At 72.0% G+C, this 111650-nt stretch carries 110 protein-coding genes and 1 pseudogene (2 of these 111 only partly in view); 49 read left to right on the top strand and 62 right to left on the bottom strand.

Translation table 11 applies throughout. The annotated features are described in order from the left end of the window. Together ACZOOI_RS02125 and ACZOOI_RS02120 are read right to left on the bottom strand one after the other, a co-directional pair. Window positions 1–1001: the 5' portion of a hypothetical protein gene (locus ACZOOI_RS02125; RefSeq protein ID WP_465279121.1), read on the bottom strand. It extends 322 nt beyond the left edge of the window; the window shows 1001 of its 1323 coding nt (coding positions 1–1001); it begins with the start codon at window positions 999–1001; its stop codon lies off the left edge, out of view. Window positions 1002–1215: 214 nt separating this feature from the next. Then, window positions 1216–1764: a GNAT family N-acetyltransferase gene (locus tag ACZOOI_RS02120; RefSeq protein WP_465279120.1), complete on the bottom strand. Its 549-nt coding sequence runs from the start codon at window positions 1762–1764 to the stop codon at window positions 1216–1218. A gap of 255 nt (window positions 1765–2019) precedes the next feature. On the opposite strand from ACZOOI_RS02120, the gene ACZOOI_RS02115 reads away from it, so the two are divergent. Further along, the gene (locus ACZOOI_RS02115; protein WP_465279119.1) at window positions 2020–2691 is read left to right on the top strand and encodes an SDR family oxidoreductase; all 672 of its coding nucleotides are present in this window, start codon (window positions 2020–2022) and stop codon (window positions 2689–2691) included. On the opposite strand, the gene ACZOOI_RS02110 is transcribed toward ACZOOI_RS02115, so the two are convergent. Next, complete coding sequence (locus tag ACZOOI_RS02110; RefSeq protein ID WP_465279118.1) at window positions 2660–3190, bottom strand: GNAT family N-acetyltransferase; 531 nt, start codon at window positions 3188–3190, stop codon at window positions 2660–2662. The two genes, ACZOOI_RS02115 and ACZOOI_RS02110, sit on opposite strands and share 32 nt — an antisense overlap. Before the next feature lie 114 nt (window positions 3191–3304). Here ACZOOI_RS02110 and ACZOOI_RS02105 point away from each other — a divergent pair, with 114 nt between their 5' ends. Next, window positions 3305–3709 (top strand): PPOX class F420-dependent oxidoreductase, encoded by a 405-nt coding sequence (locus ACZOOI_RS02105; RefSeq protein WP_465279117.1) that lies wholly within the window; start codon window positions 3305–3307, stop codon window positions 3707–3709. 89 nt (window positions 3710–3798) lie between these two features. Here the strand turns inward: ACZOOI_RS02105 and ACZOOI_RS02100 are convergent, their stop codons facing one another. Continuing rightward, the gene (locus ACZOOI_RS02100; protein ID WP_465279116.1) at window positions 3799–4269 is read right to left on the bottom strand and encodes a GNAT family N-acetyltransferase; all 471 of its coding nucleotides are present in this window, start codon (window positions 4267–4269) and stop codon (window positions 3799–3801) included. A 205-nt stretch (window positions 4270–4474) separates the two neighbouring features. Between ACZOOI_RS02100 and ACZOOI_RS02095 the strand changes: the two genes are divergently transcribed. Beyond that, the gene (locus tag ACZOOI_RS02095) at window positions 4475–5209 is read left to right on the top strand and encodes a DedA family protein (RefSeq protein ID WP_465279115.1); all 735 of its coding nucleotides are present in this window, start codon (window positions 4475–4477) and stop codon (window positions 5207–5209) included. A 76-nt stretch (window positions 5210–5285) separates the two neighbouring features. Here the strand turns inward: ACZOOI_RS02095 and ACZOOI_RS02090 are convergent, their stop codons facing one another. Together ACZOOI_RS02090 and ACZOOI_RS02085 are read right to left on the bottom strand one after the other, a co-directional pair. Then, entirely contained in the window at window positions 5286–5519 is a 234-nt protein-coding gene (locus tag ACZOOI_RS02090; RefSeq protein WP_465279114.1) for a hypothetical protein, read from the bottom strand. Window positions 5520–5694: 175 nt separating this feature from the next. Continuing rightward, a complete protein-coding gene (locus ACZOOI_RS02085) occupies window positions 5695–6117 on the bottom strand; it encodes an SRPBCC domain-containing protein (protein ID WP_465279113.1) in 423 nt (140 codons plus the stop codon). A gap of 85 nt (window positions 6118–6202) precedes the next feature. On the opposite strand from ACZOOI_RS02085, the gene ACZOOI_RS02080 reads away from it, so the two are divergent. After that, window positions 6203–7180, top strand: coding sequence for a helix-turn-helix transcriptional regulator (locus ACZOOI_RS02080; RefSeq protein WP_465279112.1), 978 nt, complete (start codon window positions 6203–6205; stop codon window positions 7178–7180). 227 nt (window positions 7181–7407) lie between these two features. On the opposite strand, the gene ACZOOI_RS02075 is transcribed toward ACZOOI_RS02080, so the two are convergent. Further along, window positions 7408–8148 carry an ABC transporter permease gene (locus ACZOOI_RS02075; RefSeq protein WP_465279111.1) on the bottom strand — a complete coding sequence of 247 codons (741 nt, stop codon included), beginning with the start codon at window positions 8146–8148 and terminating at the stop codon, window positions 7408–7410. Window positions 8149–8257: 109 nt separating this feature from the next. Continuing rightward, the gene (locus ACZOOI_RS02070; protein ID WP_465279110.1) at window positions 8258–9043 is read right to left on the bottom strand and encodes an ABC transporter ATP-binding protein; all 786 of its coding nucleotides are present in this window, start codon (window positions 9041–9043) and stop codon (window positions 8258–8260) included. A 79-nt stretch (window positions 9044–9122) separates the two neighbouring features. Between ACZOOI_RS02070 and ACZOOI_RS02065 the strand changes: the two genes are divergently transcribed. Beyond that, window positions 9123–9779: a TetR/AcrR family transcriptional regulator gene (locus ACZOOI_RS02065; protein ID WP_465279109.1), complete on the top strand. Its 657-nt coding sequence runs from the start codon at window positions 9123–9125 to the stop codon at window positions 9777–9779. A gap of 187 nt (window positions 9780–9966) precedes the next feature. Beyond that, window positions 9967–11016: a lactonase family protein gene (locus ACZOOI_RS02060; RefSeq protein WP_391586097.1), complete on the top strand. Its 1050-nt coding sequence runs from the start codon at window positions 9967–9969 to the stop codon at window positions 11014–11016. Window positions 11017–11082: 66 nt separating this feature from the next. On the opposite strand, the gene ACZOOI_RS02055 is transcribed toward ACZOOI_RS02060, so the two are convergent. Then, the gene (locus tag ACZOOI_RS02055) at window positions 11083–11529 is read right to left on the bottom strand and encodes a MarR family winged helix-turn-helix transcriptional regulator (RefSeq protein ID WP_465279108.1); all 447 of its coding nucleotides are present in this window, start codon (window positions 11527–11529) and stop codon (window positions 11083–11085) included. Between the two features lie 144 nt (window positions 11530–11673). Here ACZOOI_RS02055 and ACZOOI_RS02050 point away from each other — a divergent pair, with 144 nt between their 5' ends. Together ACZOOI_RS02050 and ACZOOI_RS02045 are read left to right on the top strand one after the other, a co-directional pair. Next, window positions 11674–12942 carry an MFS transporter gene (locus ACZOOI_RS02050; protein WP_465279107.1) on the top strand — a complete coding sequence of 423 codons (1269 nt, stop codon included), beginning with the start codon at window positions 11674–11676 and terminating at the stop codon, window positions 12940–12942. Window positions 12943–12989: 47 nt separating this feature from the next. Beyond that, entirely contained in the window at window positions 12990–13823 is an 834-nt protein-coding gene (locus tag ACZOOI_RS02045; RefSeq protein ID WP_465279106.1) for an aldo/keto reductase, read from the top strand. A 22-nt stretch (window positions 13824–13845) separates the two neighbouring features. Here the strand turns inward: ACZOOI_RS02045 and ACZOOI_RS02040 are convergent, their stop codons facing one another. The 4 genes from ACZOOI_RS02040 to ACZOOI_RS02025 form a co-directional block, all read right to left on the bottom strand. Continuing rightward, on the bottom strand, window positions 13846–14493 hold the full coding sequence (locus ACZOOI_RS02040; protein ID WP_465279105.1) for a nucleoside/nucleotide kinase family protein: 648 nt from the start codon (window positions 14491–14493) through the stop codon (window positions 13846–13848). Between the two features lie 68 nt (window positions 14494–14561). Then, window positions 14562–15059, bottom strand: a complete 498-nt coding sequence (locus ACZOOI_RS02035; RefSeq protein WP_465279104.1) for a nuclear transport factor 2 family protein — start codon at window positions 15057–15059, stop codon at window positions 14562–14564. Between the two features lie 93 nt (window positions 15060–15152). Beyond that, complete coding sequence (locus ACZOOI_RS02030; protein WP_465279103.1) at window positions 15153–15413, bottom strand: hypothetical protein; 261 nt, start codon at window positions 15411–15413, stop codon at window positions 15153–15155. Between the two features lie 135 nt (window positions 15414–15548). Beyond that, window positions 15549–16601 carry a questin oxidase family protein gene (locus tag ACZOOI_RS02025; protein WP_465279102.1) on the bottom strand — a complete coding sequence of 351 codons (1053 nt, stop codon included), beginning with the start codon at window positions 16599–16601 and terminating at the stop codon, window positions 15549–15551. A 134-nt stretch (window positions 16602–16735) separates the two neighbouring features. Between ACZOOI_RS02025 and ACZOOI_RS02020 the strand changes: the two genes are divergently transcribed. Both ACZOOI_RS02020 and ACZOOI_RS02015 read left to right on the top strand, forming a co-directional pair. Beyond that, window positions 16736–17344, top strand: coding sequence for a superoxide dismutase (locus tag ACZOOI_RS02020; protein ID WP_391586089.1), 609 nt, complete (start codon window positions 16736–16738; stop codon window positions 17342–17344). 133 nt (window positions 17345–17477) lie between these two features. Beyond that, complete coding sequence (locus ACZOOI_RS02015) at window positions 17478–18158, top strand: helix-turn-helix transcriptional regulator (protein ID WP_396010767.1); 681 nt, start codon at window positions 17478–17480, stop codon at window positions 18156–18158. Window positions 18159–18270: 112 nt separating this feature from the next. Here ACZOOI_RS02015 and ACZOOI_RS02010 read toward each other — a convergent pair whose 3' ends face one another. Beyond that, window positions 18271–19818, bottom strand: a complete 1548-nt coding sequence (locus ACZOOI_RS02010) for a class I adenylate-forming enzyme family protein (RefSeq protein ID WP_465279101.1) — start codon at window positions 19816–19818, stop codon at window positions 18271–18273. 385 nt (window positions 19819–20203) lie between these two features. Here ACZOOI_RS02010 and ACZOOI_RS02005 point away from each other — a divergent pair, with 385 nt between their 5' ends. The 5 genes from ACZOOI_RS02005 to ACZOOI_RS01985 all read left to right on the top strand — a co-directional run bounded on the left by ACZOOI_RS02005 (window position 20204) and on the right by ACZOOI_RS01985 (window position 24928). Next, window positions 20204–21031 (top strand): isocitrate lyase/PEP mutase family protein, encoded by an 828-nt coding sequence (locus tag ACZOOI_RS02005; RefSeq protein ID WP_465279100.1) that lies wholly within the window; start codon window positions 20204–20206, stop codon window positions 21029–21031. Between the two features lie 138 nt (window positions 21032–21169). Then, entirely contained in the window at window positions 21170–21571 is a 402-nt protein-coding gene (locus ACZOOI_RS02000; RefSeq protein ID WP_465281333.1) for a pyridoxamine 5'-phosphate oxidase family protein, read from the top strand. A gap of 105 nt (window positions 21572–21676) precedes the next feature. Continuing rightward, complete coding sequence (locus tag ACZOOI_RS01995) at window positions 21677–22291, top strand: DJ-1/PfpI family protein (protein WP_465279099.1); 615 nt, start codon at window positions 21677–21679, stop codon at window positions 22289–22291. 211 nt (window positions 22292–22502) lie between these two features. After that, window positions 22503–23564, top strand: a complete 1062-nt coding sequence (bioB, locus tag ACZOOI_RS01990) for a biotin synthase BioB (RefSeq protein ID WP_465279098.1) — start codon at window positions 22503–22505, stop codon at window positions 23562–23564. Next, the gene (locus ACZOOI_RS01985; RefSeq protein WP_465279097.1) at window positions 23561–24928 is read left to right on the top strand and encodes an adenosylmethionine--8-amino-7-oxononanoate transaminase; all 1368 of its coding nucleotides are present in this window, start codon (window positions 23561–23563) and stop codon (window positions 24926–24928) included. Before bioB ends, ACZOOI_RS01985 begins: the two co-directional genes overlap by 4 nt. A gap of 238 nt (window positions 24929–25166) precedes the next feature. On the opposite strand, the gene ACZOOI_RS01980 is transcribed toward ACZOOI_RS01985, so the two are convergent. Together ACZOOI_RS01980 and ACZOOI_RS01975 are read right to left on the bottom strand one after the other, a co-directional pair. Further along, on the bottom strand, window positions 25167–26414 hold the full coding sequence (locus tag ACZOOI_RS01980; RefSeq protein WP_465279096.1) for a threonine synthase: 1248 nt from the start codon (window positions 26412–26414) through the stop codon (window positions 25167–25169). Between the two features lie 64 nt (window positions 26415–26478). Next, a complete protein-coding gene (locus tag ACZOOI_RS01975; RefSeq protein ID WP_391586082.1) occupies window positions 26479–27174 on the bottom strand; it encodes a FadR/GntR family transcriptional regulator in 696 nt (231 codons plus the stop codon). A gap of 150 nt (window positions 27175–27324) precedes the next feature. Between ACZOOI_RS01975 and ACZOOI_RS01970 the strand changes: the two genes are divergently transcribed. Continuing rightward, window positions 27325–28590, top strand: a complete 1266-nt coding sequence (locus ACZOOI_RS01970) for an MFS transporter (protein ID WP_465279095.1) — start codon at window positions 27325–27327, stop codon at window positions 28588–28590. 111 nt (window positions 28591–28701) lie between these two features. Here ACZOOI_RS01970 and ACZOOI_RS01965 read toward each other — a convergent pair whose 3' ends face one another. The 9 genes from ACZOOI_RS01965 to ACZOOI_RS01925 form a co-directional block, all read right to left on the bottom strand. After that, window positions 28702–30600 carry an ABC transporter ATP-binding protein gene (locus ACZOOI_RS01965; protein WP_465279094.1) on the bottom strand — a complete coding sequence of 633 codons (1899 nt, stop codon included), beginning with the start codon at window positions 30598–30600 and terminating at the stop codon, window positions 28702–28704. Next, a complete protein-coding gene (locus tag ACZOOI_RS01960) occupies window positions 30597–32330 on the bottom strand; it encodes an ABC transporter ATP-binding protein (protein WP_465279093.1) in 1734 nt (577 codons plus the stop codon). Before ACZOOI_RS01960 ends, ACZOOI_RS01965 begins: the two co-directional genes overlap by 4 nt. A 451-nt stretch (window positions 32331–32781) precedes the next feature. Beyond that, complete coding sequence (locus ACZOOI_RS01955; protein WP_465279092.1) at window positions 32782–33066, bottom strand: hypothetical protein; 285 nt, start codon at window positions 33064–33066, stop codon at window positions 32782–32784. Window positions 33067–33192: 126 nt separating this feature from the next. Next, complete coding sequence (locus tag ACZOOI_RS01950; RefSeq protein ID WP_465279091.1) at window positions 33193–34113, bottom strand: branched-chain amino acid transaminase; 921 nt, start codon at window positions 34111–34113, stop codon at window positions 33193–33195. Further along, window positions 34104–34628 carry a transposase gene (locus ACZOOI_RS01945; protein WP_465281332.1) on the bottom strand — a complete coding sequence of 175 codons (525 nt, stop codon included), beginning with the start codon at window positions 34626–34628 and terminating at the stop codon, window positions 34104–34106. Before ACZOOI_RS01945 ends, ACZOOI_RS01950 begins: the two co-directional genes overlap by 10 nt. Window positions 34629–35056: 428 nt before the next feature. Further along, entirely contained in the window at window positions 35057–35464 is a 408-nt protein-coding gene (locus ACZOOI_RS01940) for a DUF3224 domain-containing protein (RefSeq protein WP_465279090.1), read from the bottom strand. A 171-nt stretch (window positions 35465–35635) separates the two neighbouring features. After that, window positions 35636–37009, bottom strand: a complete 1374-nt coding sequence (locus ACZOOI_RS01935) for an aminotransferase-like domain-containing protein (RefSeq protein ID WP_465279089.1) — start codon at window positions 37007–37009, stop codon at window positions 35636–35638. Between the two features lie 301 nt (window positions 37010–37310). Next, a complete protein-coding gene (locus tag ACZOOI_RS01930; protein ID WP_465279088.1) occupies window positions 37311–38036 on the bottom strand; it encodes an SDR family NAD(P)-dependent oxidoreductase in 726 nt (241 codons plus the stop codon). A 4-nt stretch (window positions 38037–38040) separates the two neighbouring features. Continuing rightward, the gene (locus tag ACZOOI_RS01925) at window positions 38041–39072 is read right to left on the bottom strand and encodes an aldo/keto reductase (protein WP_465279087.1); all 1032 of its coding nucleotides are present in this window, start codon (window positions 39070–39072) and stop codon (window positions 38041–38043) included. A 91-nt stretch (window positions 39073–39163) separates the two neighbouring features. On the opposite strand from ACZOOI_RS01925, the gene ACZOOI_RS01920 reads away from it, so the two are divergent. After that, the gene (locus tag ACZOOI_RS01920) at window positions 39164–40063 is read left to right on the top strand and encodes a LysR family transcriptional regulator (protein WP_465279086.1); all 900 of its coding nucleotides are present in this window, start codon (window positions 39164–39166) and stop codon (window positions 40061–40063) included. Window positions 40064–40281: 218 nt separating this feature from the next. Here ACZOOI_RS01920 and ACZOOI_RS01915 read toward each other — a convergent pair whose 3' ends face one another. Next, window positions 40282–41151, bottom strand: a complete 870-nt coding sequence (locus tag ACZOOI_RS01915) for a PaaX family transcriptional regulator C-terminal domain-containing protein (RefSeq protein ID WP_465279085.1) — start codon at window positions 41149–41151, stop codon at window positions 40282–40284. 38 nt (window positions 41152–41189) lie between these two features. Then, window positions 41190–41852 (bottom strand): GNAT family N-acetyltransferase, encoded by a 663-nt coding sequence (locus ACZOOI_RS01910; RefSeq protein ID WP_465279084.1) that lies wholly within the window; start codon window positions 41850–41852, stop codon window positions 41190–41192. Window positions 41853–42078: 226 nt separating this feature from the next. Here ACZOOI_RS01910 and ACZOOI_RS01905 point away from each other — a divergent pair, with 226 nt between their 5' ends. Beyond that, a complete protein-coding gene (locus ACZOOI_RS01905) occupies window positions 42079–43119 on the top strand; it encodes an alpha/beta hydrolase family protein (protein WP_465279083.1) in 1041 nt (346 codons plus the stop codon). 49 nt (window positions 43120–43168) lie between these two features. Here the strand turns inward: ACZOOI_RS01905 and ACZOOI_RS01900 are convergent, their stop codons facing one another. Then, a complete protein-coding gene (locus tag ACZOOI_RS01900) occupies window positions 43169–43591 on the bottom strand; it encodes a MarR family winged helix-turn-helix transcriptional regulator (protein WP_465279082.1) in 423 nt (140 codons plus the stop codon). Window positions 43592–43786: 195 nt separating this feature from the next. Between ACZOOI_RS01900 and ACZOOI_RS01895 the strand changes: the two genes are divergently transcribed. Both ACZOOI_RS01895 and ACZOOI_RS01890 read left to right on the top strand, forming a co-directional pair. Next, window positions 43787–44203, top strand: a complete 417-nt coding sequence (locus ACZOOI_RS01895) for a RidA family protein (RefSeq protein WP_465279081.1) — start codon at window positions 43787–43789, stop codon at window positions 44201–44203. A 61-nt stretch (window positions 44204–44264) separates the two neighbouring features. Next, window positions 44265–45356, top strand: a complete 1092-nt coding sequence (locus ACZOOI_RS01890; protein WP_465279080.1) for an alkene reductase — start codon at window positions 44265–44267, stop codon at window positions 45354–45356. A 40-nt stretch (window positions 45357–45396) separates the two neighbouring features. Here ACZOOI_RS01890 and ACZOOI_RS01885 read toward each other — a convergent pair whose 3' ends face one another. The 5 genes from ACZOOI_RS01885 to ACZOOI_RS01865 form a co-directional block, all read right to left on the bottom strand. After that, window positions 45397–45852: a CBS domain-containing protein gene (locus ACZOOI_RS01885; RefSeq protein WP_465279079.1), complete on the bottom strand. Its 456-nt coding sequence runs from the start codon at window positions 45850–45852 to the stop codon at window positions 45397–45399. Window positions 45853–46502: 650 nt separating this feature from the next. Continuing rightward, on the bottom strand, window positions 46503–48278 hold the full coding sequence (locus tag ACZOOI_RS01880) for an LCP family protein (protein WP_465279078.1): 1776 nt from the start codon (window positions 48276–48278) through the stop codon (window positions 46503–46505). Between the two features lie 534 nt (window positions 48279–48812). Continuing rightward, on the bottom strand, window positions 48813–49817 hold the full coding sequence (locus tag ACZOOI_RS01875) for a hypothetical protein (RefSeq protein ID WP_465279077.1): 1005 nt from the start codon (window positions 49815–49817) through the stop codon (window positions 48813–48815). Next, window positions 49817–50419 (bottom strand): RNA polymerase sigma factor, encoded by a 603-nt coding sequence (locus tag ACZOOI_RS01870; protein ID WP_465279076.1) that lies wholly within the window; start codon window positions 50417–50419, stop codon window positions 49817–49819. Before ACZOOI_RS01870 ends, ACZOOI_RS01875 begins: the two co-directional genes overlap by 1 nt. Continuing rightward, window positions 50416–51105 carry a TetR/AcrR family transcriptional regulator gene (locus ACZOOI_RS01865; RefSeq protein WP_465279075.1) on the bottom strand — a complete coding sequence of 230 codons (690 nt, stop codon included), beginning with the start codon at window positions 51103–51105 and terminating at the stop codon, window positions 50416–50418. The genes ACZOOI_RS01870 and ACZOOI_RS01865 overlap by 4 nt, the downstream gene beginning before the upstream one ends. Before the next feature lie 145 nt (window positions 51106–51250). Here ACZOOI_RS01865 and ACZOOI_RS01860 point away from each other — a divergent pair, with 145 nt between their 5' ends. The 5 genes from ACZOOI_RS01860 (at window position 51251) to ACZOOI_RS01840 (ending at window position 55572) form a co-directional block, all read left to right on the top strand. Beyond that, the gene (locus tag ACZOOI_RS01860; RefSeq protein ID WP_465279074.1) at window positions 51251–51649 is read left to right on the top strand and encodes a cupin domain-containing protein; all 399 of its coding nucleotides are present in this window, start codon (window positions 51251–51253) and stop codon (window positions 51647–51649) included. Further along, window positions 51646–53109, top strand: a complete 1464-nt coding sequence (locus ACZOOI_RS01855; protein ID WP_465279073.1) for an MFS transporter — start codon at window positions 51646–51648, stop codon at window positions 53107–53109. Before ACZOOI_RS01860 ends, ACZOOI_RS01855 begins: the two co-directional genes overlap by 4 nt. A gap of 55 nt (window positions 53110–53164) precedes the next feature. Then, window positions 53165–53452 carry a hypothetical protein gene (locus ACZOOI_RS01850; RefSeq protein WP_465279072.1) on the top strand — a complete coding sequence of 96 codons (288 nt, stop codon included), beginning with the start codon at window positions 53165–53167 and terminating at the stop codon, window positions 53450–53452. Beyond that, on the top strand, window positions 53436–54443 hold the full coding sequence (locus ACZOOI_RS01845) for an ATP-grasp domain-containing protein (protein ID WP_465279071.1): 1008 nt from the start codon (window positions 53436–53438) through the stop codon (window positions 54441–54443). The genes ACZOOI_RS01850 and ACZOOI_RS01845 overlap by 17 nt, the downstream gene beginning before the upstream one ends. Window positions 54444–54894: 451 nt before the next feature. Beyond that, window positions 54895–55572 (top strand): L,D-transpeptidase family protein, encoded by a 678-nt coding sequence (locus ACZOOI_RS01840; protein WP_465279070.1) that lies wholly within the window; start codon window positions 54895–54897, stop codon window positions 55570–55572. Window positions 55573–55722: 150 nt separating this feature from the next. On the opposite strand, the gene ACZOOI_RS01835 is transcribed toward ACZOOI_RS01840, so the two are convergent. The 3 genes from ACZOOI_RS01835 to ACZOOI_RS01825 all read right to left on the bottom strand — a co-directional run bounded on the left by ACZOOI_RS01835 (window position 55723) and on the right by ACZOOI_RS01825 (window position 57843). After that, window positions 55723–56571 carry an MmyB family transcriptional regulator gene (locus tag ACZOOI_RS01835; RefSeq protein WP_465279069.1) on the bottom strand — a complete coding sequence of 283 codons (849 nt, stop codon included), beginning with the start codon at window positions 56569–56571 and terminating at the stop codon, window positions 55723–55725. Window positions 56572–56824: 253 nt separating this feature from the next. After that, window positions 56825–57082, bottom strand: coding sequence for a hypothetical protein (locus tag ACZOOI_RS01830; protein ID WP_465279068.1), 258 nt, complete (start codon window positions 57080–57082; stop codon window positions 56825–56827). Window positions 57083–57225: 143 nt separating this feature from the next. Then, the gene (locus ACZOOI_RS01825; protein ID WP_465279067.1) at window positions 57226–57843 is read right to left on the bottom strand and encodes a TetR/AcrR family transcriptional regulator; all 618 of its coding nucleotides are present in this window, start codon (window positions 57841–57843) and stop codon (window positions 57226–57228) included. Window positions 57844–57951: 108 nt separating this feature from the next. On the opposite strand from ACZOOI_RS01825, the gene murJ reads away from it, so the two are divergent. The 3 genes from murJ to ACZOOI_RS01810 all read left to right on the top strand — a co-directional run bounded on the left by murJ (window position 57952) and on the right by ACZOOI_RS01810 (window position 62669). Further along, the gene (murJ, locus tag ACZOOI_RS01820; RefSeq protein WP_465279066.1) at window positions 57952–59790 is read left to right on the top strand and encodes a murein biosynthesis integral membrane protein MurJ; all 1839 of its coding nucleotides are present in this window, start codon (window positions 57952–57954) and stop codon (window positions 59788–59790) included. A gap of 98 nt (window positions 59791–59888) precedes the next feature. Continuing rightward, on the top strand, window positions 59889–60842 hold the full coding sequence (locus tag ACZOOI_RS01815) for a helix-turn-helix transcriptional regulator (protein ID WP_465279065.1): 954 nt from the start codon (window positions 59889–59891) through the stop codon (window positions 60840–60842). Between the two features lie 297 nt (window positions 60843–61139). Then, complete coding sequence (locus tag ACZOOI_RS01810; protein WP_465279064.1) at window positions 61140–62669, top strand: PucR family transcriptional regulator; 1530 nt, start codon at window positions 61140–61142, stop codon at window positions 62667–62669. A 165-nt stretch (window positions 62670–62834) separates the two neighbouring features. Here ACZOOI_RS01810 and ACZOOI_RS01805 read toward each other — a convergent pair whose 3' ends face one another. The 6 genes from ACZOOI_RS01805 to ACZOOI_RS01780 form a co-directional block, all read right to left on the bottom strand. Continuing rightward, a complete protein-coding gene (locus ACZOOI_RS01805) occupies window positions 62835–63059 on the bottom strand; it encodes a hypothetical protein (protein ID WP_078974137.1) in 225 nt (74 codons plus the stop codon). A 567-nt stretch (window positions 63060–63626) separates the two neighbouring features. Continuing rightward, the gene (locus ACZOOI_RS01800) at window positions 63627–64622 is read right to left on the bottom strand and encodes a hypothetical protein (protein ID WP_465279063.1); all 996 of its coding nucleotides are present in this window, start codon (window positions 64620–64622) and stop codon (window positions 63627–63629) included. A 92-nt stretch (window positions 64623–64714) separates the two neighbouring features. Further along, a complete protein-coding gene (locus ACZOOI_RS01795; RefSeq protein ID WP_465279062.1) occupies window positions 64715–66157 on the bottom strand; it encodes an FAD-binding oxidoreductase in 1443 nt (480 codons plus the stop codon). 175 nt (window positions 66158–66332) lie between these two features. Next, complete coding sequence (locus ACZOOI_RS01790) at window positions 66333–67613, bottom strand: MFS transporter (protein ID WP_465279061.1); 1281 nt, start codon at window positions 67611–67613, stop codon at window positions 66333–66335. Next, entirely contained in the window at window positions 67610–68182 is a 573-nt protein-coding gene (locus ACZOOI_RS01785; protein WP_465279060.1) for an ArsR/SmtB family transcription factor, read from the bottom strand. The genes ACZOOI_RS01790 and ACZOOI_RS01785 overlap by 4 nt, the downstream gene beginning before the upstream one ends. A 171-nt stretch (window positions 68183–68353) precedes the next feature. Beyond that, on the bottom strand, window positions 68354–68593 hold the full coding sequence (locus ACZOOI_RS01780; protein ID WP_465279059.1) for a hypothetical protein: 240 nt from the start codon (window positions 68591–68593) through the stop codon (window positions 68354–68356). 96 nt (window positions 68594–68689) lie between these two features. Between ACZOOI_RS01780 and ACZOOI_RS01775 the strand changes: the two genes are divergently transcribed. The 4 genes from ACZOOI_RS01775 (at window position 68690) to ACZOOI_RS01760 (ending at window position 74358) form a co-directional block, all read left to right on the top strand. Next, window positions 68690–70222 (top strand): sensor histidine kinase, encoded by a 1533-nt coding sequence (locus ACZOOI_RS01775; protein ID WP_465279058.1) that lies wholly within the window; start codon window positions 68690–68692, stop codon window positions 70220–70222. A 94-nt stretch (window positions 70223–70316) separates the two neighbouring features. Then, window positions 70317–71006 carry a response regulator gene (locus ACZOOI_RS01770; protein ID WP_465281331.1) on the top strand — a complete coding sequence of 230 codons (690 nt, stop codon included), beginning with the start codon at window positions 70317–70319 and terminating at the stop codon, window positions 71004–71006. A gap of 239 nt (window positions 71007–71245) precedes the next feature. Then, window positions 71246–72937, top strand: coding sequence for an FAD-dependent oxidoreductase (locus ACZOOI_RS01765; protein WP_465279057.1), 1692 nt, complete (start codon window positions 71246–71248; stop codon window positions 72935–72937). Further along, window positions 72934–74358 carry an ATP-binding protein gene (locus tag ACZOOI_RS01760; RefSeq protein ID WP_465279056.1) on the top strand — a complete coding sequence of 475 codons (1425 nt, stop codon included), beginning with the start codon at window positions 72934–72936 and terminating at the stop codon, window positions 74356–74358. Before ACZOOI_RS01765 ends, ACZOOI_RS01760 begins: the two co-directional genes overlap by 4 nt. A gap of 138 nt (window positions 74359–74496) precedes the next feature. On the opposite strand, the gene ACZOOI_RS01755 is transcribed toward ACZOOI_RS01760, so the two are convergent. Next, window positions 74497–74814, bottom strand: coding sequence for a type II toxin-antitoxin system PemK/MazF family toxin (locus ACZOOI_RS01755; protein ID WP_465279055.1), 318 nt, complete (start codon window positions 74812–74814; stop codon window positions 74497–74499). Between the two features lie 354 nt (window positions 74815–75168). Here ACZOOI_RS01755 and ACZOOI_RS01750 point away from each other — a divergent pair, with 354 nt between their 5' ends. From ACZOOI_RS01750 to ACZOOI_RS01740, 3 genes are all read left to right on the top strand, one after another. Beyond that, on the top strand, window positions 75169–76392 hold the full coding sequence (locus ACZOOI_RS01750; RefSeq protein ID WP_465279054.1) for a sensor histidine kinase: 1224 nt from the start codon (window positions 75169–75171) through the stop codon (window positions 76390–76392). Next, the gene (locus ACZOOI_RS01745) at window positions 76392–77063 is read left to right on the top strand and encodes a response regulator transcription factor (RefSeq protein ID WP_465281330.1); all 672 of its coding nucleotides are present in this window, start codon (window positions 76392–76394) and stop codon (window positions 77061–77063) included. Before ACZOOI_RS01750 ends, ACZOOI_RS01745 begins: the two co-directional genes overlap by 1 nt. A gap of 195 nt (window positions 77064–77258) precedes the next feature. Next, complete coding sequence (locus ACZOOI_RS01740; protein WP_465279053.1) at window positions 77259–77681, top strand: hypothetical protein; 423 nt, start codon at window positions 77259–77261, stop codon at window positions 77679–77681. A gap of 235 nt (window positions 77682–77916) precedes the next feature. On the opposite strand, the gene ACZOOI_RS01735 is transcribed toward ACZOOI_RS01740, so the two are convergent. The 3 genes from ACZOOI_RS01735 to ACZOOI_RS01725 form a co-directional block, all read right to left on the bottom strand. Next, on the bottom strand, window positions 77917–78573 hold the full coding sequence (locus ACZOOI_RS01735) for an ester cyclase (protein WP_465279052.1): 657 nt from the start codon (window positions 78571–78573) through the stop codon (window positions 77917–77919). Window positions 78574–78959: 386 nt separating this feature from the next. Continuing rightward, complete coding sequence (locus tag ACZOOI_RS01730) at window positions 78960–79847, bottom strand: TIGR03854 family LLM class F420-dependent oxidoreductase (protein ID WP_465279051.1); 888 nt, start codon at window positions 79845–79847, stop codon at window positions 78960–78962. Window positions 79848–79925: 78 nt separating this feature from the next. Beyond that, on the bottom strand, window positions 79926–80783 hold the full coding sequence (locus ACZOOI_RS01725; protein ID WP_465279050.1) for a helix-turn-helix domain-containing protein: 858 nt from the start codon (window positions 80781–80783) through the stop codon (window positions 79926–79928). Window positions 80784–80999: 216 nt separating this feature from the next. On the opposite strand from ACZOOI_RS01725, the gene ACZOOI_RS01720 reads away from it, so the two are divergent. Continuing rightward, window positions 81000–82229 carry a cytochrome P450 gene (locus ACZOOI_RS01720; protein ID WP_465279049.1) on the top strand — a complete coding sequence of 410 codons (1230 nt, stop codon included), beginning with the start codon at window positions 81000–81002 and terminating at the stop codon, window positions 82227–82229. A gap of 118 nt (window positions 82230–82347) precedes the next feature. Here the strand turns inward: ACZOOI_RS01720 and ACZOOI_RS01715 are convergent, their stop codons facing one another. Beyond that, entirely contained in the window at window positions 82348–82929 is a 582-nt protein-coding gene (locus ACZOOI_RS01715; protein ID WP_465279048.1) for a hypothetical protein, read from the bottom strand. A gap of 361 nt (window positions 82930–83290) precedes the next feature. Here ACZOOI_RS01715 and ACZOOI_RS01710 point away from each other — a divergent pair, with 361 nt between their 5' ends. Continuing rightward, complete coding sequence (locus tag ACZOOI_RS01710; RefSeq protein WP_465279047.1) at window positions 83291–83824, top strand: DUF6817 domain-containing protein; 534 nt, start codon at window positions 83291–83293, stop codon at window positions 83822–83824. Between the two features lie 18 nt (window positions 83825–83842). On the opposite strand, the gene ACZOOI_RS01705 is transcribed toward ACZOOI_RS01710, so the two are convergent. Beyond that, window positions 83843–84343 (bottom strand): VOC family protein, encoded by a 501-nt coding sequence (locus ACZOOI_RS01705; protein ID WP_465279046.1) that lies wholly within the window; start codon window positions 84341–84343, stop codon window positions 83843–83845. Window positions 84344–84479: 136 nt separating this feature from the next. On the opposite strand from ACZOOI_RS01705, the gene ACZOOI_RS01700 reads away from it, so the two are divergent. Continuing rightward, window positions 84480–85409, top strand: coding sequence for a helix-turn-helix domain-containing protein (locus ACZOOI_RS01700; protein ID WP_465279045.1), 930 nt, complete (start codon window positions 84480–84482; stop codon window positions 85407–85409). A 225-nt stretch (window positions 85410–85634) separates the two neighbouring features. Here the strand turns inward: ACZOOI_RS01700 and ACZOOI_RS01695 are convergent, their stop codons facing one another. Beyond that, complete coding sequence (locus ACZOOI_RS01695) at window positions 85635–86147, bottom strand: MarR family winged helix-turn-helix transcriptional regulator (RefSeq protein WP_465281329.1); 513 nt, start codon at window positions 86145–86147, stop codon at window positions 85635–85637. A 361-nt stretch (window positions 86148–86508) separates the two neighbouring features. Here ACZOOI_RS01695 and ACZOOI_RS01690 point away from each other — a divergent pair, with 361 nt between their 5' ends. Both ACZOOI_RS01690 and ACZOOI_RS01685 read left to right on the top strand, forming a co-directional pair. Next, entirely contained in the window at window positions 86509–87228 is a 720-nt protein-coding gene (locus tag ACZOOI_RS01690; protein ID WP_465279044.1) for an SDR family NAD(P)-dependent oxidoreductase, read from the top strand. A gap of 156 nt (window positions 87229–87384) precedes the next feature. Next, window positions 87385–88197: an alpha/beta fold hydrolase gene (locus tag ACZOOI_RS01685; protein ID WP_465279043.1), complete on the top strand. Its 813-nt coding sequence runs from the start codon at window positions 87385–87387 to the stop codon at window positions 88195–88197. 277 nt (window positions 88198–88474) lie between these two features. Here the strand turns inward: ACZOOI_RS01685 and ACZOOI_RS01680 are convergent, their stop codons facing one another. The 4 genes from ACZOOI_RS01680 to ACZOOI_RS01665 form a co-directional block, all read right to left on the bottom strand. Further along, window positions 88475–89236, bottom strand: coding sequence for an SDR family NAD(P)-dependent oxidoreductase (locus ACZOOI_RS01680; protein WP_465279042.1), 762 nt, complete (start codon window positions 89234–89236; stop codon window positions 88475–88477). Window positions 89237–89418: 182 nt separating this feature from the next. Beyond that, window positions 89419–90957, bottom strand: coding sequence for an MFS transporter (locus ACZOOI_RS01675; protein WP_465279041.1), 1539 nt, complete (start codon window positions 90955–90957; stop codon window positions 89419–89421). Between the two features lie 138 nt (window positions 90958–91095). After that, entirely contained in the window at window positions 91096–91680 is a 585-nt protein-coding gene (locus ACZOOI_RS01670; protein ID WP_465279040.1) for a TetR/AcrR family transcriptional regulator, read from the bottom strand. Window positions 91681–91849: 169 nt separating this feature from the next. Then, entirely contained in the window at window positions 91850–92917 is a 1068-nt protein-coding gene (locus ACZOOI_RS01665; RefSeq protein WP_465279039.1) for a helix-turn-helix transcriptional regulator, read from the bottom strand. Window positions 92918–92978: 61 nt separating this feature from the next. On the opposite strand from ACZOOI_RS01665, the gene ACZOOI_RS01660 reads away from it, so the two are divergent. Then, window positions 92979–94118 carry a winged helix DNA-binding domain-containing protein gene (locus ACZOOI_RS01660; RefSeq protein ID WP_465279038.1) on the top strand — a complete coding sequence of 380 codons (1140 nt, stop codon included), beginning with the start codon at window positions 92979–92981 and terminating at the stop codon, window positions 94116–94118. A gap of 144 nt (window positions 94119–94262) precedes the next feature. On the opposite strand, the gene ACZOOI_RS01655 is transcribed toward ACZOOI_RS01660, so the two are convergent. From ACZOOI_RS01655 to ACZOOI_RS01645, 3 genes are all read right to left on the bottom strand, one after another. Continuing rightward, window positions 94263–94805, bottom strand: a complete 543-nt coding sequence (locus ACZOOI_RS01655; RefSeq protein ID WP_465279037.1) for an anthrone oxygenase family protein — start codon at window positions 94803–94805, stop codon at window positions 94263–94265. A gap of 100 nt (window positions 94806–94905) precedes the next feature. Further along, window positions 94906–95913 carry a hypothetical protein gene (locus ACZOOI_RS01650; protein ID WP_465279036.1) on the bottom strand — a complete coding sequence of 336 codons (1008 nt, stop codon included), beginning with the start codon at window positions 95911–95913 and terminating at the stop codon, window positions 94906–94908. A 351-nt stretch (window positions 95914–96264) separates the two neighbouring features. Beyond that, window positions 96265–96921, bottom strand: a complete 657-nt coding sequence (locus ACZOOI_RS01645) for an MBL fold metallo-hydrolase (RefSeq protein WP_465279035.1) — start codon at window positions 96919–96921, stop codon at window positions 96265–96267. Between the two features lie 179 nt (window positions 96922–97100). On the opposite strand from ACZOOI_RS01645, the gene ACZOOI_RS01640 reads away from it, so the two are divergent. Together ACZOOI_RS01640 and ACZOOI_RS01635 are read left to right on the top strand one after the other, a co-directional pair. Next, on the top strand, window positions 97101–97967 hold the full coding sequence (locus ACZOOI_RS01640; RefSeq protein WP_465279034.1) for a spermidine synthase: 867 nt from the start codon (window positions 97101–97103) through the stop codon (window positions 97965–97967). Window positions 97968–98195: 228 nt separating this feature from the next. Continuing rightward, on the top strand, window positions 98196–98591 hold the full coding sequence (locus ACZOOI_RS01635) for a nuclear transport factor 2 family protein (RefSeq protein ID WP_465279033.1): 396 nt from the start codon (window positions 98196–98198) through the stop codon (window positions 98589–98591). 51 nt (window positions 98592–98642) lie between these two features. On the opposite strand, the gene ACZOOI_RS01630 is transcribed toward ACZOOI_RS01635, so the two are convergent. Beyond that, on the bottom strand, window positions 98643–99731 hold the full coding sequence (locus ACZOOI_RS01630) for a GlxA family transcriptional regulator (protein WP_465279032.1): 1089 nt from the start codon (window positions 99729–99731) through the stop codon (window positions 98643–98645). On the opposite strand from ACZOOI_RS01630, the gene ACZOOI_RS01625 reads away from it, so the two are divergent. Beyond that, window positions 99640–100800, top strand: coding sequence for an NAD(P)-dependent oxidoreductase (locus ACZOOI_RS01625; protein ID WP_465279031.1), 1161 nt, complete (start codon window positions 99640–99642; stop codon window positions 100798–100800). The genes ACZOOI_RS01630 and ACZOOI_RS01625 overlap by 92 nt on opposite strands. Before the next feature lie 923 nt (window positions 100801–101723). On the opposite strand, the gene ACZOOI_RS01620 is transcribed toward ACZOOI_RS01625, so the two are convergent. Continuing rightward, a complete protein-coding gene (locus ACZOOI_RS01620) occupies window positions 101724–102434 on the bottom strand; it encodes a lysophospholipid acyltransferase family protein (protein ID WP_465279030.1) in 711 nt (236 codons plus the stop codon). A 123-nt stretch (window positions 102435–102557) separates the two neighbouring features. Beyond that, entirely contained in the window at window positions 102558–103229 is a 672-nt protein-coding gene (locus tag ACZOOI_RS01615) for a TetR/AcrR family transcriptional regulator (RefSeq protein ID WP_465279029.1), read from the bottom strand. Between the two features lie 427 nt (window positions 103230–103656). Between ACZOOI_RS01615 and ACZOOI_RS01610 the strand changes: the two genes are divergently transcribed. Next, the gene (locus tag ACZOOI_RS01610; RefSeq protein ID WP_465279028.1) at window positions 103657–105198 is read left to right on the top strand and encodes an APC family permease; all 1542 of its coding nucleotides are present in this window, start codon (window positions 103657–103659) and stop codon (window positions 105196–105198) included. After that, entirely contained in the window at window positions 105195–106943 is a 1749-nt protein-coding gene (locus tag ACZOOI_RS01605) for an amidohydrolase (RefSeq protein ID WP_465279027.1), read from the top strand. The genes ACZOOI_RS01610 and ACZOOI_RS01605 overlap by 4 nt, the downstream gene beginning before the upstream one ends. Before the next feature lie 167 nt (window positions 106944–107110). Here the strand turns inward: ACZOOI_RS01605 and ACZOOI_RS01600 are convergent, their stop codons facing one another. Further along, window positions 107111–108076 (bottom strand): helix-turn-helix transcriptional regulator, encoded by a 966-nt coding sequence (locus ACZOOI_RS01600; RefSeq protein WP_465279026.1) that lies wholly within the window; start codon window positions 108074–108076, stop codon window positions 107111–107113. A 154-nt stretch (window positions 108077–108230) separates the two neighbouring features. On the opposite strand from ACZOOI_RS01600, the gene ACZOOI_RS01595 reads away from it, so the two are divergent. Beyond that, window positions 108231–109226: an aldo/keto reductase gene (locus tag ACZOOI_RS01595; protein WP_465279025.1), complete on the top strand. Its 996-nt coding sequence runs from the start codon at window positions 108231–108233 to the stop codon at window positions 109224–109226. A gap of 196 nt (window positions 109227–109422) precedes the next feature. Continuing rightward, window positions 109423–110184, top strand: coding sequence for a dienelactone hydrolase family protein (locus ACZOOI_RS01590; RefSeq protein WP_465279024.1), 762 nt, complete (start codon window positions 109423–109425; stop codon window positions 110182–110184). A 32-nt stretch (window positions 110185–110216) separates the two neighbouring features. Here the strand turns inward: ACZOOI_RS01590 and ACZOOI_RS01585 are convergent, their stop codons facing one another. Together ACZOOI_RS01585 and ACZOOI_RS01580 are read right to left on the bottom strand one after the other, a co-directional pair. Continuing rightward, window positions 110217–110672 carry a nuclear transport factor 2 family protein gene (locus ACZOOI_RS01585; RefSeq protein WP_465281328.1) on the bottom strand — a complete coding sequence of 152 codons (456 nt, stop codon included), beginning with the start codon at window positions 110670–110672 and terminating at the stop codon, window positions 110217–110219. 30 nt (window positions 110673–110702) lie between these two features. After that, window positions 110703–111113, bottom strand: a pseudogene (locus ACZOOI_RS01580) (nuclear transport factor 2 family protein); the annotation flags it as partial. A gap of 62 nt (window positions 111114–111175) precedes the next feature. Here ACZOOI_RS01580 and ACZOOI_RS01575 point away from each other — a divergent pair. Further along, window positions 111176–111650, top strand: the 5' portion of a protein-coding gene (locus ACZOOI_RS01575; RefSeq protein ID WP_465279023.1) for a helix-turn-helix transcriptional regulator. It continues 632 nt past the right edge of the window; only the first 475 of its 1107 coding nucleotides appear in the window; its start codon is at window positions 111176–111178; the stop codon falls past the right edge of the window.

The following is a 111650-nucleotide window of genomic DNA, read 5'->3' as shown; positions in this document are numbered from 1 at the left end:
AGTTCGGCCACGGCGTCGTCGGTGAGGTGGTCGATGATCGCCTCGGCGGCGCGGCACACCGCCTCGGCGCGGCGCTGCTGGGCGTGCCATTCGCGATCGAGCCAGCGGGTGACCGCGGCGGTGGCGTGTTCGAGCTCGCGGTCGGCGTGCAACTCCAGCAGCCAGCGCGGCGGGTCGGTGGCCAACCGGTGCAGCAGGTCGGTGCTGATGTGGTGGTCGATCGACGGGATGCGGTGCGCGATGTCCTCGGCGGGCACGCCCAGCGTGGCCCACACCCGGTGCGGTCGGGCGAGGGAGCGCAGCGCGGTGAGCGCGCGCGGGACGGCGGCGGCGAGCAGATCGGCGATCTCGGCCGGCTTGTAACGACACTGGTCGCCGATCTCGGCGATGTCGCGCACGCGCGGGTCGCCCATGAACCGGCGCAGCCGCGCGGGCGCGGTGCCGTGCAGGCGGGCCAGCGCGCAGGCGAACGCGATCACGTCGGCCGGGTCGGTCTGCCGGTCGGGGGCCAGCGTCGCGAGATAGCGGCGCGCGTGGTGCGCACGTTCGCGGTTGTGCGCGCGGGTGGCGGCGGCCTTGGTCGCGGCCAGTGACCGGGCCACCCGCCGGGCGGCCTCGCGCAGTTCGCGATCCGCGGTGATGTGCGGATGCAGCGTGTCCACGTCGGCGGTGCGGTAGTAGCGCACCTCCAGGTCCCGGCCGTACCGGGAGACCCGCACCCGATCCACGACGGGCAGCCCGGCGGCCTGGGCGACCCGCCGGAAGCGCTCGCGGCTGATGCCCAGGCGGTGCGCGGCCTCGGTGGCGGTGAGCGGTTCTTCGCGACTGAGCGCGGTGAGGAAGGGGCCGGGGTCGGCGGCGGCGCGGGCGACCGCGTCGGCGTCGAAGGTGCCGTCCTGGTGTTGTGCGAGCAGTCCTGTTCGGGCGGCGAGGCGGACCTGGCGGGGGACGAGCCCCAGCGCCTTGCCGACGCGCGCCGCACCGATGCCTCCTCGGGTCACGACCGGCCCCTTCCGTACGGGTGACACCGAACGGGGCGACGATAGAACGGCTGCGGGGCATGAGGGAGGGCAAAGGGCGAAATCCGCCCGATCGTGCGGGGAAGCGATAGGGCAGGTTACGGCAAATGGGGGAGGGTGGGTGGGTTGTCGAGGCAGCGGATCGATGTGCCTCGATCGACCCGAATGCCTCGGTCGCGTCCGCGTGGCGGTTCGATCAGTCGATGGGGTCTACGAGGCCGCCGTGCCCGTTGTGCTCGCCGTGCCCGTCGGCCAGGGCGAGTTCGAAGCAGGCGAGTGGGAGGATGCCGTGATCGTCGCGGTACGGCGGGATGTCCCGGTAGCCCAGGGCCCGATACAGGCCGATCGCGCCGGTGCGCTGCGGCAGACAGTCCAGTACGACGCGGCGCGCGCCCACCGTCCGGGCGTGCGCGTGCAGGCAGGCCATCAGGGACCGGGCGACGCCGTGTCCGCGGGCGTGCGGGAGCACGTACAGGCGTTTGACCTCGGCGGTGTCGGCGTCGAGGAGATGGACACCGACGCCGCCGGCGGGCCGACCGTCCAGGAGGGCGGTGAAGTAGGCGCCGGGATGGGCGTAGTAGTCGGCCGGGTCGTCGTGGTCCACGCGGAAATAGGGCGGTAGTTGATCGGGGCTTTCCCAGCCCGGGTAGCCGGTCTCGTCGGCGGTCGCGTTGTAGTACGAGAAGAGCAGGTCGCGGGCGTGGGCGAGGTCCGTGGTGATGGTCGGACCGGAGGCGATCGTCATGGCAGGGGACCTTAGAGGCCACCACCGGGACGCCGCCCTGCGGGTGGCCGAGGCGACCGAGCGAGGCAGGGCAAGCGAGGCGGGAGAGAAGAAGGACCGGGCGAGGCGCGGGAGGCCGAGAACCCCCGGGGGACACTCGCCGGCGCTCGCCCGAGCAGCGCCGATGCCCGCCCACGGCAGCCGAACAGTGGAACCTGATCGTGTCGCGGAGCCACGCCGGCCGATGTCCCGGTTGCTGACCTTACGGTCGGATGCATGCGTATTGTCATTGCGGGTGGACACGGAAAGATCGCACTTCGGCTGGAGCGGTTGCTCGCCGATCGCGGACACACGGTGGTCGGGCTCATTCGCAACCCCGACCATGCGAACGACCTGGTGGCGGCCGGCGCCGAGCCGGTCGTGTGCGACTTGGAGCGGGCGCCGGTCGAGGAGGTCGTCGAGCACCTGGTCGGCGCGGACGCGGTGGTGTTCGCGGCGGGAGCGGGGCCGGACAGTACCCGCGAGCGGACCATGACGGTCGACTACGGCGGCGCGGTACTGCTCGCCGACGCGGCCGAGGACGCGGGCGTGCGGCGCTATGTGATCGTGTCCTCGATGGGCGCCTCGACCCGGCCGCCCGCCGACACCGACCCGGACTTCGCGCTCTACCTCAAGGCCAAGGGCGAGGCCGACGAGGACCTGGGTTCGCGCGGCGCGCTCGACCTGACCATCCTGCGCCCGGGCCGGCTCACCGACGGTCCCGGCACCGGGCTGATCGCACTGTCCGAGCGCGAGGGCCGCGGCGCGATCCGCCGGGACGACGTGGCGGCGATCCTGGCCGAACTGGTCACCCAGCCGGGCACGATCGGCAAGACCCTGGAGGTCGTCGGCGGCGACGTGCCGGTCGCCGAGGCGGTCAAGTACGCGGCGGCGAAGCCTCGGTCGTGAGGTCCAGCGCCATCAGTACGTCGTCCACATAGCGTCCGCCGAGCAGGAACTCGCCCTCCAGGACGCCCTCGATCCGGTAGCCGGCGGCCAGGTACAGGGCCCGGGCGGCGGTGTTGCCGCCGAGTACCCGCAGGGTGATCCGACGGGCCCCACGCCTGCGTGCCTCGGCCTCGGCCGCCGCGAGCAGCGCCCGGCCGACCCGGCGGCCCTGGTGGTCGGGGTGCACCGCGAGCCCGTTGACGATCTGCACGTGCCCGGTGGCCGGGCACAGCGTCGAGCGCTCCAGCAGCACGTAGCCCAGCACGAGGTCGCCCTCGTGGGCGACGAGCGTGTCGCGCACGTGCTCGGCGTTGCGGAAGAAGGCCTTGTCCGCGGCCCAGCGCGGGACCGGGGTGACGTCGGGGGACCAGGTGAGGTGGTCGATCTCGGCAAGACTCGTACCGTCGGCCTCGGTCGCGGGGCGGACCTGGACGCGGGTTTCCTCCGATGTGCGCGACATCCGATCATCGTCCCACCCCGGGCAGTACGCCGGGCAGGTCGGGTCGGGGACGATCTTGGCGACCGCTTCGTGTGCGCCGCCCCCGCGCCGCGCGTGCGCTCTAGACTCGCGCGCATGACTTCGCCCGAGCTGCCCTCGGACCTCGACCGGCTCGCGGCCGGCAAGTACGTGCTGTTGACCACGTTCCGGCGGGACGGCCGCGCGGTGGGCACCCCGGTGTGGGTGTTCCGCGACGGTGACGCGCTCGGGGTGTGGACCGCGCGGGACTCCGGCAAGGCAAAGCGGATCCGCAACGGCGGGAAGGTCACGGTCACCGCATGCGATGCGCGCGGGAGAACGCACGGAGCGGCGGTGCCCGGCCACGCGTCGTTGCTGGACGCCGCCGGCACGGAGCGCTACCGGGACCTGATCCGGCGCAAGTTCGGACTCGTCGGGCGGATGACCCTGTTCGGCAGCCGGTTGCGGCGCGGGACGTCGGGGACGGTCGGCGTCCGGGTCGAGCTGGGCGAGCGACCGTAGACCCGGGTGACCCCCACGGGTCCGGCCGGCCGTCGGGTTCGCGAGCCGACCGGGGCGCCGTGGTGGGCCGCGCGGCCGCGCCGGCCGGCTCAGAGGGTGAGTTTGAAGCCCACATGGGAGTCGCTGAAGCCGAGGTTGCGGTAGAAGCGGTGGGCGTTCTCGCGGGTGCTGTTGGAGGTGAGCTGAACCAGACTCGCCCCGCGTTCGCGAGCACGTTCGATGGCCCAACGCATCAGGATCGTGCCCAGGCCGTCGCCGCGCCGGGTGCTGTCGATGCGAACCGCCTCCACCAGGGCGCGGGTGGTACCGCGCTGGGACAGGCCCGGAATGATGGTCAGCTGGAGGGTGCCGATCACCTTGCGGCCGCCGGTCGCCGCATCGGGCCCGGTCATCACGATCAGTTCCTGGTTCGGATCGGCGGCCAGGCGCTCGAAGGCGGCCAGGTAGGGGGTCAGGTCCTCCTGCGAGTCCCGTCCCGAACCGAGCACGTCGTCCACCAGAAGCCCTACGATCGCGGCGATGTCGTCCCGGCCCGCCGGCCGGATTTCGATGTCGTTCATGGCGCCCAACGTAGAGGGCGCCCGTTGGAAGCCATCCTTCCGGTCCCGAACCCGACGCGCAGACGGCCGGGGACGGATGACTGGGATCACCTTTGTACGGCCAGGGGAGTAGGCGGGAATTCGGCCGCGCGCAGGATCCGTTGACACGATCGAGGGCGGATGCTTGTCAAGCCACATGGCAAGCGGCCTAACGGGGAGGTTCCACGTGGATGCCGTGCACGAGTGGGTGGAGCGGTTGGGAGATCTACCACCGCTGTACGCCTATGTCGTGATCGCTCTGGTCGCCGTCATCGAGACCGGGCTGCTCCTGGGCGTGTTCGCGCCCGCCGAACCGGTGCTCCTGCTGGGCGGCCTGCTCACCTCCACCGGTCACCTGGCACTGATTCCGGTGTTGATCATCGCCACCACCGCCGCGGTGGTCGGGGACACCCTGGGCTACCTCGCGGGCAGACATCGCAGTGAACGGATAAGGACCGGCCGCCTGGGGCGCCGGGTGGGCGAGCATCGCTGGGAACGGGCCGAGGAGATGTTCACCCGCGGCCGCGGCGCGGGCGGCGTGACCGTGATGCTGGGTCGCTGGGTCGCCTTCGCCCGGACCCTGCTGCCCCGGCTCGCCGGTGCCGCGGGCATGCCCTATCGGCGTTTCGCGCCGTGGAACGCGGTCGGCATCCTGGTCTGGGTGCCGGGCTCGATCATGCTGGGCCGACTCGCGGGCAGCGCGTACCCGTCGGCGGCGAGCGTCCCCGGTTGGATAGGGGTCGCGATCGTCGCGATCGGTATCGTCGCCGGCATCGTCACCTACGTGCGGCGGCGTCGGCGCCGCAAGGCCGAGGAGAACCGTTCCTCGGCGTTCGGGGACCCCGCGGCGGACGCAGCCGCGGGTTCTCGGCAAGATTTCGCGGGCGCGACGGTGGCCGTCCGGGAGGACAGCGCCGCCTGACCGGCGACGGGGCGAGGCGGGATCCGGCCCCCTCGTGCTGCCGGGCGCGTGGTGACGCCGGTCGCCGACCGTCGGTTCAGCCGCGCAGACCCGTGTCGCCGTGCCTGGCCACGTGCTCGTCCAGCGCGGCCAGCGCCCGGGTGACCTCCTCGTGCGAGCCGCCGCTGCGCTGCTCCCTCCAGTACGCGGTGCCCAGCTGCTTGAGCAGCGTGCCCGCCTCCCGGGTCACCTGGACCTCCTCGACCTTGTGCTTTCCGGTGTTCATGGTGTCTTCGGCCATCTTCTTGGCCTTGTCGAGGAAGCCGCTCATCGCGCCGTTCTCCGTTCCCATTGCGGACGGACATCGCTGCCGTACCGAGATCCACTGCCGTATCGAGACTTCGGCCATCGAGGTCGGGATCCTGCCGACATCCCTCGATGGTCGATCAACGAATGGCACGGAAGCGAAGATCCCGAACGGAAGTGCACCGGTTCGGCGACGCATTTCACCCGTTCGGCGCCGCCAGCGCCCGTTCGACCGCCGCCATCACGTGCTGCCAGTGGGTCCGCTGCCGGGCCCGCTCCCCGGCGTCGGCCAACCACTCCTGATGAAACCGCAGCACCGTTCGTCCCGGCCCGCTCGCGCCCGTCGTCACCTGCACGGTCGTGTCGTGATCCCAGCCCGGCAACCGGCTCGTCACCCGGACCCGGTCCAGCTCGCGCCACCCGCGCACCTCGCCGGTGCCGCCGTCCGCGGTGGTGTACGGCGCGCCCCGGGTCGGCGTCAGGTCCACGTCCTCGCCCAACCACAGGGCCAGGCCGGCGGCGGAGGTGATCAACTCCCACACCTGCTCGACGGGATACGGGAGCGTCTTGGAGACGCCGATCTGATAACCCGCGTCCTGTGTCCGGCCGGTGGTCTCGCTCATGGTCCTACCCTCCTGGTGCGGTGCTGCGCCCAGTCTCGTTCGAGTACCTGTCAATACCCGTCAGGTATGCGCGACACTGGCGATCATGCGCGCGAGCCGACTGCTGACCATCCTGATGACTCTGCAAACCCGGGGTCTGGTCACCGCGACCGAACTGGCCGAGCAGCTGGAGGTGTCGGTCCGCACCGTCTACCGCGACGTCGAGGCGCTCGGCGCGGCAGGTGTGCCGGTGTACGCCGAGCGGGGGCCGGCCGGTGGATATCGGCTGCTGGAGGGCTTTCGCACGCGGATCAACGGGCTCACCCACGACGAGGCGGACGCGCTGTTCCTGGCCGGACTGCCGGGGCCCGCGGCCGAACTGGGACTGGGCGCGGTGGTCGCGTCCGCGCAGCTCAAGGTGCAGGCGGGGCTGCCCGCCGAGCTGCGCGAGCGGGTGGGCCGTGCGCAGCTGCGTTTCCATCTGGACGCGCCGGGGTGGCATCGCGAGGCGGACCATTCGCCGGAACTCGCCCGGATCGCCGCCGCCGTGTGGACCGACCGGCGGATCCGGGTGCACTACCGGCGCTGGACGGGCGAGGTCACCCGGGACCTGGAGCCGTACGGCCTCGTGCTCAAGGCCGGGGCGTGGTACCTGGTGGCCCGTACGGTGCAGGCGAGCGAGCATCGCGACCGTACGTATCGGGTGGTGCGGATCGAGGAGCTGGATGTGCTCGACGAGGTGTTCGAGCGTGATCCGACCTTCGACCTGGCGGCCTACTGGCAGGCCTGGTCCCGGGACTTCGTCGAACAGCTGCGCCCGATCCGCGCGCAGGTGCTGCTGAGCGAGGACGCCCGCCGGGCGGTCCGACAACTGTTCGGGGCGTACGTGGCGGACACCGTCGAGGCGAGCGCGGGAGAGCCGCTGGCGGACGGTCGGGTCCGGGCCGACTTCCCGATCGAGTCGATCGAGTCGGCCGTGTCGGAACTGCTGCGGCTCGGCCCGGAGGTCGAGGCCCTGGACCCACCCGAACTGCGCGCGGAACTGGCCGCCGCCGCGCGGGCGACGGCGGCGCGGTACGTCTAGGCCGTGTCCGGCGGATCTTGGTGGGGCCGCGCCGCCTGGCATCCGCCCTTCGGGCTCCTCGCTGCGCTCGTCTCGCCGCACCGGAGAAACAGCCGAATAGAACACTATGCGGCTGCTTCTCCGGCACGCCGAGCCACGGCACCAGACGACGCGACCCCACCAAGATCCACCGGACACGCCTAGCGCCCGCGCCGCCGTGGCGGTGGACCGACGTGCCCGGACGGGATCTACGCGCCGGCGCGGCGGAACACGCGGACGCCCAGCAGCACCGACACCGCGACCAACCCGAGCGAGGTCAGCACGCCCATGCCGACCGTGCCGCCGTAGTCGCCGACGAACGCGGACCGCACCGCCTGCACCTGGTAGCGCAGCGGGTTGCCCCGGGAGATGCCGTCCAGCCAGCCCGGGGCCAGCGACATCGGCAGCAGGATGCCGGACAGCAGCATCACCGGCAGGTTCACCGAGTTCACCACCGGGGCGAACTCCTGCGGACTGTCCACCCGCATCGCCAGGGCGTAGGACAGGGACGCGAGCGAGGCGGTCATCAGCGCGACGAAGCCGAATCCGATCAGCACGCCCAGCAGCGGCGCGCGCAGTCCGAACGCCACACCGACCGCGACCAGCACCACGGACTGCACGAGCATCTGCACGATGTCCTTGAGCACGCGCCCGAGCAGGAGCGCGAGTCGGCTCACCGGAGTCACCCGCATGCGCTCCACCACGCCGTGCTGCTTCTCGATCAGGATCCCGAAGCCCGCGAACGCGGCGCTGAAGAGCCCGAGTTGGACCAGCAGGCCGGGAACCAGGGTCTGCCAGGAGTCGCCGTCGCCGCCGAGCGGGACGTCGCGCAGGAGCGGGCCGAACAGGATCAGGAACAGCAGCGGCTGGATGATGCCGAAGATCAGGCCGATCCTGGCGGACACGGTCTGGCGCAGGTAGCGGCCGAAGATCAGGAGGGTGTCGGACACGAGGGCGGAGGATGCGGAGGGAACCGGTCGTGCGGGCGGCGCGACTCGGGTGGTTCGCACGGTGGGTGTCGACGGTGTGGATGACGTGGACATGGCTACCTCTGCCGGGTCAGACGGCGATCGGGGTCTCGTTCGGCGCGGGGGTGCGCCGACCGGTGATGGCGATGAACGCGTCCTGGAGCGAGGCGTTCGGGGAGCCGGCGTACTCGGTCTTGAGCGCGTGTGCGGTGCCCTGGGCGACGACGCGGCCGTGGTCGACCACCACGAGCCGGTCCGCGAGCGCGTCGGCTTCGTCCAGGTAGTGCGTGGTGAGGAAGACGGTGGTGCCCCACTCGTCGCGGATCCGCCGGATCAGGTCCCACAGGTCCACGCGACTGCCCGGATCCAGGCCGGTGGTGGGCTCGTCCAGGAAGAGCACGTCGGGGTGGTGCACCAGGCCCATCGCGATGTCGAGTCGGCGTCGTTGGCCGCCGGACAGGGCCGCGCACGGGCGGTCCAGCAGGTCGAGCAGGTCCAGGTCGGCGGCCAACTCGGCGGCGCGCGCCCGGGCGTCCGCCTTGTCCAGGCGGTACAGCCGGGCCTGGGTGGTCAGTTCCTCGCGCACCGACACGGCGGGGTCGACGCCGCCGGACTGGGCGACGTAGCCGATGCGCCTGCGCACGCCCGCCGGGTCGCGCACGAGGTCGTGGCCGGCCACGGTGGCGCTGCCGCCGGTGGGGGCGAGCAGCGTGGTGAGCATGCGCAGCGTGGTGGTCTTGCCGGCGCCGTTGGGACCCAGAAAGCCCAGGATCTCGCCCGCCGGGACGGTCAGGTCGATGCCGCGGACGGCCTCGACGGTGCCGCGCTTGGTCGTGAAGGTCCGGGCGAGCCCGGAGGTGTGGATGACCGGTGTCATGCGACTACCGAAACATAGTCATTAAAATTTTGCAACGACCCCAAAATTAAAATGACCCCATGAAGGCTAGGATGAGGGCATGACGGAGTCGGAACCCGCCGAAGGGCTGCGCGAGCGCAAGAAGCGCCGCACCCGGACGCACATCTCGGACGTCGCGACCGGACTGTTCCTGGAACGCGGGTTCGACGCGGTGACCATCGCGCAGATCGCCGATGCGGCCGAGGTGTCCGTGAACACCGTCTACAACTACTTCCCGACCAAGGAGGACCTGTTCTTCGACCGCGAGTCCGAGGTGGTCGACCGACCGAGCCGGATCGTGCGCGAGCGCGCGGTGGGCCAATCCGCGGCGCGCGCGGTGCTGGACGCGCTGCGCCGGGACGTCGAGGTGCGGTCGCCGTACGTGGGCCTGGTCGAGGGCTACGAACGTTTCATGAACGTCATGCACGGGTCGCCCGCGCTGATGGCCCGCCTGTGGCGGATGCAGCAACTGGGCGCGGACGCGCTCGGCGCGACCCTGGCCGAAGAGGCGGGCGCGGCCCCGGACGACCCGGTACCGGCGCTGATCGCCGGGCAACTCGCCGGGATCCAGCAGGCCGTCTTCCGGGGCATCGGCCGACGGATCGCGGCCGGCGGCGGGGTGAACGCGGCGGCCGCTTACGCCTTGGCGCAACTGGACGCGGTCGAATCGCTTTTGAGCGCCGAGGTGTTGGGCTACGCGGTTCGCGCGCGGCCGTGACCCGGCCCGCGTCGGCTGGTGTGCCGGCGGCCGGGTCGGGGAGGAGCATGACATCGGCGGCGAAGGGGCGATCGATCCGCGATGATCTGCGTGGTCGGCGCCGTCGGCTCGACCGATGGATGCTCGGCCGATGGATCATGAGTCGATCGACGGTCGTCCGCCACAGGCCAGACAACAGGAGAACCGTGTGACCTCACCAAATGCTTCCGACCGACGCGGACCGCTCGTGTACGTGGGTGCGTACACCCCCGACATGGAGGGTCACGGCAGCGGCATCACGGTGTGCCGGCAGGACCCGCAGACCGGGCTGCTCGGCACGCCGTCCGCGGTGATCCCGGCGATCTCGCCCTCGTACGTGGCCCGGCATCCCTCGGGTCGTTTCCTCTACGCGGTGAGCGAGCGCGGCGGCGAGGGCGCGGTCGGCGCGTACTCGGTGCAGGACGAACGGCTGGTGCCGCTGGGCGAGGTGTCCACGCTCGGGGCGGGGCCGTGCCACCTCGCGGCCGATCCCACCGGGCGGTTCGTGGTGGTGGCCAACTACGGCGGCGGCAGCGTCACCGTGCACCCGATCGCCGACGACGGGACGCTCGGCGAGGCGGCCACGCACGTGCGGCTGACCGGGTCCGGGCCGGTGAAGGACCGACAGGCGTCCTCGCACGCCCACCAGGTGACGTTCGCGGCCGGCGGCGAGTGGCTCGTGGTGTGCGACCTTGGCTCGGACACCGTGTACCACCTGAGCTTCGACGCCGAGGCGGGCACGATCGCGGAGGGGCCGAAGGTGACCCTCCCGCCGGGCACCGGGCCTCGGCACATCGCCTACGGGCCGAACGATCTCGCGTGGCTCGCGGGGGAGTTGAACACGACGGTGACGCCGCTGCGCAGCGACCCGCGCACGGGGGCGCTCACGGTGGCGGGCAAGCCGTTCGTGCTCTCCGGCGGCGAGGGTGCGCCGTCGGGGATCGTCGCGGCGGCGGACGGGCGGTTCGTCTACGTGGCGAACCGGGGTCCGGACACCGTCTCGGTGCTCGCGGTGGACGGCGCGGAACTGGCTCTCGTCGAGGAGGTGCCGGTGGGCGGGGCCTGGCCGCGGGACCTGGCGCTGGTGGGGGACCTGCTGTACGTGGCGAACCAGCGCGGGGACACGGTCACCGGGTTCCGATGTGATCCGGCGTCGGGGCGGCTGACGGCGCTGGGGGTCGTGCTTTCGACGGGGAGTCCGACGAGCATTTTGGTGTAGAGGACGGCGGTCCTCGGGCGCCGGACGGGCCGAACGGGCTCGTCCGGCGTTCGCCGATGCGATCGGCTACAGGCCCAGGGACTTGACCGCCTCGACCAGGGGGGCGAGGTCGGGGCGCTGCTGGGCGTCCGCGAGGGATTCGCGCAGGGCCTTGTCGTGGGTGGGACGGGCGACGGCGAGGAGGTCGCAGCCGGTCGTGGTGACCTCGGTGTAGATGCCCCGGCGGTCGGTGTCGCACAGGTAGCGCGAGAGCAGGCCGCGCTCCTCCAGGCGGGTGACCAGGCGCGTGGTGGCGCTCTGGCTCAGCACGACCGCGTCGGAGAGTTCGTTCATCCGCAGGTGGTAGCCGTCCTGCCGGTTGAGCACGTCCAGGACCGAGAACTCGCGCACGCTCAGGTCGTGTTCGCTCTGGAGCGCGCGTTCGATGTGCGCCTCGATGCGATTGTGCAGCGCCGCGAGCGCGCACCAGCCCTGCGCGAGCGGCGGTTCGATGGCCTGCCTCTGTTGTCCCATGCGCTCAGGATACCTCCGAAGCGAAATAGCCCGCGTTTGCATTGATCGGCGTCTGCAAATATTGTCAACGCCTGTAATCGGTGTGCGTGGCATGCCCGGCGCATGTCGAGCGCCCTCTCCACCACTCCTCGAAAGGGGTACTCCGTGCCTCTCGCACTGTCGGCCCTCGCCATCGGGGCCTTCGGCATCGGGACCACCGAGTTCGTCATCCTCGGCCTGCTGCCCGAGGTCGCGGGCACCTTCGACGTCTCGATCACCACCGCCGGGCTCCTGGTCAGCGGTTACGCGGTCGGTGTGCTGCTGGGTGCCCCGCTGATGACCGTCCTGGGCACCCGCGTCTCGCGCAAGCGCATGCTGATCCTGCTGATGGGGCTGTTCGTGCTGGGCAACGCGCTGACCGCGCTCGCCCCGGCATTCGGCGTGATCCTGCTCGGGCGCGTGGTCGCCTCCTTCACCCACGGTGCCTTCTTCGGGATCGGCTCGGTGGTGGCCGCCGACCTGGTCGCGCCGGAGAAGAAGGCCGCGGCCATCTCCACGATGTTCGCCGGCCTGACCCTGGCCAACGTGCTCGGCGTGCCGCTGGGCACGCTGATCGGCCAGTCGGTGAGCTGGCGATTGACCTTCCTGCTCGTCGCGGCCCTCGGCGTGCTCGGCGCGGTGGGCATCGCCAGGCTCGTGCCCGAACAGCCCAAGCCCGAGGGTGTGCATCTGCGCCACGAACTCGCGGTGTTCCGCAACGTCCAGGTGCTGCTCGCGATGGGCATGACGGTGCTCGGCTTCGGCGGTGTGTTCGCCGCGCTCACCTACGTCAAGCCGATGATGACCGACGTCGCGGGCTTCTCCGAGGGTGCGGTCACCTGGCTGCTCGCGGTGGTCGGCCTGGGCATGCTGGTGGGCAACGCGGTCGGCGGCAGGCTGGCCGACCGGCACCTGATGCCGCTGCTGTACGGCTCGCTGCTCGCGCTCGCGGGTGTGTTGGCGCTGTTCACCGTGACCGCGCACGACAAGACCGCGTCGGTGATCACGCTGTTCCTGATCGGCGCCCTCGGCTTCGCCACCGTGCCGCCGTTGCAGAAGCGGGTGATGGACAACGCCGCGGGCGCGCCGACGCTGGCCGCCGCGGTCAACATCGGCGCGTTCAACCTGGGCAACGCGATCGCCGCGTGGCTGGGCGGCCTGGTGATCGACGCGGGGCACGGCTACGAGTCGGCCAACTGGGTCGGCGCGGGCCTGGCGCTGGGCGCGTTGGTGCTTGCGGTGCTCGCCCACGGCCTGGAACGGCGCGCGCTGCACCGCTCCCGCGTCGTGGCGGCGCACACCCCCGGTGTGCGGACCGTGCTCAGCGGGCAGAGCGGGCAGGGCGACTCCGGCGCGCCGGACACGGCCGAGCGGCCCGCTCGGCTCCTCGGCTGATGCCGGGCCGCACCACCCGACCCCCACGACGAAGGACGATCCCGACCATGAGCTCCACCCCCGTACCCGACATCACCCTGAACAACGGCGTCACCATCCCGCAGCTCGGCTTCGGGGTCTTCCAGGTCGAGAACGACGAGGCGACCACCGCCGTGGCGACCGCGCTGGAGGTCGGCTACCGCAGCATCGACACCGCCGCCGTCTACGGCAACGAGGCGGGCGTCGGTCGGGCGCTGGCCGCCTCCTCGGTGCCGCGCGAGGAACTGTTCGTGACGACCAAGCTGTGGAACACCGCGCAGGGCTACGACTCGACGCTGATGGCGTTCGACGAGAGCGTGGACCGGCTCGGTCTGGACTACGTGGACATGTACCTGATCCACTGGCCGACCCCGAACCGGGACCGCTACCTGGACACCTGGCGGGCGTTCGAGAAGCTGCTCACGGACGGCCGGGTGCGCACGATCGGCGTGTCCAACTTCCAGCCCGACCACCTGACCCGGCTGCTCGAACACACCGCCGTGGTGCCCTCGGTCAACCAGGTCGAGCTGCACCCCTACCTTCAGCAGGGCAAGGTGCGCGGGTACGACCGCGCGCACTCGATCGCGACCGAGGCGTGGAGCCCGCTGGGCCAGGGCGGCGAACTGCTGGAGGACCCGGTGATCGCCGAGGCGGCCCGCGCGCACGGCCGGACGGCCGCCCAGGTGGTGCTGCGCTGGCACCTTCAGCTGGGGAACATCGTGATCCCCAAGTCGGTGACCCCGTCCCGGATCCGGGAGAACTTCGAGGTGTTCGACTTCGAACTGACCGCACAGGAGCTGGACGCGATCAACGCCCTGGACCGCGGCGGGCGGCTCGGCCCGGACCCGGACACGCTCAACTAGGTTCGGCGAATCCGGCGCGGCTTCAGGCCCGGCGGTGTTCCGGCTCGACCAGTGCCGGGTGCGCGGGGTGGTCGTAGCGCACCAGCAGGTCGGCCTCGGTCGCCGGCCCGACCTCGTCCGCGTAGCGGGTCAGCGCCTCCAGCGTCCAGGCGTCCTCGGCCGGCGTACGTCTGCGCAGCGCGCCCGGGGACAACCACAGGTGCACGCTCAGCTCCAACGGCAGCCCCTTGCCGAGCAGGAGCGGCCCGTCCAGGAGCAGGACCCCGCCCTCGGGCAGGGTGGTGTACGCGGCGCGGGTGGCCCGGTCCCGGGCGGCGTCCCACAGGCTGGGCAGCACCCGGCCGGTGCCGTCCGGGCCGAGCGGCTCCAGCACCTCCCGACGCAATCCGGCCTCGTCCAGCCAGCCCCACAGGTACGACTCCGCGTCGGTGTGCCCGTACTCCAGGCGCACCGACGCGGGACGCAGGAAGTCGCGCGCCCGCACCCGCAACACCGGATGCCCCAGCAGCCGCAGCGGGGCCACCAGCGCGTCGGCGACGGCGCCGGGTTCGGCCGCGTCCGCGCCGTCCACGGCGACCCGGGTCCACCGGCGTCCGCCCGCGCGGGCGGTGATCGCGGCGACGAGTTCGTCCACCAGGGCGCCCGGGGTGAGGGGGCGGGCGCTCACCATCGGCGCACCGGGCGGGGGCCGTCGGGTTCGATCATGGCCCCATTCTCGGCCGCCCCGGGTGCGGGCGTTCAGTCGCCCCGCGGTTCGCGCTCCAGGGTCGCGTCCACGGTGATCCAGTCCGGCGGCATGTACGGCGGCGTCTTCCAGAAGATGTCGAGTCGCACGATCAGGCCCTCGTCGTTCAGTTCGAGGTAGTTCGCGAACCGCATCACCAGGAGGTCGTCCGTCGGCGTCGGCCGGATCGACTCGACCGCCTCGTTGAACGCATACCGGCCGTCCTCGCTGAGGAAGGTGAAACGCGAGCGCAGTTCGTGCTGCGCCATCCGGCCGGTGACGGTGGAGACGAACCGCAGGTACGCCTCCTTGCCCTCGCACGTGTCCTCGGCGTTGTCCCGCATCCCGACGCGCACGAAGTCGTCGGCGAGCGTGGACGCCACCAGGTCCCAGTCGTGGGTGTCCACGCCCCGCCAGAAGTTTTCGACGGTGCGCCTGCGGCCTTCGAGGTCACCGAACGTTTCGGTGCGGTTCCTCGATGTCTCGCTCGGGTCCTTCGATGTCTCGGTCATGGGCGGACGTTAGTGCGATGGACGGCCGAGATCCAGAGATATCTGACGGTGCGTCAGTGAGAGCCGGCGGCCCGATCCGCGGACGCGGCCCGGTCACAGGTCGGGCAGCGGCGGCATCTGCGGTGCCTGCACGTGCGGCGGCGGGACCTCGACGAAGCCGCCGGAGATGCCCTCGTGGATGCCCACCACGGCGGGCCGCAACTCCTTGAGCACGTCGTCCTCGTCGATCTGCCCGACCCGGTTGGTTTCGCTGGTCAGGGTGTCCGCGCGGCCGTCGGCGAGCGCGGGCGCGGCCGGGGCCAGGGCGAGCAGGGCGCCGGTGGCCGCGGCGGCGAGAAGTGCGGTGACGCGCATCGGATCTCCGTTCGTCGGTGCCCGTACGGGGTGTCCGTGCGGGTCGTCCGTACGGGACCAGCGAACGAAATCCGATGCGCCGAGTGGGGGAATCTCACTCGGACGAGGGCGTGTCGCGTGACTCGACCCGCTCGATCACCCCCGCAGCGGCGGCACCAGGTCGGCCGCGAGCACGCCGGCGGACAACGCCCGCGAGTCGCCGGAGCGGGCGTACACGTCCGCCGCGCTGTCCACCAGCTTGATCACGTGCTCGTCGCCGTGGGCGTGCGCGCTCTCCATCGCGGCACCGGGATCGGCCGCCGGGGCGGGCGTCTTCGGTGCGTCCTCGCGCGCCATGTACACCGCGAAGACCGCGCTGCTCGTGGCCCACGCGGCCGTGTACGAGGGGATCCACAACTCGGGCGGCAACGCGGGCAGCACGCGCAGCACCGCACTGGGGGCGGTCACGCCGTGCACGTTCATCACGGCGTTGCCGTGCCCGCGGCTCAGATAGCGCAGGGTGGCCGCGTGCACCGTGTCCGCGAGCAGCGATTGCGCCTCCTCGGGGGTCTCGGCGGTGCGCACGGACAGGGTCGCGGACAACCAGCGGTCCCAGCCGGCCAGGTAATCGAGCCGCCTGCTGATGTGGCCCTTTTCGCCGACCGGCAGCGGCGGTACGGCCTCCAGCGCGTCGAACGGCGTGCGGCCCCCCGCGAGCCGAGGCAGTTCGGGCAGAGCCTGGTTGCTTGAAGCGAAATACGCCATCGCGTGCGCGAACTCGGCCAGCCGGACCGGGCTCTCGCCCGCCTCCAGCAGCGCGCGGACCGCGTGTCCGACCCGGATCACGCCGTGCGTGGCACCGCCGGGCAGGCCCGGGAGCAGGCGTGGCCACCACAGGGCGAGCACCTCTCGCCACGGCCGCTCGGCGATCTCGTCGGTGAACAGCGCGATCCAGTCCCCGTCCCGGGCGCGGTCGCCCAGTGCCTCGCGCCACGCGTCCCGGGCGATGCGTTCGGTCGGGCGGGTGGGTGGTTCCAGCCGTCGGGTGTAAACGTCCAGCCAAGCGGGCACGGCTTCCCACTGGCCCGAGTGCACGAGCGCCTCGACGGCCATCGGGCCGTGATTGGACAGCTTGTCGTCGAACTCGGAACCGGTGCGATGTAGACGTTCGAACGCTTCGTCCAAGGTTTCGGCGGCTTGCTGATGCATCGTCAACTCCTTCGGTGCTCGGGTGGATCGGGGCCTCGGGTTAGGACAGTTGAGCCTTTCCCAACTTGCTTGGCCTCCGGTCGGAAGCATAGGGTCCAATACGTCACCGCAACCACTGCGCAGGAGGAACTCCCGTGGCCGACACGGTCTACACGCTCCCCGACCTCACCTACGACTACGCCGCCCTGGAGCCGCACATCAGCGGCGCGATCATGGAGCTGCACCACGACAAGCACCACGCGGCGTACGTGGCCGGTGCCAACACCGCCCTGGAGCAGCTCGCGGACGCCCGCGACAAGGAGGCCTACGGCACCATCTCCAAGCTGGAGAAGGACCTGGCCTTCCACGTCTCGGGCCACGTGCTGCACAGCCTGTTCTGGACCAACCTCGGCCCGACCGGCAACGGCGAGCCCACCGGTGACCTCGCCGAGCAGATCGGTGTCGACTTCGGCGGCTTCGAGCAGTTCCGCGCGCACATGACGCAGACCGCGATGACCGTGCAGGGTTCGGGCTGGTCCGTCGCCGCGTGGGAGCCGCTCTCGCAGCGCATCGTGGTCACCCAGGTCTACGACCACCAGGGCAACATCCCGCAGGGCACCGTGCCGCTGCTCGCGATCGACGCGTGGGAGCACGCCTTCTACCTGCAGTACAAGAACGTCAAGGCGGACTTCTTCAAGGCCGTGTGGAACGTCTTCAACTGGGACGACGTCGCCACCCGCCTCGCGGCCGCCAAGGGCGCCTGAGGAACGGCGTTCGGTCCAGGGCCGTGCGGGTGCTTCCCGTGCGGCCCTGGAGCGCGTTGGCGGGCGGGCCGGCGCCGGTGCACATGCACGAGTACGCACTCGGGAGACTCGGGGTCGAAGAAAGGGGCGAGCGGTGACCGAGCAGGACGCGTTCGCACTGTTGCCCGAGACCCGGCGCGAGATATTGCGGCGCCTCAAGGGCGCGGGCGAACTGCGCGCGGAGGAACTTGCCGATGCGGTCGGGATGACCGCGAGCGGCATGCGCCAGCAACTGGCCGGGCTGGTCGCCGAGGGCTATGTGACCCATCGGCAGGCCCGACTCGGGCCGGGCCGGCCCAAGCACGTGTATCGGTTGACCGCGGCCGGGGAGAACCTGTTCCCCCGGCGCTACGGCGACCTGGTCGGCGACCTGCTGGAGACCGCGCAGGCCGAGGAGCCCGGATTCGTGGACCGGCTGTTCGACCGCCGGCGCGAGCGGCGCCTGGAACGGGCCCGGGCCCGAACGACCGCGCCGGGACTGGCCGATCGGGTGGCCGCGATAGCCGCGATCCTGGACGAGGACGGCTACCTGGCGGCCGCGGAACCGTTGGCCGACGGCGGCGGGTGGCTGATCGTCGAACAGAACTGCGCGATCTTCGACGTGGCGATCCGGTGCGGCACCGCGTGCTCCTCGGAACTGGCCTTCCTGCGTGAGGCGTTGCCGGACACCGAGGTGCGGCGGGTCAGCCACATGGTGGCCGGAGCGCCGCACTGCGCCTATGAGATCCGACCGGTGGCGGCCGATCCCGGCGAGCCGGGCGCAGGCGACGGGTAGGTGGGTCGAGCGCCTGCGCGGCGGTTGCCGGCGGGGTGCGCCCGGCCCGGTGCCTTCGATGGGCGGCCGTCCGGCCGGGCGGCCGGCGACCGGCCAACGCCGCCGAGCCGGGTCAGGAGCCGGCCGGGGCTCCGCTCGCGAGTTGTTCGCGCAGGGCGGGCTTGCTGACCTTGCCGGTGCCGGTGACCGGAAGGGCGTCGGTGAACACGACGCGGCGCGGGATCTTGAAGCCGGCCAGGTGCGCGCGGCACAGGGCGACGAGCGTGTCGGGATCGACGGAGCGACCCGATGCCGGGACGACCACCGCGACCACGCGTTCGCCCCATCGCGGGTCGGGTTCGCCGACCACCGCGACGTCGCGGACGTCCGGGTGGCCGCGCAACACCGCCTCCACCTCGCGGGCGCTGACGTTCTCGCCGCCGGTGATGATCACGTCCTTCCTGCGGTCCAGGACGTACAGGTAGCCGTCGGCGTCGACGCGGCCCAGGTCGCCGGTGCGGAACCAGCCGGCCGCGAACTCGCCGGTGTCCGCCTGCCAGTAGCCGTCCGCGACCTGCTCGGAGCGCACCGAGATCTCGCCGGTGGCGCCGGTCGGCAGCGGTCGGCCCGCGTCGTCGACGATGCGGATCTCGACGCCCGGGCCGGGCCGGCCGGCCGCCGTGTACAACTCGGGGCGGTGGTCGGCGGCACTCAGGAACACCGCGTTGCCGGAGAGTTCGGTCATGCCGTAGCCCTGCCCCAGGGCGCAGCCGAGCAGCCGGTCGACCCGGCGGATCAGGTCGGGCGTGATCGGCGAGGCGCCGTAGCTGATCGAGCGGATCCGCTCGCGCAGTCCGTCGCCCTCGTGCACGTGGTCGAGCAGCGCATCGATCATGGTCGGCGCGAGGGACAGGTTGGTGACGTCGAACTCGCGGACCACCTGTGCCAGTTCGGCCGGCTCGTAGCGGCGCAGGACCACCACGGGGCGGCGCATCAGGTGGTGGGCCGGCACCTGGTAGCCGGCCACGTGCGCAAGCGGGAAGGGAGTCAGGACGACCGTGTCGGGGTCGACCGGGCGGCAGGCGAGCGATGTGCGCATGGAGGCGATCAGGCTGCGGTGGGTGAGCCGGACGCCCTTGGGCCGGCCGGTGGTGCCCGAGGTGAACAGCAGCCAGGTCAGCGCGGTTTCGTCGGTGGCCGGGGTGAACTCGGGCTCGGCGCCGGCGGATTCGGCGAGGGCCTCGGCCAACTCCAGGCTCGGGAAATCGGGCCGGCCGAGCCGGGCCATCGGTTCGGCGTCGCCGAGCAGCAGTTCCGCGCCCGAGCGGGCCAACTGGTCGGCCCACTCGCGCGGGTGCAATCGGGGATTGAGCGGGACCAGCACCCGGCCGGCCCACGGGACGCCGTAGTAGGCCGCCACGTACTCGGCCCGATTGTGCGCGAGGATCCCGACCCGGGCGCCGGGCGAGGTTCGTCGGGCGACGGTGCCGGCGAGCGCGCGGGCGTGACCGGCCAACTCGGCGAAGGTCCAGACGGTGGGCCCGGTCGGGTGAGGTTCGGCCGGAGTGGGCTCGGGCGGGTGAGGCTCGGTGGGCCGGCGCGGGGTGTGCGCGGGGACGATCAGGGCGGTGCGTTCGGGTACCTCCCGAGCCGCGTCGACCAGGATCTCGTGCAGCAGCATCGGGCCTCCCTCGTTCTCGCGGGGACGCTACCGCAGGGCCGACGGCGCGGCCTCGAAGGGGTGATCCGTTGGGTGTTCGGCGGGTGTCCGTGGTCGGAAATGGGTGGGTGTCCCACGGTGGTGATCGGTGGCCGTCCCGCGCTTCGGTGATCGGTGGTCGTCCCGGGTCGGTAGTCGGCGGTTGCCCCGGGGCGGTAGTCGGTGGCTGTCCCGGATGATCGGCGCTTGCTCCGGGCCGAAAAGCGCAGTTTCGCGGATTTCGCTCGGGTCCGGCGCTTTGCCGGTCGGGGTGGCAAACCGGATGCCGGGCGCGGGGGAGTGGGGCAGGATCGGCAGGGTTCGGCCGCGTTCGGCGCGGTCGTCGTCGATCCGAAGGGCACGCTCGATGAGCAGCACGAACCAGGCCGACAATGCCGATCGTTTCGCGGAATTTCGGGCTCTGCACCAAGCCGGGGCACCGCTGCTGCTGCCCAACGCGTGGGACCACGCCTCGGCGGCGGCGCTGGTCGAGCGCGGGTTCCCGGCGATCGGGACGACGAGCCTGGGCGTCGCGATCGCGGCGGGCAAGCCGGACGGGGTCGGCGGGACGCGCGAGGAGACGCTACGCCTGGGGGTCGGCATCGCGCGGCTGCCGGTGCCGGTCAGCGTCGACATCGAGGGCGGGTTCGCGGAGCGCCCGGAGGACGTCGCGGCGTTGGGCGCCGAGCTGGTGCGGGCCGGGGTGGCCGGCGTCAACATCGAGGACGGGCGTGCGGACGGCACGCTGACCGACGCGGACCACCAGGTCGCGGTGATCGCCGCCGTCAAGGAGGCCGCGCCGACGCTGTTCGTCAACGCACGCACGGACACGTACTGGGTGGGCGGCCCGACCGCCTCGCTCGACGAGACGGTGCGGCGGATCCGGGCGTATCGGGCGGCGGGCGCGGACGGCGTGTTCGTCCCGGGCACCCAGGACGAGGCCGCGATCGAGACCCTGGTGGGGGCCACCGACGCGCCGCTGAACATTCTGTACAGCCCCACCGGCCTGTCCCGCGCCCGACTCGCGAAGCTGGGCGTGCGGCGAATCAGCACCGGGTCGCTGCTGTTCCGGGTCGCGGTGCAAAACGCGGTGGATCTCGCGTGGGCCGTCGCGCACGACGAGGAGGCGGCGCTGGGCAGTGCGCCGACGTACGCGCAGGCGCAGGCCATGTCAGAGGTATATCGGGCCGAGTGAGGGTCGGCGGGACGGGCCGGCCGGGACGGGTGGGCCGGGGTGCGTGGGTCGGCGGCGGTGGACGTCATACTGCTGGTCGGTGGGCCGGGGACGGTCCCGCCCGACCCGGCAGGCCCGATCGTGAAAGACCTGATCTCGATGACGCAGCACGTTCCGCCGAGCACCACCCCGGATTTCCTGGCCTTCTGGCAGGAACGACACCTGTGTCTGCTGGTCACCCACCGTCCCGACGGCACGCCGCACCTGGTGCCCGTCGGCGCCACGTACGACGACGTGGCCGGGATCGCCCGGGTCATCTCGCACGGGGCCGGCAAGAAGGTCCGCAACGTGCTCGCGGCGGGGACGGGCGCACGCGTCGCGATCTCCCAGGTCGCCGGGAGGCGCTGGTCCACGCTGGAGGGCATCGCGACGATCAACCGCGACCCCGAGGCCGTCGCCGAGGCGGTCCGGCGCTACACCGAGCGCTACCGCGAGCCGCGGGTCAACCCGGAACGGGTGGTGATCGAGATCGCGGTGACCAAGCGCATGGGGACGGTGTAGGGGGCCGCGTGTGCCCGTTCGGTGGCCACGCCCGACGCGGTTCGGCCGTCGGGGCATAGCCTGCCGGGAAAGTGCCGGAGCACCGATCCGAACGGGGACGAACCCATGACCCAGGTTGCCGTGGTCACCTTCGACGGCTTCAACGAGTTGGACAGCTTCGTGGCGGCGGCCATCGTCAACCGCTGCCGCGCGGACGGCCTCACGGCGTACATCACCACGCCCGCGCCGACCGTTACCTCGATGAACGGTGTCGAGATCACCGGCCAACGCGACTTCGACTTCCTCCCCGAAGCCGATGTCGTGCTGATCGGCAGCGGCATCAGGACCCGCGACGTCGTCGCCGACGACACCCTCCTGGCGGCCCTGCCGCTGGACCCCGCCCGCCAACTGATCGGCTCGCAGTGCTCGGGAGCGCTGGTCCTGGCCCGGCTCGGCCTCCTGGCCGGCCTGCCCGCCTGCACCGACGCGACCTCCCGCCCCTGGGTCGAGGCGGCCGGAGTCGAGGTCCTGGACGCGCCGTTCCACGCGGCCGGCAACATCGCCACGGCCGGCGGCTGCCTGGCCTCCCAGTACCTGGCCGCCTGGACCATCACCCGCACCCTCGGCGAAGCCAGGGCCCGCGCCGCGATCGACTACGTGGCCCCGGTCGGTGAGAAGGAGGCCACGGTCGACCACGTCTTCACCGTCCTCCGAGCCGCCGAACACACCCTGACCCCCTGAAACCCCCACCGCCCCCGCCACGCCGCGCAGACGCCGAGCCACCGGCGGCCATCCCCGCACCTTGGCGGCCGCGTCGTTTCGTGCGTGATGTGCGCCCGTATAGCAGGAATGGGCGCTTGGGGTTCGTGGGATTCGGAACAAAGAGGCGGGGGTGATCTTTGTGTGGTGAGTGGCTGTGGGGCGGGGTTCGGGTTCGGCGAGGCTGCCGGGTATGGACTTGGATCTGGAAGCTTTGGCAGCGAAGGCGATCCGACGGGAAGTGCCGTCCCGGGACGAGGCGATGGCGGTTCTCGGAGGCGCGGAGGAACTGCTCGACCTGGTGGCCGCCGCAGGCCGCGTGCGGCGGCACTTCTTCGGCCGACGGGTGAAGCTGAACACCATCATCAATATGAAGAGCGGGCTGTGCCCGGAGGACTGCTCGTACTGTTCGCAGCGACTCGGCTCGGCGGCGGACATCCTCAAGTACTCGTGGATCACCCCGGAGGAGGCCGCGAACACGGCCGATCAGGCGGTCCGGGCCGGGGCGAAGCGGGTGTGCCTGGTCGCGAGCGGGCGCGGGCCCGGCAATCGGGACATCACCCGGATCGAGGACACCATCGCCGCGGTGAAGGAGGGCAGCCCGGACGTGGAGATCTGCGTCTGCCTGGGTCTGCTCGCCGACGGCCAGGCCGAACGCCTCGCGGCGGCCGGTGCGCATGCGTACAGCCACAACCTCAATACCAGCGAGGCGCGTTACTCCGACATCTGCTCCACACACACCTTCACCGATCGCACGGACACCCTGCGTCGGGCCGGTGCCGCGGGCCTGTCGCCGTGCTCCGGGGCCATCTTCGGGATGGGCGAGTCGGACTCGGACATCGTCGATCTGGCGTTCGCCCTGCGGGAGTTGGATCCGGATTCGGTACCGGTCAACTTCCTCATCCCGTTCGAGGGCACGCCGCTGGCGAAGAACTGGGAGCTGACCCCCGAGCGTTGCCTGCGGATCCTGGCATTGTTCCGGCTCTTCTTCCCGGACGTCGAAGTCCGGCTGGCCGGTGGGCGCGAGATCCACCTGCGCAGCATGCAGCCACTCGCGTTGCACCTGGCCAATTCGATGTTCCTGGGCGACTACCTCACCAGCGAGGGCCAACCCGGCGCGGACGACCGGGAGATGATCGCCGACGCCGGCTTCGTGATCGAGGGGGCCGACGAACAGACCCTGCCGGACGCCCGACACGACCTGGTGGCGATCCGCCGCCGGGGTGCGGGCAGCGACCTCCCGCCCAACGCATGAGGGCCGAAAGTCGGGCCGGAGTCGGCCCGCCGCCCGGATGCGACGGGAACGAGGGAGCGTCGCCCCGGGCCGGACGTGCGGAATCGTCCTCGAGCCGGCTGCTCGAGCTGGACCGCGAACACGTGTGGCATCCGTACGCACCGATGCCCGGTACGACGCGACCGCTGCTCATCGAGTCGGCCGCGGGAGTACGCCTGCGGCTGGCCGAACCGGTCGGTGATGTGCGGGAGTTGGTGGACGGCATGTCGTCCTGGTGGGCGGCGGTGCACGGCTACGGCCATCCGGTGATCGATGCGGCGATCCGCGAACAGATGGGCCGGATGAGCCACGTCATGTTCGGCGGGCTCACGCACGAACCCGCGATCCGGCTCGCCCACACCCTGGTCGAGATCACGCCGGAACCGCTGCAACACGTCTTCCTGGCCGACTCCGGGTCGATCTCGGTCGAGGTCGCGATGAAGATGTGCCTCCAGTACTGGCGGGCTCGCGGACGCGGCGACAAGCGCCGGATGTTCACGTGGCGCGGCGGCTACCACGGCGATACGTGGCATCCGATGTCGGTGTGCGACCCGGAGGGCGGGATGCACCGGCTGTGGCAGGGGAGGCTGGCCGAGCAGGTGTTCGCCGACGCGCCGCCGCGCGAGTTCGACCCGGCGTACGTCGAGCACCTGGATGCGCTCCTCACCCGGCATCGGGACGAGACGGCCGCGGTGATCGTCGAGCCGATCGTGCAGAACGCGGGCGGCATGCGCTTCCACTCCCCGCAGTACCTGCGTGCGCTGCGCGACCTGTGCACCGCCCACGACGTGCTGCTGATCTTCGACGAGATCGCGACCGGCTTCGGCCGTACCGGCGAGCTGTTCGCCGCCGACCACGCCGGTGTCAGCCCCGACGTGATGTGCGTCGGCAAGGCGTTGACCGGTGGCTACCTGAGCATGGCCGCGACCCTGTGTACGGCGGAGGTGGCGGCCGGCATCGCCGCCGGCGAGTCGCCCGTACTGGCACACGGTCCGACCTTCATGGGCAACCCGCTGGCCGCCGCTGCCGCGAACGCCGCACTGGGCCTGCTCCTTGAACAGGACTGGCGCACGAACATCGCCCGGATCGAAGCCGGCCTCGTCGAGGGACTGGCTTCCGCCCGCGCGCTCTCGGGAGTCGCGGACGTCCGGGTCCTGGGCGCCATCGGCGTCGTGCAACTCGACCACGAGGTCGACATGGCGACGGCCACCCGGGTGGCGGTCGAACACGGCGTCTGGCTCCGCCCGTTCCGTGACCTCGTCTACACGATGCCGCCGTACGTCACGACGGACGACGACATCCGCCGGATCACCGCCGCGGCGACCGCCGTCGCTGCGGCGGCCTGACCCGGATCCCCCGTGCGTGCGGGGCACCGTCACCTTGGTCCGGTCGCCCCGCACGCCCGAAAAACGCTCCTGCCCGCGCAGCCGGTGCCGCCCCACAGCCGTGGCGGTAGCGGGTTGCGGGGGCGAGGGGGTGCCGTCGGCGCAGGTCGCCGGGAACCCGGGCGACGTTCGACCCGTCGGGAGGACAGGGGCAGGCGCATCGCGGACGAGGGTCGGTGCGCCGGAGACGATCCCGGTGCTACGAAACCATCCCCGCCGCCCGCAGGCGGTGTTCGATGGCCGGCCAGGTCGGGGCGACCGGGTCCGGGGGGCGGGTGCCGGTGTCCAGGTCCTTGAAGCCGCTGGAGGTGGCGACGCAGACCACCGGCCCGTCGTCGAGGGGGCCGTGCGCACGCAGGCCCGCGAGGCCCGCCACGGCGGATGTCTCCGCCCACAGGCCCTGTCCGGCCAACTCGGCGCGAGCCGCCGCCAATTGGGCATCGGTCACGAGCAGCGCCCGGCCCTCGGAGGCGCGCAGCGCGTGCACGCCCCGGTAGCCGCTCACCGAGCAGTCGATCGCGTAGGCGGCGGTGGGGTCGACCCGGACGTGCGCGGCCGGCACGCCGTCGCGCATCGCCTTCGCCAGCGGCCCGCCCGCCGCCGGCTCGCATGCGAACATCCGCGGCGTGCGGTCGGTCAGGCCGAGCCGGCGCAGTTCGGCGAAACCCTTCCAGACGCCGAACAACAGCTCGCCGTAGCCGGTCGGGACGAACACCGCCGCAGGCACGCCGAGTTCGGCGTGGATCTCGTAGGCGATGGTCTTGTAGCCCTCGGGGCCGAAGGCATGACCGGTGTGCGTGCTGGTGAGGTTGCTCAGCGGGTGGAAGCCCAGGCGGTCGACGATCTCGCGCATCAGGCCCCAACGTGTCTCGGCCGGTACCGAGAGCACCGTCGCGCCGTACGCGCGCAGGAACGACTCGACGGCCGGCGGCGCACCCGTCGAGGCCAACACCACGGCGGGCAGCCCGGCGCGGGCCGCGAAGGCCGCGGCCGACGCGCCGTGGTTGCCGGAGGAGGACACCACGACGCCCGGCGCACCGACGCCGACGGCGGCGGAGACGGTGCAGCGGTTGATCCGGTCCTTGTGGCTCCAGGTCGGGTTGCGCGACTCGTCCTTGACGTACACCCCGTCGCCGAGATCGATCAACGGTGTGTCGCCCTCGCCCAGTCCGGGCGCCGACAGCGGCGGCAACAGCGGGGCCCAGCGCTCCAGTCCGGCCCGCGGCCCGGTCGGCGGCCCGGTCGGCGCGAACAACCCCGGCTCGACCCGGTCGTACGCGTAGTCCACCTCGACCGGGTAGGCGATCTCGTCGGTGCCGGTCCGCGGGCAGCCGGACACCAGCGGTGGCCACAGCGGGTACGTGATCGCGGGATCGCCCATCGAGCGCTGCGTCGTGGCCAGCGAGGCTCCCCGGCCGGGCGGGTTCGCCGTGTCATCCGAGATCATGTCCGCCGAGCCTAGGCGTCCGGATCGTCGTGCGCACGCCCCCACTCCTCCGGCCGCGCCGCGGTCACCGCGGTGCGCGCGCCGCGTGCCAGTCGTGGGTGTCGGTCAGGTTGGCGTCCGCCTGGCGGGCGGCCTCGGCCGGGTCGCGCTCGCGCAGCGCGCGCAGCAGGTCCTCGTGGCCGGCCGGGTTGGCACCCTGGTAGTCGGGATCGGTCCAGGAGCCCGCCACCGACTCGCGCACCGGTCCGGACAGGTTGCGGTACAGCTCGGCCAGCAGCGGATTGTGCGCCGCGTCGGCGATGCCCAGATGGAACTCCCAGTCGGCGGCGATCCACGCGTCGAAGTCGCGCTCGTCCCACGCGACCCGGCGCCGACGCAGCGCGTCGTCGAGGCCGGCCAGGTCGGCCTCCTCGGCGCGCAGCGCGGCGAGTCGGGCGGCCTGGAGGTCGAGCGCCTGGCGGACCTCCAGAACCAGGCCGATGTCACTGCCGCCGTACAACCGTTCGACGGCGCCGGAGAGTTCGCTGACCGCGCGGACGTAGGTGCCGTCGCCCTGTCGTACGTCCAGGAGACCGGCGTGGGCGAGCGCGCGGACTGCCTCGCGGACGGTGCCGCGGGCCACCCGGAGCTGCGCCATCAGCTCCGGCTCGGGCGGGATGCGGCTGCCCACCGGCCAGTCGCCGGAGGTGATTCGCTCGCGCAGCCGGGCGATCACCTCGGCGGACAGCGCCGGCCGGCGCACCGATTCGAGGCTGCTCATGCGCGCGGGCTCCTGACCTGGGACATCGAACGGGAGAAGAGGATTGAAGAGGCTTGAAGAGGATCCCAGGATACATCTGATGATTCGACGTCACTCGCAGTCACGAGCCTGTGCCTGGACAGAATTCATCAGACGTCTTACCTTTGGGTCATGACTTCCGCAGCCCCCGACACCGGCACGCTCCCGGCGTCGGCCGGTGATTCGGCCGGTCGCACCCGGGCCGCATGGCTGGCCGGCGTGGGCATCGTGCTGATCGCGTTCAACCTGCGTCTGGGCATCAGCAGCGCCGCCGCGCTCCTGGAGGCGCTGCGCGACACGCTCGGCTTCGGCCCGGTGGCCGCGTCGCTGCTGCCGACCCTGCCGACGTTGTGCTTTGCCGCCGCCGGCTCGACCGCCGCGCCCCTGGCCCGCCGATTCGGCACCGAACGGGCCGTCCTGGTGGCGCTGTTCGCGCTCGCCGGGGGTCTGGGCCTCCGGGTCGTGCCGGCCACGTGGGCGCTGCTGACCGGCACCGTCCTGGGCATGTCCGGCCTGGCCGTGGGCAACGTGCTGCTGCCCGCGCTGCTGCGTGCGCACTTCCCGCATCGTGTGTCGGTGCTCACCGGCGTCTACACCACCGTGATGGCGCTGGGGGCGACGCTGGCCGCCGCGGTGGCCGTGCCGGTCGCGAACGGGCTCGACTCGCCGTCGCTGGGCCTGGCCGTGTGGGCGCTGCCGGCCGTGGCCGCGCTGCTGGTGTGGTCCCTGGTCCGGGCGCCGCACGCGCTCACCACCACCGGCGGCGGCCCGACCGCATACGTTTCGCCGTGGACGATGGCGCGCACCCGGCTGGGCAGGCTGGTCACGGCCTACTTCGCCCTCCAGGCGCTGAACTGTTACGCACTGGTGGGCTGGCTGCCGACGCTGCTCTCCGACCAGGGGATGAGCCGCGGCGGGGCGGGCGCGATGCTGGCCGTCACCCAGGGAGCGGGTATTCCGGCCACGTTCGCGCTGCTCGCCTTCGTGCGGGCCACCGGGCGGCTGCGGCCCGCGTTCGTGGTGGTCTCCGCGAGCATGCTGATCGGCTTCGCCGGCCTGTTGTTCGCGCCGGTCGCGTTGCCGGTGCTGTGGGCGGCCGCGGTGGGCCTGGGCTTCTGCTCGTTCCCGCTGGTGTTGTCCGTGATCGGGAGCAGCGGCACCGGCGCCGCCGAGACGACCGCGCTGTCCACGCTGGCCCAGTCGCTGGGCTACGCGGTCGCCGCGACCGGCCCGTTCGCGCTCGGCCTGATGCACGGCGCCACCGGCGGCTGGACGCTGCCGATGGCCGCCCTCGTGGTCACCGCCGTCGGCCAACTCCTGGTCGGCCTGGTCCTGTCCGGCAACCGGGGCGCGGGCGGCCCACCCGAGCCGAAGCAGGCGCCCGCCGCGCGCGCGTGACCGGACGCGACCCCAGGCCGAGTGCGCGCGGCCGTCGTGCCCCCGCCGCGCGCGCGTGACCGTACGCGGGTGTGCCCCGAGGCGGGCGGCCCCGGGGCACACCCGGTCGCACTACTCGATCTCCGCCGCGGGCTGGGCGAACTGCGAGGCGTACAACCGCGCATAGGCGCCCTCGGCCGCCAACAGTGCGTCGTGCGTGCCCTGTTCGACGATCGAGCCGGACTCCATCACCAGGATCACGTCCGCGTCCCGGATCGTGGACAACCGGTGGGCGATCACGAAGCTGGTCCGGCCCCGGCGCAGCGAGTTCATCGCCTTTTGGATCAGCACCTCGGTGCGGGTGTCCACCGAACTGGTCGCCTCGTCCAGCACCAGGATCTGCGGCTCGGTCAGGAACGCCCGGGCGATGGTCAGCAGTTGCTTCTCGCCCGCGCTGAGGTTGCCCGCCTCGTCGTCGAGCACGGTGTCGTACCCGTCCGGCAACGTGCGGACGAAGCGGTCCGCGTGGGTGGCCCTGGCCGCGGCGACCACCCGCTCGCGGGAGACCTCGCCGACGCCGTACGCGATGTTCTCCGCGATCGTGCCGCCGATCAACCACGTGTCCTGGAGCACCATGCCGATCGGTGCGCGCAGGTCCTCGCGGGCCATCCCGGCGATGTCCACGCCGTCCACGGTGATCCGGCCGCCGGTCACCTCGTAGAACCGCATCAGCAGGTTGACCAGGGTGGTCTTGCCCGCGCCGGTGGGTCCGACGATGGCGACCGTCTGGCCCGGGTGCACCTCCAGGTCCAGGTCCTCGATCAGCGGCTTGGCCGGGTCGTACCGGAAGGAGACCTTCTCGAAGGCGACATGCCCGGTCACCTTCTCGATCCGGGCGGGCGGGTCCGGGTCGGGGGACTGCTCCTTGGCGTCGAGCAGGGCGAACACCCGCTCGGCCGAGGCGACACCGGACTGGAGCAGGTTGGACATCGCGGCGACCTGGGTGACGGGTCCGTTGAACTCGTACGAGTACTGGACGAACGCCTGGATGTCGCCCAGCGTCATCGCGCCCGAGGACACCCGCAGTCCGCCGATCACCGCGACGAGTACGTAGTTGAGGTTGCCGACGAAGGCCATCGCGGGCTGGATCAGGCCGGAGATGAACTGGGCCTTGAAGCCGGCCGCGTACAGCGCCTCGTTGTGCTTGTCGAAGACCTCGGCGGATTCCTTCTGCCGACCGAACACCTTGACCAGCGCGTGTCCGGTGTACATCTCCTCGATGTGCGCGTTGAGCTTGCCGGTGCTCGACCACTGCTTGATGAACTGCGGCTGGGCACGCTTGCCGATCGTCATGGTGACCAGGATCGAGGTCGGCACGCTGACCAGGGCGACGAGCGCGAGCAGCGGCGAGATCCAGAACATCATCACCAGCACGCCGACGATGGTCAGCACCGAGCGCACGATCTGGCCCATCGCCTGCTGGAGCGTCTGCGCGATGTTGTCGATGTCGTTCGTGGTGCGCGAGAGCACCTCGCCGCGCGGCTGCTTGTCGAAGTAGTTCAGCGGCAGCCGGGACAACTTGGTCTCGGCGTCCTCGCGCAGCCGATAGGTGGTGCGCTGGACGATGGTCGCGGTCAGCCGGCCCTGGGCGAAGGAGAACAGCACCGAGCCGACCACCACGGCGAACGTGGTCAGCAGGATGGTCCGCACGTGGTCGTAGTCGATGCCCTTGCCGCCGGCGACACCGGTGAAGATCGCGTCGGTGGCCTTGCCGAGCAGTTTGGGGGTGAGCACGGCGAGGCCGACCCCCGCTATCCCGCATGCGAGCAGCGCGTACAGCCGGGCCCGCTCGGGGGCCATCATGCCCAGCAGGCGGCGTCCGGAGGCCTTGAAGTGCATCGACTTCTCGGTCGGCGCGCCGCCCATCATGCGCGCCGCGGGTCCGCCGCCGACCTGCGGGCCGGGCCGGCGTTCGGGGACGGCGGCCTCGACCCGGTCGTCGGACTCGGTGGTCTCGTCGGTGGTGGTCACGCCGCCTCCTCCTCGGTGAGCTGGGACAGCACGATCTCGCGGTAGGTGTCGTTGCCGGCCATCAACTCGCCGTGCGTGCCGGTGCCGACCACACGGCCCTCGTCCAGCACCACGATGCGATCCGCGTGCCGGATGGTGGCCACGCGCTGCGCGACGATCACCACGGTGGCCTCCGCGGTCTCGGCGCGCAGGGCCGCGCGCAGGGCCGCGTCGGTGGAGTAGTCGAGCGCGGAGAACGAGTCGTCGAACAGGTAGATCTCCGGCTTGACCACCAACAGCCGGGCGATCGCCAGGCGTTGCCGCTGGCCGCCGGAGACGTTGCCGCCGCCCTGGGCGATCGGTGCGTCCAGCCGTTCCGGCAGGGCCTCGACGAACGAGCGGGCCTGGGCCGTCTCCAGGGCCCGCCACAGGTCCTCATCGGTGGCGTCCGGATTGCCGTAGCGCAGGTTGGAGGCGACGGTGCCGGAGAACAGGTACGGCTTCTGCGGGACCAGGCCCACCGTGCGCGACAACAGCGCGGGGTCGAGTTCGCGGGTGTCCACGCTGCCGACCAGGACCGCGCCGGCGGTGACGTCCAGCAGCCGCGGGATCAGGCTCAGCAACGTGGTCTTGCCCGCCCCGGTGCTGCCGATCACCGCGGTGGTCTCGCCGGGTCGGGCGATCAGGTCGATGCCGCGCAGCACCGGCTCCTCGGCGCCGGGGTAGCAAAAGCTCACGTCGCGCAGTTCGAGCCGGCCGTGCGCGTGCAGCGCGGTGACCGGTGCCTTGGACACGGTCAGGCTGGTTTCGGTGTCCAGCACCTCGGTGATCCGGTCGGCGCAGACCGCCGCGCGCGGGATCATCATGGTCATGAAGGTGGCCATCATCACCGACGCCAGGATCTGCATCAGGTAGCTGAGGAAGGCGACCAGCGCGCCGATGTCCATCGCGTCGGAGCCGATCCGGTGGCCGCCGATCCACACGATCACGATCGCCGAGGTCTCCCACACGAGCAGGACCGACGGGTACATGTAGGCCAGCAGGCGGCCGAGCGAGAGCGACACGTCGCGGATCTCCGCGTTGGCGTCCGCGTACCGGTTCTGTTCGTGGGTGTCCCGGCCGAACGCGCGGATCACCCGGATGCCGGTGATCTGTTCGCGCATGATCCGGTTCACGTTGTCGATCCGGCCCTGGAGCACGCGGAACAGCGGCGGCATCGCGCGCACGATCCAGCCGACGGCCAGGACCAGCACGGGCACGATGATCAGGAACAACAGGGACATCGGGACGTCCTGGTTGACCGCCATCAGGATGCCGCCGAAGCACATGATCGGCGCGGACACCATCAGTGTGAGCGCGAGCAGGGCCAGCATTTGGATCTGCTGCACGTCGTTGGTGGTGCGGGTGATCAACGACGGGGCGCCGAACTCGCCGACCTCACGCGCGGAGAAGGTCTGCACCCGGTCGAACACGGCGGCACGGATGTCGCGGCCCACGCCCATCGCGATCCGGGCGCCGAAGTACACCGCGATCGCGGCGCACACGATCTGGACCAGGGTGACCCCGATCATCGCGGCGCCGACCCGCAGGATGTAGCCGGTGTCACCCTTGACCACACCGTTGTTGATCAGGTCGGCGTTCAGGGTCGGCAGGTACAGGGTGGCCAGGGTCTGCACCAGTTGCAGCAGCACCACCAGGCCGATCGGTTTGGCGTAGGGGCGCAGATGTGCGCGGAGCAGTCGGATCAGCACGAGGTCCTCTTCGGGTCGGGGGAGTACAGCCGACCTGGGGCACAAGCCGTACACGGACACGGGAGCGGCCTCGTGCGGGGCGCCGGCTCGGGGGGCGGGCCGAGGGCGCGGCGCAAAGGCGGGTCCTGCCCTCGACGGTAGTGCCCCGCGATGGGACGGTCGATCGGATTGCGCCCACTGCCCCACCGGTGCCGGGCCGGCCCGGCCGTGGTCGAAGGGATGTGCATGACGGTTCTCCCCGAGTGCGGTCCAAGGTGCCGAACGCGACCCGCGACGTTCTTTCGGGCGGCATGTCGAAACCGTAGAACTTCAAGTCGACTTGAGGTCAAGGTCGACGGTCGGGACATGCCGATGCCCTCGGGCCGTCGGCGGCCCGTTCGGAACCGTACACAGCGCGACGGCCCGCCCACCCCGAGGGGTGGGCGGGCCGCCGTGGTGCGGATCGCGAACGTCAGTGGATCACGACGATCGACTCGCTGACGTGCCACACCGCGAAGTTGTCGCCGTGGCGGCCCTTGTCGCCGTGGTGACGCTTGTTGCCGTGGTGGCTCTTGTCGCCGTGGTGGCCCTTGTCATCGTCGTCGTCGCAGTCCGAGAACTTGACGCCGGCGCCGGTGCGGTGACCGACCAGCAGACCGTCGTCGTGACCGTGACCACCGGCGCTGGCGGTACCGGCACCGACGATGGCGAAGAGGGCGGCGCCGGCAACGGCGATCAGCGAGGTGCGGATGCGCATTTTCATCTCCCATGAAGTGGGGTTGTGCAGGACGTCGATACAGATATCCGGAAAACCACATCAATATGGGTAAGTTCCCCCATTAGGGGCATATTGCGCACCCGTTACGACCCGTTCGGCCCGTTGTCACCCGTGCACGTGGGTGAGCCAGTGCGCGTACCGCTCGTCCGTACCGGTGACCGCCGCGGTGTAGGCGGCCTGGAGCTTGCGGGTGACCGGACCGGTGCCCACCTCGCGGTCGTCCAGCGAGGCCACCGGCACCACGCCCGCCGCGGTGCCGCTGACCAGGACCTCGTCCGCGGTGTACAGGTCCGAGCGGAGCAGGTTCTCGACGCGCACCGGCAGACCCAGATCGGCGGCCAGCGTGAGCACGGTGTCCTGGGTGATCCCGCGCAGTGCGCCGGCGCTCGCGGGCGGTGTGTACAGGATGCCGTCGCGCACCGCGAAGACGTTGGCCGCACTGCACTCGCTGACGTAGCCGTCCGCGTTGAGCAGCAGCGCCTCGTCGTAACCGGCCTGCAGCGCCGCGGTCTTGGCCAGCGCCGAATTGAGGTAGCCGGCGGTGGCCTTGGCCGCGGGCGGCAGCGCGTTCGGGTCGTTGCGCCGCCACGAGCTCGTCGCCAGGCGGATGCCGCGCTCGGCCGACTCGTCGCCGAGGTAGGCGTTCCACTCCCAGCCCGCGATGCTCACCTCGACGGCCATCTCGGGCCGGAAGGCCGGGCCCATCTCGCCGTAGCCGATGTGCGCGAGGTGGCGCAGGTAGCACTCGGAGTGCCCGTTGGCGGCGACCAGTTCCACCGTCGCGGCGCGCAGCGCGGGCAACTCGTAGGGCACCTCGAAGCCCACGATGCGTGCGCTGTCGCGGAACCGGCGCAGGTGTTCGTCGAGCCGGAACACCGCGGGGCCGCGCGGGGTGAGGTGCACCCGGGTGCCCTCCAGGACGCCGGTGCCGTAGTGCAGCCCGTGGGTGAGGACGTGCACCTTCGCGTCCGCCCACGGCACGAGCGTGCCGCCCATCCAGATCCAGTCCGCTTCGGTCAGTGCCATCGCTGCTCCCGCCCTCGTGTGCTCGCGTGCGTGGTCGCGTCCGGCGCTCGCGCCTTGCGGCGGCGCCGGTCGGGTCTGCCGGGCAAGTGGATCACTGATGAACGACTCGATGAGCCACTTGGTGAGTGGCACATTAGCCCTATCGGTATTGGGCCACTAGTGCCGATCCGGCATGCGGACATGGCGGTGCGCCGCTTGGCGCGGGGGTGGGGTGGGGGCGCGAGCGGGGCCGGGGCGGCTTGCGGGGCTGGGGAGTTGGGGTGGGAATGGGTCGCGGGGTGGGTCACGGGCCACCTGCGGTACTCGTCCTTCCACGCCTGGTCGGTCGCGGCTTGGTCCCGGGCGGCTTTGAGCAGGGCGAACCGGGCGCCGACGGTAACGGCCCGTCCTGCCTTCGCGGTGGTGCAACGGCCGTGCAGCGGGCAGCCGGCGCAGACCGTCCCGAACGCCGCGGTGCGGGTGCCGTCGGCCCGCGGCGGGTGCAGGACAGCGGTGTGACCGGCCGGACAGACCACCGTTCCCGCATCGGGGCCGACGGTGAAGTCGTCGACGGTGAACCCGCCGGGGACCGCCGCCCGGGCCGGCGGTGGCTTGATCACCGCGGTGTGACCGGCCTGCGCGAGCAGGTCGCGCAGTGCGGCGGTGCCGTAGGCGGCGTCACCCAGCACGGTCAGGCCCGGCTGTTCGCCGTCCAGCAGGCCGGCGGTGACGGCCGCGTCACCGTTGTGCGCGCCGGTCGAAGCCGGCCTCGGCGGCTAGGCCGTGTCCGGCGGATCTTGGTGGGGCCGCGCCGCCCGGCATCCGCCCTTCGGGCTCTTCGCGCGCTCGTCCCGCCGCACCGGAGAAACAGCCGAATGGAAACCACTTGCGGCTGCTTCTCCGGCACACCGAGCCACGGCACCGGACGACGCGACCTCATCCACCAAGATCCACCGGACACGGCCTAGCCGAGTTCGTAGTCGAACCAGATCCGGTGGGTGCCGTCCGCGTCGACCTTCATGCCACCGGTTCCGGTGATTCCCACCAGTTCGCTCGTTCCGCTGCCCGGAGCGATGACGAAATACTCATCCGTCCGACCACCGTCGCCCAGGGTGGTCGCGGCGTGAGTGAAGTTGAAGGAGCCCGCCCGCTCCTGGAGTGTCCCCTCGAAGGACTCCATGGCGACATAGGTCCCCCTGGCGGCGGTCAGGTCGAACGCCGCAGTGAACAAGGTGGCCGAACGCCCGACCACCTCCCCTTCGTACTTCTTCTCCATCGTGGACACCCCCACGGGCATCGCGGTCTCAATAGCCGGGCTGGGAAGCGACGTTGGCGTGAAGTCGGCGACGGTGAACGTTCCGGAAGCTCGCATCCCCGGATCGTATTCCGCGCCGCAGACATCCGTGCCAAACAGATCAAACAGCTCCCAGGAGACAGCTGAGAATCTTGCTCAGGCTGCCCGGATCATCACAGATTTCCAGTAAGTGCCAATCGCCAAAAACCGGTGCAAGACAGGTGCGGCTCCAAGATTTTCAGCACCCTTCTAGCGGGATTCGTGCCAGGCCTTGACGAGGAGTTCGATGGCCTGGGACAGGACCGGTTCGGGCCAGGCGTAGCTGAGGCGGATGCGGTCGGCGGCGGTGTCGGGGAGCGGGGCGAAGACCGCGCCGGGGGAGACCGCGACGCCGTGCCGCAGGGCGGTTGCGACGAACTCCTCGCCGTCGACGCATGGCAGGCGGGCCCACAGGGACAGGCCGCCGCGCGGCAGGGTCCATTCCCACTCGGGCAGGTGCTCGGTGAGCTCGGCGGCGAAGTGGTCGCGCCGGCAGGCCAGCGTGGCGGACCACTCGCGCACCCGCTTCGCGCGGTCCGGGTCGCGCAGCAGGTGGATGGCGAACTGCTGGTCCAGGGTGGAGGAGGCCAGGTCGGTGCGCTGTTTGGCCTCGATCAGCAGGGTCCGTACGGCGGCCGGCGCGGCGACCCAGCCCAATCGCAGGCCGCCCCACGTGGTCTTGGACAGCGTGCCCAGGCAGACCGTGCCCTCGGGCAGGTGCTCGGCCGCCGAGGCCACCGGGCCGTCGGCGAGATCGGCGAGGCTGCGGTCCTCCACGAGCAGCGCGCCCTCCTCGGCGGCGACCTCGGCGATCGCCTTCGCGCGCCGGGCCGACACGACCGCGCCGGTGGGGTTGTGCACCGGCAGCGAGAACACGTACGCGGGGCGATGCCGACGGATCGCCGCGCGCAGTGCATCCGGGTCGAACCCGTGGCGATCGGCCGGTACCGGGATCGCCTCGGCGCCGAAGCGGTATCCGGCCGCGAGCATCCCGGGATAGGTGGTCGGCTCGACCAGGATCCGGTCGCCGGGGCCGAGCAGCGCGTCGGCGACCAGGTGGATCGCCTGCTGCGCACCGGAGGTCACCACGATGTCGTCGGCGGCGAACCCGGCGGGCAGTTCGTGTGCGGCGATCAGGGCGCGCAGACGCGGGTCGCCGGCCGGCGCGTACCCGTCCTGCGGACGCGCGTCGAGCAGGTCCTCCACGCGCAGCGCGGTGTTCGGCAGCAGCGACGCGTCGGGGACGGCCGCCTTGGCCAGGTCCACCACGATGGCGCCCTCGCGCAGCCAGCGCGCGAACGTCGGCCGGCCGCCGGGGCGCACGTAGGAGCCGCTGCCGTGGCGGCGTTCGATCAGGCCGACACGGTTCAGCGAGAGGTAGGCCGACGCGACGGTGCCCCGGCTGAACCCGAGCGCCTCGGCGAGAGCGCGCTCGGAGGGCAGCCTGGTCTCGGCGAGCAGATCGCCCCCCTCGACCAGTTCGCGCAGTGCGTCGAACAGGCGCTCGCCGCGGGATCGACGCTCGTTGCGGCGGGGGCGCCCCATGCGCTCCCCGACCACCACGGCGAACTGCTCGACCTCCACGATCACTCCCTCCTCGACGCACACGTGTGGGACGACGATGGTTTCACGGTCGGGGGCGGTCCCGTGTGGGGGTCGAGGCGGGGGTGCGTGTCCTCAAGCGCCGGACGGGCTGTATTTGGTGGGGCTTGGGGGAGGGTGGGTTTCGGGCGTGCTCAGGCGCGGACGGGGTGGATCGGGTCGGGTTGGGGTGCCGGGGTCGGGAGGGCGGGCGGCTTTCAGGTGTCCTCAGCGCCGGACGGGCTGATTTTGGTGCGGCCCGGGTGGGGCGTGTGGGTTTCGGGTGGTGGGCGGGCTGGGTGGGTTACCAGGGGAGGGGGTGGGTGTCTCGGAAGAAGCCGCCGGTGGGGCCGGTGTCGGGGAGGGTGGCTGCCCAGACGATGCCGGCGGCGCCGGCTTCCACCGGGCGACCGCCTGGGCCGCCCATGTCGGTGGCGACCCAGCCGGGGCAGACGGCGTTGACCAGGATTCGGTCGGGGCGCAGTTCGGCCGCGAGCATGCGGGTGAGTGCGTTGAGACCGACCTTGGAGATCGTGTACGCGGGTGTGCCGCCGCCCATGTTGGTCAGCGACGCGGCCTCGCTGCTCACGTTGACGATGCGCGGATGCGCCGAGCGGCGCAGCAGCGGCAGGAACGCCTGCACCGTGCGCCACGGCCCGTACAGGTTGGTCTCGCCCGCCTCGACCACGACCGCCAGGTCGGCGTCGGTCGCGCGCTGCCACGTGTCGTAGGTGATCGCCGCGTTGTTGACCAGTGTGTCCAGGCCGCCGAAGCGTTGCTCGACCTCGGTGGCGGCGCGCCGGACGCCGGCCGGGTCGGTCACGTCCAGGTGCAGCGGATGGGCGTCCAGTCCCGCGGCGCGCAGCTCGCGTGCGGCGGATTCGGCGGACTCGGCCGCGCGGGCACCGAGCAGCACCGTATGCCCGAGCAGGCCCAACCGGCGGGCCACCTCGTGCCCGATGCCGCGGTTGGCGCCGGTGACCAGCGAGATCGGGGCGGTTGGGCGGGCCGGGTCGATCGTGTGAGCCATCGGGTCAGCGCCGCCCGTCGAGACGCCCGTCGAGGCGGTCGAACGTGTCGCCGAACACCCACGGGCTGGTTGCGGCGATGAAGTCGGTCGGGAATCCGGCCGTGTGGTCGGTCGCAGCCGCGAGTCGGCGCAGTGCGTCCTCGGGCAGCACGACGTCCACCGCGCCGAGGTTGTCGCGCAGTTGCCCGACCGAGCGCGCCCCGATGATCGGATGCACGGCCCGCGAGTGCGCCCGGGTCCAGGCGATCGCCACCTGCGACGGGGTCGCGCCGAGTTCGTCGGCCACGTCCTGGACCGCGCGGGCGGCGGTGTGGTCGCGCTCGCCGAGCGAGTCGGGCGCGACCCGGGTGCCGGCCTCGGCGCCGCCGGGACGGGTGAACTTGCCGGACAACACACCGCTCGCCAGTGGCCCCCACGCGGCCACCGAGAGGCCGAAGTCCTCGGCCATCGGCAGCAGTTCGCGCTCGATGTCGCGGTTGAGCAGGTTGTACGGGACCTGGAGCCCGGCGAACGGCGTCCAACCGCGCCACTCGGCGAGGGTGTTGGCTCGGCTGACCACCCACGCCGGGGTGTCCGAGATGCCGATGTAGAGGATCTTCCCGGCGCGGACCGCGTCGTCGAGGGCGCGCATGGTCTCCTCGATCGGTGTATGCCGGTCCCACAGGTGCACCCAGTAGACGTCGATGTAGTCGGTGCGCAGTCGGCGCAGGCTGGTCTCCAGCGACAGGGTCAGGTTCTTGCGGTGGTTGCCGGCGGCGTTCGGGTCGGCGGGGTCGCGGGTGACGGTGTACTTGGTGGCGAGCACGAACCGGTCGCGGTGGCCGTCGAGTACTTCACCGACGATCCGCTCGCTCTCGCCGTCGCGGTAGTTGATCGCGGTATCCACGACGTTGCCGCCGGCGTCCGCGTACACGTCGACCATCCGGCGGCACTCGTCGAGCCCCGCGCCGACGGTGCCCTCTCCGCCGAAGGTCATCGCGCCCAGGAACAGCTCGGAGACGCGCAGGCCGGTGTTGCCGAACAGGCGATAACGCATAAGGGCTTCCTCTTCTTCACTTTCGGGAATGCGGCCATCGTCGGGTGGGCGACCGCGCCGGGTCCAAGACCGGTCGTGATAACCAAAGGCTATGGACACGCACCTGCGAGATCTCAGGTACTTCGTGGCGATCGCCGAAGAGCTCAACTTCACCCGGGCCGCGGAGCGATTGTTCGTGTCGCAGCCGGCGCTGAGCAAACAGATGCGCCAGTTGGAGGAGGGGCTTCGGACCCGCCTGTTCGACCGGGATCGCCGAGCCGTCACGCTCACCACCGCCGGCGCCGCGCTGTTGCCGGCGGCGCGTGAGGTGATCCGCTGCTGGGACGAGGCGCAGCGGGTGGTGGGCGACGCGGTCGCGGCCGAGGCCGCGTCGTTGCGGGTGGGGCTGTCCACGAGTGTGGGTCGCGGGTTGTTGCAGCGGGCGCGAGAGGGGTACGCGGTGCGGCGGCCCAACGGGCGCCTGCAGATTCGGCAGATCGACTGGGACGACGCGACGGCCGGACTGGCCGACGGGCGGGTGGACGTCGCGTTGGTGTGGTTGCCGCTGCCGAACCAGGAGGCGTTCGCGACGCGGGTGGTGGCGACCGAGCCGAGGTGCGTGGTGGTGCGCGAGGATCATCCGCTCGCGGGGCGCTCGGAGGTCGCCTTCGCGGAACTCCTGGACGAGCCGTTCCTGGCCCTGCCTCCTGCCGCGGGGCCGCTGCGCGACCACTGGTTGGCGATCGACCATCGGGAGGGGCACCCGGTGCGGGTGGGGGCGACGGTGTCGAACGCCGACGAGACCTTCGCGGCCGTGGAGGAGGGCAGCGGGATCGTCCTGATCGCGGCCGGAAACGCGGCGATCTACCAGCGGCCCGGGACGGTGGCGATCCCGGTGAGCGGGCTGAGCCCGAGTGAACTGGCACTCGCCTGGCGGGCGGACGACCATCGCGGGACGGTCCGCGACTTCGTCGAGACACTCCAGGGCGCTTCTTCCGGATCGCCCCGCTGACCGGACGAGGGCGGCGGCGAGGTGGTTGGTGACGGCCTCGTCCCGGGCGGTGGATACCGTGCGGGAATGAGCAACCATATCCGGCCACGGGCGGCGGGACGCTTCGGGCTTCGGCTGTTCGGTGTCGGGTCTCGCGTTCGGGTCGAGGCCTTGCGAGTCGGTACCGACCGGGCAGGTGCGCGTGAAGTGCGGCCGGCCCGGGGTCGGGCACGCGCTGGTCAGTGTGAATCCACGTCCTCGTACATGCTGTACAGCCGCCGGGTTGCGCCGGTGTGGTCCCGGTCGGCTACCGCCGTCCACGCTCGGGACACCAGTTCGCGAGCCTGGCGGCCGGGCCACGGGTCGGGGAGCAACTCCGGGGGCAGCAGCGGGTCGGGCTCCATCGCGCGACCGAACTCGACGGTCAACTCCACCCCGATGGTGAGCAGTTCGATGTCGTCGAAGGCCTCCGCCGATTCCAGTCGGGCCAGTCGGGGTCGGGTGACTTCGATCAGCCGGTGGTAGCGCTCGGCCGACTCGGTCAGGGGCCACAGGTGCGCGGCCAGCTCCGCCGGCCGGTCCAGCGAGCCGATCCGCAGGTCCCGGCTGGTGAGCAGGGTGATCGCGTCCGCCACGCCCAGGTGGTGCGCCTCGGCCGAGATCAGCTCGGTCCATTCGTTCGCGGACACGTACAGCCCACCCTGCAACGGTGCGCCGCCCAGGCGCAGGATCGCGTCGCGCAGCGCGTCGCGCGCGGAGCGCGCGGACTCCGGGATCGCGAACGCGACCAACCGCCAAACCCCGTCCCACGGTTCCAGGCCGCGATCCTGGCGGAACGCGTAGCGGACGAACTCGACGTTGGGTTCGAGGGTGCGCAACGTGTCCTCGGATGCGCTCAGCACCGCCTTGCGGCCACGCCCCCGGTGGGTGAACCGGCCCTCCGCGACCAGGCGCTTGATGCACAGCCGCACCTGCTGGTCGGTCATCCCGAGCGCGCTCGCGACGGTGTACAGCTCACCGGTGTCGACGCTGCCGTCCGGCCGCACCATGGCGTAGACGAGGGTGCGGGTCGGGATCTCGACCGGGCCCGATCCTGGTGTTCCTGGCATGCCCCGAGCATACGAGCGGGGCGACGCACGCACGGTGCTCACCCGCGCGGGCCGGTCGGGCCGGATCCGACCGGGCGGATCATCGTGGTCACGGCCGCGAAGCCCATCAGTCCGCGCAGATAGGGCGTGTGCTCGGTTTTGGTCGCCACGAAGCCGTGTCGTTCGTAGAGCGCGCGGGCGCGCGGGTTGACGTCGATCACGTCGAGCCGGATGTGTCGGCAACCGAGTTCGGGGGCCAGCGCGGCGACCTCGTCGAGCAGCCGGCTGCCGATGCCCAGGCCGCGTCGGTCCGGGTCGACGGCGATCCCGTCCATCACCAACTCGTTCGGCTTCGGGTGGCGTTCGAGCAGGGCCAGGATGGCGATCCGGTGCAGGCCGCCGAGGCGGCCGTACGTGCGCAGCACATCGCGCGCGGAGCCGCCGGTGAAGCCGCGTCCGGCGTGGGTGTAGCCGGCCACGCCCACCAGTACGCCGTCCTGTGTCGCGGCGATCGCGCGGTCCGCGTTCAGGTGCTCGGCGATGAAGGCGATGCCGGTCTCGGGCGGACCCAGCGCGGCGCCCAGCTTGCGGCCGAATGCCTCCCAGTACAACTCGGCCGCCCGGCGGCGCGCGTCGGGCGGCAGGCCGCGTCGGATGTGCGGGGCGCCGGAGGCCGGGCGATCCGAACCTGTTCCCGCGTTGGGCTCGTTTGCCTGGTCCATCGCTGTCTCCGGGGGTTGTGAGGGGTCGGGCCGGGACGGGCTCGGCGTTTCGGCTCGGACGCGCCGACGCGCTCCGCTCGGCGCTGAAGCGATCATGCCTGGGCTTGCCGGAAGCAAGCATACTCGAAACGTTCGTTTGACATACGGGCGTTGCGATAGCGATAGTTTTTCCGAAACGGAGCGATGCGGCACGAGCCGCGTGATGCCGTGCGAAGGAGACGAAGGCATGAAGCTCGGATCCACCATGCGACGCCATCGTGGGCTCACCATCGGCGCCGCGATCGTCGCCCTGCTGCTCCTGGTCGGCCTGGGCGCGGCGGTGTACGCGGACCACGCGAACACGTACGACCTCGACGAGGAACGGATCGCCTTCCAGGACGGCGCGCAGCGGCTGGACGGCGTGCTGGCCAAGCCCACCCGGGGGCGCGGCCCGTACGGGCTGGTGGTCCTGGTGCACGGCGACGGCGCGAAGAACGCCACCAACGACGGTTTCTATCGGCCGCAGATGGAGGCCTACGCCCGGGCCGGCTATGCGACGCTCTCCTGGAACAAGCCGGGAGTGGACGGCACGCCCGGGAACTGGCTCGACCAGAGCATGGACGACCGGGTCCGGGAGGCCGAGGCGGCGATCGCGTGGAGTCGCTCCCGGCCGGACGTGGACCACGCCCGGGTGGGGCTGTGGGGGGCCAGTCAGGCGGGCTGGGTCGTGCCGAAGGTGGCCGCGCGCACACCGGACGTGCGGTTCGTGATGGCGGTCTCGCCGGCGATCAACTGGCTGCGCCAGGGCCGCTACAACCTGCTGGCCGAGCTGCGTGCGGACCACGCGTCGCAGGCCCGGATCGACGACGAGGTGCGGCGCAGCGACCGGACCCGGCAGTTGATCCGGGAGGGCGCGACGCACGAGCAGTACCGTGCGGCGCTGGGCGACGCGGCGGACATGCCGGCGGACCGGTGGGCGTTCGTGCGCAAGAACTTCGCCGCGGACGCGAGCGCGGACCTGGCTCGGGTGCGGGTGCCGGTGCTGTTGATGCTGGCCGGGCACGACGTGAACGTGGACGTCGCGGAGACCGAGGCGGAGTATCGCCGACTGCTCGGCGGACGGGCCGAGTTGACGGTGCGTCACTACCTGGGTGCGGCGCACTCCATGGTGCGGAAGGACATCGAGGACTCACAGCTCGACACGTACTTCACGGCGATCTTCGCGCCGCGCGACCTGTTCGCCGCCGGCTACCTCGGCGACCAGCGCCGCTTCCTGGCCGGTCGCTGAGCGAGCGGGCCGGGCCCGGCGGATCCTGCCGGGCCCGGCCCGATCGGCGTCACACCGCGACCGGGATCGCGCCCAGGGCCGCCGCCACGTCCGCCAGCTGCGGATCGGCGGCGGCCCTGGCCAGCGCGGTGGTCAGGGCTTCCGCGTAGGTGGCGCCGGCCTCGGCCAGCCGGGTGCGTCCCTCGTCGGTGATCACGCTGTACACCCCTCGGCGGTCCTTGGGACACAGGTCGCGTCGGGTGAGGCCGTCGGTTTCCAGGCGGACCGCGAGCCGGCTGACCGAACTCTGGTTGAGGCCGATCGAGTCGGCGAGCTCCTGCATGCGCAGCTCACCGTCGGGGGCGACCGCGAGCCGGGAGAGCGCGCGGTACTCGGACAGCCCTATCCCGTGCCGCCGTTGCAGGGTCCTGCCGAGGTCGTGCTCGACGCGCGCATGCAGCACGACGACCTGCTCCCAGAGCTTGGCGTCCATGGCACCGTCCCCTTTCGCGGTTCGGTCGAGTGAACCAGTGCGGTTCGGTCGAGCTTCCGTCGGCCGCGGAGCGACATGGCGGGAGACCGCTGTTGACAACAGATTACATGCAGTGCCAGATTATGCATGCGCAAGCAAACAATGTATGTGCATGCACCTTCTTGGTGCATGCACCTCTTGAATCCGGGAGCCACCGTGACCATCTCCACCGCAGCCGACGCCGCCGCCCCGATCCGCCGGGTCGCCACCACGCCGGACTGGTACGAGCCGTACAAGATTTCGCAGGCCATCCGGGCCGGCGGCCTGATCTTCGTGTCCGGGCAGGCCGGATTCGACGAGAACGGGCGCACCGTCGAGGGCGGCTTCCTGGAACAGGGCCGGCAGGCCTTCCGCAACGTGGAACGGGTGCTCGCCGAGGCGGGCGCGACCCTCGCCGACGTGGTCAAGGTCGGCATCTTCGTCCGGAACATGGCCGAGAACCTGGACGACGTGATCGTGCTGCGCGAGGAGTTCCTGTCCCTGCCGTACCCGGCGGACACCCTCCTGGAGGTCTCCTCGCTCGCCCGGCCGGACTGGCTGATCGAGGTCGAGGTCACCGCACTCGACCGCTGACCGCGCGATCCGCGCCCCGCGCAACCGACCACCCCGACCACACCGACGAACGGAAGCCGCGTTGACCACCACCACGAACCCGCTGCTGACCCCGTACCGGCACGGCGCGCTGGACCTGCCCAACCGGATCGCGATGGCCCCGATGACCCGGGGCCGCGCGGACGACACCACCGGCGTACCGAGCGAACACGCCGCCGCCTACTACGCCCAGCGGGCCGGCGCCGGCCTGCTGATCACCGAAGGGATCTCGATCCACCCGCTGGGCAAGGCAGGCCCGGGCATCCCGGGCCTGCGGACCGACGAACAGGTCGCGCGCTGGCGCGAGATCACCGCCGCGGTGCACGACGCGGGCGGCCGGATCTTCGCCCAGCTGTGGCACGTCGGCCGGATGACGCACCCGGTGACCCTGGACGGCGCGACGCCGACCGCCCCCTCGGCGGTGCCGATCACCGACGCGCCGATCTTCACTCGCGAGGGCCTGCTGCCGCACGTCACGCCGCGTGCGCTGACCATCGCCGAGATCCGGGACGTGGTCGCCGCGTTCGCGCGCGCCGCGGGCCGGGCGATCGAGGCCGGGTTCGACGGGATCGAGATCCACGGCGCCAACGGATACCTGTTCCAGCAGTTCCTGGCCGAGAACACGAATCTGCGTACCGACCGCTACGGCGGCTCGCGGGAGAACCGACTGCGTTTCGTGCTGGAGGTGGTGACCGCGGTCACCGCCGAGATCGGCGCCGACCGGGTGGGCCTGCGGATCTCGCCGGACAACCCGGAGAACCAGATCCGCGAGTCGCACCCGCGCGAGACCTACCGGGCGCTGGTCGACGCGCTGGACCCGCTCGGCCTGGCCTACCTGCACGTGCTGGAGCGCGGCGACTACGACGCGCTCGCCGACCTGCGTCCGCGCTGGTCCGGCACGCTGATCGCGAACCACAACGGCCCGACGCCGGTGGATCCGGGGACGGCCGAGCGGCTGCTCGCCGCCGAACTCGCCGACGTGGTGGCCTTCGGCCGGCTGTTCATCACCAACCCGGACCTGCCCGCGCGGATCGCCGAGGCACTGCCGCTTGCCGCGCCGCCGGTGGCACACGTGTACGGCGGCGGCGCGCGTGGCTACGTGGACTATCCGGCGGCCTCGGCGAAGGTCGGCTAGCGCCGGACCGGGATCGGGACTACGACCAGGACTAGGGGGTTCAGGCCGCCGCGTCGAGCGGGTCGGCGGTGCCGGTGAGCGCGGCGCGCAGCGTTTCCGGGGTCAGCAGGCCCACGGCTCGGCCGGTCTCGTCGGTCACGGCCCATACCCGCATGCCCCGGGCACGCATGGTGGCCATCGCCTCGGCGGCGGACATCTCCGGGCGGGCGAACGGGCCTTGGTCGTGCCTGATGTTCCCGATCGGCGTGCGCGCGGTGTACCACGAGCGGGTCCGGTACGGCGCGAGCTGGGCGCGGCGCACGATGCCGAGGCAGTGGCCGTCCTCGGCGTGCAGGATCACGTGGTCGGCGTCGGCCGCGTGGATGATGTCGATGGCCTTGTCGACCATGGTGTTCGTGTCGATCCGCAGCTCGGCCGGTTGCATGGCCTGGGCGACGGTCAGCGGGCCGACCGGAGTTGCCGGGCGGACGGTGCGATGGTGGGGGATGGCGGTCATCGAGGGCACCTGGTTTCCAGTCGTCCGGATCCGGGGGTTGGGCCCGGTCGCCGGTGGTTCGGGTCTTGGGGGGCGCGGCCGGGGAACCGGCTGCGGGTCGGACCGTGCGCGCACCGACTTGGGACGACACGCCCCGGCGGGGCGGCGGGAGTTCGGCGCCCGAGCTGCTCGGCCGGCGGATGCCGGTGGGCCGAGGGTTCGACGTGGGCGTGGCGGCCCACGACGGGCGGTGGCGCAAGTGGCGCTGTGCGCTCGGTCGGTGGGCGAACGGTGGCCCCGGGCAGCCCGGCGACGCATCCTGGGGACCCGGCCGACGCGGCCGATCGTCCTCGCCCACCGAGGACGGCGTCGGCGCGGAAGCCGACGTGCGAAATGTCTTCGGTAGGGCCACCTTACCGTCTTTTTGACGCACCGCCGACCCGGCGTCGGGACGATTGGGTCGGAAACGGCCTTATTCGCCGCCGAGTTGAGCTCTCGGGCACCCCGGCGGGCGGGTGGCCCGGCCGGTCCGTCCCCAGGCGCCGCACGGCGGTTGGCCGTCGCGGGCCGCCGGATGTAAGGCCGCGGGTTTTTGGTGAAGAGCCGCGGATTGCTCGTGCGAGTCGCGGACTTCCCATGGACAGTCGCGGGCGGCCGTGGGGAGCCGCGGACTACCAGGTGTAGATCGGCTTGCCGTTGCGATCCTTGGCCTCGGTGAAGACCTTCATGCAGGCACCCTCATCCGACGCGTTCAAGGCGGAGGATCCGCTCGGGAGTTGGCCGGCCGGCGGAGCCTGCGGCGTGGACGGGGGAGCCGTCGTGGCGCCGCTCTTGCCGCCGCCCTTGAAGGTCGGGCCGGAACCCCAGTCGGTGCCGATCTGCACCGTCACATGGGTTGCGTTCGCCTGTGGGGACAGTGCGGTGGCGGGCAGCCCCAGTGCGTCGGCGACCGCCTGGGCCTGGTCCTTGTCCTTGGCCGGGAAGATCACCGCGCTGGTCTGCCGCTTGGCCGCGGCCGGGCCCTTGGCGGCCTTGGTGAAGCCCTGCGCCACCAGGCCCTCGGCGACCGCACCCGACTGGGTGCTCCCGGTCGCGCCGACCACGGTGATCCGGATCGCGGCCTTGTCCACGTTCGACGCGGGCGGCGGCGGTTGCGTCGTGCCGGGGGCGGTGGTCTCGGTACCCGGCGGCGGCCCGTTCTTGTCGAAGGCGACATCCGAGCGGACCATCTTGAACAGCGTCTCGGCGGACGCGGCCGGGACCAGGTGCTGTTCGGGCGCCTGCGGATCCGCGTCGTGCGGCATCGTGGTCATGGTGATCCGGTTGGTGTTCACCTTGTTCAGCGTGGTCGCCAGCGAGGTCAGCTTCTGCAGACCGTTGAGGCCGTCGTCGACGGTCAGCGACTTGGTCGCCGCGTCGGCGACCTTGAACAGCTTGACCGGGTTGGTGATCGTGCTGTTCGACTTGAGCGTGCGCACCATCGAGTTGAGGTACATGTGCTGCGCGTGGGTGCGCCCGACGTCGCTGCCGTCCTCGAAGGCGTGTCGCGTGCGCAGCCACTTGAGCGCGTCCTCGCCCTGGATGGTGTGCGGGCCGGCCGGCAGCTTGAGATGCGAACCCACCACGTGCCGCTCGCCGTTGACGTACTCGACCTGCTCGTCCTGGATGTTCGACTGCACGCACACCTCGACGCCGCCGACCGCGTCGGCCATCGACACCACGCCGGAGAAGGTCACCATCATGAAGTGATCGATGTGGATCTTGGTGAGCAACTGCCAGGTGCCGACCACACATCCGGGACCGCCGCGGCCGAGGCTCTCGTTGATGGTGGTGTTGATCGGCGCGAACTTCTGCTTCGTCTTCGGGTCGGTGCAGGCCGGGATCTGCACGCGCGTGTCGCGCGGAATGCTGATCACCGACGCGTTGCTGCGGTCCGCGGACACATGCAGCAACATCTGTACGTCCGCCCGCGGCGCGCCGCCGTCGCAGGCTCCGCCGAGCTTGCAGTCGATCGGGTCGTTCCGCCCGTCCGAACCGATCATCAGGATGTTCAGCGAAGTGCGGCCGAACGCGTCGGGCCCCTCCTTGGGCACGTCGACATCGCTGATGTTGAGCTTGCTGTGCTTGATGTTCGCGTTGAGCTTCTCCCAGATCACATAGCCGGTGATCCCGAGCGCGACGAACACGACCGCCATCACCAGCGCCGTGATCTTGAGCTTGCGGAACCGACGCGGCTTGCCGCGTCCGGTGCGCTTGGCCCGGTTTGCGGCCCGGCCGCCCGATGCGCCGTCGCCCCGACGGGCGCGCGGCACCACGGGAGTGTCGGTGCCGGTGGATTCGGGGCCGGCGTCGGTCGCGGCGGTGGTCGCAGTCGCATCGGAGGCGGGCGGTTGCGGCGCCGCGCCGGTGCGGCGGCGGCGACGACCGGACTCCGGTGCGGAACTCAAAACGACTCCCCGAGTGCTGTCGTCGGACCTATGCCGCGTCGCCGCGGATTGGCTCGACACCGTACCGGGCGGCCGGAACGGACCGTACATGTGCCGGCTGCGGACCATTCGGAACGGCAGCCTCAGGGGGAACGGACGGCATACCGCACACGATGGTTGCAGCGCGGGGGATTGCTCCGGGTATGGCTCGTCACGACGCGCGCCGGACCGTGGCGGCGCGGACGAAGCGGTCGGAGCACGACGAAGACGGCGCCGCCCTCGGGGGGAGGGGGCGGCGCCGTCGCTCTGGCGTCGGTGAGCGGGATCACCTCTCGGCGGGGGGCACGCCGCGACTCCAGCCGAACGGTAATTCGCGGCGGCAAAGGTTGGGCCCGGGGACACCCGTTCACCGACTGTCAGGTACAACGAGCGAACCCGGGCAAGCATTCCCGGCATAGCGCTCGAATCGATCGATCGAAGTCCCCGGCCGACCGGTCGCCGGTCCGGGCCCCCGGCCGGGCCGTGCCGGCCGGGATCAGGTCGGCCGACGCATGCTCACCGGGCGCCGGCGGTCCACGGGAGGGCCGGGCGGCATGTGGCGGGATCGGGTCCGGTACGCCCCGGGTAGTCGAGCAGCCGACCGTCGGGGGTGCGGACACATTCCGTCGACCCCGGCTTCGGCGCGTCTCGGGCGGAGTCCCACACCAGCTTGCCCGCGGCGTCGTAGCCGCGGATCCGGGGGCCCTCGCCGAACTGGAACGCGTCGGCCACCTCGCTGGTGTACCCGACGCTCTCCGTCGCGTACCAGACGCCGCCCGTCATGATCGCCGGGCGCTCGCCGCTGCCCCGGTCCATGGTGATTCGCGCCACGGGAGCGTTGTAGCGGCCCGCGGAGTAATCGGTCCAGCTCGAACCGGACTTGGTGCCGCCGCTGAGGTCCACCTGGATGACCCCGGTGAGCAGATCGAAGTCCTCCCGGACCAGGTGCGGAGAGGGAAGGCCCGAGCCCGAACACTCCAACGCGTTGCGTCCGGCCACGTCGACCGCGACGGCGAAGATGTTCCCGGGATCGGCGGACCGCGGGCTGCGCACCGCGAAATAGGGGCGGTATCCGCTCGCGGTGGCCGGGTCGAACCTGCCGGCGGCGCATGCGGCGACGAATCGGGCGGCGTCCACGTCGGACACCGCGACCTCGGCCGGGACCGGCACCTGCTTCAGCGGCAGCGGGCGATCCGTCAGGGAGGGCGCGAGGGTGGGTATCGACCCCGAGTTCGCCGGCCCGGGGACCGACCCCGAGTTCGCCGGCCCCGGGACCCGGGCGGCCCCGTCGTCACCGGAGACCCCGAGCAGGACTCCGGTGACCAGGCCGGCGACCGCCGCCGCGGCAGCCAGCGGGAGCAGTACCCGGCGCGGTGGTGTCAGCCGGCCCAGGGTTTGCCGGCGGGTCGTGGGCGGCGCCGGCGTCGGGGAGTCGGCGTGCGGGAGGAGGGCGAGCAACTCGGCGCGGCGAGCGGCGCCGTGCGGCAGATCGCGCTCGGCCGGGATCGGGTTCGAGGGCATCACGAGGTCTCCTCGGCGATGACGCGGTGGTCGGGGCGGGACGGTGCGTATTCGCGCAGGTCGTGGCCGAGTCGGCGGCGTGCACGGTGCAGGCGCGATTTGACGGTGCCCAGGGCCACGCCCAGCGCGGTGGCGGCGGCCTGTTGGTCCAGGCCGCTCCATACGCACAGCTCGATCACCTCGCGTTCGTGCGCGGGCAGTCGGCCGACGGACGCGCGCAGCGCGACCAGGGCGCGCTCCTCGTCGAGCCGATCGGCGACGTCCTGGGCGTGGTCGGGGACCGGCGACGGGGTGGGCAGGCGTTCCTTGAGCGCCTGATAGCGCCGCCGGGCCCGCCCACCGTTGGCGGCGGTGTTGCGAGCGATGCCCAGCAGCCACGGCAGCGCGCTGTCCCGGTCCAGGGTGACGGCGCTTCGATGCCGCCAGGCCTCCAGGAAGACCGCCGAGGTCAGGTCCTCGGCCTCGGCCCAGGAAGCGGTGCGGCGGGAGAGGAAGTTGTAGACCGCGCGGGAGTGCCGATCGAAGATGGCCCCGAACGACTCGGGATCACCTGCGCACGCCCTCTCCCACAACTCGCGATCGCATATCGGGGTGATGGTCACACCCTGTCTTGTCCGGCGGGTGGTTGCGGGTTCCCGGTGACGGCACGGCTCTCCAGGCCGGCGATCAGCACGTCCAGACCGGCGTGGAACTCGATCTCGGGTGTGCTCGTGGCGGCGGCGCCGGCGATCTCGATCAGGTACGGGAAACGCTCGGCGGGCAGCGCCCGGGCCCGGTCGGTGATCGCCCGGACGTCCTCGTCCGGGGCGATCGACAGCGGGCCGGCCAGTTCGGCCTGGGCGAAGCCGGTGACGAAGCCGGTCACGGCGCGGAACGCGTACAGCAGGTCGGCTCCGCGCCGGCCACTGCGGGCGAGCGCGCGCAGCAGTGCCTCGCCGTGCGCCAGGGTCGCCGGGTCGGTGATCCGGCGGGTGAGGATCAGCGGGATGACGTCCGGATGGGCGCGCACGGCACGCCAGTTCGCCTCGGCGAGCCGGCGGGTCTCGACCCGCCAGTCGGCGTCCTCGGGGTGGTCGGTGACCGCCGGCAGCGCGTCCGCCAGCACGGCCTCGACGAGCAGCCCCTCCAGGCCCTCGCGGCCGTCCACGTAGTTGTAGATCGTCATCGCCCCGGTGCCCAGCGCCGCCGCGAGGCTGCGCATGGTCAGCGCGGTCAGGCCGTGGGCGTCGACCAGGGTCAGGGCCGCCGTGCGCAGTTGCTCGCGACTGAACTTCCGGGGTGCGGGCACGATGCTCCTCCTTGACGTACGTACAACGTACGTGTTCGACTGGCGCTGTTCACGTACAGAGTACGTCAACGCGGTCCCGGCGGCTCTCGCCGGACTGCCGGGCGCGCCCGAACGCGCCCGACTTCCCCTGTGGCAAGGAGTTTCGATGACGCACGTCGACCTGTTCGAATTCGCCCTCCGATTGGCCGACGGCGGCCGGATCAGTGCCGGCGAGCGTCGGATGGACGGTGCCTCGGCCGGCTGGCAGGTGGCCGCCTTCCAGGTCGGGACGGATGCCGACCTGCACGCCGACCAATGGGAGATGCACCCGGAGTCGGACGAGGTGGTGTGCGTGTGGACGGGCGCGGTACGGATGATCCTGCGCGCCGCGGACGGCGTCGGCGAGGAGCCGCCGGTCACGCTGCGGTCGGGGGCCGCGTTCGTGGTGCCGCGGGGGCGGTGGCACCGACTCGAACTCGCCGAGCCCGCAGACCTGATGTCGATCGCCCGACGCCGCGGGACCCGCCTGGAAGGGCGCACGGAGACCTCGCGGGGGCGGGCATGACCGCCACGGTCGAAGCGGCGGCCGGCCGGGTCCCGATGCCGCGCGCCACCCGGATGTTGCTGGTCGTGGTGCTGACCGTGCAGTTCACGGTCGCGCTGGACATGTCGGTGGTGAACGTGGCGCTGCCGGACATCCGGGACGACCTCGGCTTCGGTGCCGACGGGCTGCCGTGGGTGGTGAACGCGTATGCGCTGAGCTTCGGCGGACTGCTGATGCTCGGCGGCCGGGTCGGTGACCTGATCGGGCGCCGCCGTACGCTCGTCGCGGGCCTGACCGTGTTCGGCCTGGCCGGTCTCGCGGGCGGCCTGGCGACCTCGCCCGGTGCGCTGATCGCCGCCCGTGCGGTGCAGGGGATCGGCGCCGCCGCGCTCGCGCCGGTGGCGTTCGCGCTGATCACGGTGACGTTCCCGGCCGGGCCCGCCCGATCCAGGGCGCTCGGGTGGTGGGGTGCGACGGCCGCGGCCGGCGGCGCGTTCGGGGTGCTGATCGGCGGGCTGCTCACCGAGTCGGTGGGTTGGCAGGCGGTGATGTTGATCAACGTGCCGATCGTGGCCTTCGCGCTGCTCGCCGCGCTGCGGCTGCCTGCCGATCGATCCGAACCCGGCCGCGCGCCCGGCCTTGATCCGGCCGGTGCGCTGCTGGTCACCGCGGGGGCGACCACGCTGGTCCTGGGTGTGGTGCGGGCCGAGCGGCAGGGCTGGGGGTCGTTCACGACGATCGGTACGCTCGCGGCGGCGGCGGTCCTGCTCGCGGCCTTCGTGCTGGTCGAACTGCGCTCCGCCGAACCGCTGTTGCGGATGGGTCTGCTGACCCATCGGCCCGTGCTCGGCGCGAATCTGTTCATGATGCTGTTGTTCTCCGGCCAGTTCGCCGCGTTCTACTTCACCTCGCTCTACCTCCAGCAGGTGCTCGACTACGGACCGGCCGCCGCCGGTGCGGCCTTCGTGCCGTTCTCGGGCGGGGTCGTGATCGGTTCGGTGCTGGCCACCAGGACGGTGGCCCGGCTCGGCCTCGGTCGGCTGCTGGGGTTGGGCGGGGCGCTCGCGGCGGTCGGATTCGCCTGGTTCGGACTCGCGTTCGACGTCGACGGCACGTTCCTGCGCTCGATCCTGGGCCCGTCGCTGGTCGCGAGCATCGGCGCCGGCCTGTGCTTCGTGCCGCTGGGCACCGCCGCGACCGCCGGGGTGCCCGGGCACGAGGCCGGGATGGCGGGCGGGTTGATCAACAGCTCGCGGCAGATCGGCGGTTCGATCGGCCTGGCCGCGCTGGTCACCCTGGCCGCATCGGTCACCGGCCCGAACGCCGACGCCTCGAAGCGGGAACTCGCGCACGGGTACGCGGTCGCCCTGGGCGCGGCGGGCGGTCTGCTCGTGCTGGCGGCGGTGGTCGCGCTGGTGCTGGTCCCGGCGAGGGTCGGCAGCGTGCGGACCGGAGACGGGTCCCCCGATCATTCACGTTGAGCGACGCGTCGACTACGGATCTGCTACAACCGAAAGGAGGAAGGGAGATGAACTCATGACATCCACCGAGTTGTTCATCACCGATCTGCCCGACGGGCTCACCCTGGCACCGCTCCCGACCCGAGGCGTCGCCACGCCGACGCCCGGCCACGGCTCCGACGACCCGACCACGCTTGCGGTGGGCGAGGAGGGTGAGGACGACGACGGGCCGACCACGCTTGCCGTCGGCGAGGAGGGTGAGGACGACGATTGCGGGCCCACCACGCTTGCGGTGGGCGAGGAGGGCGGGGACGACGACCCCACTACGCTCGCGGTCGGCGAGGAGGGTGAGGACGACGACTGACGTCGAGTCCCGCTGCGGGATCGTCGGCCGGCTCGGCGACGAGCAGGTCGCGAGCGTGCGGCGGTGCCTGCGCGAACGCGGGGTCGATCCGGTCCACCTGGATCTGTCGAAGTTCCCCGCCCGCACGACACTGTCGCTGCGGGACGGTGTGCCGTGGTCGCCGAAACCGGCCGGTGTCGCTGGGGTGCGGACCTGGTACGTGCGCTCGATGCCGTTGCCGCTGCCGTTCTTTCCCGCCGGTGGTGGGCGCGGCGCCGACGCCGGCGAGGGCGGACCGCAGGCGGCGGCGGAGCGGGACCGCGAGTTGCGGGTGGCCTATGCCGCCGGTCGGGAACGGCGTTCGTTCGGCTTCAGCTTCCTGGCGGCGCTGGACCGGGACGGTGCGCGGCTGGTCAACTCGCCCGGCACGTTCGCCCAGCACTTCCTGAAACTGGAGCAACTCCGGGCGCTGCGCGACGCCGGGGTGCCGGTGCCGAGCACGTTGGCCTCCAACGACCCCGAGGCGGTCCTGGAGTTCGTCCGGGAACTGGACGGGCCGATCGTCTACAAGCCGCTCGCGGGCGGCGCGTTGTGCCGCCGGATCACCGCTGAGGATCTGCGGCCCGAACGGTTGCGATTGCTCGCCTCGGCGCCGGTGCTCTTCCAGGAGGAGATCCCCGGGAGCGACATTCGGGTCTACGTCGTGGCGGACGAGGTGGCCGCGAGCTACGAGATCGTCTCGGACCGAATCGACTATCGGGGCGCGGAGACCGCCGTGTTGCCGACCGTACTCACCCCGGCCGAACACGACGCGTGCCGCGCCGCCGCCCGGGCGTGCACGATGACGTTCACCGGCATCGACATCCGGCGTCGGTCGGATGGCGGCTTCGCGCTCCTGGAGTGCAATCCCTCGCCGATGTTCGCCGCGATCGAGCGACGCACCGGGGCGGACCCGGTCAGCCGCGCACTGGCCGACCTGCTCACCCACCGCCGGCAGCCGGACACGGCCTGAGGTCTGTCGGCAATCCCGCATCGTGGTGCTCGGTGGGGGATCGAAGACGGCCCTGGGTACGCTCCGGTGCTCGCCCGGGGATTCGTGAAGTGCCCTCGGCGGCGCGGATTTCGGGTTTGCCTCGGGTGGGCGGGGAAACCAAGTGGGGGGTGAGCAGGGGCTTTCCGGTCGCGAGGTGATCGCAGCAGAGCGCGCTTCGGACCGGGAGGGGTGTGCCGTCGGTCGGTGTCGGCGCCGGTCGGGTCGGCGAACTCGGCTGCCGCGTCGCACATATCGGCCTCTTTCGACCCGGCGCGTCGGATTGTGACCAACCGGTGCGCCGGACCGAGGTGCGGCCCTGCTGACTCTGCGTCAGACTGACGGAGCGTAGAAGCCTGCGCACCCGCCGGTGACCGACGTACGGGCGTACCGCACGAGCATGCGGGCGAGCGTACGACCAGAGGGGAGACCGATGAGTGTATTCACGCGTGTGTGTCGTCGAGCGGGTGCGGCGGTGGCCGCGGCCGCCGTGGTGGTTCCGCTGAGCGTCGTCCTGGCCGCGCCCGCGAGCGCGGCGCCCACCGCGTGTACCGCGCGGACCGGGCCGTATCAGCGCCAGGTCGAGAAGGCGCTGGGGCTCAAGGAGGACGGTCGGCAGTCCACCGTCGACTGCCGGGCCATCCGGACCTACCAGCAGCAGCACGGCATTCGCCCGGCGGCCGGCTACGCGGGCCCGGTCACCTACGGTGCGCTTCGGCGCAACGGCGGCGAGGGCGGCTGCCCGACCGACGTCGGTCGGATCGCGTGTGTGGACCTGAGCCGGCAGGTCAGTTGGATCCAGGACGGCGCGAAGCGGATCCACGGACCGGTCGCCATCCGCTCCGGACGGGACGGCTTCGAGACCCGCACCGGCCTGCACAAGGTCTACTACCGCGCGAAGAACCACTGGTCCACGCTCTACGACGTGGCGATGCCGTACAGCCAGTTCTTCGACGGCGGCATCGCGTTCCACGCGATCGACGGTTCGATCGGCTCGCCGCCCGGGTCGCACGGCTGCGTCAACATGCGGCCGGCGGACGCCCAGGCGTACTGGGATCTGCTGCGCACGGGCGACGAGGTGTACGTGTACGGGAGCAAGCCCGGTACCTGACGGGTGCGTTCGGGCCGCCGACCTCGACCGGTCCGGTCGCCGACCGCGACCGAGTCGGTCGGCGGCCCGTGGTCGCCGGGCCGGTCGAGGGCGGCGACCCGGGTCGCGACCGGCCGGCGGAGCGAGCCTGCCGGGTCCGCCGGGCGCGGGTCAGACCGCGCGCAGCGCGCCCGGGTGCCGGCCGGTGAGGTGGTCCAGCGCGGCCGAGGTGGGCTCGTCGACGGGGAGGTAGACGAGCAGGGTTTGATCGACGTCGGCCAGATCGAGGATCTCGCGCTCCAAGCGCAGTTCGCCCGCCTCCGGGTGGGCCAAGCGCTCGACACCGACCCGGCGCGGCGGCGTGGCGGGCGCGGCCAGCCGGGCGGTGAACGCGGTGCCGGCGGTGACGGCCAGCCCGTCCAGGAAGTCCTGCACGTACGGATCGTCGAAACCGGCCGCCAACCGCAGGATCGCGGCGTGTTCGTCGGCTATCCGCTCCCAGTCGGGATAGGCCGCGCGGGCCCGGGGGTCGGTGAACACGTAGCGCGCGAGGTTGGGTTGCTCCTCGTCCAGGATGCCCAGCGGGCGGGCGAGGCGCTCGTAGCCGTTGGTGAAGGCGAGCACGTCGCCGAGCCGGTCGACCAGCAACGCCGGGGCCGGCTCCAGGCGGTCCAGGAGCGCGCGCACGGTGGGTCGCACGGCCCGGGCCGGCGGCTGCCCGCCCGGGCACGGGAACGTCTCGCCCGAGGCGGCCTTGGCCAGCCGGCACACGTGCATGCGCTCGTCCGCGGTCAGCCGGAGCGCGTCCGCCAGTGCGGCCAGGACCTGGCCGGACGGGCGGCGGTCGCGGCCCTGCTCCAGCCGTGCGAGGTACTCGACGCCGACCCCCGCCAGGGTCGCCAACTCGGACCGGCGCAGGCCCGGGGTGCGCCGCCGGGCGCCGTCGGGAAGCCCGACGTCGGCGGGCCGGACCGCCGCGCGGCGGTCGCGGAGGTACGTACCAAGTTCGTTCTCGCTCACGGCCCGCAGTCTATGGCGAGTGGGCGCTGCGATCGTGGCCTCGGCGGTGCCGCTCTCGGCACGGCCTTCCTCGGCACCGGCCGGCCGAGCACGGTGGGCGGCGCGCCGGCCGGGCCTCGGCCGGACGCGTTCGCACCTTCATCGCATCGAGGAAACCCATGTTCATCGGCTACATCGTGCGCTCCGGCGGCGGTGTTCACTCCGGTCGCGGTCGCCGCCCCGGTGCTTCGGGTGGCGTTGCGGCGCGGATTGCTCAGCGGTCGGTGCGGTGTGCGGCGATCGTGCCCAGGCGCTGGATGTCGGTGACCGTCTCGGCCAGAACGGCTAGTTGGCGGCGGAAGGCGACGAAGTCGCGGGTCTGCCAGGCGAGTGCGGCCTGCTCCAGCGCGTGCTCCACCGCCTGCTCGTAGTGCGCGCGGGTGGCGTCGTCCACCCGTGCCAGCACCGCCGCGTCGATGTGCGGGCGCAGCGGACTGTCGTCGATGACGATGCGCACGTTCGGGCGTTCCATGGCGTCAACGGTCGCATCGGTGACCGGGATCGGGCAGCCGGCGCACGGGGCGCGCATCGATGCGGACGGCGAGCGGTCGGGGGCGGAACGCCCGGTCGCGGTCCGGCGGGTGCGCCCGGGCGGGCGGACGGCGCGAGGGTCGGTCAGGAGGCCGAGCCGATCAGGGCCGCCGTGATGGCCGAGGTGAGTCGGTCCAGGTAGTCGTCGGTGAGCGGGGTACGGGTGATCGCCAGGCGCCAGTAGAGCGGGCCGACGATGAGGTCGAGGGCCAGGTCGATGTCGATGCCGGGCGGGAGTTCGCCGCGAACGTCCGCGGCCCGCAGCACGGCGGTGCCGATCCGGCGCTGGGTGCCGTGCAGCACGGTGTCCAGCTTGCCGGTGATCTCCGGATTGCGGGCCGCCTCGGCGAGCAGGTCGGGGATGATCTGCGAGGCGAGCGGGTGGCGCAGCGCGCGGGCGGCCTCGGCGAGCAGGACCCGCAGGTCGCCGCGCAGCGATCCGGTGTCCGGCGCGGGCAGGTCCTGGACGGCGATGGCCAGGACCAGGTCGACGACCATGTCCAGCTTGGCCGGCCAGCGCCGGTAGACGGCGGTCTTGCCGACGCCGGCCCGGCGGGCGACCGCTTCGATGGACATGCGGCCGTAGCCGACCGAGGCGAGTTCCTCGAAGACCGCGCCGCGGATCGCCGAGGTGACGTCCTCGCGCAGGACGGCGGCCCCGGCGGGGGGACGACGGGACGAGGGTTTCGGGTCGGCGGGCATGCGCCGATCGTACTGCGATACGACGATACGGTTGCGTTCTATCGTGGACCCGGTTACCGTCCCGGTACGGGACCAACGATGTCGTCGGCGCGGCCACGCTCCGGACGTATGCAGGACATGGGCGGGTGGGGCGGGATGGCCGAGTGGCACCGAGGCGGCGGCGACCCGAGCGCCGAGACGCTGCCGCTCCACGTGGTCGCCGACGGACCGGCTGCCCGACTGCCCACGATCGGCGGCCCCGCCGACCCGCCCGCCCAGCCCACCGGGCGGCACCGCAGACCACCCGCCGCCGACCCGGGAACGGCGAGCACGGCGCCGGACACCACCGGCGGCGTGGCCCGGGCCGGGCTGGTGATGGCCGCGGGCACCGTCCTGTCCCGCGCCACCGGCATGCTGCGCACCATCCTGATCGTCGCCGCGCTGGGTACCGCGGGCGCCGCCGACGCCTACAACGTGGCCAACACGATCCCGAACATGTTGTTCACGCTGCTCGCCGGCGGCGCGCTGAACGCGGTGTTCGTACCGCGGATGATCCGGGCGATGCGCGACGAGCGCGAGGGCGAGGCGTACGCGAACCGACTGCTCACGCTGACCGTGCTCGTGCTGGGCGTGCTCACCGTCCTGGCGTGGCTCGCCGCGCCGCAGCTGATCCGGCTGACCGGTGGACAACTGGGCGCCGGCGACGCCGGGGGCGGCCATGCGTCGGCGGTGACCTTCGCGCGCTACTGCCTGCCGCAGATCTTCTTCTACGGTGTGTTCACCGTCGTCGGCCAGATCCTGAACGCTCGGGGCCGGTTCGGCTCGATGATGTGGACGCCGGTCCTGAACAACGTGGTGGTGATCGCCACGTTCGCGCTGTTCATCGCGTTCACCCACGACGCCGGCCCGCGGGGGTTGTCCGCGGCGCAGACCCGACTGCTGGGGCTCGGCACCACGCTGGGCATCGTGGTCCAGGCCGCCTGCCTGTTCCCGTACCTGCGGGCCAGTGGCCTGCGGATCCGGCCCAGGTTCGACTGGCGCGGCAGCGGACTGCGCCAGGATGCCCGACTGGCCCGCTGGACGCTGCTGTTCGCGCTGGTCAACCAGATCGGCTACACGGTCGTGGTCAACCTGACCGTGGCCGCCGGTGCCGCCGCCGAGCGGGCCGGGGCGGCGGGCGGCGCCGGGTACACGCCGTACGGCAACGCGCAGACGTTGTGGATCCTTCCGCAGTCCGTGGTCACCGTTTCGCTGACGACCGCGCTGTTTCCCCGGATGTGTCGGGCCGCGGCCGAGCACCGCCCGCAGGAGTTGCGCGAACACCTCTCGCGCAGTCTGCGCCTGTCCGGCGTGGCGATCGTGCCGGCCGCGTTCGCGCTGCTGTGCTTCGGCCCGCAGCTGACCGAACTGATGTTCCGGCACGGCGAGACCGGCAGCGCCGACGTGACCGTGATGGCGCAGGTGCTGGCCGGCTTCTCACTCGGACTGATCCCGTTCTCCGCGCAATACGTGTTGCTGCGCGGCTTCTACGCGATGGAGGACACCCGTACGCCGTTCCTGGCCGCGGTGTGGATCGCCGTGGTCAACGCGGGCCTGTCCGGCGCGGCATACCTGCTGCTGCCGGCCCGGTGGGCGGTGGTGGGCATGGCGCTCGCCTACACCCTGGCCTACACCGTCGGCCTGGCGGTGACCGCGCTTCGGCTGCGCCGCCGGCTGAGCGGGGCCACCGGCCGGATCACGGCGGGTACGTACGGCCGGCTGATCGCGGCCGGCGCGGCGGCCGGCGGCGCGGGACTCGCGGCGACCCGGCCGCTCACCGCGCTGGGCGAGGGCGCGGGACTCGCCGCCCTCCAACTCGGCCTGGGCGGCGTGGTGATGGTCGCCGCGTTCGTGGCGCTGGGCCGGCTGTTGCGGATCCACGAGGTGACGGCGGCGATGGGCACGCTGCGCACCCGGTTCGCGGGATGAGCCGCGGTGCACGGGCGGGCGGGCCGGACGTCGGGGCCGCCCGCGACCGGGGTGGGTGCGATCCGTGCGCGCCGCGGTGAGGGCGCATCCTTGAGGGTGTGAAATCCGATCGGCTGCTCTCCATCCTGTTGCTCCTGCAGACTCGCGGCCGGGTGCCGGCGGCCGAGTTGGCCGAGCGTCTGGAGGTGTCGACGCGGACCATCTATCGCGACGTCGAGGCGCTGTCCACGGCCGGTGTGCCGGTGTACGCCGAGCGCGGTCGGCACGGCGGGATCTCGCTGCTGCCCGGGTTCCGGACCGACGTCACCGGGCTGACCTCGGACGAGGCCCGCGCCTTGTTCGTGCTCGCCGAGCAGGGCACCCACGCGGCGCTCGGCCTGGACGGCGCACTCGGCTCGGCGCTGCGCAAGGTGATGGTCGCGCTGCCCGCGCCGCATCGGCCGGCCGCCGAGGAGATGACCCGCCGGGTGCTGATCGACCCGCAGCGCTGGATGGTCGGACCGCGAACGGCGGTGGACGTGGCGGCGTTGCAGGAAGCGGTGTTCGCGGACCGACGGCTGCGGATCCGCTATCGGCGCAGCGGGTCGACGGCGCCGCGCACGTACACGGTCGACCCATACGGGCTGGTGGCCAAGGCGGGCACGTGGTATCTGGTCGCGGATCGCAACGGCACGCCGCGGTTGTTCCACACCGACCGGCTCACCGGGCTCACCGTGACCGAGGATCCGGTGCGGCGCCGGGCCGGGGTCGAACTGGCCGAGGTGTGGCATGTGTTGCGCCGGGGCATCGAGGAGCAGCCGGTGGTGGCGCGGATCCGGGCCCGGGTGCGGCGGACCCGGCTGGACATGTTCGTGCGGATCGTCGGGTCCTGGCTGACCGGGCCGCCGCAGGAGCAGGATGCCGAGTGGGTGACGGTCGAGCTGGGCTATCCGGCACTCGGCGCGGTCCGCCAACTGCTCCAGTTCGGCACGGACGTCGAGGTGCTGGATCCGCCGGAGGCACGCCGGGCGGCGGCCGATACGGCGGCGGCGATCGCCCGCGCGTACGGCTGAGCCGGCCCGGCGGCGGCCTCGGCCCTCGGTGGTCCCGGGCCGGTCGCGGACGCCGCGAGCGGGGCGGAATCCGTAGCCGTCCGGGGTGGCGCCCGCCGGGCCCGGGGGACCGTTCGCGGCCGTGGGACCACCCGATTCGGTGCTTTCCGGGCGGCGGCGGTGCGGTGGCGGTACGGCGGCGGTGCGGGGGAACCGGCGGAAGGGCCGTGTCCGGATCGCTCCGTGTTCATACGATCAACGGAACATGATGAGCGAGGGCTTGGGGGCACGGCGGTGCGGGTCGAGGATCTGTTGGGCATGCCCGAGCTGCGACTGGCCCTGCTGGCGGGTACGGAGGGGCTCGCGCGCGAGGTGCTTCGGGTGTGCGCGGCCGATCCGGTCGACCCCGGCGGGGGCCTGAGCGGCGGCGAACTCGTGGTGCTGCACACGGACGGGTACGGCGCCGACCACGGGGACCTCGCACGGGCGCTCACCGCGGCCGGCGCCGCGGCGGTCGTGGTCGTGCCCGAGGCCCGCGACGGGCTCGACCCCGCTCCCGACGAGGTGCCGTACCCGCTGGTCGGGGCCTGCGCGCAAGCCGGCCTCCCGCTGCTCCTGGCGCCGCGCGCGACCTCGGCGGTGCGGATCGCCGAGGTGGTCGCACACCGGGTCGCGATCGAACACGGGCCGGCCGCGGGACGGTTGCCCGGTCGGCAGCGGCGGCTGATCACGGCGCTGGCCGAGGGCGCGGACACACACGACCTGCTCGACCTGCTCGCCCGCGAACTCGGCGCGGCCTGCCGGGTGCTGACCCCTGCGGGGCGGGTGCTCGCCGGCGCGCCCTCGGGTGGGCCGGAGCCGGCGCGGGGCGCGGCCGATCCGGTCGCGATCGCCCGCGGTGCGCTCGCGGCGGAGCGACTGCCCGCGGTGATCGACGGCGAGACGGTGTTCGCGCTCGGCCGGGGGCCGGCGTTCGCGGGATACCTCGTGTGTGCCGGTGACCGCACCGACGACGACGCCCTGGCCCAGGCCGCCGACCTGCTGCTGCTCGGTGGCGCACGGCGGGCGGAGCGGCTCGCCGTGGAGCGCGCGCATGCCTGGGAACTCGTCGACCTGGTCGAGTCGGATGCGGCCCCGGACGCGGTCCGGGCCCGGTTGGGCGCGGCCGGCATCGGGCCGGACGCGGCGCCGATCGTGTGCTGTGCGGCGGGCGACGGCGCGGACCCGGCGACCGGGCGGCTCGTGGTGGACCTGATCGAGCGGGTGCTCGCGGCGGATCCCGCGGCGCGCTGGGTGGTGGCCTGCGGCAAGGCCGAGTCGGTCGTGTTCTGCTCGGCCGGGACCGGGGCCGGCGCGGCGGCCCGGATCGCCGCGGCGATCGAGCACGCGGCGCACTGGTGGGAGCCGCTGCTGGGCGCCGAGCGGGTGGCGATCGGGATTGCCGGGATGTCACCCACGTGGGCGACGGCCCTGGCCGAGGCCAGGGGCGCGCGGGACCTCGCGTGGGCGCGCCCCGGCCGGCTCACGGTGGCCGCGGGGCCGGAGATCGACGCCTATCCGGCGCTTCTGGCGGCCGTACCCGCACCGGTCCGCAGCGCGTTCGCCGATCGGGTCCTGGGCGGCCTGCGTGCGTACGACGCCGAACACGGCACCGACCTGATCGGCACCCTCGCCGCCTTCCTGGCCGCGAACGGGGCCTGGCAGCGCTGCGCCGCGATGCTGGGCGTACACGTCAGCGCGTTGCATCAACGGATGGGCCGGGTCCGCGATCTGACCGGCCGGGACCTGTTCTCCGCCCGGGATCGGGTGGATCTGCTGTTGGCACTGGAGACCGACCACGCCGGTTGAGAGCCGGCCGGACGGTCGGAAAGGGCCGGGCGGGGACCCGGGTGACGCCGGCCGGACCGGGTGAGCGCCGGGGCGACGGTGTGGCGGTGCGGCGGAGAGCGCCGAACGGGCCCGCGCCGCGGTCCCGTTCGGCCGGGTGCGGGCCCGCGCGGGGCACCGTGGGGCCTACTTGGCGCCGCTGTCCTGGAGGTCGGCGAGCGACGCGGCCCAGCGAAAGTACTTGTTGCGGCCCAGGTCGCCGATCGTGGTGATCTTCAGCGACGCGAGGTGCTCGGCATGCGCGTCGGTGATCCCGGCCAGCCCGGCGACGGGCGCGGCGAGGACTTCGCTCAAGGTCTTGTTCTCGTAGGCCTTGTCGAGCAGCTTGTCGAGGTCGGCGGTCACGGGCATGGGGGCTCCCTGTGGGATCGAGGCGGCTGGTGTCCGCGTTCGGCTCCCATGTTCCGCCGGAATTGTCATCGATTCCGACATTTGCCGCGTTGCGCGTGTCGTTCGGGTCGCGGCGCGTCGATGGGCGACCGCCCGATGTCGGCGCCGACGCTCCAGCGGCGCGAGCACGGCCAGGATCAGGATCGCGCACAACAGCGGCACCGGTACCGGATGCGGCAACGGCCAGATACCGCCGGACATTTCGCGTGCGGCCCACATGGCTGCTCCTCTCCGGTGCGCGGGGTGCGGGCCCGGCCGACGGTGGACCGGACCGACGACCCAAGCCGCCCCCGCATCCGCTTTCGGCTGCAACCTCGAACGCCGGGGCCGGCGTGACGACCAAGCCCGGTTCGAGCCCGCGCGGCCGCACGCCCACCGAGCCCGGCGCGCGTTCGCGGCCGGGCTTGTCGACGTGCGGCGCAAGATCCACGGCACCATCATGGCGCCCAAATGACGTCATGGCAAGGCTCCACAGTGGCGTTGCATGACATCAAATGGCGCCATCGAGTGACGGCGCGCGACGTCCGGTCAGCCGACCGGCCCCGCCCACGTCGTCGTGTAGGCAATCAGCGTGGGGGCGATCATCGGCGGCGCCTGGTTCGCCCGGTAGGGCATCTCGAGGACGCGGTCGGGCGCGGGAGCCACGACGGGTACGGGTCTGTCGTAGTCCGACCACGTGACGGACAGCGTGCTCCGAACCGACTGCGAGATGGTCACCCGATCGGGAAGCGACCTCCCCATCGCCGGAATGTACAGGCGCGTCCTGATGCCCCCGCCTGCCTGTTCGAACACGATCGCGTCCGGGCTCCCCGACCCCGGACCGGCGTGCCGGGTGGCAGTGGTCAGCCCTTCGAGGAAGGTTTGCGGGTTGTAGTACTCCGCATCGTTCAAAAGGTTGGCGCGCAGCGGATCGTCGCGCAGGAGGTGCGCGTACTTGTCGGTGAGTCCGGCGATCGTCTCCTCGTCGCGCGGGTTGCGATTTTCGAGCGCGGACCGCCAGAAGAGCGGGGGCGCCTTGACGTAGACGTCCGGACCGACGGCGACCACGTCGACGGCCACTTCGGACGTCTCCAGGCGCGCGGTGAAGTTCCGGGTCCCGATATCGAACCGCACATCCTTGCGGATGCCGACGTGGCCGTCCCTGGCGACGTCGACCACGGCGTGTACGGAGCGGACTCGATTCACGGCCGCCGCGATCCGCACGCGCAGCTTCGTGTCGCTCATGGTCGCGTTGCTCGTGCTCTCCGAACGCGTCGCGTCGACGACGTCGGTCGCCGCCGAGCAGCCCGTCGTACACAGCAGGAAGACCGCCGCCCACACCGGGATCCACCGCAGCGGCGTCAGGCGGCCGGCCGGATCCGGTCGAACGCCGCATAGGCGGGCGTGCACCGTCGAGGCGTCACCGGGCGAGGTGTCCGCGCTCTCGGCGAGCCCACTCGCCGGCGGATCGGGTGCCTCGATGTATTCGGTGAGCGGCTCCACTTCCGATACCGAGGTCGCCGTCTCGGAGCGCGCCGACGCCATTCGTACTCGTTTCGACACAGCACTTCCCCGCAGTCGGGCCCGGTCCCGCCGACCATGACTCGCTCCATGATCGCGGGACCGGGACCGGGAGTTCAGCGGGGGGCCGACGTGCCGTTCGCGGTCGGGGCGGTCACGTTGTGGTTGCCGCTGAACAGGTTGGTCGGGTCGTGGGCCGCCTTGAGCTCGGCCAGGCGTGCGCGGGTGCCGGGGTCGTACATCGCGGCGACCTGATCCGGGGTGGGCGCGACGCCGTCGCCGTAGACGAAGTTGAGGTTGCGGCCGACGGACAATGGCTTCAACACGGCCTGCACCTCGGCCTGGAGGGCACGGGCGACCTCGAGATCCGCGCCGTCGATCATCGCCACGACCCGGACGATGTAGCGGGCGTCGCGATGGCCGATCGCGTTGGGCACCGCCGGCTGCCGGGAAAGCGCGCCGCCGAGGTGGCGCACCTCGTGCACGACCATCATCGGCGCATCGGGACCGGCGATGCGGTACACCGCGCGCATTGCCTCCGGATCCAGGTCGCGGACCAGGACGTTGTCGCCGAGGTAGGCATGCGGATGGGCCGGGTCGTTGTGGATGGTGTGCGAGTCGGCGTAGGCGAGGTCGCTCAGGTCGTCGACCAGACGCGGTCCGACCGCGCGCAGCGGAGCGACCAGCTTTTCCCCGTCGGCGACTTCGCCGGTGTAGACGATCTTGACGGTCGCGGTGTGCCGGCCGCGCAGCGGCGGCGGGACCTGCTCGATGTCGGGCAGGCCGATGAACGAGATCGACGAGGTGACCTGCTCCGGCACCGTCTCGGTCCAGGCGAGCCAGGCCGCCGTGGCCGCCTCGACGTGATCGGTGTCGAAGATCAGCGAACCGCCGTACACCCGGGCCACCGGGAACAGGTCGAACTCGATCGAGGTGACGATCCCGAAGTTGTCCCGGCCGCCGCGCAGCGCCCAGAACAGGTCGGCGTCGCTCTCGGCGGTGACGTGCCGCAGGGTCGCGTCGGCGGTGACCACCTCGATCGCCCGGACATGGTCGGCGGCATAGCCGAACTCGCGGGCCATCAGGCCGAGCCCGCCGCCCAGGGTGTACGCGACGACACCGACGTGCGGGGCCGAGCCGTTGAGCGGGGCCAGGCCGTGCGGGGCACTCTCGGCCACCACCCGCTCCCAACGGGCACCCGCCTCGGCCCACGCGGTCCGGGCCCCGGGGTCGACCCGGACCCCGGCCATCCGGCGGGTGGAGATCAGTACGCCGCCCGGGGCCGCGCTCGCCGGCGCGTGCCCGGTGGCCTGGACCGCCACCGGCAGCCCCTGGGCGCGGGCGAACTCGACCGCGAGCCGCACGTCCTCGGCGTCGGCCGCACCCACGATCACGTCCGGCCGCTGTCGGAACGCGGTCTGGAATCCGGACCGCTCCTCGTCGTACCCGGCGTCCCCCGGCACGAGCACGACACCCCGTACCCGCGCGGTCAGCGCAACGATCGCGGCGTACGATCCCGAGCCGCCGTCCTCGTGCCCGGCAGCGTTGTTCGCGGTCATCGGTGACTCCCTTCCTCGGCGGGCGCCAGGTGCGCGCCCGGTGTTCCGTGGGACCCACTCTCGCGCGATAACTTGACAACCACCGTCAAGTTTTCCCAGGCGATCCGCGGTGTGCTTCGGCCGACGCCCGGAACCCGATCCGCATCACTCGCGTGGCCGCCCGCCGGACACGCCCTCAGGCGACTCGGTGCGCCTCGTGCGCGTCGATGCGGTCCGCCCCGGTCGTCGGCAAGTCGCGGTGGCGGGCCACCGGCGAGAAGAGCAGGATCAGGGCGGCCGAGGGGATGGCCGCCGCCATCACCCACATGGTGGGGCGCACGCCGATCGTGGAGCCCAGGCTGCCGGCCAGCACCGCGCCCAGCGGGATGGTGCCGTAATTGACGAATTGCATGCTCGCGGTCATCCGGCCCAGCAACCGCGGCGGGCAGTAGCGCTGTTGGAAGCCCGCCTTGATCACATTGCCCGCCACGACCCCGGCCACCATGGCGAAGTTGCCCACCACGAACAGCACGAGTCGGCTGCCCTCGCCGGTCAGCGGCACGAGCAGGACGAGCACCGGCAGACCCAGCTCGAACACGATGGTGGCCCGCGCGGTGCCGATCCGCGCCGCGACCCGGCGCCCGACGAACGCCCCCGCGACACCCCCGAGCGAACCGATCGCGATCAGGCCGCCGACCGCGCCGGGACTGACCCCCACCGTCCGGACCAGGAACACCACCTGGATCGATTGCAGCCCGATCAGGCCGAGGTTGGACGCGCCGCCGAACAGCGCGAACGTGCGCAACCAGCGGTCGTGGGCGACCAGCCGCAACCCCTCGCCGATCTCGCGGACCAGCGAGCGCTCCGCCCTCGGGTTGCTCGCCTCCGCGGAGGGAGCTTCGCGGTGGCGGATGCCCAGCAGACATGTGAACGAGGTCAAGAACGTGCCCGCGTTGACGAACATGCCGTTGACCGCGCCCGCGAGCTGCGCGATCAGGCCGCCCGCGCCGACCCCCGCGATCTGCGCGGCGGACGCGCTGCCGTGCAACTTGCTGTTGCCCTCGGCCTGGTCGGCGGGCTCGACCAGGCTCGGCAGGTAGGCGGTGTAGGCGGTCTGGAAGAAGACCGCGGACACCCCGGTCGCGAGTGTGACCGCCAACAGCAGGCCGACGGTGAGGAAGCCCGCGAAGTGCGCGAGCGGTACCGACAGAAAGAGCGCGCAGGACGTCGCGGCGGCGCCGAGCATGATCGGGCGGCGTGCTATTCGGTCCACCCACACGCCCACCGGCAGCCCGATCAGCAACCACGGCAGCCAAGCCGCCGCGCCGAGCAGGCCGACCTGGAAGGTGTTCGCGTCCAGCGTGGAGACCGCGATCAGCGGCATCGAGACGCTGGTGACCGAGGCACCGAACTTGCCCGTGGTCTCGCCGAACCACAGCAGGCGGAAGTCGCGGTGACGGCGCAGCAGTCCGCTCATGTCGGTTCCTGGGATCGACGCGGAAGGGCCTGGTACTGGAGCACGACGGTGATCGCGCCGGGCTGCTCGGGTGCTTGCGTGTACTCGCTCACGAGCGCGATCACCCGCTCGTTGAGCTCGGCCATCTGATCGGCCGTCAGGCGCGCGCCGCTCCAGTCCGAGACGGCCCGGGCCCGCACCCATTCCGGGCCCATCTCGTGGGCGTCGGCGTAGGTGGCCACCATGCGCTCGGCCTGCTGCCGCAGGGCCTCGTCCTCGTACACCGCCAGCGCGCCGCTCGTGGTCGGGTCGTCGCGAAAGTCGCTGGTGTTCAGTTGGCGCGGGTTGTAGACGGCCCGCCACCAGCGCTCGCGCTTGGTGCCGCGGTCCGGGTCGTCCTCGATGAAGCCGTGTTCGGCCAGGGTGCGCAGGTGCCAACTGACCGTGCCGGTGCTCTCGCCGAGCCGCGCGGCGAGCCGGGTGGCGGTCGCGGGACCGTCCAGCTTGAGGAGTTCGACGATGCGCATGCGCAGCGGGTGGGCAAGGCCGCGCAGGCTGCGCGCGTCCATCCGCGGGAGTGGATTGGGCATGCCTCGACTCTAATATGCAGAGACTTCTCTGCAAAGGACTCTTGGCAGAGAAGTCTCTGCAAAGGGTCCTTGGTCGAGCCGGCTCGGCGTGAGCCGCTGGATGGGTGGTGTCGGATGGGGAGATCTCCGCACGGAAGCCGCGGCGAGACCTCCGGGCCGGGCCGCGCGACCTCAGCGCGGGTCGTCCAGGGCCATCGGCGCGGGCGAGGCGGATTCCCCGGGTGCCGCGCTCATGCCCGGCACGGCGGGTGCGCTGGGGCTGATCGGCACCGGAACCGGGGTCGGGCGCGGGCCGTCCGAATCGTGGGTGAGGTGCAGGATCAGGGTGGTCAGGAGACCGATCACGATCACGGCCACTCCGACGAGCGCCTGGATGGTCTCGCGGTGCGGGGAGCGTCGTTTCTCGGACATAGCGCCACGTTAGGCATGTTCGGGGTGGGCCGGCAGTCAAAGTGCACGACTTTCGACGGAGGTGTCGGCGCACGGCGGGTCGATAGCGTCGAAATCATGCGCACCACCCCCTCCGGCTGGGCCGCCGACCTGGCCCTGTGGACCCTGCTCGGCATCGGCATGCTGACCGTCAACCCGCCTCGGTCGGTGTCCTTCGTGCACGGCGCGACGCTTGCGATCTGCCTGGTCGGGGCGGCCGTGCTGGGTCGGGTGTACCCGCTCGCGGCGCTCGCGCTGACCGTGTTCCTCGCGCAGACCGACGCGCGCTGCTACGCCGCCGTCGCGTTGGCGGCCTTCCTGAGCGGGCGGCGCTCGGCGGACGGGCCGGGGCTGCCGGTGCGGGCGGCCGCGGTGCTCGGGCCGGCCGTGCTCGGCGCCTGGTCCGCGCATTCGACCGTGGCCGAACTCGCGGTACTGCCCGCCGAGTTGCTGGGCCTTGCGGCGATGCCCTGGCTGATCGGGCGATACCGCCACCAATGGGTCGCGCTGCATCGTCGTGGCTGGGAGCAGGCCGCCCGGCTGCAGCGCGAGCGGGATCTGGTCGAGGAGCGGACCCGGCTGCGCGAACGGGCCCGGATCGCCCAGGACATGCACGACTCGCTCGGCCACGACCTGAGCCTGCTCGCGCTGCGGGCGGCCGCGTTCGAGCTGGACGCGACGCTCACCGAGGCGCAGCGCGACCGGGCCGCCGACCTGCGGATGGGCGCGGGCGCCGCCACCGAGCGGCTGCACGAGATCATCGGCGTACTGCGCGAGAGTGACGAACCGGCTCCCGTGGAGCCGGTCCACGAGGACCTCGACACGCTGGTGGCGCGCTGCCGCGCCTCCGGGATGGTGATCCGCCACACGGTCGCATCGACGGTCGGGTCGACGACCGATCCGAACGCCGAGCCGGTCGCCCTGCCGCCGATGGTCGACCTCGCGCTGCACCGGATCGTGCGCGAGTCGCTGACCAACGCGGCCAAGCACGCCCCGGGGGCGGTGGTGCGGATCACGGTCGCGCACACCGCCAACCGAACCACCGTCGAGATCGCCAACGGCCCCGCCCCGCGCCCCGCCGACGTCGCGTCGGCCGGAAGCGGTCACGGCCTGGTCGGGATGCGCGAGCGGGCCCGACTCCTGGGCGGCACGCTCACCGCGGCCCCGGAGGCGGACGGCTTCCGGGTGCTGGCCCACCTCCCGCACCACGCGGCACCCGCCCGCCCGGACACCGACGTCAACCACCTGGAACAGGGCCGCCGGATCCGTCGCCGGTTCGTGCGGGCGCTGCTTTGGACCGGAGCCGGGGTACTGCTCGCCGGCTCCGCGTACGCGCTGACCACCCAGGGGGAGGCGGTGGCCCCCGACGACTTCCACCGCATGCGGATCGGCCAGACCCGTGCCGAACTGGCCGCCGTGTTGCCGGACGACCAGGCCGAGCGCCGCCCCGAGCACGAACCGCCGATCCCCGCGGGCGCCGCTTGCGAGTACTACACGAACGGCGACATCCTGCCCGACCGCCTGTTCCGACTGTGCTTCGCCGGCGGCGTGCTGGTGGCCAAGGACGACATCCCCCTGGAAACCCGACCCGAGCGGGACGCCGGCCGCTGAGCGACTCGGCCCGTCTTTACCCGACGAACCCGTACATGTCACCACCCGAGGAGCCACGGCCTTGAACACCGCCGACCCCACTGCGCACCCGCACATCGTTGCCGGCACCGACCCCGCCGGCGGCGCCGGCACCGCCATTCGTGTCCTGATCGCCGAGGACGAGCAGCTGATTCGCACCGGCGTGCGGCTCGTGCTGACCACCGACCCCGGGATCGAGGTGGTGGCCGAGGCCGCCGACGGACGCGAGGCGGTCGAGCAGGCCCGGCGATTTCGTCCGGACGTGGTGCTGATGGACATCCGGATGCCCAACCTGGACGGCCTGGCCGCGACCGCGGAACTGCGCCGGGTGGTACCGGACTCGGCGGTGGTGATCCTGACCACGTTCGGTGAGGACGAGTACATCGTGACGGCGTTGGACAGCGGCGCCACCGGCTTCCTGCTCAAGTCCGGCGACCCGCGCGAGTTGATCGCCGGCGTCCGGGCGGCGGCCGAGGGCGGCGCGTACCTGTCCCCGAAGGTGGCCAAGCGGGTGATCAGCGGGATCGCTCCGGGCCGGCCCGCGCGCGAGGCGGACGCCGGTGCGCGGGTGGCGGTGCTGACCGCGCGTGAGCGGGACGTGCTGGCCCTGGTCGGCGCCGGCCTGGCCAACGCGGAGATCGCCCGCCGGCTGCACCTGGTCGAGGGCACGGTCAAGACGCACGTGAGCGCGATCCTGGCCCGGCTGGGCGTCCGCAACCGGGTCCAGGCGGCCATCGTGGCCTACGAGGCGGGCATGGTCGAGTGAGCCGCGATCGCCGATCGGCGCCGCAGCCGCGCCACCGGGCCGGATGCGCCGGCCGACCCGGCCCCGGACCAGGACCCGGCTCCGGCTCCGGCTTCGGCTCCGGTGAGTGCCACCAGCACTCCCCACCTGCGGGTTTCGGCGAGAGGATAACGTTGCGGGCGCGCTGTCCGGCGCATGGCCGAGGTCGGTTCCGGACAGTGGTCCCCTTTTGTGCTCCGCCCCTGCTCGTGAGGAAATTCGTGGACAAGCCCGTACTACTCACCGTCGACGACGATCCGGCCGTGTCCCGTGCGGTGGCCCGCGACCTGCGGCGACAGTACGGCGACCGGCACCGCATCGTGCGCGCCGAATCCGGCGCACAGGCCCTGGAGGCGCTGGGCGAGCTGCACGAGCGGGGCGAGCAGGTCGCGGTGCTGATCGCCGACCAGCGCATGCCGCAGATGGACGGGGTCGCCTTCCTGGAACAGGCCGCGCACCTGTACCCGCGCGCGAAACGGGTGCTGCTGACCGCCTACGCGGACACCGGCGCGGCGATCCGGGCGATCAACGACGTGGACATCGACCACTACCTGCTCAAGCCGTGGGACCCACCGGAGGAACGGCTGTACCCGGTTCTGGACTCGCTGATCACCGCGTGGGAGACCGCGCCGGTGCCGGACGAGAGCTGGGCCACGGTGATCGGCGCACGGTTCTCCGCGCCGTCCTTCGAGTTGCGCGACTTCCTCGCCAACAACGGTGTGCCGTATCGCTGGTACGACGTCACCCAGGCCGAGGCGCGCCGGCTGATGCGCGAGAGCGGCACCACCGAGGCCGACGTGCCGGTGGTGATCGCACCGGACTCGACCGTGCTGCGGGCCCCGACCAAGGGTGAACTGGCCGAGTACGTCGGCCTGTCCGTGACCGCCTCCGGCGACCTGTACGACGTGGTGATCGTCGGCGGCGGCCCGGCCGGCCTGGGCGCCGCGGTGTACGCGGCCAGCGAGGGACTGCGCACGCTGCTGGTGGAGCGCCAGGCCACCGGTGGCCAGGCCGGGCAGAGTTCGCGGATCGAGAACTACCTCGGCTTCCCGGACGGCATCTCCGGCTCGCAGTTCATCGGTCGGGCCCGTCGCCAGGCGCTCAAGTTCGGTGCCGAGATAGTCAGTACGCGCGATGTGACCGGGCTGCACGTGGACGGCGAAGTGCGCACCATCTCGTGCGACGGCGACATCGTCGCCCGGGGCCACGCGGTCGTGCTGGCCACCGGCGTGTCCTACCGCACCCTGGAGGCCCCGGGCCTGGCCGAGCTCACCGACCGCGGCGTGTACTACGGCGCGGCGCTGACCACCGGCCCGGACACCCGCGACCAGGACGTCTACATCGTCGGCGCGGCCAACTCGGCCGGTCAGGCCGCGGTGTTCTTCGCCCGCTACGCCCGCCGGGTGATCATCCTGGTGCGCGGCGCGGGTCTGGAGGCATCCATGTCGCACTATCTGATCGAGCAGTTGGCCCAGATTCCCAACGTCGAGGTGCGCGTGCGCACCGAGATCACGCACGCCCACGGCACCGGCCGGCTGCGCGAACTCACCCTGCGCAACCGCGACTCCGGCAAGGAGGAGACGGTCCCCGCGTCCTGGCTGTTCGTCTTCATCGGCGCCAGCCCGCGCACCGCGTGGCTGGACGGCAGCGGCGTGCGCCGCGACCGGGACGGCTACATCCTCACCGGCAGCGAACTCCTCGACGACTGCGACGGCGAACTCGACGGCTGGAGCCGGCCGCCGTTCGTCCAGGAGACCGCCGTGCCGGGCGTGTTCGCCGCCGGCGACTCGCGCGCGGCCTCGGTTAAGCGGGTCGCCTCGGCGGTCGGTGAAGGCGCGATGACGGTGATGCTGGTGCACCGTTACCTGGACACCCTGGACACCCGGGTCCCGGCGACGGAGGGCTCGCGATGAGTGTGTGCGACGTGTTGCCGCCCGAGGAACTGCGCACGCTCTTCCTGTTCGAGAAACTCGCCGACGAACACCTGGACTGGCTGTGCGCGCACGGCAAGGTCAAGGAGTTCCCGGCGAACACCACGCTCTACCACGAGGGCGACCCCGGCGAGTGCTTCTTCGTGCTGCTCTCCGGCGAGGTCACGATGAACCGCATGGTGCGCGGCGGCGAGTTGGAGGTGCACCGCTCGTCGATGCGCGGTGCCTACGTCGGCGCCGCGCTCGCCCTGGACGGCAACGGCGACGACGCGACACCGGCCGTGCACGCGTACGGCAACACCGCCCGCACGCACGTCGACTCGACCTTCTTCGTGCTGCCCGCGGCCGAGTTGGCGCAGGCCTTCACCGAGTGGTTCCCGATGGCCGCGCACCTGGTCGCGGGCATGTTCCTGGGCGCGCGCCGCAACGGCTCGGCGGTCGGCCAACGCGAGCGCATGGTGGCCCTGGGCACCCTCACCGCCGGGCTCACCCACGAACTGGGCAACCCCGCAGCGGCAGCCGAGCGGGCCGCCGCGAACCTGCGTACCCGGCTGGGCGAACTGCGCTCGGCCCGTGCCGAGTTGGCCCGCGCCGGGGCGACCGCCGAGGCGCTGGCGGCGCTGGACCGGCTCCAGGCCGAGGTACTGGCCCACCGCGGCGCCGAGGCACCCCGGCTGCGGCCGTTGGAGTTCGCCGATCGCACCGACGAAGTCGCCGAGATCTTCGAGGACTTGGGCGTTGCGGATGCGTACGAAACGGCTCCGTCGTTCGTGAACGTGGGTCTGTACGAGGACTGGGCCCGGGACGCGGGCGCCGCGCTCGGCTCGGCCGCGCGCCCCGGACTGACCTGGCTCGCCGCCAACCTGGAGGGCGAGGCACTGCTCGACGAGGTCGCCGACGCGCTCGGCCGGATCACCGAACTGCTCTCCGCCGCCGGGCAGTACACCCAGATGGACCGGGCCCCCTACCAGGAGACCGACCTGCGCAAGGGTCTGGACAGCACGGTTGCCATGCTGGCCGGCCCGTTGCGCGACATCCGGATCGAGCGCGAGTACGCCGATGACCTGCCGAAGATCCAGGCCTATCCGGCCGAGCTCAACCAGGTGTGGACCAACCTGATCGACAACGCCGCCGACGCGATGGGCGGCAAGGGCACGCTGACCCTTAGGGCGCGCGCGGACGCGGCGTCGGTGGTGGTCGAGGTCGAGGACGACGGCCCCGGCATCCCGCCCGACATCCAGGACCGGATCTTCGAGCCGTTCTTCACCACGAAGGCGCTCGGCGAGGGCACCGGACTGGGTCTGGACATCTCGTACCGGATCATCGTCGAACGGCACGACGGCACGGTCACCGTCGACTCCGAACCCGGCCGCACCACGTTTCGGATCACTCTGCCGAGATAGCGCGGGGCACGCGTTCACGCCGCGCCGTCCCGGGTCGGACCGCCGCCGTCGGCCGCGCGACGGTCCGACCGGTCCGGGACGGCGCGGGGCCGTTTCTCGACCTGCCGGTACGTGCTCGGCCGCGCCCTCGCGGCCGGCTCACAGACCCAGGACGGCGCGCAGCGCGACGTCGACTTGTTCCATCTCCTCGGGGGCGACGTCGCCCAGGTAGGTGCCCTGTTCGAAGCGGTGATGGCGGGACGTGTACAGGTCGGGGGCCAGCACGACGCCGGTGACGGGCGTGGTGATGCGGACCGTGACCAGCGACTCCTGCCGGTCGCCGACGGTGTCCACCAGCGCGCACAGTGCCGCGCCCGGATGCAGCGCGGCGACGTGGTCGTTCTGCACGATCATGAAGGTGCGTTCGCGGCCGACGGTGGGGATCGTCCACACCTGGCCCCGCCTCAGTGGCCGCACGGCTCCGCCCCTGTCCGGCCCGAGACGGCGATGGCCGGCCGACCACGACGCGCTGTCCGTGTCGAACGGTCGGGGTCGGGGACGAAGCGGTTGCCGGTAGCCATGGGATCAGTCGTACCAGACGCGAAGGCACCCGAAATGCCATCGGGGGGGTGCGTTCGCCGGCGGCGGACCGATTCGCCCGATTCATCGGCTCCGCCGCGCACTTGCGTCGGGGCCGGCCGGGCTCGCTCCGGTTCGGGTTCCGGTTCGGGTTCCGGGTCGGAGGCCCCGCGCAGATCCCTCGCACGAGCGAGGCGGCGGTGCGGGATCAGCCGCGACACTGTCGGTACACACCACCCGGGAGCAAGCCGCATGTCCGACCACCTCGCCGAGCGCGGCGCCGACCGGCACGTTCGTGACCGGGCCAAACACACGCTGGGCATCCTGCGCCGGACCGACCCGCAGCTTCTGGACCTCCTGATCGCGCTGATGGTGCAGTTCATGGTGTCGCTGCCGTTTCTGATCTACTGGCATTCGCCCTATCGGCTCGGCTTCCTGCTGTTGAGCGGCACCGCGATCCCGTTGATCTGGCGGCGTCGGCAGCCGTTCCTGGTCGCCTGTGCGGTGGCCGCGTTCACGGTGCCGGTGTCGCTGCTCCACCGACCCGGGCAACCGTTCCAATTCGGCATGACGATCGCGATCTACACGGTCTTCGCGCTCGGTCGGCGCTGGGAGCGGATCACCGTCGCGGCCTTGGCCCTGCCGATCACGCTGTTCGTGGAGAACTTCAAGAATCAGCCGGTGCAGCAGGCCACCTTCGACGTCCTGGCGCTGACCGCGGCCGCCGCCTTCGGACTTGCCACCAGGCACCGCGTTGCCTACATCGCCGGCATCGAGGAGCGCACCCGGCGCCTGGAACACGAACGCGACCTGGAGATCCGCCGCGCGGATGCCGAGGTGGCCCGCGCCGCCGCGCGCGAACGGGCCAGGATCGCCCGGGACATGCACGACATCCTGGCGCACGCGGTGAGCCTGATGACCGTGCAGGCCGAGGCCGGACCGGTGGTGGTGCGCAGCGATCCGGCCCGCGCGGAGGCCGCGTTCGACGCGATCGCGGACGCCGGTCGCGATGCGATGGTGCAACTCCGGCGGATCCTGGGCACGCTCAAGGAGGACGACGAGGCCGGCGCCCGAGCGCCGCAGCCCACCGTCGCCAACATCGCGGACCTGGTCGCCGAGGTGGGCCGGACCGACCTGCGGGTGATCTACGAGAGCGTCGGCGAGCGCCGACCGCTGCGCTCGGACGCGGAGATCGCCGCGTACCGTGTCGTCCAGGAGGCGCTGACCAACACGGTCAGGCACGCACACGCCACCACGGTTATGGTGCGGCTCGAATGGGGCGACGACACGATGGGGATCACCATCACCGACGACGGCCGAGGCGGGCGACCGCGTCCGGGCGGCGGACACGGGCTGATCGGCATCCGCGAGCGGGCGACCGCGTGCGGCGGCAGCGTGACGGCCGGGCCACGGGTGGCCGGGCCGGGCTTCGAGGTCGCGCTGCGGATCCCGCTCGACCCGACCCGGGCCTCGTGATGCCGATCAGCGTGGTGGTGGCCGACGATCAGGGGCTGGTGCGCAGCGGGTTCGCGATGATCCTGGACGCGCAGCCGGACATCTTCGTGGTGGCCGAGGCGGGCGACGGCCTGGAGGCGGTCGAGGCGGTCCGGGCGCACCGGCCCGACGTGCTGCTCCTGGACATCCGGATGCCTCGGATGGACGGCATCGAGGCGGCTCGCCTGGTGTCGGCCGAGGCGCCGGGTTGTCGGATCGTCATGCTGACCACGTTCGACGTGGACGAGTACGTCTACGACGCGCTGTACGCGGGTGCGGCCGGCTTCCTGCTCAAGGACGTGCGCCGGGACGACCTGGTGCACGCGGTGCGGATGGTGGCGAGCGGCGAGGCACTGCTCGCACCGTCGGTGACCCGACGGCTGATCGCCGACTACACGCGACGACTCCCTCGTACGGAGGCCCCGACCGGACCGTCCGAGCGGCTGGCCGTGTTGACCACGCGCGAGCGGGAGACGATGCGCTGCCTGGCCCTGGGCATGTCCAACGCGGAGATCGCCGAGGCGCTGGTGGTCAGCGAACACACGGTGAAGACGCACGTCAGCAGTATCCTGGGCAAGCTCGGGCTGCGCGATCGGGTGCATGCGGTGATCTGCGCGTACGAGACGGGCCTGGCCGTCCCGGGCATGGGCTGACCCCCACGCGAGCGGTGCGCGGCCCGTCGACTCGCTCGCTCGGGTGAGGTCCGCGAGATTTCTCCGTCCTACAGGGGGAGTACGCCGCCCGGCGGAAACGGTTCGTACAGCCGATGCGGCGCATGGCCCCGACAGCGAATCCTGGTGGGGCCCGAGGGACTGTCCCGCCGGGAGCTTCGAACGGGGGAGCGCGCCATGAGCGATGTCCTGCAGCAGACCACCACCGAGCTCTACCTGCGGCTGAGCGACTGCACGATGCGCGTGGGCAAGGGTTCGCGTGGGCGGCCGGCGCTCGAGGTGTACACGGGTTACCGGCTGATCGACGTGGCCGTGGCCGGCGCCGCGCTCGGTCCGACGCTGCTGCGCGGTGCGCTGCGCTCCGGCCGCGGCGAGCCGCCGTGGGCGCTCGCGTGGGGCGTGTTGCCGGACGACGGCGTGCCGCCGCGGGTGGAGTTCCGGCGCGGCCGGTTCGCGCTACAGGCGCCGGCGACGATCTTCGCCGAGCGTTTTTGGGTGGCCACGGTCCCCGGCACGTACCGCTCCGTGACGGTGCACACCGAAGACGACGCGATCGGCGAGGGCCGACGGCTGACCCGGATGCGTACGCCGCGGTTGTGAGCGCGCCGCGAGGTCGAGTCGGGGCCGTCCGGAGGACGTGGGCGGGCCCGGCGTGGTGCCGGAGCCCGAGTGCCGGGCGGGCTCGGGGTGAGGCCGCCCGGCACCCGAGGGCCGGCGGGTCAGAGTAGGCGGGCCGGTGATGTCGGGCCGGTTCGTTTCGGCTCGGCACTCCGGACTCGGCTCGGTCCGGGCGCAACTCGGCTTCGGGCTCGGCTCGGTTCCGGGCTCGGCTCGGTCAGTTGCCGTGGGCTACCGGGCAGCCGCCGGTGAGTCGGGACAGGAAGGCGTTCGGGTCGTAGTAGTGCTCGACCTCGACGAGCTTGAGGTCCTCGCTCACCTTGGCCACGCTCATGCCGAACATCTCGATGGTCTTGCCGTCCGGCCGGAAGCCCTTGTACTCGCCCGTGTAGCTGCCCCAGTGCCGCCACTTGAAGGCGATCACGGGTGGCGGGGAGAGGACTTCGAGGACCTCCCAGTAGAAGCCCTCGGGGAACGCGGTGTGGAAGATCCGGTGCGAGGACTCGAAGCTCTCCCGACCCGGCGAGTAGAAGATGCTGTCGCCGATCAAAATGTTGTAGCTGCCCTGGTCGACGATGTCCTGCGCGCTCGCCCACGGGCCGCCGTTGACGTTCGTGCGGAATCGCTCGGTGACCATCGAGACCCAGGTCTTCGGGTCCTTCTTGTGCGAGACCTCCATCTCGAAGACCTGCACGAGGCTCTCGACGATCGCTTCCAGCGAGTCGGGTGCGTGCTGCGTGCTGCGCTGACCCGGCATCACCGTGTGCGAGAGGTGGTAGTCGGGGGCCTCTTCGCGCCAGTCGTCGGGGGCCGCCGCGGCGACGACGGCGTCCCGTCCCTGAAGCCAGAGCGGAGTCGCGGGGGAAGTCGACACGTGTATTTCCATCCTTCGTTGCCGGCGGCAGCGCTCGGTGGCGCGCGCCGTCCGGAGGGGAACGGGGGCGATCCTGACTGACTGTCAGACCAGGCGCAACCCTCCGTCGCCACGGGCGGCGCGGCACCGTTGGCCGGATTCGATCGGTACCACCGTACGTATTCCGGCCAATCGGAGGGCACGACCGACTCCGGGGCATCTCCCGGGCATACGGGGACTGTTCACGTGTCGAGATGCGCTCCGACGCAGGTGGGTGGGCGGACGGCGAACGTGCGGCCGGTGGTTCGCGCGTCGCGAGGGAAGCACCGGCCGCATGATTCAGGCAGTGGCGAGAATGCGCAATATTTTGCTTACGGAGCGTCAGTTGCCGTGTACGGCAAGATCGTTCAGGTCTCCAGCGGCAACAGCTCGGCGGTGAATTCGGTCAGGAACGCGGTCCACGAGCGCGGTGTGCCGGCGGGTCGGACCACGAACTTGCTCACCCCGGCATCGGCATACCGCCCGATCAGCTCGCGCGCCGCGGCCCACCCGGTGGGCACCAACTCGGCGGCGTCCACGTCCGGTCGTCGCCGGCGCAGCGCGCCGAACTCCCGGCTCGGCATGCCGTCGAACGCGACGACCAGGCTCATCCCGTAGTGGTCGTCGTCGACGGTACGCCCGGCCTCGGCCGCGGCGGCCTCGATCGCGCGTCGGGCCGCGCCGGCCTCGTCGGGGGTCAACGCGGCGCCGAGCCAGCCGTCGGCGAGCCGACCCACCCGGCGCAGCGACTGCGGCCCGCTGCCGCCGAGCCACAGGTCGAGCGGGCGGGCGGGTCGCGGGCCCACACGTGCGTGTTCGCAGCGGTGGTACTTGCCCTCGAACGACACTTCCTCGTTTTCGAGCAGGAGACGCACGACGGTGAGCGCCTCGTCCATCACCTCGCCGCGCGGACCGGCAATCGGAAACAGCGGCCGTTCGCGCGCCGTTGCGTGCCGGACGCCGAACACCGGCAGGATCCGGCCCGGCGCGAGCGCCGCCAGGGTGGCGAGTTCCTTGGCCACGGCCACCGGGTTGCGGCCGGGCAGCACGGTGACTCCGCTGCCGAGCTTGAGCCGCCGGGTGCGGCCGGCCGCGTACCCGATACCGACGAGCGGATCGGGCAGGTCACCACCGACCAGATCGGGCAGCCACAGCGAGTCGACGCCGATCTGCTCCATGTACTGGACGAGTTCACCGAACGAGGCCGGGTCGGCGGGGTCGCGCGGACCCAAGCCGACACCTATGCGGAGTTTCATGCAGCCAGTTTGCGGGGCGGGCCGGTGTGGGGTGTCGGTTGCCGGGTGTGGCCGGGGCCAGGGGCGCGGGTCGGCGGGTCAGGCGGTGGTGCGGGTGGAGAGCTGGGCTGCTGCGGTTCGTAGTTCGGTGATGTATTCGTGGCGTTCGGTGCGGGTGACTGCGTTGCGCAGTGGGCCGATCTGGAGTTCGTGGGTCGGATGGCCCCGGGCGTCGCGGACGGGGGCTGCGAGGTAGCTCAGGGGGAGCGGCCGGTCCGAGGTCAACTCCGCGTCGGTGTACGGGTGTGCGCCGATCGAGGCGAGTTGGTCGCGTACTCGCTCGCGCAGCCCCGTGCGGCCCGGGTGTTCGTCCAGCAGGCCCACCACGTCCCGCAGAACGGCCAGCAGTTCGGTCGAGTCGGTGCGTGGTCGCCAGGCGGCGACGCCGTGGGCGCGGACGGTGTCCAGGATTGCCGCCGACTCGGGCGCGTGGGCGAGCCACGCGGCACGTTCGACGGCCGGCCGCCATGGCATCACCGAGGCCCCGGCCGGCGGTCGCAGCGGCAGCCGGGTGCCGACCCGGATCCCGGCCGGCAGCCGACCCGGCCCCGGTTCCACCGCGAGGAAGACCACGTGATCGACGCCGACCAGGGACAGCGCCACGCCACAGCCGACCCGGGCCGCGAGCGCGGCCAACACCTGTGCGGCGCCCGCCGGGAGCCCCACGTGCGCATGCACCGCGTCGGCGACCGCAAGCAGGCCCGGCCCCAGCGTGTAGAGCCGATCGGGCCCGCGTTGCACCCAGCCCGGCGCTTCGAGCGCGGCGAGCACGGCGGTTGCGGTGGACCGGTTCAGATCCAGCCGCGCCGCCACCTCCGACACGCTCAGCCCGCCCGGTGCGGCGGCGAGCAACTCGACGACGGCGACCACCCGATCGGTGGGCGGCGAAGCAACCATGCGGCACCCCTTGTTCGGGCTCGGGATCATCCTTACAGTCGATGAATATACGTCACTTCGGCGACGAATATTCGTCGGACGCCATGCGGCGGATGCAGCTCGACCGATGCAGTGCGATGGATGCAACGCGAGGCGATGCGCGCGAGGTTGCGGTGTGTGTGCCGCGGCGGCGCCGACGATGCGACGTGGCGCCGAAGGCTTGGACAGGGAGTCCGGATGATCGAATCGCCCGCAGTACGCGAACCCCTCGATCCGTTCGACGCACACGCGCCCTTCGATGTCGAGGGGCACGACTTCGCCTTCGACGACATTCCCGACCTGCACGAGGTGCTCGCCGCGGCGCGGGTGCGCAAGCCGTACGCGATCGTGCCGTTCCTGGGTACACGGGCGGTGTTGTTCCTGACCCACGATCTGGTGACCGCCGCGTTCAAGGACGAGGAGTCGTTCCCGGCGTCCGCGATCTACGCCGCGACCACCGAACCGGTACTCGGGCACACCATCCAGTGCATGCGCGGCGCCGAGCACCGGATCAACCGCAAGCTCGTGGTGCCGGCGTTCCGTCGCAAGGTGGTCACCGACCAGGTCGAGGCGATCCTGGAACCGCTCGCGCACGAACTCGTGGACCGCTTCGGGGCGCGCGGCGAGGCGGACCTGGTCACCGAGTTCACGCACGGCTATCCGGTCCGGGTGATCACCCGCCTGCTCGGACTGCCGATGGACGACGAGGAACGTTTCCGCCGGTGGGCCGTCGACCTGTTCCACTTCCCGATGGCGCCGGAGGCGGCCGAGCGCGCGTCGCGCGAGTTCACCGAGTACGTCACGCCGATCGTCGCGCGTCGCCGGATCGACCCGGGCGACGACCTGCTCTCGACGCTGGCCTGCACCGAGGCCGAGGGGCGCCGGCTCACCGACGAGGAGATCCTCTCCTTCCTGCGGCTGCTCTTCCCGGCCGGCGCCGACACCACTTACCTGGGCCTGGGCAATGCGCTGTACGCCCTGCTCACGCACCCCGAGCAACTGGCCAGGGTGCTGGCCGACCCCGACGAGGAACTGGAATGGGCGGTCGAGGAGTCGCTGCGCTGGGAGCCGCCGGTCGGCCTGCTGCCTCGGGTGTGCCCGGCGCCGGTTCGCGACTGGCAGGGGCTGGGACTGGACATACCGGCGGAGACGCCGCTGATCTTTGCGATCACCGCGGCCAACCGGGATCCGGCGCACTACCCGGACCCGGACGTGTTCGACATCGGCCGCCGGGTCCGACCGACGCTCGCCTTCGGGGACGGGCCGCACGTGTGCCTGGGCACCTGGCTGGCCCTTGCCGAGATCCGGGCCGCGCTCAAGGTGCTGCTGCAACGGCTGCCGACGATGCGCCTGGCGGCGCCGACGCGGGTCCGCGGGTTGCTCGGTACGGCATTGCGCGGGCCGGAGTCGTTGCGCGTGCGGTTCTAGCGGTTCGCTGCCCGAGGTGAGGTCGGGACCCGGCGGGTGTGGGTTGCTCGCCGGGCGACCCCGATGGGGCGGGCGCGGCGGCGGGACCGGCGGCGACCCGGCGGCGGTGTCGGAGAGCCTAGAGTGCCTGCGCTGCCGGGATCGCGTCCGTGGCGGCGTCGATGCGGGTCACGTTCTGGAGCAGGCCCCAGACGAAGTCCGCTCGGTAGGTGCTCGTGCCCTCGGTGATCAGGCTCGCCCAGCGGCTCGGCGCGGAACCCTCCACGTGTCTCAATTGCGGGTACGCGCGCTCGATGTCGCCGATCACGAACTCCCAGGGCCGCAGGTCGGCCACGCTTTCGGCGGGCGGCGTCGTGGCCGGATCGGCTCGCACGAGCCACTCCTGCCAGACCCGCCCGTCGGGACCGGTGAGGATCTCGAAGCGCAACTCCGGCCACAGCGGCAGCACCCACCACTGCGCATCGGCGGTGAGATCCCCGATCCGGCGCTCGGCCCGGCCGGACGGCTCACCCAACGCGGCGCGGTAGGCGCGGCCCGGGCCGCCGACCGAGCGGCTGCGCACCATGCGCTGCCACTGCGCGTTGACCTCGCGCATCCGAGTGCGGGTGAATTCCAACTCGCGGACGGCGTCGGCGACCAGATCGGGTTGGTAATCGCCCATGCGTCGCAACAACACCAGACAGAACTGATCCGGTCCCACGCTGATCTCCGTACTCGTTCGCAGTCGGCCTCGACGCTATCCACAAAGCGAACGTCCGCGTTGTCATTCCCCGCGGGTCGATTCCGGATCGTTGTCTCCGACACATTGTTCCCGGTGGCCCGGTGGCTGTCGCGGCTCCGGTTGCGGTTTCCGGTTGCGGTTTCCGGTGTTGCGTCGGGCACCGGCGCGGCCCCGCGCGCCGTTCACCGCATTGTGAACGCCGAGCCGAGAGCGGGCACCCGGCAACGTGTATGCGGAAGGCCCTGGGATCTGACGGTTCGTCAGCGCTATCGTGAACCCGAAGTCATCGGGCGGCCACCGGGCAGTCGGCGCCGACCCATTACATGGCAAGGGGTGGCACATGATCGACGACTACATCCGCATGCTCGGCGGGGACCGCATCGAGCATCCGGGCGGAACCCTGCTGGCCCACCTGACCCGAGTCGAGGCACTGCTCGGCACCTGGGGCGCACGCCCCGAACTGCGTACCGCCGGCCTGTGCCACGCCTTCTATGGCACCGACGGGTTCGCGACCGCACTGCTCCCGCTGGACCGCCGCGCCGAACTCGCCGGCCGGATCGGCGTGGATGCCGAGCGCATCGTGTACTTCTACGGCAGCTGCGACCGGGCCGCGAGCCACGGCACACTGGTCGACGGCTCGTTCCGGGACCGGTTCACCGGCCGCACCTACCGGCCGACCGAGGCGGAGCGACGCGACTTCGCCGAGCTCACGGCGGCCAACGAACTCGACATCATGCGCGTCGCCCCGGACCTTCGGGCGCAGTGGGGCGCCGGGTTGTGGGACCTGCTGGCCGGGTTTCGTCCGCTGCTCAGCGCCGCAGCCTGGGCCGAGTGCGAACGGGTGCTCGGGGACACCAGAGCCGGCACCCGGTAACCGGCGCCGGGCCGAGGGTCAGCGGCCCTCCGGCGTCGGGCGGTGCTCGACGTACTCGACGATCGTGCCGTCGGCGTGCCGAGCGGTGACCCCGGAACCGGTGGGCACACGGCGCAGCGGTTCGAGGATCTCGGCGCCGGCCGCCGCCAGGCGCTCCAGGTAGGGCGCCAACTCGGGGACGAGCAGGGTGCCGGTGGTGGACCGGAACCGCTCCACCGTGGCCGCGGCGCCCTCGATCAGCAGGAAGCCGCCCACGGCCGACAGCGCGATGCCGTATTCGCGGAAGGTGAACCACATGTCGCGCTCGACGCCCTGGAGGTCCTCGTAGAACGCGGTCGCGGCCTCCAGGCCACCGGGCTCGACGAAGACCCGAAGGAACGCACGCGGCGTGGTGAGCGTGGACGAGTCGTTGCTGCGGCGCCACATGATGTCGGCGGTGGGGTCGGTGGCGTCGGCGGCGGCCCCGATGGCGGACGCGGTGGTGGTGGGGGTGGTGGCGCGGATCGGTTCGGTGGTCATGGGTGTCGGGTTCCTTGTCGGTGCGCCGGCCGGTCGGACGGCCGGGGTCGATCGGTACGTCCACCACCCTCGCGAGGTCGCCCGGGCCGGGCCAGGCTCCGGTTCATACGGTGAGCAACGGTCATAGGCTGGGCCGATGGGCACCGAGGACGAGCGGGACCGCCGGCGCGAGCTGGGCGGGTTCCTGCGTGCGCACCGCGAACTGCTCGCCCCGGAGGACGTCGGGCTGCCCCGATCGCCGCGCCGCCGTACGCCGGGCCTGCGTCGTGAGGAGGTCGCTGCGCTGTCCGGGGTCGGCGTGGCCTGGTACACGTGGCTGGAGCAGGGCCGGGTGGACACGTCCCGCCAGGTGCTCGAATCGGTGGCCAGGGCCCTGCGCCTGGACGCCGACGCACGCCGACATGTCCTCGAACTCGCCGGCTTCCACGTACCGGCCGACTCCGGCCCGGCGCCGGCCGACGGCCTGCGGGCAATGGTCGAGGGCTGGCCGACCAGCCCGGCGCTCGTGCTCGACCGGGCCCTGGACGTACTGGCCTGGAACAACGCCTGGCGGGCGATCCGGCCCGACCCGGCGGCCGTGCCGATGGAGCGCCGCAATCTGCTGCTCATGCTGCTGACCGACCCGGCCCACGAGTCGGGCTTCCCCGAGCGCGAGACGGTCGCCCTCGACCTGGTCCGCCACCTGCGCACCCGTCCCGAGGACGCCCGCGGGCGCGCCGTCGCGGCGCGACTGCTGGCCGAACGCCCGGACCTGTCGGCGTGGTGGCGATGCCGCGCGGTGGGCGTGTTCGCGGCCCGTACGGTGCAGGTCCACGGGGTCGCAGCGCGGCCCGTGCGGACGCCCGCCGGGACGGACCGGGCGGCCGAGCTGCACGCGACGCCCGTCGTGCCGCTGCGCTTCACGATGTCGCTGCTGCTGCCCGCGGAGGCACCCGAGACGACGGTGCTGGTCTGGACGCCCGCGGATGCGGTGACGGCTGCCCACATGCTGGACCTGGCGAACGGCGGCCACTCGACGGCGGGGCGGCCGGCGGCGCCGAGCACGCTTGTCGAGGCGACGGGGTAGGGGGCGCGGGTCGGTCCGGCGCCAGTGGCTGGGCGGGGGCGGGGACGGGGTGGGCCGGTCGTGCCGGTGGCGGCGTGGTCGGGTTCGCTCGGGTGGGTGACCCGCGCCGGTGACCCGCGTCGGTGACCCGCATGGGGGACCGGTGTGGGTGACGAGGTGGGCGACCGGTTTGGCGGTTCGGGTGGGGTGGTCCGCATGCTGTGACGTACGCGGGCCGGCCCGCGATCAGGCGTCCTCGTCCCCCACGTGGGTGAGTCGGTCGTCGCCGAGCCTGGCCTGCACGTCGCGGAACAGGATCGCGAGCAGATCCGCGAGTCGGGTCTGCTGATCGGGGGTCAGGCCGTCGATCAACTCCGCCTCGCGGCGCAATACCCGATCGACCGTCGCCTCGACCAACGCATGTCCCGCCTCGGTCAGTTCGACCTCGACCGAGCGCGTGCGACCGGATCCGGCCCGCCGTACGACCAGGCCCTCGCGCTCGGCCCGGGCGACCCGCTGCGAGATGGCGCCGGCCGTGACGAGCGAACGCCGGCCCAGCTCGCGCGTACCCAGCGTGTACGGCGGCCCACTGCGCCGCAGCACACTCAGCAGATCCAACGTCGCCGCGTCCACGCCCGCGCCGGCCAGTACCCGGCGACGGTCGTCCCCGAGCAGCTTGGCCAGCCGCCAGATCGGCGTGACGATCCCGATCGAGGACACCGGCGTCCCGGGCCGCTCGCGCTCCCACGCGGCGGCGATCTCCTCGACGGCGTGACCGACGCGCCCGGAGCCGCCGCCACCGACCGCCTCCGGATCGGCGAGCGGATCGGCGGCAGCTCCCGTTCGCCACTCGGCTGCGGCCCCGGGATCGGCGGGCGCCCCGGCCGCGGTTCCGGTCCTGGCCGCGGTTCCCGTTCCGAACTCGCCCTCGGCCCCGGTCTCGGCCTTGACCCCAGCCTCGGTCCCGCCCCCGGTATCCGGCCCGTCCGCATCCGCCGCTGCCAGCTTTGGTGGCGATGTCTCGGCGGGCGGACGGGGCTCGTCGGTTGCCATGGGGCCTCTTCCCGGTGTTATGTTCAGACCTAAATTTAGATCTAAACGACGACGTGGAGGTCATCCTATGGCACGCAACATCCTCGTCACCGGTGGCGGCACCGGCATCGGACTCGCGATCGCTCGGCACTTCGCCGGGCTCGGCGCCAACGTGACGATCACCGGTCGGCGACCGGAGCCGCTCGCCCTCGCCGCCGAGCAGACCGGGGCTCGGGCACTGGTCTGCGATCACACCGACCCCGAGGGGCTGACCCGACTGGTGGCCGAACTGCCCGAGCGGATCGACGTACTGGTCAACAACGCCGGCGGCAACACCGACTTCGACCACGGTCCCACCGACGATCTGGCCGGGTACGCCCGCGCGTTCCGGGCCAACCTGGACGCCAACCTGGTCGGCGCCGCGCTGACCACCCGGGCCGTCGAGGAGCGGCTCGCCGCCGGCGGCGCCGTGATCGGCATCGGCTCGATCGCGGCCGACACGGGAGCCGGCTCCTACGGCGCGGCCAAGGCCGGCCTGGCCGCCTGGAACGTCGCCCTCGCGGACGCCCTCGGCCCGCGCGACATCACGGCCAACGTGGTCTCCCCGGGCTACATCGCGGACACCGAGTTCTTCCGGGACAACCTCACCGAGGACCGCCGCCGGCAGTTGGTCGCCGCGACGTCGGTGCGCCGGGCCGGCTCGCCGGAGGACATCGTCGGCGCCGTCGCATTCCTCGCCTCGCCCGCCGCCCGACACGTCACGGGACAGGTGCTGAACGTCAACGGTGGTGCGTACAAGAGTCGTTGATGCCGGAGCGGACCCAGTCGGTCGGCGGACCCGGTCGGTACGTGCGGACCGGCCGGCCGTCCGCGTCACCGAAGCGGGAAACCGGGTTCGCCGGACGGGCGCCGCCCGCATCCGTAGCGTTGGCACCGAGCGGTCCCCGCACAGAAGGCAGATCTCATGGAATCCGGCACGCTGGCGGTGCCCGGAGCCGACCTCTACTACGAGGTACGCGGCTCCGGACCGGTCCTGTTATTGATCAACGGCAGCAACGGAGACACCGGCCTGTTCGCGGCACTGGGCGATCGGCTGGCCGACCGGCACACGGTGGTCGCGTACGACCGACGCGGCAACTCCCGTAGCCGGCTGACCGATTCGCCCGGGGAGCAGCGCATCGACGAGCATGTCGACGACGCACATCGGCTGCTCCTGGCCCTCACCTCCGAACCCGCGGCCGTCTTCGGCACCAGTACCGGCGCCTCGATCGGCCTCGACCTGCTCGCCCGACACCCCGAACAGGTCGACCTGCTGGTCGCCCACGAGCCGCTCGTGGTGGGACTGCTGCCCGATCCGAAGGAGTGGCACGCGAAGTTCGACAACGTCGCCGAGCTGTACCGGACCGACGGCCTGAAGGCCGCGATGGGCGAACTCACCGCGCTGTTCGGGCTGTCCGGTCCGCCGGAGCCCGCGGCCGATCTGCCCACGCCGGTGCGGGAGTTGCTCGAACGGGTGCAGGCCAACGTGCATTTCAATCTGTCCTATGAACTGTCGGCGTTCGCCCGCTTCGAACCGGACCTGACGGCTCTGCGGGGCGCCCCGCTGGTCCTGGCCGTCTCGAACGAGGGCGCGGAGACGCTGCTCTACCGGACCACGGCACTGCTCGCCGAGCGCCTCGACCTCCCGGTCGTGGAGTTCCCGACCGATCACGTGGGCTACGCCCTGCGGCCGGACGAGTTCGCCGTGGCCATGACCGAGGTGCTCGACCGGGGATAGCCGATCGCCCGTTCGGGCCACGGCGGTTCGCCGCGTCGAGCGGCCCGGCGGGCTCGTCCGGCTCGGGTGGTCTCGGTACCGTCCGGTCGTCCGGGTGGGCCGCCCGGCGCCGCCCGTCGAGCCGCAGTGTCGTCCGCCGGACGGCGTCCGCAGTCACCGTGCGCGGGAGCCCCGGGCATCCCGGGCACCCCGGCATCCCTGGTGTCCGGCTATGCCGAAGCGGCCCGGCCGCGTCGGAGTGACGGCGGCCGGGCCGGGGTGCGGAACCGGTACCGGGTCAGGCGCTGGCGCCGCCGTCGAGCACGAGGTCGGTGCCGACCGCGAAGCCGGCCTCGTCGGAGGCCAGGTACAGGACGGCGGCGGCGAGTTCGGCCAACGTGCCGACGCGGCCGGACGGGTTCGCGTCCTTCATGCGATCCGCGCGCTCGGCCTCGGTCTCGCCGGCACGCAACGACATCGTGGTGTCCAGCGGGCCGGGGCTGACCGCGTTGATCCGCACGCCCTCACCGATGTGGTCGAGCGCGGCGTTGCGGGTGAGGGCGCTCACGGCCGCCTTGGACGCGACGTACGCGCCGAGGTTGGCGAGCCGGGAGTGGGCGCCGAGGTTGGACGATATGTTCACGATGGTTCCGCCGCCGTTGGCCCGCATGTGGCCGATCTCGTGCTTCATCGAGAGCCACGTGCCGGTCACGTTGATGTCCAGGGTGGCCCGGAAATCCCCTTCGTCGAGATCGGCGAGCGGGCCCACGCCCTGGATCACGCCCGCGTTGTTGACGGCGACGTCGAGACCGCCGAACAATTCGACCGTGCGGGCCACGAGCGCGGCCAGGCTCTGCGAGTCGGTGACGTCGGCGGTGACCGCCGCGCCTCGTCCGCCCTCGGCCTCGATCAGCCGGACGGTCTCGGCCAGCGGCGCGGCACCGCGGCCCGCGACCACGACGGCGGCACCCTCGCGAGCGAAGGCGAGTGCGATCCCCCGGCCGGCCCCCGAACCGGCGCCGGTGACGAGGACGGTCTTGGCGGTGAAACGTGCGGACATGATTGTTCTCCCGTGTCGTGCGGTGTCGAGATGGTGCATCGGTGGATGTGGTCGATGGGGTGGGCGCGATCGGTTGGCCGACGCATCGGCCGGCCGGCGTGCCGTGATTCGGCCGGCGCGGTTGTCGCGGCGTCGGGTGATCCGTGTTCGGCCCGGTGGGGCCGGCCCCGGCCGTGGTGTGGTCAGCGGGTTCGGGGCCTTGCGGGTCCGTGGGTCGGGCCGTGCTCGTGGTCGCCGCCCCGGTTCCGGGCCAGGCCGGCCGCCACCAGTGCGGCCAGGAGGAAGACGGCCCCGGCGATGCCGAAGGCCCAGGCGTAGCCGGCGATCACGTCGCCGCGGGTCGCGGCCACCGACATCAGCGCGGCCAGGCCGACGGTGGGCCCGAGTTCCATTGCGGTGTTCAGTACGCCGCCGGCCAGGCCCGCCTGGTGGGCGGGAACGCCCCCGGTGGTCAGGACGGCGGTGCCGGCGAAGATCAGGGCGGCGCCGACGGGCAGCAGGACCAGGCCCGGGAGGAGGTCGGGGGCGTATCGGGTGTCCTCGTCCAGACGGGCGAGCAGGAGCAGGCCGACGCCGCCGACCAGTAGGCCCGCCACGGTGATTCGGCTCGGGCCGTACCGGTCGATCAGCGGTCCGGCCGCTCGACCGCCCGCGACCAGCGCGAGGGCGAACGGTACGAATGCGCCGGCGGTCGCGAGCGGTGACCAGCCCCGGTCCTGTTGGAGGTGGAGGGAGATCAGGAAGCTGATCAGGCCGGTACCGGTGGCCGCGAGCAATACCCCGACCAGTCCCAGGATCCGGCGCGGATCGCGGACGAAGCCCGGCGGGAGGAGCGGGTCGGCGACGCGCCGTTCGACCACCGGGAGCGCGGCGAGCAGGATCACGCCGCCGCCGAGCGGGACGAGGACGGCCGCCGACGTCCAGGCGTGGTCGCCGGTGACGGTCAGGCCGTAGCCCGCGAGGGTGATGCCGACGGTGGCCAGGATCGCGCCGAGCGGATCCAGACCGGGACGCCCGCCCGCCTCGGCCGACATGCCGGCGGAGGGCCCGGCGTACGTCGGCTTCCCGTCGGGCAGGCGACGTGGAGTCAGGAACAGGGCCAGGGCGGCCACGGCGACCGGAATGGCGAACATCCAGCGCCAGGACACCCAGGTCGTCAGCACACCCGAGGTGAGGTTGCCGGTTGCGGCGCCCAATACGGACAGGCCGCCCCAGGTCGCCATCGCCCGTCGATACGCACCCGGTTCCGGGTATACCCCGCGCAGCACGGCCATCGCCGCCGGCGCGGTCAACGCGGCCCCCACCCCCTGCCCGAAGCGAACCGCGACCAATACGGCGAAACCCGGGGCGAATGCGGCGACCGCGGATGCGAGGCCGAACACGACCAGGCCCACGGTGAACATCGGGCGTCCGCCGTACCGATCCGCGAGCCGACCGCCGAACAGCAGCAGCCCGCTGAACGGCAGCCCGTAGGCGGCACTGAGCAAGACCAGGTCGGCCGAACCCAGACCGAATTCCCGGCCGATGTCGGGCAGCGGCACGCCGATGACGGTGATGGTGAAGATGAGCGTGGCCTGCACGGTGCCGAGTACGGCGAAGGCGAGGGCGGCGTGCGGGGCGCTCGGCGGATCGAGGCGTGTGGTCGTGCCTGTACCTGTAGCTGTACCCGCGCCTGTACTCGCGCTTGTGCGTGTCCCTGTGTTCGTGCCCGCGTCCGCCATACCGGTACCCCCATTGCCGATAGCTTTTACAGATCGATCGTTCTCGAATAAGGGCATGCGTATGACGTCGAGTGGTCGGGCACGGCGCCGGCGTCGGGTTTCGATTCCGATCCGTGGAGAGCGGAGTGCGTGCGTGGCTCAGGTGAGCAGTTCGAGTGCCTGGCGGGTCGCGTCCCGCAGTCGGACGGAGTCCGGGCCGGCCTTGCCGACCACGCGCATCCCCTGGAGCAGGACCAGCAGGAAGCGGGCCAGTGCCTGGGGGTCCCGGTCCGGGCCCAGTTCGCCCTGAGCCCTGGCCCGGGTGAGCGCGACGGTCAGATTGGTCTCCATCTGACTCCAGCCGTATTCGACGATCCGCGCGGCGCCCGGGTCGTGCGCGGCGAGTTCGGCGGCGGTGTTGGTCAGGAAGCAGCCGAGGAGTCGGCTCGGCTCCTCGGACGCCTCGTGGGCGAACCGCTCGACCAGTGCCCGAACGGCCGGCAGCACCGGGCCGGGCTGGGACAACTCCTCGAACAACTCCGGGTTGCGGCCCTCGCGGTAGCGGTCGAGCGCCGCGAGGTAGAGGTCGTGTTTGTTGCCGAACGTCGCGTAGATGCTCGCCCGGGCGATGCCGAGGCGAGCCACGAGGTCCGCCATCGAGGTCGCCTCGTAGCCGCGCTCCCAGAAGAGTTCGAGGGCGGACTGCAAGGCGGCGTCGGGATCGAATTCCTTGGTCCTGGCCACGGGCACGACTGTAGGTCATTCCGGAACGTGCGGTCAAATAAGATCCGCTCGGCGAGCTCGACCGAGGTGCATGCAGGCCCCGGCCGCCGGCCGGTGGGTGGGCCGGCCGACGGGGCTGCGGGTGCCTGCGCGGGGCCTCGGCTGTCGTAGGTCGTCGGGAGGGGCGGTGTCAGCCCGCCGCGCGGGTCCAGCGTTCGGCCAACCGCGCGATCCGGTGGGTGAGTTCGGGTGGGCTCTCGACGGTGAAGTCGAGGTCGAGGAAGGCGAGATGGACCGCGAGCGCGTCGATCGAGGAGGCCCCGGTGGTCAACCGGCACGTATCCGCGTCGATCGCCTCCAGGACGCCGTCGGTCGCGCCGATCCGGGCCGCGGCCAGCTCCGGCGAGGCATGCAGGAGCACGGTCGCGTGGTGCGCGAAGGCTCGGGTGGAGATGCCCGCACGGATGTACGCGGCGACGTCCCGGTCCGGCAGCGCACGCGGCGCGAAGTGCGGGCCGGTCGGCGTGCGCAATCGCATCCGGTCCACGCGATACGTACGCCAGTCGGCCCGGTCGAGGTCCCAGGCCAGCAGGTACCAGCGGCGTCCCGTGCAGGCGAGGCGGTGCGGTTCGGTCGTGCGGACCGCCTCGCGGCCGTCGTGGGTGCGGTAGTCGAAGCGCAGCGTCTCGGCGGAGCGGCAGGCCGCCGCGATCGCGGTCAGGTCGGCGGCGGTCACCGTCCCGCCGCCCACCGGCAGCGCCACGGTGACCGCGTCGAGTGCGTCGATCCGGTGGCGCAGCCGGGTGGGCAGCACCTGTTCGAGCTTGGCCAGCGCCCGGGCCGAGGTCGGTTCGATCCCGGCGACGGTGCCGCCGACCGCGGTGCGCAGGCCCGTCACGATCGCGACCGCCTCGTCGTCGTCCAGGAGCAGCGGCGGCAACGGGCCGCCCGCGTCGAGCCGATAGCCGCCGGACACCGTGCGGACCGGGTAGCCCGCCGCGCGCAGCCGCTGCACGTCGCGCCGGACGGTGCGGGGGCTGACGCCGAGGCGTGCGGCGAGTCGAGGGCCGGTCCAGACCGGGGGATCCGGCGGAACGGGCCGGTCGGCGCGGTCGCGGCGCTGCGGTTGCGACTGCCGCGCGGGGTCGGCTCGCCGCTCGGCCGAGGAAGGCCGCTCGGGCCGGGATCGCCGCTCGGGTGGGGATTGGAGGAGGGACAACAGGCGAAGCAGGCGGGTCGTACTCTCCAGCGTGTCCATGCGCTCAGCCTGGCGTCGAATGCGGCAGGTTTCCGTCCGCATTCGCTCCTAGTCTTTGGGCATGGAGACCACCACCCTGAGCGTCCGCCGACTCAATCGTGCACTGCTCGAACGTCAGTTGTTGACCCGGCGGCACGCGATCTCGGCGGAGGCGGCGATCACGCACCTGGTCGGCATGCAGGCACAGGCTCCGCACCCGCCGTACGTCGGCCTGTGGACCCGTCTCGCCGACTTCGTGCCGGCCGAGCTGGCCGATCTCCTGACCGACCGCCGGGCCGTTCGGCTGGGCCTGATGCGCGGCACGGTGCACCTGGTTACCGCCGCCGACTGTCTCGCGCTGCGGCCCGTCGTGCAGCCGATCTACGACGCGGACCTGTATCGCAACCAGTTGCACGGGCTCGGCGACTCGAAGGTCGATGTAGCCGAACTGGTGGCTGCCGGCCGGGAGTTGATGGCCGAGCAGCCGCTGACCGCCAAGGCGCTCGGGCTTGCGCTCGCCGAACGTTTCCCGGGCGAGGACCCGAAGGTTCTGGCGCACGCGCTGCGCAGCCGGGCACCCCTGGTCCAGGTCCCGCCGCGTGCGCTGTGGGGCCGCAGCGGACAATCCGCCTGTACCACGGCCGAACACTGGCTCGATCGGCCACTGGCGGCCGAAACCGCCCCGGACGGCATGCTGTTGCGCTACCTCGCGGCCTTCGGCCCGGCCACCGTTGCGGACATGCAGTCCTGGTCCGGCCTCGGCCGGTTGCGCGAGGTGGTCGATCGGCTCCGTCCGAACCTGGCCGTCTACCGAGACGAGGCCGGTCGCGAACTCTTCGATCTCCCCGACGCTCCGTTGCCGCCGGAAGACGCCCCCGCTCCGGTTCGGTTCCTCCCGGAATTCGACAACATCCTGCTCTCGCACGCCGACCGCTCCCGGATCATCTCCGAGGAGAATCGCAAACGACTCTTCACCGTCAACGGCATCATCCGGGCAACCTTCCTGGTGGACGGCCTGGTTGCGGGGGTGTGGCGGCTCAGCCGAGCCGGCAAGCCGGTCTCGGCGGGCTCTCCCGCCGCCGGCGCAGCCGGCCCACCCCTGGTCCTCGACATGCAGCCCTTCCACCCGATCACCCGGGCAGCCAAGGCTGCCCTGACCGATGAGGCCACTCGTCTACTGGCCTTCACCACCCCGCACGACCACGAGATCCGCTTCGTCTGAGCAGGCCCGCAGGCGTCCGTGCCCGGTAGGCCCTCGTCGGCGCCGGCGTCGCTGCCGGTTCCGGTGCGCACCTGTCGACTGCCGGCTTCCCGGTCGTTCGGGTCGCGACCGAAGGCGGCGAGTGGTCCGGGTGGGGTGGTGGGGTCAGATGCGGTTGCGGCGGTGGAGGCGGAGGGCCTTGAGCATGGCGACGGCGGCGGCGGTGGAGAGGGCGGCGCGGATGCCGTTCCAGATGTTCCAGGTGGTCTCGAAGTCGGCGCGGGTCTTGCCGGGGTCGATGGTGCCGGCGTGGGCGAGTGCCTGGTTGAGGGGGACGTTGATGCCGGAGGTGGTCAGCACGGTGGTGGTGTAGAGGGCGAGGGCGGTGAGGGTCCAGCGCATGACGGTGGCGGTGTTCGCGTGCCTGCGCAGTTTCCAGGCGGCGATGGCGGGTGCGGCCAGGGCGGCGGTGAAGACGGTGAAGAACAGGGGGTTCTCGATGCCGGCGTTGATCCGTTGCATGGTGTGCACGAAGTCGGCGTCGTCCTTGGTGCCCAGCAGTGGCATCACGACGGTGGAGAAGGCGACGTAGGTGCCGGCCATCAGGGTGTTGGCCGCTGCGCCGGCGGTGAGCCAGCGGCCGACGGTGTCCCGGGTGGCGGCGATCGAACGGGCGGGGGCGGCGAGCGTGTGGTCGACGGCGGCCATGATGAACTCCCTTGAGAATGAAGCTTGTTGATTGGAATCGGCCTGCGTTTTCCGCGTTTCGCCGTCCCGTTCTTCGATGTCTCAAGACTGTCGTCCGCGCTCACCTCGAACAACGGCCGATCTCGGAACCGTGGACCTCCGGGTTACCGATGCCGGGATCGGTCGCGGTGCACGGCCCGGCGGGCACGTCGGCGCCGCGCAGGACCGTGGTCAGGTCGTGGGCCAGGTCGCGGCCCACGGGCGCGGCCGGACGGCGTGCCGACAGCCGGGTCGTATCCGCCAGGAGCCGGGTGATCCGGCCGGAGGCGACCGCGGCGTGCGCCGGGAGGATGTGCGATTCCAGGAGGTCGCCGGCGTCGCGCCAACTTCGGGTTCGGGCGAGCGCGTGCAGCAGGTAGGCATGGTCGTTGTGCGCGGTGCGGGTGCCGGGGACGCGTCCCGCGGCGGCTTGCTCGAACAGCGGGATGGCCCGGGTCCACTGCCCGTTGTCGGCGTGGATCATCGCGTGATGCCAGGTGATCTCGGCGGTGTCGAGCCACCAGGCCCAGTCCGGATCCCGGGCGCCGACGCCTTCCAGGTGTCGGCCGTACGTCTCGCCGATCAGCCTGCGGGCCCCGGCGTGTTCGCCGTACAGATTGAGGGCCCGGGCTCGGCGCAGCACGAACAGGGTCCGCACGCCGGATGGAAGGGTGTCGGCGAGGACCGTGTCGCAGATCCGCAACGCCTCGTCCGGACGGCGCAGATGGATGGCCTGCATCGCCAGTTGGGAGAGGGCGAACCGTTCGGCGGAGCGATCACCGGCCAGACGCGCCGTCCGGACGGCCTGGGTGCTCAGTCGACGGGACAACGCGTGTCGATCGGCGTCGTAGGCCAGCCAGCCGGCGATCTGGTGGGCTTCCGAGACGGCGGACAGCCGGTCCCGGGACGGCCGGCCGGCCAGGGCGCCGCGCAGCGCCGCACGCGCCGAGCGGACCGCCGGAGCGAGGATGGCGCCGGCGCCGAACCGGGTGTCCAGAGTCACGATGTGCGCGCTGTACTCCCGCAGTTGCCGGATCTCCTCGACGTCACGGGCGTGGTACGACCGATCCCGCGGCCGTACGGGGGCCACGGTCGAATCGGCGCTTCGCACCGCATCGGCGTCCGCCGCGGCGCCGGACCGGCGCTGCGGGAGGAGGTTCGGCGCCGACATCGACTCGGGCGTCGCCGCTGCCGGCGGTGCCGGTGACGGCACCCCTGCCGCCACCGCTGTCGAATGCGAGGGATCGCGGTCCACGGACTGACTCCCTACCTCTCCGGTCGAGGCGGCCACGGCCGGGATACGGCCGCCGGCGGGCAAAGGCCGGACCACCCTGGGCGCGATCAAGTCCACCATGTACGCGGCCGCGGTGACGGCACCGACCACCCGCTGACGGCGGGACCGGGGCGGCCGAGCGGCCGGCGTACGTACGGTGTTGCGGCATCAGGCTCCGGGAAGTGAGGTGCCTTCCCCCGGGGCCAGGCGCCGGACGGGACGCGTGTCGGAGCCGGCGAGCTGGCCCAGGAGACGTTCGGCGAGGGCGAGCCCGGTGTCGTTGTAGATGCCGTCGTGGATCAGGAACGCCTGTGCCGGGTCGACCTCGCGCACGTAGTCCGCGGCGTCGCCGAGTTTGAGCCAGGGGGCGCCCGCCGGCACCAGCAGCGTGGGCACCGCTTCCTCGGGAATGGTGAACGCGTCGCCGGGGTGGAAGACGCGGCCGTCGATCAGGAAGCCGACGTTGTCGATGACGGCGATGTCCGGGTGGATCACGGCGTGCTTCTCGCCGTACACGTGCACCGCCACACCCTGCGCGCCGCCGATCTCGAACGTGTCGCCGTGCGTCACCGCGTGGATGCGGCCGGCCAGATCCGGGAACTGCGCGGCGACGGCCGGATTCGTCCAGATCTCCAGGTCCGGGTCGGCCGCGGCGGCGGCCCGGAGCGCGTCGGGGACGACGTGGTCGAAGTGCTCGTGGGTGATCAGTACGGCGTCGGCGCCGACCATCGCGTCGGGTTCGCTGAAGGCGCCGGGATCGATCACGATGGTGCCCCGGTCCGTGGTCAGACGTACGCACGCGTGGCCGAGCTTGGTGAACTGCATGGCTGCTCTCCCGGATGTTCCTGCTTCGTGGTGCCTGTCGGTGCTGCGGTGCCCATCGGCGCCGCGGTGTCGCGGCTCCGTGGCGGCGTGGTGCCTGTTGCCGCTGCCCCTGACGATCATGCCAAGGCGATCGGGACGGGGCGGCGGAGAGGGGGTCGTGGCTGCGAGACAATCGATGCATGTACGACGACCAGCAAGAACCGACCGAGTCGATTCCGGTGGGGCGGGCGACGGATCTCGGTGCGGCGTTGCTGATGCCCGACATCGACCGGCCCCGCGCGTGGTTGCTCACGCTCAACGATTCGCCCCAGTCGTACGTGGATCTCGACCAGCCCGAGCACCTGGAATTCGAGTACACGCGGCGCCTCGGCCACGTCGTGGATCTCGTGGCCGAACCGGGTGCGCCGATCGCCGCGCTGCATCTGGGCGGTGGCGGGCTGACGCTGCCCCGCTACATCGCGGCCACCCGGCCCGGTTCGGCGCAGACCGTCGCCGAACTCGACGGGGAACTGGTCGCGTTGGTGCTGGAGCACCTGCCGTTGCCGACGGGCGAGACGATGGATGTACGCACGGGCGATGCCCGGGCCGAGCTGACGGCGCGGCCGGACAACTCGGCCGATCTGGTGATAGCCGATGTGTTCGGGGGAGCCCAGGTGCCCGCGCATCTGACGTCGCGGGAGTTCGCCGCCGAGGTGGCCCGCGTGTTGCGGCCGGGCGGGGTGTACGCGGCGAATATCGCCGACGGCGGCGACCTCGACTTCGCGCGGGCGCAAGTGGCCACCCTGCGGGCGGTGTTCCCGGAGGTGGCGTTGATGGCCGAGCCGGGCGTACTGCGCGGCAGGCGCTTCGGCAACCTCGTCGTCGTCGCGTCCGCGATCACGCTGCCGGTGTCCCAGCTGGCCCGGCGAACGGCCGGCGACGACACGCCGGCCCGGGTGCTCTCCGGGATCGAGGCCCGGGTGTTCTCGCGCGATGTCGCGCCGGTGACGGATCGCACGGCCGCCCCTTCGCCGGCTCCGCCCGGGGGTACGTTCCGCATCGGATGAGCGAGCCGGACGACTCGCCCGACCGGATGGCGCGTCCGTCGCGCCCGGGAGGGGAGGCGCGTTCCGGACGGGTGTCGGGGGACCGGGACCGGCTCTTCGGCGCGGTGCCGGAGGCGGTGGCTCGCCGACCGAGGCGATCCGCGAGGGAGTGGACCCGCGGCGTGTGGAGTGACAGGGTGGAGTCGCCAGCCATTTATCCGTGTTTGGTGTGGAAGGTGGCGAAATGCCATGGCTGAACATGCACACGCCGCATTGATTCGTCAGGGGTACGAGGCGTTCTCCTGCGGCGACCTGGACACCCTGCGCTCGATGATGACGACCGACTGCACGCAACACGTCCCCGGCAATCACAGGCTGTCGGGCGACGTCAAGGGTGTGGAAGCGATCCTCGGCTACTACGTACAGCTCGCCACCGAGACGGACGGCACCTTCCGAGTCGAGCTGCAACACCTCTTCGTCGACGGTCGCGGCCACGTGATGTCGGTACACCGAGCCACCGCCAAGCGGGCGGGCAAGCTGCTCGACCAGATGGGCGGCATCGTGTTCCGCATCGTCGGCGAGAAGATCACCGATCTCGACGAGTGCGTCGAGGACATGACGGCGGCGGAGGACTTCTGGGCCTGAATCGACCACGAGCGGGCGGCAACCGCCGGCCCGGCGGCGCCGAGGCGGGCGTCAGCCGATGGTGGCGGCGGTGCCGGTGCGGGGTCGGTCGGCGGTGGGCGAGGTGAAGGCGCGGCGGTAGTCGGCGGGGGAGACGCCCAGGCGGGCGGCGAAGTGGTGGCGCAGGTTGGCGGCGGTACCCAGGCCGCTGCGCTCGCCGATCTGCTCGATGGGGAGATCGGTGGTCTCCAGGAGCGACTGGGCCCGGGCCAGGCGCTGGGTGAGCAGCCATTGCAGCGGCGTCGTTCCGGTGGCGGCCTGGAGGCGGCGGAAGAAGGTACGCGGGCTCATCCGGGCGCGGCGGGCCAGGTCGTCGACGGTGAGCGGACGATCGAGGTGGGCGCCGGCCCAGTGCAGCACCGGGGCCAGGCCCTCGTCGTCGGTGGCGGGGACGGACAGGTCCACGAACTGGGCCTGGCCGCCGGGTCGATGGGCCGGGACCACCAGCCGGCGGGCGAGCTGGTTGGCGATGTGGGCGCCCAGGTCGGTACGCACGATGTGCAGGCACAGGTCGAGGCCGGCGGTCATGCCGGCGCTGGTGAGTACGGCGCCGTCGTCGACGTACAGCACGCTGTCGTCGACGGTGACCTTCGGATGACGGCGGGCCAGATCCTCGGTGTGCGCCCAGTGCGCGGTGGCCCGGCGGCCGTCCAGGAGGCCGGCGGCGGCGAGTGCGAAGGCACCCGTACACAGCGAGACCATCCGCGCCCCGGCATCGGCCGCGGCGCGCAGGGCGGCGAGGAATCCGGCGGGCAACTCGCGGTCGTGGTCCACGCATTCCTGCGGCACGGCCACCACGATCACGGTGTCCGCACCGGCCAACGCGTCCCATCCGTACGGGGTGCGAATCCCGAAACCGAAACCGTTTCCGCTTCCGGAGTCGCCTGCCTCGGCCACAGCCGGCCCGGACCGGGTCGGCCGCTCCGCGCAGACCCGGAAGTCGTACCACCGATCCGTGAGTTCGGGCTGCGGAGTGCCGAACACCGCACACGCGAGCGCCAGTTCGTACATGTCCCAGGGCGGGATGTCCGTGTCGTCGATCACCGCGACGGCGACGGATCCCGGTCCGCTCGCGCGCGGGTACGCAGGTCGGTCGTGCATGACAAGACAGCCTAGATCATCGGTGGCACGAATTTTGCGCTCAGAGGCATTCCTGCCACTGTCCGCGCCTTCTCGGCGCTGCGAGGGTTGTCCGCGTCGCCGGAAACCCCAGCCGCCCAGGAGGGCGGCGAGCGGCGCGACCCATGCACGAACGGGCACGAGTGCCCGGCGCCACGAACGAAGGACGAACATGAACCACGAAGCCGAAACCGAAGCCGTGACGGTCATCGGACTGGGATCGATGGGCCGCGCGCTGGCCGAGGCGTTCCGCGCCGCCGGCCATCCCACCACGGTGTGGAACCGCTCCGCGGCGAAGGCCGACGAGGTGGTTGCCCGGGGCGCCGTGCGCGCCGACACCGTGTCCGCGGCGATCGCGGCGAGTCCGCTGATCGTGGTCTGCGTCCTGGACTACGACGCAATGCACACGATCCTCGCCGCCGACGAGGCCGCACTCGCCGGGCGGACGCTGGTCAATCTGGCCTCGGGTTCACCCGAGCAGGCTCGGGAGACCGCCGCGTGGGCGGCCCGGTTGGGAGCCGCCTACCTCGACGGCGCGATCATGTCCACGCCACCCGGGATCGGCTCGCCCGACTCGATGCTGCTCTACAGCGGCGATCCGGCCGCATTCGCCCGGCACGCCGAGACGATGCGAGCGCTCGGCGACCCGGTCGACCTGGGGGCCGACGCCGGCGTCGCGAGTCTGTACGACACCGCACTGCTCGGGCTGATGTGGGCGGCGCTGACCGGCTGGTTGCACGGCTCCGCCGTGGTCGGCGCGGACGGGGTGAGCGCGGCCGACTTCACCCCGATCGCCAACCGCTGGTTGAGCCACGCCGTGGCCGGCTTCATCGGCGAGTACGCCGCCCAGGTCGACGCCGGCACCTACCCCGGCGACGACGCCACGCTGGACGTGCACCTGGCGACGATGGACCACCTGGTACACGCGAGCCGAGCACGCGGCATCGACACGGCCCTCCCAGAGCTCTACCGCCAATACACCCGACGCGCGATCGCCGCCGGCCACGGCTCGAACGGCTACGCCCGACTGATCGAGGAACTCCACAACTAACCCCACCACCCCAACGACCCACACCCACCCGACCCGCGCCCACCCCCCCGGCGCGTCAGCGCCCCCGACCCAGCCCGCCCCAGTGATCGACGCGCGAAGCGCGGAGAGCGGCGGAGCCGCAAAACCAAGACTTCGTGACCCGGAGCGAAGCGGAGGGACACGAAGTCACGAGCGAGGGGCCACTTTTTTCTCGGAGGAGCGAAGCGGGGGAGAGAAAAAAGTGGTGCCTCGCGAGCCGGCGACGAAGTCGCCCAACAAGCAGCAACGTTGCACCCCCGACTCGGGCGTGCCCGCTTCGCCGCACCCCCGACTCGGGCGTGCCCGCTTCGCCGCACCCCCGACTCGGGCGTGCCCGCTTCGCCGCACCCCCGACTCGGGCGTGCCCGCTTCGCCGCACCCCCGACTCGGGCGTGCCCGCTTCGCCGCACCCCCGACTCGGGCGTGCCCGCTTCGCCGCACCCCCGACTCGGGCGTGCCCGCTTCGCCGCACCCCCGACTCGGGCGTGCCCGCTTCGCCGCACCCCCGACTCGGGCGTGCCCGCTTCGCCGCACCCCCGACTCGGGCGTGCCCGCTTCGCCGCACCCCCGACTCGGGCGTGCCCGCTTCGCCGCACCCCCGACTCGGGCGTGCCCGCTTCGCCGCACCCCCGACTCGGGCGTGCCCGCTTCGCCGCACCCCCGACTCGGGCGTGCCCGCTTCGCCGCACCCCCGACTCGGGCGTGCCCGCTTCGCCGCACCCCCGACTCGGGCGTGCCCGCTTCGCCGCACCCCCGACTCGGGCGTGCCCGCTTCACCGCGCCCCCCACTCCAGCGCCCCGCCCGTGCCGCGCCTCCGACCCAGGCCACCCCGCCTCGCCCCACAGCGGGGCAGAGCAAAAAAGCGACCCCTCACGAGCCGCCACCGAAGGCGCCCACAAACAGCTCAGACCTCCGCCGGCGTCTCGTTGTACACGCCCGCGTAGTCCTGACCCGACAACTTCTGGATCGCTTCCATGATCTCGTCGGTGATCTCGCGCCGGGCCCGGGCCACGTCCTTGCGCTCGTAGTGGTGCGAGAAGTCGAGCGGTTCGCCGAAGCGGATGAGCGCGCGCGGCGACAACTTCGGGATGTTCGAGCCGATCGGCTGGACCTGGTCCGTGCCGATGATCCCGACCGGCACCACCGGGCAGCGCGCGGCGAGCGCGAGCCACGCGACGCCGGTCCGGCCGCGATAGAGCCGGCCGTCGCGGGAGCGGGTGCCCTCGGGGTAGATCCCGAACGCGTCGCCGCGTTCGAGCACCGAGAGCGCGGTCTCCAGGGCGGCCTTCGCCGCGCTGTGCGCGCCTCGGGGCACCGGGACGGCGCCGATTCCGGAGAAGAAGGCGTTGCTGACCCGGCCCTTGAGCCCGGGGCCGTCGAAATACTCGGCCTTCGCGAGGAACGACACCTTGCGCGGCATGACCACGGGGATCGCGACGCTGTCAACGAACGACAGGTGGTTGCTGGCGATGATGACCGGGCCGGTCATCGGTACGTTCTCGCGGCCCTCGGTCTGCGGGCGATAGATCGCCTTCGCGGTGGGCGCCACGACGCCATGCATGAACTTGTCGATCAGCACGGATCCCCCGTGGGAGTGGGTGAGGTCTGGAAACACGCGCCACCTTATCGAGTCTGCGGCACCCCCTACGACGCGTGTACCCACCTGCACCATTGACGCAGTGTCAAAAGTTCGTCACGACGCGATCGTGGTGATCCGTGCCGCTCCGCGCGGCCGTGTTCACACCCGTCGGGCGAGCGATTCCAGCAGCAGGTCGAGCACATCTTCGAAGGGGCTGCCCGCCATCTCCTCGGCCAGGTGCCGGCGGACCGTGCCGATCGCCGGATAGTCCGCGTTGGGCAGCGTGTTGTACGTCTCCTCCCAGGATCGGTCGTCGGCCTCCCGCACCTCGGGCGCGAGTGCGGTGTAGGACGCCTCCAAGGCCGCGTGCGCGAGCACGGTGTCGATGAACGCCCGGTAGTAGCGGACCGCGTCGGCCGGGGAGAAGCCCGCCGAGAGCAGCAGCGCGACCCCCATCTCCACGGCCCGGAACTCGTTGTGTCGCCGGGTCACCCGGGCCGCCGCGATCGCGGCCACGCGCGGGTGGCGCAGATAGCCGTCGCGCACCCGCAGACCCAATTCGCGCAGCGACGCCACCCAGTCGGGGCCCGGTCGGTAGCCGATCAGCGTCTCGCCGATCAGGAAGTCGGCGATCGCGAGCAGCAGGTCGTCGGTACTGCGGAAATACCGGTAGATGGCGGTGGGGTCGCATCCGAGCGCGGCGCCGAGCTTGCGCACCGTCAGCGCCTCCGCGCCTTGGTGCCCGATCAGGCGTACCGCACAATCGACAATGACATCCTCGGACAAAACCGTCCCCGACTTGGTCGGCCGGCGTCGACGACGTTCACTCACCACCCGATCCACCCGATCCACCCGATCCGCCCGATCCGCCCGATCCGCCCGATCCGCTCGATCCGCTCGATCCGCTCGATCCCCCCGATCCCCCCGATCCCCCCGATCCGCTCGATCCCCCCGGCCCACCTGCTCCATGCGCTCCACACGTTCCTCCGAAGCCGGCTCGGCGTGCGCCGTGCCCGATCTCTCCCGGCCGCCCGGTCCCCAAGCCACTGGTCCCCAAGCCCCTGTCTCGGCCCCGAGCCACGGCCCTCGGTCCCCAAGCCTCCTCGGTCCGCCCACCGATGTCCTCGGCATCCATGCCGCCGTCCGCTGCGGCATCGTGCTCGCGCGGATCTTATGTCAACACCATTGACGTAATTCTGACGCAGGCTGTTTCATCGGCGTCCACCCCCTGTCAGTTTTAGCCTCCCTTGGAGCGCCGATGTCCACGAACCTGCCCCGGGACGATCAACCGCCCGCGCTGCGCAAGTCGCTCGGTGTCGTCGACGGCATCGCGGTCGCCGCGTCCAGTACGGCGGCCACCACCAGCATCGGCGTCGGCATGGGCAGCCTGGCCGCCACCGTCGGCCTGGCCACGCCGGCGATCATCCTGATCGCCTTCCTGCCCATGCTCGGCATCGCCGGCGCGTACGCCCGACTCAACCGGGTCGAGCCGAACTGCGGCAGCGGCTATGTCTGGGTCGGCAAGTCGATCGGTCCGTATTCCGGATTCCTCACCGGCTGGGTCGCGCTCGCCGGATCGATCATCTTCCTCGCGTACACCAGCGCGATCACCGGTTCGGTGCTGCTCCAGTTCGCCAACAAGGCCGGCTGGCACGAGTTCGCCGGGCTGACCCTGGACCCGAACTCGACCAAGCTCAGCACCATCCTGGGCCTGGTCGTCCTGGTCGTGGTCACCGTGCTCGCGATCACCGGCGTGCACCAGGCGACCCGGTTGCAGACCTATCTGCTCGTCTTCGAGTACTCGGTGCTGCTGATCTTCTGCGTCTGGGCGATCGCCTCCGGCGAGCAGCCGTTCTCGTTCTCCTGGTTCAACCCGTTCGAGATCGACTCGGCCTCGGACTTCGCGCAGGGCCTGGTGCTCGCGGTGTTCTTCTTCTGGGGTTGGGACGCGGCGTTCAGCGTCACCGAGGAGACCAAGAACCCGGAGGACTCGGCCCGCGGCGGACTGATCGCGCTGTTCGTGATGCTCGGCATGTTCCTGCTCGGCGCGATCGCCTTCCAGCGCGTGATGACCGTTCCGGAACTGGCCGAGAATGGGCCGCAGGGCCTGACCTTCCTGGGCGCGCACCTCGCCGCCGACCCGTGGGCGAGCCTGCCGCTGCTCGCGCTGATCTTCTCCGCGATCGCCTCGCTGCAGTCCGGCGTCATCCCCACCGCGCGCGGCATGCTGGCGATGGGCCGCGACCAGACGCTCGGCAAGGTGTGGACCCGGATCCACCCGACCTTCGGATCGCCCGCGATCGGCACGCTCCTGATCATGGCGATCGCCGCCGGCACCGCCGTCCTGGCGATCGGCATCCCCAAGCTCAACGACATGATCCTGGCCGCGGTCAACTCGATCGGCCTGATCGTGGCGTTCTACTACGGCCTCACCGCCATCGCCTGCGCGGTTCGCTTTTGGCCGACCCTGCGCACCGACCGGCGTGAGGGCGTGCGTGCCGTGGTCATCCCCGGGCTGAGCGGACTGGCCCTGCTGGGCGTCGGCGCCTACCTTGCGTACGACTACCTGACCATGAGCGACAGCTTCGAACTCAGCCCCGACAACGGCTGGTTCATGTTCTCCGTGCCGGTGGTGGTGATCGTCAGCGGGCTGGGCTTCGCCGCCTACGCCAAGTACGTCCGCAAGTCGCCCTACTTCGAGACGGGCCGGGGCACCGACGGCGACGCGATCGAGCTGCCGATGGACCGCTACAACGACGCCGCCGATTTCGACGCATTCAAGTCCGAGGGAATCGTATGAGCACGACCGACAAGACCGTCCCCGCCGCTTCCTCCGGGGCCACTGCTCCGGCGGGCACCGTGGGCTCCGCCTCCGCGCGGTCCGTTGGGGCCGCGCGGTCCGTCGCCTCCGCGTCCGCGGTCGCCGACGTCGTCTTCACCGGCGGCCCGGTGTACACCGTCGACGCGGCGCGCAGCCGGGCGAGTTCCGTGGCCGTGCGCGGCGGGCGGATCGTCGCGGTCGGGCACGACGAGGTGCGCGACCTGATCGGTGATCGCACCGAGGTCGTCGATCTCGCGGGCAGGCTGCTGATCCCGGGCTTCCAGGATGCGCACGTGCACCCGGTGGGCGGCGGCGTGGAAATGGGTCAGTGCGACCTGTCCGAGCACGAGACGCTCGCCGAATACCGGCAGGTGGTGCGGGCGTACGCCGACGCCAATCCGGACGCCGAGTGGATCACCGGCGGCGGCTGGTCGATGGAGGCGTTCCCGGGCGGCCTGCCGCACCGGTCGATGCTCGACGACCTGATTCCGGACCGGCCGGTGTTCCTGCCCAACCGGGACCACCACGGCGCGTGGGCCAACAGCGCGGCGCTGCGGCTGGCGGGCATCACCCGGGACACCCCGGACCCCGCCGACGGCCGTATCGAACGCGACCCCGACGGTGAGCCGACCGGCGTGCTCCAGGAGGGCGCGGCCGACCTGATCGGCCGACTGCTGCCGCCGCTGACCGCCCAGGACCAGCTGGCCGGCCTGCTCCGGGCGCAGGAATTGCTGCACTCGCTGGGCGTCACCGCGTGGCAGGACGCGCTGCTCGGCGCGCACGCGAACATCAGCGATGCCACCACCGCGTACCTGACGGCGGTGGACCGCGGGCTGTTGACCGCGCGGGTGGTTGGCTCGTTGTGGTGGCAGCGCGACCGGGGGATCGAGCAGATCGACGAACTGCGCGCTCGGCGCGAGGCGGGTACACGCGGGCGGTTGTCCTGTACGACGGTCAAGATCATGCAGGACGGGGTCGCGGAGAACTTCACCGCCGCGATGCTCAGCCCGTACCTGACGTCGTGCGGCTGCGCCTCCGACAACAGCGGGATCAGCTTCATCGAGCCGGAGGCGCTGCGGCGCTACGTCACCGCCCTGGACGCGCACGACTTCCAGGTGCACTTCCACGCGCTGGGCGACCGCGCGGTCCGGGAGGCGCTGGACGCGGTGGCCGCGATGCGCGCGGCGAACGGGTGGAAGGACACCCGGCCGCATCTGGCCCACCTCCAGGTGGTGCACCCGGACGACATCGCCCGGTTCCGCGAACTCGGCGCCAGTGCGAACATGCAGCCGTTGTGGGCCGCCCACGAGCCGCAGATGGACACGTTGACCATCCCGTTCCTGGGCGCGGAGCGGGCGGGGTGGCAGTACCCGTTCGGCGCGCTGGCGCGCAGCGGTGCGACGCTGGTCGCGGGCAGCGACTGGCCGGTGTCCAGCCCGGACCCGATCCAGGGCATCCACGTGGCGGTGAATCGGCGGATCCACGGGGCGGACGCGCCGGTCTTCCTCCCGGAACAGCGGCTCGACCTGCACACCGCGCTGGCGGCGTACACGGCGGGCAGTGCGTATGCGAACCACCTGGACGACACCGGCAGCATCGTGGTGGGCAACCACGCGGACCTCGTGGTGCTCGACCGCGACCCGTTCGCGGGCCCGGAGAGCGAGATCGGCGCGACCCGGGTGTCGGAGACGTTCGTGGGCGGGGAGCGGGTGTTCGGGAGGTAGGGGCCGGGGCTCGGCCTCGGCTGGGGGCCCGGTCGGGTCCGGGCTCGAAAGGGGCCGGACCCGGCCGCTCCAGGCTTGATCGGGGCGGGGCGGGGCGGTGCTTGGCCAGGGCCGGGCTTGCTCCGGCCCGGGCCCGGTCGGTTCCGGGTGTGGCCGGCCCTGGTGGGTCAGGACGGATCGTCGGCGTGCCGGGTGGCGGCGCGGACGAGTTCGGCGATCCGTTCCCGCTGGGCCGGCTCGGCGGTGAACGTGACGATCTTCTGGTCCGGCCGGTCGGCCACTTGCAGCACCACGTGGGTGAGGTCGAGGCGCCCCAGCAGCGGATGCCGAAGGCGCTTCCGACCGGAGGACAGCGCGCTCACATCGTGTCGGGGCCACCACGCATCGGCCTCCGGCCCGGCGGCGCGCAGCCGGCGGATCAGGTCGGCGAAGGCCGGATCGCCCGGGTGGTGGTCCGCGGCGGCGCGGAACCGGGCCAGCGCGCCGACGGCCTCGGCCTCCCAGTCGACGAGCCGGGTGCGTGCCTCGGGGGCGACCAGGGTCCACCAGACGATGTTGCGTTCCTCGGGCGGCAGCAGCGACCAGTCGGTCCACAGCGCCCGGGCCGCGTGGTTGGCGGCGAGCACGTCGAAGCGGCGGCCGGTGACGTAGGTCGGGTCCGGGTCGAGGCGGTCGACCAGTGCCGCGACGCCGGGGGCGAGCACCTCGGCGGCCTCGCCGACGGGGGCGGCGGTCGGCTCGCACGTCGCGAGGTGGATCAGATGGGCGTGTTCGGCCGGTTCGAGCCGCAGCGCGGCGCCGAGCGAATCCAGGACCTGACGGGACGGGCGCACGTCGCGGCCCTGCTCCAGGAACGTGTAGTACGTGGTCGAGATCGACGCGAGGCCGGCCACCTCCTCGCGGCGCAGCCCGCGGGTGCGGCGGCGGGTGCCCGGCGGGAGGCCGACGTCGACGGGTTGGAGCCGGGCCCGGCGAGAGCGCAGGAAGTCGGCCAGTGCGCGGGCGGGTCGATGCGGGGCCGGGGGATCGGCGGCCGGGAGGTCGGCGACCCGGTGCTCGACACCGGGGCGATCGAAGCCGGGACGATCGAGGCCCGGATGGTCCGCCGCCGTCGGGTTCGGAGTGGTGGGCATCCTGGCGGGTTCCTTGCGGGTTTCCTTGATCGGTTTCGACGGGTTCTGCTCGATATCGGTCGGATCTGCTGGGGATCCGGTTGATCCTGGTACCGCTGTTACCAGTAAAAGCCGTCTCTGGATACCAGTGTGGGGCATGCCTAGGGTCGTCGACATGACCACCATCAAGACGCGAACGCTGGGACGACAGGGGCTCACCGTCTCGGCTCTGGGCCTCGGGTGCATGGGCCTGTCGCAGGGTTACGGAGCGGCCGACGACCGGGAGTCGATCGCGCTCGTGCGGGCGGCTCTCGATCTCGGGGTCACGCTGCTGGACACCGCGATGAGCTACGGCTCGGGCCACAACGAGGAACTGCTCGGCCGGGCCATCGCCGGCCGCCGCGACGAGGTCGTGTTGGCCACCAAGTTCGGCATCGAGCGGGGCGCCGACGGCACGCCCAGAGTGAGTGCCCGGCCCGCCGACATCCGCAGCCGGCTGGAGGCGTCGCTCGGGCGGCTCGGCGTCGACCACGTCGACCTGTACTACCAGCACCGGATCGACCCGGACGTGCCGATCGAGGAGAGCGTCGGCGCGATGGGCGAGCTGGTAGCCGAGGGCAAGGTGCGCTACCTCGGCCTGTCCGAGGCGAACGCCGATCAGTTGGAGCGGGCCGCGGCCACCCACGCGATCAGCGCCCTGCAGTCCGAGTGGTCGCTGTGGTGGCGGGAGTTGGAGGACGAGGTGATCCCGACGGCGCGCCGACTGGGCATCGGGCTGGTGCCGTACAGCCCGCTCGGGCGCGGCTTCCTGACCGGCACCGTGGACCCGACGGCGCTCGCCCCGAACGACTTCCGGCACGGTGACCCGCGTTTCCACGGCGAGAGCCTGGACCGCAATCGGGCGATCGTTGCGGAGGTAAGTGCGATCGCCGTCGAACGCGACGTGGAGCCCGCTCAGCTCGCGCTGGCCTGGTTGTTGGCCCAGGGCGACGACGTGGTGCCGATCCCGGGCACGCGCAGCGCGACGCGCCTGGCCGAGAACGTCGAGGCGGCGGCGCTCGAACTCACCCCTGCGGACCTCGCCCGACTCGAAGCGGCGGCCCCGAGGTCGGCCTGGGCCGGCAACCGGGCGGCTTTCGGCGCGGGAATGGTTGCCAGGACGCGGGTGTGAGCGGGGCGGACGCGAGTGCGCGGGGGCGGGTGGGGCGGGCGTTGCGCGGCTGTAGGACACGGGCGTGAAGCCGCCGGTGTGCAGCCGCGGTTGCGAGCCCGCGGTTGTGCGAGTGGAACGAAGATGCGCGGACCGCTGGGCCGGGTTCGGTTTCCGAGGGGTTCGGGAGCGACGTGTGTGGTGTGAGGACGAAGGCGTGAGTGTGAAGACTGTCGACGAGTGGATCGAGATCGACGTGCCGGGCGCGCCGGTGCCGATGTCGGGGTATCTGGCCCGGCCCGACGGGCCCGGACCGCATCCGAATGTGGTCGTGGGCTTCGAGATGTTCGGCATCACCGGCTATGTACGAGGCGTCGCCGACATGCTCGCCGGGCTCGGATACCGGGCCCTGGTACCGGACTTCTACCATCGGGCGGGTCGCCGCATCGAGTTGCCCGCCGACCCCGACGGGCGGGCGCGCGGGCTCGACCTGGTCGGTGGACTGACCCGGGACGGTGTGCGCGCCGATGTCACGGCGGCCATCGCGGAGTTGGGCCGGCGGTTCGGCGACGATGCGCCCACCGCGATGGTGGGGTTGAGCGCGGGTGGGCACATCGCCTATTACGCGGCGACGCAGGTGCCGTTGGCGGCCCTGGTCGCGTTCTATCCGGGTTGGCTGACCGGCACGGAGATCGGCTTGGGGCGACCGGAGCCGACGGTGACGCTGACTCCGTCGATCGCGCGGTACGACACGCCCGTGCTGGTGCTGATCGGTGCGGAGGATCACCTCTACCCGGCTGCCGAGCGGGAGTCGATCGCGCGGCTGTTGGCCGAGGCCGGGGTGCGGAACGAGTTCGTGGTGTACCCGGACACGCCGCACGGCTTCGCGTGCGAGGAGCGCGACACGTACCGTCCGGCCGCGGCGGAGGACGCCTGGGCGCGGGCCACGGCGTTGCTCGCGGAGGCGCTGAAGGGGTAGCGGCCGGGCCGGAGCGGCTGGGGTCGGCTCGGTCAGTCGGCGGCGGTGTGCGCCCGGGCCACCGTGAGGCTGTCCTCGTAGACGTGGTAGCGGCTGATCAGGCCCGCCTCGACGGTGACGTGCAGCGCGCACCGCGCCCGGAAGGCCGTACCGGTGGAGGCGGCCGTACGCCGGATCTCGGTCAACAACACCGCGTCCGGCCCGTCGACCAGGATCCGCAGGTCGGGTGCGGCGCCCGGGTCGTCGGCCTCCTGCGGGTGGCCGTCGATGTGCGCCGCGGCCAGTTCGCGAAAGTGCGCGGCGACGTCGGCGCGGGTCGAACGCGGCCGGATCCACGGTGTCGACGGGTGGCCCTCGGCCGGCCAGTCGAGCAGCCAGTCCACGCTGTCGGCGAATAGTTCGGCGATCCGCTCCGGGTCGCCCGACCCGACGCGGCGGACGAATTCGGCGACGACGGTATGCGTACCGGGCGTCGGGTCGGTCGGCACGGTGAACTGGTGGTCGTGCCGGATGCGGCCGTCGGGGCCGAGTCGTACGACCACCCGCCCGGTCCACGCCACATCGCCGCCGGCCGCCGGAACCATGTAGGTCGTGAAGGTGATGGCACCGTGGTGACCGACCGCGTCCCCGGCCGCGCGGAAGACGAATCCGCCCTTGTCGACCAGCTGTTCGTAGGCATCGGTGACGCGATCCAGGAGCGCGTCGTGGCCGATGTGCCGTCCGGACGAGATGGTTTCCATCCCGTCCGGCGCCCACAGCGCCTGGACGGCGGCCCGCCGGGCGTCCGGGTCCGGCTCGTTCCACACGGCCACGTAGCGGTCGACAAACTCGTCGATGTCGGTGTCGATGTCGGTGTCGATCGGGGTGGGGTCGGGGGCGGGGGCGGACGTGGGGTCGACGGTTTCGTCGGTGGGGTGGATGGCGTTCATGGGCGGAACGTAGACGCGCTCCACTGACACGTTGTGTCAGTGGAGTCGGGCAGACTCGCCGGATGCGGGCGAGTCGGTTGGTCTCCATCCTGTTGCTGCTCCAGACCCGAGGGCGGGTCACCGCTCGGGAGATCGCGGACACCCTGGAGGTCTCGGTCCGGACGATCTACCGGGACATGGAGTCGTTGAGCGCGGCCGGGGTGCCGCTGTACGCGGATCCGGGCCATCGCGGCGGATACGAACTGCTCGACGGATTCCGCACCCGGCTGACCGGCCTCACCATCGGCGAGGCCGAATCGTTGTTCCTCACCGGTCTGCCGACCGCCGCCGCGGATCTGGGCCTGGGCACCGCGGTGACCGCCGCACACCTCAAGCTGATGGCCGCGCTCCCGCCCGAACTGCGGGACCGCGCCGGGCGGATCGCCGAGTGTTTCCACCTCGACGCGCCCGCCTGGTACGGCGCCGACGACCACACCCCACACCTGACCGTGGTCGCGGACGCGGTGTGGAACCGGCGACGGTTGCGCATCCGTTACC

This window comes from Embleya sp. L77 (assembly GCF_055557415.1).
Note: the sequence above shows the minus strand (reverse complement) of the source record. Positions and strands in the feature narration are given on the sequence as shown.

Bases quoted from the DNA above. Each gene is read 5' to 3' on its own strand.
- ACZOOI_RS02120 (WP_465279120.1), bottom strand. From the start codon at position 1,764: ATGACGATCGCCTCCGGTCCGACCATCACCACGGACCTCGCCCACGCC.
- ACZOOI_RS02115 (WP_465279119.1), top strand. From the start codon at position 2,020: ATGCGTATTGTCATTGCGGGTGGACACGGAAAGATCGCACTTCGGCTG.
- ACZOOI_RS02110 (WP_465279118.1), bottom strand. From the start codon at position 3,190: ATGTCGCGCACATCGGAGGAAACCCGCGTCCAGGTCCGCCCCGCGACC.
- ACZOOI_RS02105 (WP_465279117.1), top strand. From the start codon at position 3,305: ATGACTTCGCCCGAGCTGCCCTCGGACCTCGACCGGCTCGCGGCCGGC.
- ACZOOI_RS02100 (WP_465279116.1), bottom strand. From the start codon at position 4,269: ATGAACGACATCGAAATCCGGCCGGCGGGCCGGGACGACATCGCCGCG.
- ACZOOI_RS02090 (WP_465279114.1), bottom strand. From the start codon at position 5,519: ATGAGCGGCTTCCTCGACAAGGCCAAGAAGATGGCCGAAGACACCATG.
- ACZOOI_RS02085 (WP_465279113.1), bottom strand. From the start codon at position 6,117: ATGAGCGAGACCACCGGCCGGACACAGGACGCGGGTTATCAGATCGGC.
- ACZOOI_RS02080 (WP_465279112.1), top strand. From the start codon at position 6,203: ATGCGCGCGAGCCGACTGCTGACCATCCTGATGACTCTGCAAACCCGG.
- ACZOOI_RS02070 (WP_465279110.1), bottom strand. From the start codon at position 9,043: ATGACACCGGTCATCCACACCTCCGGGCTCGCCCGGACCTTCACGACC.
- ACZOOI_RS02065 (WP_465279109.1), top strand. From the start codon at position 9,123: ATGACGGAGTCGGAACCCGCCGAAGGGCTGCGCGAGCGCAAGAAGCGC.
- ACZOOI_RS02055 (WP_465279108.1), bottom strand. From the start codon at position 11,529: ATGGGACAACAGAGGCAGGCCATCGAACCGCCGCTCGCGCAGGGCTGG.
- ACZOOI_RS02045 (WP_465279106.1), top strand. From the start codon at position 12,990: ATGAGCTCCACCCCCGTACCCGACATCACCCTGAACAACGGCGTCACC.
- ACZOOI_RS02040 (WP_465279105.1), bottom strand. From the start codon at position 14,493: ATGGTGAGCGCCCGCCCCCTCACCCCGGGCGCCCTGGTGGACGAACTC.
- ACZOOI_RS02035 (WP_465279104.1), bottom strand. From the start codon at position 15,059: ATGACCGAGACATCGAAGGACCCGAGCGAGACATCGAGGAACCGCACC.
- ACZOOI_RS02030 (WP_465279103.1), bottom strand. From the start codon at position 15,413: ATGCGCGTCACCGCACTTCTCGCCGCCGCGGCCACCGGCGCCCTGCTC.
- ACZOOI_RS02025 (WP_465279102.1), bottom strand. From the start codon at position 16,601: ATGCATCAGCAAGCCGCCGAAACCTTGGACGAAGCGTTCGAACGTCTA.
- ACZOOI_RS02010 (WP_465279101.1), bottom strand. From the start codon at position 19,818: ATGCTGCTGCACGAGATCCTGGTCGACGCGGCTCGGGAGGTACCCGAA.
- ACZOOI_RS02005 (WP_465279100.1), top strand. From the start codon at position 20,204: ATGAGCAGCACGAACCAGGCCGACAATGCCGATCGTTTCGCGGAATTT.
- ACZOOI_RS02000 (WP_465281333.1), top strand. From the start codon at position 21,170: ATGACGCAGCACGTTCCGCCGAGCACCACCCCGGATTTCCTGGCCTTC.
- ACZOOI_RS01995 (WP_465279099.1), top strand. From the start codon at position 21,677: ATGACCCAGGTTGCCGTGGTCACCTTCGACGGCTTCAACGAGTTGGAC.
- bioB (WP_465279098.1), top strand. From the start codon at position 22,503: ATGGACTTGGATCTGGAAGCTTTGGCAGCGAAGGCGATCCGACGGGAA.
- ACZOOI_RS01985 (WP_465279097.1), top strand. From the start codon at position 23,561: ATGAGGGCCGAAAGTCGGGCCGGAGTCGGCCCGCCGCCCGGATGCGAC.
- ACZOOI_RS01980 (WP_465279096.1), bottom strand. From the start codon at position 26,414: ATGATCTCGGATGACACGGCGAACCCGCCCGGCCGGGGAGCCTCGCTG.
- ACZOOI_RS01975 (WP_391586082.1), bottom strand. From the start codon at position 27,174: ATGAGCAGCCTCGAATCGGTGCGCCGGCCGGCGCTGTCCGCCGAGGTG.
- ACZOOI_RS01970 (WP_465279095.1), top strand. From the start codon at position 27,325: ATGACTTCCGCAGCCCCCGACACCGGCACGCTCCCGGCGTCGGCCGGT.
- ACZOOI_RS01955 (WP_465279092.1), bottom strand. From the start codon at position 33,066: ATGCGCATCCGCACCTCGCTGATCGCCGTTGCCGGCGCCGCCCTCTTC.
- ACZOOI_RS01950 (WP_465279091.1), bottom strand. From the start codon at position 34,113: ATGGCACTGACCGAAGCGGACTGGATCTGGATGGGCGGCACGCTCGTG.
- ACZOOI_RS01940 (WP_465279090.1), bottom strand. From the start codon at position 35,464: ATGCGAGCTTCCGGAACGTTCACCGTCGCCGACTTCACGCCAACGTCG.
- ACZOOI_RS01930 (WP_465279088.1), bottom strand. From the start codon at position 38,036: ATGGCTCACACGATCGACCCGGCCCGCCCAACCGCCCCGATCTCGCTG.
- ACZOOI_RS01925 (WP_465279087.1), bottom strand. From the start codon at position 39,072: ATGCGTTATCGCCTGTTCGGCAACACCGGCCTGCGCGTCTCCGAGCTG.
- ACZOOI_RS01920 (WP_465279086.1), top strand. From the start codon at position 39,164: ATGGACACGCACCTGCGAGATCTCAGGTACTTCGTGGCGATCGCCGAA.
- ACZOOI_RS01915 (WP_465279085.1), bottom strand. From the start codon at position 41,151: ATGCCAGGAACACCAGGATCGGGCCCGGTCGAGATCCCGACCCGCACC.
- ACZOOI_RS01910 (WP_465279084.1), bottom strand. From the start codon at position 41,852: ATGGACCAGGCAAACGAGCCCAACGCGGGAACAGGTTCGGATCGCCCG.
- ACZOOI_RS01905 (WP_465279083.1), top strand. From the start codon at position 42,079: ATGAAGCTCGGATCCACCATGCGACGCCATCGTGGGCTCACCATCGGC.
- ACZOOI_RS01900 (WP_465279082.1), bottom strand. From the start codon at position 43,591: ATGGACGCCAAGCTCTGGGAGCAGGTCGTCGTGCTGCATGCGCGCGTC.
- ACZOOI_RS01885 (WP_465279079.1), bottom strand. From the start codon at position 45,852: ATGACCGCCATCCCCCACCATCGCACCGTCCGCCCGGCAACTCCGGTC.
- ACZOOI_RS01875 (WP_465279077.1), bottom strand. From the start codon at position 49,817: ATGCCCTCGAACCCGATCCCGGCCGAGCGCGATCTGCCGCACGGCGCC.
- ACZOOI_RS01860 (WP_465279074.1), top strand. From the start codon at position 51,251: ATGACGCACGTCGACCTGTTCGAATTCGCCCTCCGATTGGCCGACGGC.
- ACZOOI_RS01855 (WP_465279073.1), top strand. From the start codon at position 51,646: ATGACCGCCACGGTCGAAGCGGCGGCCGGCCGGGTCCCGATGCCGCGC.
- ACZOOI_RS01850 (WP_465279072.1), top strand. From the start codon at position 53,165: ATGACATCCACCGAGTTGTTCATCACCGATCTGCCCGACGGGCTCACC.
- ACZOOI_RS01840 (WP_465279070.1), top strand. From the start codon at position 54,895: ATGAGTGTATTCACGCGTGTGTGTCGTCGAGCGGGTGCGGCGGTGGCC.
- ACZOOI_RS01830 (WP_465279068.1), bottom strand. From the start codon at position 57,082: ATGGAACGCCCGAACGTGCGCATCGTCATCGACGACAGTCCGCTGCGC.
- ACZOOI_RS01825 (WP_465279067.1), bottom strand. From the start codon at position 57,843: ATGCCCGCCGACCCGAAACCCTCGTCCCGTCGTCCCCCCGCCGGGGCC.
- murJ (WP_465279066.1), top strand. From the start codon at position 57,952: ATGCAGGACATGGGCGGGTGGGGCGGGATGGCCGAGTGGCACCGAGGC.
- ACZOOI_RS01810 (WP_465279064.1), top strand. From the start codon at position 61,140: ATGCCCGAGCTGCGACTGGCCCTGCTGGCGGGTACGGAGGGGCTCGCG.
- ACZOOI_RS01805 (WP_078974137.1), bottom strand. From the start codon at position 63,059: ATGCCCGTGACCGCCGACCTCGACAAGCTGCTCGACAAGGCCTACGAG.
- ACZOOI_RS01800 (WP_465279063.1), bottom strand. From the start codon at position 64,622: ATGGCGTCGGCGCGCTCCGAGACGGCGACCTCGGTATCGGAAGTGGAG.
- ACZOOI_RS01795 (WP_465279062.1), bottom strand. From the start codon at position 66,157: ATGACCGCGAACAACGCTGCCGGGCACGAGGACGGCGGCTCGGGATCG.
- ACZOOI_RS01790 (WP_465279061.1), bottom strand. From the start codon at position 67,613: ATGAGCGGACTGCTGCGCCGTCACCGCGACTTCCGCCTGCTGTGGTTC.
- ACZOOI_RS01785 (WP_465279060.1), bottom strand. From the start codon at position 68,182: ATGCCCAATCCACTCCCGCGGATGGACGCGCGCAGCCTGCGCGGCCTT.
- ACZOOI_RS01780 (WP_465279059.1), bottom strand. From the start codon at position 68,593: ATGTCCGAGAAACGACGCTCCCCGCACCGCGAGACCATCCAGGCGCTC.
- ACZOOI_RS01775 (WP_465279058.1), top strand. From the start codon at position 68,690: ATGCGCACCACCCCCTCCGGCTGGGCCGCCGACCTGGCCCTGTGGACC.
- ACZOOI_RS01760 (WP_465279056.1), top strand. From the start codon at position 72,934: ATGAGTGTGTGCGACGTGTTGCCGCCCGAGGAACTGCGCACGCTCTTC.
- ACZOOI_RS01750 (WP_465279054.1), top strand. From the start codon at position 75,169: ATGTCCGACCACCTCGCCGAGCGCGGCGCCGACCGGCACGTTCGTGAC.
- ACZOOI_RS01745 (WP_465281330.1), top strand. From the start codon at position 76,392: ATGCCGATCAGCGTGGTGGTGGCCGACGATCAGGGGCTGGTGCGCAGC.
- ACZOOI_RS01740 (WP_465279053.1), top strand. From the start codon at position 77,259: ATGAGCGATGTCCTGCAGCAGACCACCACCGAGCTCTACCTGCGGCTG.
- ACZOOI_RS01730 (WP_465279051.1), bottom strand. From the start codon at position 79,847: ATGAAACTCCGCATAGGTGTCGGCTTGGGTCCGCGCGACCCCGCCGAC.
- ACZOOI_RS01725 (WP_465279050.1), bottom strand. From the start codon at position 80,783: ATGGTTGCTTCGCCGCCCACCGATCGGGTGGTCGCCGTCGTCGAGTTG.
- ACZOOI_RS01720 (WP_465279049.1), top strand. From the start codon at position 81,000: ATGATCGAATCGCCCGCAGTACGCGAACCCCTCGATCCGTTCGACGCA.
- ACZOOI_RS01710 (WP_465279047.1), top strand. From the start codon at position 83,291: ATGATCGACGACTACATCCGCATGCTCGGCGGGGACCGCATCGAGCAT.
- ACZOOI_RS01705 (WP_465279046.1), bottom strand. From the start codon at position 84,343: ATGACCACCGAACCGATCCGCGCCACCACCCCCACCACCACCGCGTCC.
- ACZOOI_RS01700 (WP_465279045.1), top strand. From the start codon at position 84,480: ATGGGCACCGAGGACGAGCGGGACCGCCGGCGCGAGCTGGGCGGGTTC.
- ACZOOI_RS01690 (WP_465279044.1), top strand. From the start codon at position 86,509: ATGGCACGCAACATCCTCGTCACCGGTGGCGGCACCGGCATCGGACTC.
- ACZOOI_RS01685 (WP_465279043.1), top strand. From the start codon at position 87,385: ATGGAATCCGGCACGCTGGCGGTGCCCGGAGCCGACCTCTACTACGAG.
- ACZOOI_RS01680 (WP_465279042.1), bottom strand. From the start codon at position 89,236: ATGTCCGCACGTTTCACCGCCAAGACCGTCCTCGTCACCGGCGCCGGT.
- ACZOOI_RS01675 (WP_465279041.1), bottom strand. From the start codon at position 90,957: ATGGCGGACGCGGGCACGAACACAGGGACACGCACAAGCGCGAGTACA.
- ACZOOI_RS01665 (WP_465279039.1), bottom strand. From the start codon at position 92,917: ATGGACACGCTGGAGAGTACGACCCGCCTGCTTCGCCTGTTGTCCCTC.
- ACZOOI_RS01660 (WP_465279038.1), top strand. From the start codon at position 92,979: ATGGAGACCACCACCCTGAGCGTCCGCCGACTCAATCGTGCACTGCTC.
- ACZOOI_RS01655 (WP_465279037.1), bottom strand. From the start codon at position 94,805: ATGGCCGCCGTCGACCACACGCTCGCCGCCCCCGCCCGTTCGATCGCC.
- ACZOOI_RS01645 (WP_465279035.1), bottom strand. From the start codon at position 96,921: ATGCAGTTCACCAAGCTCGGCCACGCGTGCGTACGTCTGACCACGGAC.
- ACZOOI_RS01640 (WP_465279034.1), top strand. From the start codon at position 97,101: ATGTACGACGACCAGCAAGAACCGACCGAGTCGATTCCGGTGGGGCGG.
- ACZOOI_RS01635 (WP_465279033.1), top strand. From the start codon at position 98,196: ATGGCTGAACATGCACACGCCGCATTGATTCGTCAGGGGTACGAGGCG.
- ACZOOI_RS01625 (WP_465279031.1), top strand. From the start codon at position 99,640: ATGTCCCAGGGCGGGATGTCCGTGTCGTCGATCACCGCGACGGCGACG.
- ACZOOI_RS01630 (WP_465279032.1), bottom strand. From the start codon at position 99,731: ATGCACGACCGACCTGCGTACCCGCGCGCGAGCGGACCGGGATCCGTC.
- ACZOOI_RS01610 (WP_465279028.1), top strand. From the start codon at position 103,657: ATGTCCACGAACCTGCCCCGGGACGATCAACCGCCCGCGCTGCGCAAG.
- ACZOOI_RS01605 (WP_465279027.1), top strand. From the start codon at position 105,195: ATGAGCACGACCGACAAGACCGTCCCCGCCGCTTCCTCCGGGGCCACT.
- ACZOOI_RS01600 (WP_465279026.1), bottom strand. From the start codon at position 108,076: ATGCCCACCACTCCGAACCCGACGGCGGCGGACCATCCGGGCCTCGAT.
- ACZOOI_RS01595 (WP_465279025.1), top strand. From the start codon at position 108,231: ATGACCACCATCAAGACGCGAACGCTGGGACGACAGGGGCTCACCGTC.